Raw genomic sequence first — 115,343 nt, forward strand, 5'->3', positions numbered from 1 at the left:
TCATTGTTGTCGATATAAGCCAAACAACCATTTAATACTTCATTTAAGTTGTGAGGAGGAATGTTAGTTGCCATCCCCACTGCAATACCTGAAGATCCATTTGCTAAAAGTGCTGGAATACGAGTTGGCAATACATCTGGAATCATTAATTCGCCATCATAGTTTGGCGAGAAATTGACGGTTTCTTTATCCAAATCTGTGAGTAATGCTTGCGTAATTTTTTGCATACGCACTTCGGTATAACGCATTGCAGCTGGCGCATCACCATCAATTGAACCAAAGTTACCTTGTCCATCAACCAACATATAGCGAAGTGAGAATGGTTGTGCCATACGAACGATGGTATCGTACACAGCCGAGTCACCATGCGGGTGATATTTACCGATTACATCACCCACAACACGCGCTGATTTTACGTATTTTTTATTGGCGGTATTACCTTCGCGATCCATTGAGAACAATACGCGGCGGTGAACAGGTTTTAAACCATCTCGAACGTCAGGTAATGCACGCCCAACGATAACCGACATCGCGTAGTCAAGGTAGGAAGATTTGAGTTCTTCTTCGATATTGACAGGGGTGATAGATGATTGGATTGAATCCGTCATTGGTATTCCTTTTTTGATCAAAAATTGTGGCGGATTATAGCATAAAATTGTGGATATGTGGTTTTTGATATCAGGATTTCGCCTGATGGCGACCTACTTTTTCTTTGCCTTGCCAAAGAAAAAGTAGGCAAAAAGAAAGGCAACCCTGCTTTTCCTTATTTCCTTTGTTCCATTGAATTTGTTTCACGGAAATTTTCTGAACTCGCTGCGCTCAAACAGACGAAAATTTCCTACAAATTCAATTACACAAAGGCGGAAAAGAAGGGATTATTTTTAAGTGCGGGTAAAATATTTAAATATTTTTATAATGCTTAGATAAACTAAAGTCCCCATATAAATCGCCTTTGCGACTTTCAATTTTTAGGCAATTTTCGTCTGTTTGAGCGCAGCGAGTTTAGAAAATTGCCGTTAAGAAAATTGAAATAAAGCAAAGATTAGCGATTTAATTGGGGCGTGTTTTCTTTGCCTACTTTCTTTTACACGAGTAAAAGAAAGTAGGTAGTCGTCAGGCGAAATCCTGACCTAATTATTTCCAATTTTCTTTTTTGGCTTTCTGCAACTTCCCATAAGCCCCTAACAACGCCTGATGTTCCTTAAAGTTTTTTAAATTCTCATCACTTGCTGGAAGATTGTAGAACGGATTGCCACTTTCAGAGACAGCGGCCCAAGCTTGTTTAACCGCATCTTTACCATACATTTTCTCAAACACTGCACGATATTGTGCTGGGGCGCGATTTTGATCTAAATGTAATTCAATGATGGAAATTAATGCGCGGTAATAATTCACACGTTCTACAGTAAATACAGAACTATTCATATTCAGCGTCCAGTTTGCCCAATCTAATGCCTGTTCTAATTCGCCTAATGCCAGGTGAAGCATTGATTTTAATTCGCCCACGCGTAAGGTTGTCCAGCCGCTATTTTTAGGGGCAACGATGCCGATAAATTCACGCACGCGAGTTGCATCGTCAATATCTTGTCCGTCTAATTCGTCTAATAACTCTTGATAGGTTTCCGCATCGTGATGCCAATTTGGTAAATCCAGTAAAATTTCGCGCCAATCCATTCCCATATTGTTGTTGGCGTAAATTAAATCGTCTGCAGGATAAATATCAGAGATGCCTGGCACAATAATACGGCACGCATAGACATCCAAATGGTTGTAATCCATCACGTAAACTTCTTTTTCATCCGCACGGAAAATTGCCATTAAATTATTGTATTCTTCCTGCGTTGTACCACTGAAATCCCAATCAGCAAATTCATAATCGGGCGTTTGCTTAAATAAATCCCAAGAAATTAAACCGCTTGAGTCAATAAAGTGGGTTTCTAAATTAGCGTGTTCAGCCACATCATCGTTATTGAAAGATGGCGGTGAGAAAACATCTAAATCTTTCAAACTGCGACCTTGTAAAAGTTCCGTCACTGTACGTTCTAATGCCACTTGGAAATTTGGATGTGCGCCGAAAGAGGCAAAGCACGTGCCGTTATTTGGATTTAATAATACGACACAAATAACAGGGTATTTTCCGCCAAGTGAAGCATCAAAAGCATAAATTGGGAAGCCTTCTTCCTCTAATTTTGCAATGGAAGCCTGAATAGATGGATAGCGATCCATCACCGATTTTGGAATTTCTGGCAGACTGATCGCTTCGGCGATAATTTTGTTTTTCACATAACGCTCAAATACTTCTGACAAGCCTTGCACACGTGCTTCAAATTTCGTATTGCCTGCAGACATGCCATTTGAGACATAAAGGTTGGCAATAATACTTTGTGGAATGTAAACGATTTGTTCGTCTGATTGACGAACATAAGGCATCGCTACGATCCCGCGATCATAATTGCCAGATTGTAAATCTACCAATAATTCAGGCGTCAGCTCAGCATTAGGATCAAAATAATCCAATAAATAATCATCTAAAATGCCATTAGGCAGTAAGGCATCATCTTCAATCGGGAACCATTTTTCATTGGGATAATGCACAAAATTACCGTTTGCAATTTCTTGTCCTAAATAGAAATCAGCAAAGAAATAATTAGTGGAAAGACGCTCAAAATATTCGCCAAGGGCAGAAGCTAACGCCGCTTTTTTGCTTGCCCCTTTACCATTAGAAAAACACTGCGGGCAGTCTTTATCGCGAATATGCACAGACCACACATTTGGCACGGGATTCAGCCAAGATGCCTCTTCAATATTAAAACCAAGGGCGGTCAATTTTTGTTGAAATTTTGCAATGCTATCTTCTAATGCGGCATCTTTGCCAGGGATAAACGTTTGTTCTGTCATTTTTGTTCCTAAATAAGAAAAAAGTGCGGTGAATAATAGGGGAGTTTTAATAGCGGGGCAAGATTTTTTCGGCAAAAATAAACCCCGAAACACTTCGGGGTTTTTTACCGCACTTTTAACGTATATTTGATTGGCGTTAAAGTAACGTTGGATTGAACCGCACTTTCAACGCAATCGTAATGGTAGCGAAAATTTTTTCATCGTTGAGAGGAAAGTTTTCACGTAAAGTGCGGTGGGAATCAGTTATGTTTATTTGAGCTTGTGATAATTCATTTAATAAAATTGGGAGAGAAAGATTGAGTTGCTCAGCGATTTGTTGAATAGAAAAATGTTCGAAAGTCATCATCAAGCGATCCAAATTGCAATAAGAGGGCATGCGATTATGGGTGATGAGATCGGTAAATTGAGTGTTGATTTTTACCCATTTCTTCTTGCGGTTATAAAAATGTAGTAACAAACCAAATACGGTAAATCCAGCAAAGAAAAGATGAATGTCTAAGGCTTGAGTAAAAGGAAATCCTAGCCACATTGAAATGCCACTTACAACAACGAAAAGCAAACTTAAGGCTAATCCCCACACTAAGAAAAATTTATAAATCACTTCAAATTTCATTGAATTGTCCTTTTCTACAAAATAACCATAGGAAAATATAGAACACCTAATATTATAGAATCCTTTTATCTCATTTTACTACGCTATATTTGAATTAATATATCGATGCTGTAGAATTCGTTGTAATGTCTCATTTTTAAAATGAAAAAATTCTTACTATTTTAACCGCACTTCGCCCGAACTTTTACATCAACATTTGAATAACTACATTGAAAAATCACTATGACTATTTACGACATCAATTTTGCTGAACTGTATCAACAACACTTAATCGCTTGTAATCATTACAACTTGCCGCCAACAAAATGGGATAAAAAAGCCGTGAAAATGGCAGAGAACTTAGTCGGCAAGCCTTCTGCATATAATCAGCAATTATTGCAAGCTATGAATGTGCAAGCCGATGAAACAGTATTGGATGTTGGCTGTGGTCCCGGTACCTTGGCTGTGCCTCTCGCACAACAAGGCTCAACGGTATATGCCTTAGATTATAGCAATGGAATGTTAGATTGCTTGGCGCAATTCAAGCAGAAGTTTGGTTTGCATCATCTCACGACATTTCATAAATCTTGGGCGGATAATTGGGATGATGTGCCGCAAGCTGATGTGGTGTTGGCATCTCGTTCCACATTGGTAGACGATTTGGACGATATGATCGAAAAACTCTGTGCGAAAGCGAAAAAACGTGTGTTTTTGACTTCTGTCACACAACGTCATTTTTTAGATGAGGGCGTATTTGAGGCGATTGGCCGTGAAGATATTGGTTTCCCCACTTATATTTATTTACTCAATCGGTTGTATCAAAAAGGCATTCAGGCAAATTTGAATTTTATTGGAACCGAATCGGGTTGTTTTCAAGGTGAAAGCTACGAGGATTTATTAGCTTCGGTGGAATTTTCTTTAGGCGAACTTTCTGAAAAAGAAAAACAAGGTTTAAAAGCCTTTTACGATTGTAAACAAGCTAACAACGAACCCATTTATCACGGACAGAAAAAATGGGCGTTGATTTGGTGGAATGTGGAACGCGCCTAGCTTTTAAGCTTGAATGCATTTACTGGCTCTAAAAATACCGGTATTTTTGACCGCACTTTTTCTGGGTTAAGCGTCAGTGGATAGGTTCGTTTTTGCGCAATGATTAACGTGAGCGGCGAAAAGATTGTTGCGCGTTTATTCTTGGTTGCAATAGGGCATTTTTCAATCACTTCAAAATTGAGCAATGAAAGCCAATCAATGACTCGCCAAGCTGGGTAGTGACGCAATGGATAATCCCCCATTTTTCTTTTGAAAATCAGCGGACTTAATGGATTAAATAAAGCAATAAAAATCCAGCCATCGTCTGTCAGTATGCGATGAGATTCACGCAGAATTTGATGCGGATCTTGTGCAAAATTAAGCGTATTCATTAAAAACACGGCATTAATTTCTTTTTGAAGGCATGGCAATTCGGTGAGGCTTGCTTGAACTAAGCTAACTTTAGCATTGCAAAGTGCGGTGAGATTTTGCGTGATTTTTTCGCTCAAAATAATCTGGTGGTGCATAGGCAAATTTGTCGTAACTTCACCGCTTAACCCACCAATTTTCAAAACCTGATGACCTAAAATTTTGGGCATCCAAGGCATTAACGTTTGGCGTAAGGCTTGGCAATAATTATCCCCCTTTGGCAAATTTTGCCAACTTTCAGGCTGAATGAAAGGCTTGGTCGCTTTGGCATTCCAGTTTACAATCATTTTATTCCTCCATCACAAATGAAAAGGACGATTATGTTATTTGCTTTGCCTGCGCTGAATGATAACTACATTTGGCTTTATCAACGAGAAAATCAGCCTCTTATTATTGTCGATTTGCCTGAAACGGACAAGCTGTTTGCATGGCTAGATAAGCAAAACGCAACGGTTGAAGCGGTGTTGCTTACTCACGAACATGAGGATCATACACAAGGTGTGTCGGCATTTAAAAAACGTTATCCAACGGTGCCGATTTATGGGCCGAAAGAATGTGAGAACAAAGGTGCGACTCAAATTGTGAACGAAGGGAAGATCCTTACCGAACATTATCAAATTGATGTCATTCCGACGGGGGGACACACTAAACAGCACGTTAGTTTTTTAGTGGATAATCATTTATTTTGTGGTGATGCGTTATTTTCTGCAGGTTGCGGACGTGTTTTCACAGGTAATTATGCGCAGATGTTTGATAGTTTGCAGCGTTTGAATACATTGCCTGACGAGACGATCGTTTGCCCTGCTCATGAATACACCTTGGGGAATTTAGCATTTGCGGAAACTGTGCTGGTGGAGAAAAGTGCGGTAGAAAAAAGTGCGGTAGAAAAACAACGTATTTTTGTTGAAACACAACGGGCTGAAAATAAACCAAGCTTGCCAACAACCTTAAAACTAGAGCGAGAAATTAATCCGTTTTTACAAGCAAAAACACTTGAAGAATTTACCGCACTTCGCAAAGCAAAAGATATTTTTTAATCATTTGGCATGATTCTAATAAATTTATGATGTGTGAATTTGCTCAATGCGTCACAATTCATTAGAATAATACACCGTATTTTTATCATTAATATGTAGGCTGGATGGAAATAAGGTGTGGTGCTTAAAGTATCATATCTATGTTTTTGAAATTTTGCTTTCTACAGATTATTTTTTAATTATTTTATGACACTTCTTGTTCTCGGCATTAATCACAAAACCGCATCTGTTTCAGTGCGTGAAAAAGTCGCGTTTTCAAATGAGAAACGCGAGCTTGCCTTGCAACAAATTTATCGTCAAAACCTTGCTGAAGGTGCTGTGATTCTTTCTACGTGTAATCGCACGGAAGTGTATTTTCATCATCGACAAATTTCGCCACAAGAATGTGAAAAATGGTTGCATAATGCAGCGCAATGGTTTGCTGATATCCATCAACTTTCTTTAGCAGAGCTGAATCCGAGTATTTATACCTATCAAAATCAGCAAGCGGCAAATCACTTAATGCGTGTGGCTTGTGGATTAGATTCACTCATTTTAGGTGAGCCACAAATTTTAGGACAGGTAAAACAAGCATTTCAAATTACAGAAGATTATTATCAAGCTGCTAATTTACCTCTATCAACAGAGCTTTCTCGTTTATTTCAAAAAACATTTTCTACGGCAAAACGGGTCCGAACTGAAACCAATATTGGCGAAAGTGCGGTATCAGTGGCTTATGCTGCTTGTAGTCTTGCTCGTCAGATTTTTGAATCACTCCGAAACCTAAATATTTTACTGGTTGGTGCAGGGGAGACGATTGAACTCGTCAGCCGTCATTTATTGCGTCATGGTGTGAAAAAATTAATGATTGCAAATCGTACTCGAGAAAGAGCCGTGCAATTAGTTGAGAAATTAGCAACTGAGACGCAGATAGATGTATTTGGTTTAGATGAATTGCAATATGCATTGCATCAGGCTGATATTGTGATTAGCTCTACAGGTAGTCCAAATGTGTTGATCACTCAAGACATGGTGAAACAATCTCAAAAAGTGCGTCATTATGCGCCAGTATTATTGGTAGATATTGCGGTTCCTAGAGATATTGATGAAACGGTAGCAGAACTTGATAGTGTATATCATTATACCGTAGATGATTTGCAAGATATCATTCAACGTAATTTGAATCAGCGAGAACTAGCTTCTGAACAAGCACAAGAAATTATTTCTCAAGAATGTCATGATTTCTTTGAGTGGTTAAAGGTTCATCAATTCTCTAATTTAATTAAATATTATCGACAAGATGCGGAGCGAATTCGCCAAGAGCTACTTGAAAAAGCGCAATTAAGTTTACAAAATGGCGAGCTCGCCGAAGATATTTTGCAAGAGCTGAGTTATAAACTTATGAATAAATTGATTCACGTACCAACACAGACAATGCAAGCAATGATGAAAAGTAGTAATGCCGAAGGATTACATGCATTTTCTAACGCCTTACATTTGGATCATCCGTTGAATGAAAAATAAGGCAAATATTCAAAGAAGAAAGCAATATCACTCAGCGATAACTTACCTACGTTCTTTTTAATAATGTAAAAGAACGTAGATTTCCTCCAAGTAACACTTCATTTCAGCTACACATATTGAATATGTTTAGGAAAGCCAATCTCAATATTTAAAGATCGGTTTGTCACAATAACGTTTTCCCTATCTGCGATAAAAAATCTTGATGTCATGGTTTTTTCACCATTATTTAAGAAAATTTCTACAATAGAACGATCAAAGAAAATTTCGATAGTATGAAGTTCGTGTACTTTGCAGTAACGTTGCGATCCAAATTTTATCATTAACTCAGTTTGTGTGGATTGATGACGATCCAAGCAAATTAGGCCATTTTCATAAGATAAGCTTAGCTTTTCCTTAGCTTTATTGGAAAAGAAATCTAATGTAAAGGGGCGATTTTGCGCATCAAATTTCAAATAAGCCCGATCTAAATGTTCAACTTCCATTTTTCCTTTTAATGTGAGAAATGAAAGTGCGGTCATATTTTCATAGATTTTTTTAATCGGGCGCTGGAATAGCTGATTGTTTTTTAACTGAATTTTGCGTGGCATGGTAAGGGCTGAATGCCATTTGAATTGATTTGTTGGATAGGTTAAATCAGGTAAGCCTATCCAGCCTAGTAGAATAGTATTCTCTTTATTTTCTAAACCTGAAAAGGTTTGCGGTGCATAGAAATCAAAGCCTTGATCAAGTTCTGCAATATATTCTGCATCAAAAGTATACTGGTTTAATTGACCGATAGCATAAGTAGCATGATAGTTATTTTGGAACTGATTCGTTTCACGCGCTTTTCCTTGCGGTGACCAAATAAAAATATCTTTATTGCCTAATTTCGTCAAATCAGGGCATTCCCACATAAAAACCTGATGGTTATTAAATTTAGGGACGTCAAGTTCACCCAGTAAACGAGGCGTATCATCTAAATTATCCATTTCAAACAGGAGAGCGGTGCCTGTGAGATTTTGCCGTTGCGCACCACAGATAAAACGAATTTTACCTTCAGGAGTCAAGTAAGGTTTAGGATCCCGTACATGTTCTGTATAACCATTAGGCGCTTTTTCAATCAGCGGACGTTTACTGATAAGCATGCCGTTACAATCAAAAATAGCAAGGTTTTGGTAGGGGATTCGTTGATTATCAGTCAAACGGCGAGTATTTCCCGTATAGAATATTGCTAATTTATTATCGACTTTTAATGCCCCTCCAGAATAACAACCATGAGATTCAAATGGCTCACATGGGATTAAATCATCTGCATGTTGGAAGACTTGAAAGTCATTTGTAATAAAATGTTTCCAGTGCTTCATCCCATGTAATGCATCAAAGGGAAACCATTGATAAAAAAGATGATATTTTTCACCATCAAACACTAAACCATTCGGATCATTTAATAATCCTGTTGGTGGGGCAATGTGATAGGTCGGATAGAAATCTTTATCGCTTTCCACCGTTTGACGTATAGCGTTGAGCTCATCTGGTTCTGCTGCAAGAATACTTTTGTATTTACCGTTGTTAAAAATGATCATTATGGTGTTGTGCCTAAATTGAAATGTGCGAATTCAGTGAAAAAAGTGTGTGAACCTTTTATTCACACATTCAGCAACTAATTTTCTAAAAATTCAGTTAATTGATTTTTATTTGGCAGGGCGGACATCGCTCCTTTGGCTGTGGTTGTCAATGCGCCACAAGCATTTGCCTGACGAATAATACGAACGAGCACATCACTATCACGCCAATTTTCATGTTGAGAAAGTCCTGCTAATAAACCACCCACGAAAGCATCACCTGCACCGGTAGTATCAATTGGTTTTAATGCCTTACCTGCAACGACATCCTTTTCCCCTGCAAGGTGATACAATGCCCCATCTTTACCTAAGGTGACAATAATCAATTTCTCAGGATAAAGTGCGGTGATTTTTTCAAATGCTTTTTCAAGGCTGTCAGTATTGGTTAAAAGCGTTAATTCTTCTTCGGAGAATTTCAATACATCAGCGAGGGCTACCGCATCCATCACAACGCTTTTCATTTCATCTAAGCTTGCCCATAGTGATTCGCGTAAATTGGGATCAAAGGAAAAAAATCCTCCTGCAACTTTAATACGGCGAATTGCTTCAAAAGTTGCTTCACGTGATGGGTTATTAATGAGAGCAATAGAACAACAGTGTAACCATTCTCCAGATTTAAAATGAGGGAGATCATTGGTTTGTAAAAACTGATCCGCACTTGGATTAACCATAAAAGTGAAGCTACGTTCACCATTATCTAATCCCACCACTACCGTTGATGTACGATGTTGAGGATCGAGAATCATATGGGTTGTATCTACGTTTTCCGAATTAAGGGTTTCTTGCATAAATTGACCGAGAGGATCATTCCCCACTCTTCCGATAAATGCACTTTGTCCACCTAAACGCGCAACCCCCACTGCCACATTTGCAGGTGCGCCACCCGCACAACGTAAATAGTGATTTTTACCGTCTGGAATTAAATCGACTACAGCATCACCTGTTACCCAAATTTTTTGATTCATTTTACGTTCCTTTATACGACAAAATTGATTAAAAATAACCGCACTTTAAAGCGCGGTTATGTTATGTTTTTATTCTACCGTTATACGAGCAAATTTTCGTTTACCCACTTGGTAAACATTTGTACCTTTCGGAGCATTGTCTTTTACGTTATCGACTTTTTCACCATTGATTTTTACACCTCCTTGTTGAGCAGAGCGAATCGCTTCTGAAGTGGAAGGCACAAGTCCCGCTTCTTTTAATAAGGTGGCTAAACCCATTTCGCCAGAGAACGTAAATTCAGGCATTTCATCAGGCATTGCGCCTTTTTGGAAGCGATTAATGAATTCCTGTTCTGCAGAGTTTGCTGCCTCTTCATTGTGGAAACGTGCAATTAATTCTTTTGCTAGTAAGATTTTTACATCACGAGGATTTTTGCCGTTTTCTACTTCTGATTTTAATTGTGCAATTTCACTTAATGGACGGAATGAAAGAAGGTTATACCAATCCCACATGAGTTCATCTGAAATAGACATCACTTTACCGAACATATCGTTTGGTGCTTCTGTTACACCGATATAGTTGCCAAGTGATTTGGACATTTTTTTCTCGCCATCTAAGCCAACGAGCAATGGAAGTGTAATCGCAACCTGTGGTTTTTTACCTGCTGATTTTTGTAATTCGCGACCAACAAGTAAGTTGAATTTTTGGTCTGTACCGCCTAGCTCTATATCTGCATCTAATGCAACAGAATCATAGCCTTGTAGTAATGGATAAATAAATTCATGGATGGCAATAGGTTGATTGTTGCCAAAGCGTTTTTTGAAGTCATCACGTTCAAGCATACGCGCAACGGTGTAATTACTTGCAAGACGAATCATACCTTCTGTACCAAGTTTGCTTAACCATTCAGAGTTGAAGACGATTTTGGTTTTTTGTGGATCGAGAATTTTATAAATTTGCTCTTTATAGGTTTCCGCATTGCGCAATACATCTTCACGGCTGAGTGGAGGACGCGTGGCATTTTTACCTGATGGATCGCCCACCATTCCAGTGAAATCACCAATTAAGAAATAGACTTCATGACCGAGTTGTTGAAATTGACGTAATTTGTTTAATACAACGGTATGCCCTAAATGAATATCTGGTGCGGTTGGATCGGCGCCTAATTTTACTTTTAATGGGCGATTTTCTTTCAGTTTTTCGATTAAATCCGCTTCTGAAAGGATTTCATCAGTACCGCGCTTTAGTTCCGCGAGAACGGTATTAATGTCAGTCATTATTATTTCCTAATTATGTTTTTTGAAAGGTTTTATTATAGGGATTCTTGGCGATTTGTGAATAAAAAAAACGCCTATTTGTGGGGAAATAGGCGGGAATGTTGGAGTGATTATCTGTTGAACGCTTCAAATTAAGAAAACGCTCTGTTATTGTTGGAATGACTAGATGATAATTGTTATCAATAATATTGTCAACAAGAAAATGAAAATAATTCTCAAAAATATTATTTTATATAAGGCACCGATTCTGTTAAGGAAAGTGAGGTAGGAATTCCATTAGAAACCTCAAATTTACCCGCATAAGCATAGGCTTCAATGCCTTGTTCCATTGCTTCTTTTAATAAGCGATCATATTCGGGATCGATATATTCTGCGATCTTGAAACGATCAAAACCATTATGTAACCCAGCAAATAGCACTACTGCACGATGACCTTGTTTTTTCATTGCCAGTAATTCACGGACATGTTTTTGCCCACGTGTAGTCACTGCATCGGGGAACATACCTAAATTTCCTTTCACTAGGGTGATGGATTTCACTTCCACATAACAATCGGGTAAGCCTTCACCTTTCAGTAGGAAATCAATTCGGCTATTTTCTTCACCATATTTCACTTCAGGATAAATTTCGTCGTACATTGCCAATTCTTTGATTTGCTTATTTTGCAGTGCTTCAAAGACAAGCTGATTAGAACGATGCGTATTGATACAACAAAGTTGTCCATTCGCAAGTTGAGTGAGTTCCCAAGAATGAGGATATTTGCGGGTTTGGCTATCGGAATGTGAATACCAAATTGTGTCGCCTTTTTCACCGCACCCCGTCATCGCGCCTGTATTGGCGCAATGAATTGTCATAACATCACCAGTCGGTAGTTCAATATCCGCAAGAAAGCGTTTATAACGACGAATTAATGTCGCTGATTGTAAAGCTGGAAGTTGCATAAAGTTCCTTATTTGAGTTTTTCTAAACGTTGTAAAATGGCGTTATCGGTCATGGCTTGCATTTTTTTCATTCTCAAAGAAAGTAAGATTGCTGCGAAAGTGAGTGAGACCACAAAGGCAATCCAGAAACCTTTCGCATCAATGTGAGGCACAAGCCAATCTGTACGACCGAGCGTATAACCAAGTGGCACACCAATTACCCAATAAGAGAAAAGGGTAATGTATAAAATGACTTTAGTATCTTTATAGCCCCGTAAAATGCCGCCAACCACCATTTGGATGGTATCTGAAAATTGATAAAGTGCGGCAAATAATAATAAATTTGCCGCCATGGCAATGACAATTTCATCGGTGACGAAAATAGAGGCAATTTCATAACGGAAGAAAATCGTAATTAATGCAGTAATGATTGTCACCGTTAGCCCTAATAATAATGCAGCATAACTCATTTTTTTCGCTTTTTGTGGTGAGCCAGTGCCCAATGCCTGTCCGACTAAAATCGTTGTTGCCATACCAATTGACATAGGGAACATAAAAATGAAAGAGCTGGTATTCAATGTAATTTGATGGCTCGCCACAACGGTTGAGCCTAGCGGAGAAAGCATTAAGGACGTAAGTGCAAATAACGCCACTTCGCAACAAAGTGCAATAGCAATGGGCAAGCCTAAACGCAGTAGTTTTTTAAGCGTTTTGGGATTCGGCATTTCAATTAATTGGCTAAATACTTTTAGCGAACGTTCTTGAGCATTCGTGTAGGAATAAAACATCATCATAAAGCACATTGCCCAGTTCACAATGGCTGTTGCAATACCACAGCCCACCGCACCAAAAGCAGGCATGCCAAATTTTCCATAAATAAAAATGTAATTAAGCGGAATATTTAGCAGTAAACCTAAAAAGGTAATGACCATCGCAGGCTTAGTTTTAGCAATCCCATCATTTAAACAACGAAAATTAATTAGCATCAAATAAGCAGGTAATCCCCACAACATCGCATGTAAATAATCGCGTGCTAAATCTGACATTTTGCTTTCCATTTGCATGTATTGCAGCGGAATCTCACAGAAATAAATCAGCAAACCTAAAGGAATACTCACGCCTAACACAAGCCAAATGCCTTGGCGAACTTGATGGGCAATGCGATGGCGTTGGTCTGAACCGTTTAGGTAAGAAATAGTCGGAGGCAGCGCTAATAATAAGCCTTGACCGAAAAGCACCAATGGCATCCAAATCGATGCTCCAACAGAAATTGCTGCCATATCAGTGGAACTCACGCGACCAGCCATAATAGTATCCGCTAATCCCATAGAGTTTTGTGCGATTTGCGCTAATAAAATGGGTAAAGAGATTTTAATTAATTTTTTAATATCAGCGTGATATTGGGATAAAAGACGAAAATTCATAAATTTGATATACTAAGAAAAATTTTTAGAAAAGGAGAAAATATGTTTACCGGAATTGTACAAGGCACTGCGCCTATTCATTCAATTACAGAAAAGGCTAATTTTAGAACACAAGTGGTAAAATTACCACCTGAAATGCGTAAAGACCTAGAAATTGGCGCATCGGTGGCAAATAACGGTGTATGTTTAACCGTGACTGAAGTCAATGGTGATCTCGTTAGCTTTGATCTCATGCAAGAAACCTTAAGAATTACGAATCTTGGCTTGTTGAAAGTAGGCGATAATGTCAATATCGAACGAGCAATGCAAATGGGAACAGAAATTGGCGGGCATTTATTATCTGGTCACGTCTATTGTACAGCAAAAATTTCAAACATTATCGCCAGTGAAAATAACCGACAAATTTGGTTTGAGCTGCCAAGCGCAGATGTAATGAAATACATTTTAACGAAAGGATTTGTTGCGGTAGATGGCATTAGCCTGACTATTGGCGAAGTAAAAGGCACGCAATTTTGTGTGAATTTAATCCCCGAAACTTTGCAACGAACCTTAATGGGGCAACGTAAAGTGGGCGATATTGTGAATATTGAAATAGATCCACAAACGCAAGCCATTGTGGATACAGTGGAAAATTATTTAAAAGCGAGAAATTTATAGTCCATTGAAATAAAAAGAGCGGTTAAAAAATACAGAATTTTTTAACCGCTCTTTTGGTTGATTACTTCGCTTATTTTTTCGATTTTTTCCATTTCCAGAAAAGGAATAGGGCAAGTAAAGCAATAAGCACATAAATCACCATTTGACCTTTTTCAATTTGAGCATGTAACCAGTCTAAATTTTTTGCGCCAAATTCGCCTAAATAAACCCAAATTGGCACAGAAATAATGGCAGCACAGAAATCAATCAAGACAAAACGTGTGTAACTTACTCGGCGAGTAATGCCAGAAACCATATAAATTGGAGCACGCAAGCCGGGTAAAAAACGTGCGACAAATAACACACGGTTGCCATATTGGCTGAATTTTTCACGCACCATTCTTAAACGTTGTAATGTCACGATTTTACGCATTGGGCGAAAACGTAAAATTTTTGTGCCATAAATACGACCAAGCCAATACATGGTGGAGTCACCCGCAAGCACGCCAAGCATACTGACGAGTAACATTAAATGTGAATTAACACTTTCAGGATAAAGTCCCGCAATAACACCACCAGAAACCAAGGTGATATCTTCAGGAATCGGTACACCAAATCCGCAAATAATTAAAACAAAAAGAACAGCCCAATAGCCGTAATCAGTAAAAAATCCAATCAGAAATTCCATAATCTTCCTACTTTATTTTTTAATGAATATCGTAAAAAACTGCTAAGCATTCTAATCTTTTCAGGGTAAAAAGCCTAGAAAAAGTTTGCTTTGAAAAGAGGGATATTCTATAATTCTCCCTCTCAAAGCATGGCTCAATGCTTGCCTTTGAGAACAATATTTGGAAAATTGCTGGGTCGCCTGCAATTTTCTTTCTTTTAACATTAATTTAAAGAGAACATTAAAATGGCATTTAAATTTAACGCTGAAGTTCGTACAGCGCAAGGTAAGGGTGCGAGCCGCCGCCTGCGTCATAATGGTCAAATTCCTGCAATCGTTTATGGTGGCAGCGAAGAGCCAGTTTCAATCATCTTAAACCATGATGAATTAAACAACGCGCAAGCACATGAATCTTTCTATTCTGAAGTGATTACTTTAGTGATCGGTGGTAAAGAGGTTGCAGTTAAAGTACAAGCAATGCAACGTCACCCATTCAAACCAAAATTGGTTCACATTGACTTCAAACGCGCGTAATTTGTATTAATACGGTTTTACGTAAGTTAAAAAAAGCTCGTCAAATTTGACGAGCTTTTTTGTTTTTATAAATAACTATTTTTCACAATATATTAGGATATAGCATGCAAACGTTTACATATGTAAATGAATGTAAATATATGTAAATTGGGGGCTGAATTGCTTGACTTATATTTTTTCGCTGTTACCATGCGCGGCGTATTTTTCAGGTAATAGGGCGGTTTATGATAAATAAGTCGCTCTTAATTTTTATAACCTTTTAACTTAATTTTTTAATATTTAATAGGAAAGATATTCATGAATCAAATTTTCCGTGTAATCTGGAATCGCGCAACACAATCTTGGATTGCTGTTTCTGAATTAACTAAAGCACATAAGAAAGCAAGTTCAAGTAATACTATTAAGACTCTCTTGGGGGGAACTGCACTTTTATTAAGCCTTAATGGGGCTGAGGCTGCGCTTGCTATAAGTGATGTTACCTCTGATGGGAAGGTTGTTTCTAATGGGGCAACTGCTAGTGGAAATACTGCTATTGCGATAGGTGTTTCAACCGTTTCTGGTTCAGGCTTTGGTGTCGCTATTGGGAAAAATGCAAGGGCTGAAAAAGGTGGCCAAAGTATTGCAATTGGTGGGGGAAATAATTCAGGAGAGGGAGCTGTGGCTAAAGGAAGCCAATCTATTGCAATTGGTGGTAATACGATAGCTGAAGGTGATTCTTCGATTGCAATTGGTGGTGATGATGTTGATGATGCAGTTAAAGCTACTGTTACATATACTAATCCTCAGAATGGAGCTTCTAAGACCGATACAATTAAGCAGGCATTTCAGGATTTAACTGGTGTAGATATTTTGAATCCAAGATGGACTCCGACTAAAGCCTATAATGCTGCAACAGCAATTGGTATGAAAGCAGAAGCAAAAGAGCTTGCTGTAAGTATGGGTACGTTAGCCCGAGCTCAGAAAGTGAATTCTGTGGCTTTAGGTTCCGGGGCTCTTGCTACACTTGATAATGCTATTGCTTTAGGTGCGGGCTCTAAAACAGATAAACAAGGTACTAAGCAAACTCAAACAACAGTTCAAGGGATAACTTATAATTGGGCTGGTGGCGATAAGACTTCTATCGGGGATGTTGTATCTGTAGGTTCTGCTGGCTTTGAGCGTCAAATAAAAAACGTTGCGGCAGGTGAGGTGAGCAATGCATCTACTGATGCAATTAATGGTTCACAACTTTATGGTGTTTTGAGTAATTTAACGACGGGCGCGTTCTTAAATTATGCGGGTGATAATGCAGTCCAACCAAATGTGGATGATACTAAGGTCATCAAACAAAGCATAGCTAACAATCGTTTAGATATTCGTGGTGGTGCAGATAAAGATGCTTTAACCGAAAAGAATATTGGTGTGAACAATGAAAATGGCAAATTGTGGGTTAAATTAGCTAAAGATTTAAAGGGTTTAAATAGCACTAATGTTGGCGGTATTGTAACCAATGCAGACGGCATTGATATGAGCAATAAACCAATCACAAATTTAGCAGCGGGAACAAATTCAACTGATGCGGTTAATAAATCACAGTTAGATAAAGTCGCAAATAATAATATTAAACTCGGTGGTGATTCCGGGAACACTGATGCTCAGCAGTTAGATAAAACTGGTGGTTTACAGTTTAATGTGAAAGGTACAAATGGCTTGACTACAACAGCCAGCGGTACGGATGTAACAGTTAAATTAGATGATGCCACGAAAGCAGCTGTAGATTCAATTGCGAATAAAATTGAAAATAACAAAATCAAACTATCCGCGACAAATGATTCAACTTCAACCTCTGAACAAGATTTAAATAAATCGGGAGGCATTGAGTTTAAGGTCAAAGGTGACAACGGATTAACAGCATCTGCGTCAGGTGATACTGTTACATTAAAATTGGATGATGCAACAAAAGCTAAAGTAGATTCAGTTGATAGTAAAATCGGCGACAATAACATCTCTTTAGGAAGTGATTCAGGAAGTACAGATACCCAGGCATTAACCAATGCAGGAGGGATGAAGTTTAATATCAAAGGTGAAAACGGCTTAACGACAACCGCGAGTGGTAAAGATGTAACCGTTAAATTGGATAATGCCACTAAAGATAAAATTGATAATGCAGCGGATAAGAATTTAAGCAATATTACCGATGCTGGTAAAAAACAAATCAAAGATCAGGTAACTTGGCAAGCGAAGGCTAATAATTCTGGAATCACCTTGACTGAAGATACGGTTGATGACGATAAGACCGCTGCAACTATTGGTGCAGACGGCGTGTTAACGTTAGATGCAGGTAAGAACCTACGTTTACAACGTAAAGGTAAAGTATTCACTTATGGATTAGAGTCTAATTTAACAGGCATTAACAGCATTACAGGTTTAGCTAACACCTTGCCAGTAACGAAAAATGATGCGGCAGCACCAACAAAAAATCAAACAGCTCCAACCGGTGTGGATGGAACTAAAGCTGCGTCTGTAAATGATATTTTAAATGCCGGTTGGAATTTAAAAGAAAATAATACAGACAAAGATTTTGTTAAAGCTTATGACACAGTGAAATTTGTTGATGGTACCGGTACCACTGCGAATGTAACAGTCACTGAAAATGGTGCAGTAAGTGCGGTTAAATTTGATGTGAAAAAGACAACCCTTACTGCAGATGCTGATAAAGGTACGGTATCAGCCGGTAATGCAGGGGATAGTTTTGCGACAGCAAATGATGTGGCGACAGCTATTAATAGTGCATTCTGGACTGCAACTTCTGAGAATGATGGTGGAGTATTAGAGGGTAATAAGACAGAAGAAAAAGTTAAAGCTGGCGATAAAGTCACATTTAAAGCAGGCGAAAACATCAAGTTAAAACAAGTTGGTAAGGATTTTACTTATTCTTTAAATCCTGTGTTAAGTAACATCACGAGCATTGGAGGTAATGGTACGACAATGACCTTTAAAGATGCTGGTGTAGATTTAGGTGGTAAAAAAATCACCAATATTGCCCCAGGGACAGATAGTACAGATGCGGTGAATAAATCACAATTAGATACAGCAGTACAAGAAGTGGCGGCGAAACCATTGTCATTTTCTGGTGATAATAAAGAAGCTGGAAAATTTGACCGCACTTTGGGTACTGAGGTTAAAGTTGTTGGCGGTGAAAAGGATGAATCTAAATTATCCGATAACAACATTGGTGTGATTGGGGATAAAACCGATACTTTAACGGTTAAATTAGCGAAGTCGTTAAAAGGCTTGAGTGATGTTGAAGTAAAAGATGATGCTGGCAATACCACGAATATTACTCCGAATGGGATCACTATTTCACAACCAGAGAAAGATGGTAAGAAACCTAACGATGTATCTTTGACAAAAGACGGTTTAAATAACGGTGGTCAAAACATTACTAATGTAGCGGGCAACTTGCCAGGTGCTAAAAAAGATACAAATGCACCAACTACAGCTTCTGAAGGTCCGTCTGCAGCAGATTTGCCAAACATTACAAATAATGCAGCTACTGTAGGGGATGTATTAAATGCAGGTTGGAACTTACAAAACAATGGCACAGCAAAAGATCTTGTAAAACCATATGACACTGTAAACTTTATCGATGGTGAAGGTACGACAGCGGTAGTAACTACTACAGATAATAAAGTATCCACTGTGAAATTCGATGTAAAACTTGGTACAGGTCTTAAAAAAGATGAACAAGGTAATATCGCTATAGATGCAGGTAATATTACTAATGAAAATGGTGCGCCAAAAGTAGCAGATGCAGATAAAGATAAAGTAGCCACTGCAGGTAATGTAGCAGATGCTATTAATAACTCTTACTGGACAGCATCTGCGGAAAAAGATGGCAAAGTAATCGGTCAAGACGATAACATCAAACCTAGCGGTAAAGTTACGTTTGATGCTGGTAAAAACATTGAAATTGATCACAGCACGCCAAATAAATTTACTTTCAAAACAGTAGATAACCCAGAGTTTAAAACTCTTGATTTAAATGATGGGGCTGGAAATAAAGTTAACTTAGCTCCAACAGCAGATGGCTTAAAATTAGGTAAAGGTGATAAGAATGAGCCTGCTAATATTACGAATGTAACATCTGGCTTGAAACCATATGGAGACGCGAAACCAGATGCTAAAGATTTGGTTAATTTAGACACTCCAAATGTATCTGATAATACTGCTGCTACAGTAGGTGATTTACGTAACATGGGTTGGGTTGTTGGCACACCAGAAAACAAATATGTTGATACTGTGAAAAATGCTAACAAAGTAGATTTCAAGGCTGGGGCTGGAATTTCTGTAACTGGTGAAACTAAAAACGGTGTTCGTGAAATTACTATTGGTATTAAAGATGGTGAAGTAGTTAAACCAAATGAAGATCCGTCTAAACCTAATAATGGTGTAGGCTATGTAACAGGTAATAAAGTAGCAACGGCTATTCAAAAATCTGGTTTTGTTGTTGGTAAGCAAGCAGAAAAATTATCTGCTGCAGACTTCAAAGATGAAGATGAAAAAGTGAATCCTGATGATGAACTTCGTTTTGCAGACGGCAACAACACGAAAGTTAAGTTGGCGACGAAAGAGTCTGTTGATAAAGACGGCAATAAAGTAACCACAACGACGGTAAAAGTCGATGTGACAGGCTTACCAGTTCAATATACTGATAAGAATGGCACGCCAGTGACTAAAGTCGGTGACGAATACTTTACGGTTGATAAGGATGGTAATCCAACAGCAACGAAAGTAGATCCTAAGGACTTAACTACTAAGATCGTTAATCCTGCAGCAAAACCGAATGAAAGTGGTACACCAACGACATTGGGTAATGTGAAATCTAATCTTCCGTCTGTCAATGATGCAGATAAGAACGCTAAAGATGTTGCTGGTAATCCTATTACAGGTAAAGATAATAAATCAGCACCAATGACGGCAGATGATGCAGCAGATATTGTAAACAATGCAGGTAATAATGCAGCAACGGTATCAGATGTATTGAATGCAGGTTGGAATTTACAAAATAATGGTGAGGCGAAGGATTTTGTAAAACCTTATGACACCGTAAACTTTGTAGATGGTAAAGGCACTAAAGCTGTCGTTGAAACTACGCTAAACGGCACAACAAGTAAGGTGAAGTTTGATGTTGATACAGGCACTGTTACAAGTAATAAAGATGGTTCTGTTTCAGGCCCAGTTACGCCTGAAATGCAGAAAGCCTTAGATGATGCTAAAAAAGTATTAGCGGATGCAACCACGCCTGAAGCGAAGAAAGTTGCACAAGATAAGGTTGATGCTGCACAGGCTAATATTGATAATGTTGGCAACCCAATTGCAACAGTTCAGAATATTGCGTATGCGATCAATAATTCAGGCTTTACTTTAACAACTTCAGAAAATGGTGGTAAGAAACTTTCTGGTAAAGATGAAATTATCAATCCAGGTAAGAAAGTTGATCTTGCAGCAGGCAAAAATATGACTGTGAAACAAGACCCTGAAGGTAAAGTCACTTATGCAACAGCGGATGAAGTAAACTTTAGTAGCGTTAAATTTGGTGATAATGGTCCGAAGATTAATGCTGAGGGTGACAACATCAATATTGGTGATAAAGACGGCAAGCCAACAAAAATTACTGGGGTTAAAGCAGGTGATATTTCTCCAACAAGTACAGATGCGGTAAATGGTGCTCAAATTTATGCATTAAGTCGTGGTAATGTACCAAATGTGGAAAACATCACGGTAACAAACCCTGATGGTTCAAAAACGACTTATAAAGATATTGTTGTTGATGAGAATGGTACACCAATCTTAAAAACCTATAATGTACAAGGTCAGAAAGAAATTATCACTAACTCTGTTGTTGAAGCAGTCCATAATATGAATGAACAAGGTATCAAGTTCTTCCACTCTAATGATGGTGTAAATCGTCCTAAAGTGGAAACTGCAAATAGCTTTGACTCAAGTGCAAGTGGTAAATTTGCGACAGCAATTGGTAAAAGCGCTGTTGCCCATGGTGATAACGCTGTTGCAATGGGGAATGGCTCTAAAGTATTAGGTAATGACTCTATTGCAATCGGTACAGGCAATATTGTTGAGGCTAATAACTCAGGTGCCTTTGGTGACCCTAACGTAATTAAAGCTGATGCAACGGGAAGCTATGCATTTGGTAACAATAACGTGATTACGACAAAAAATACATTTGTATTAGGTAATGATGTTAATAATGCAGGCAACTCGACTTCGAGAGAAGGCACCGTTGAAAACTCTGTATATTTAGGTAATAAATCAACAGCAACAGCTGGAGATGGAAGCCGTACAGCAAGTTTATATAACATTAAACAAGATGGCACGAAAGGCACAAGTACTACTGCGGGCTCTGTAGGTACGGTAACCACCGCAACGGTAGGTAATATGACTTATGGTGGTTTCCAAGGTGCAAAAGCAAATGGTGTTGTTTCAGTTGGTGCTGCAGGAGATGAACGTCGTATCCAAAATGTAGCAGCGGGTGAAATTTCATCAACTTCTACTGATGCAATCAACGGTAGCCAATTGTATAGCGTGGCGAAAGGTGTAGGTAATCGTATTAATAACTTACAAGGTCAGGTTAATAAATTAGGAAAACGTATGAATGCAGGTGTAGCTGGTGCGATGGCAGCCGCTAACTTAATGCAACCTCATAAACCAGGACAATCAGCTGCGATGGCGGCAGTGGGGCAGCACCGTGGAGAGGCGGCATTAGCAGTAGGTTATTCCCGTATTTCTGATAATGGTAAATATGGTATAAAATTATCTATGGGTGCAGATACACAGGGCCAAGTAAGCACAGGTGCCGGAGTATCTTATTTCTGGTAATTATTGTCTATAAGTAACTTTAAGCCTCCGTAAATACGGAGGCTTATTTTCTTATATTGATTTCATCTTAAGTTATCGTATTTATATGTGTGCACCAAGATTAAGTATAAGAATGAAAGTATTAAATGCAAACGTTTACAAATGTAAATGTTTGTAAAACTTGAGTAAATTACTGGACTTATTCATTTTTCGCTGTTAGTATGCGCGGCGTATTTTTCAGATGTAGAGCGGTTTATGAATAGTAAGTCGCTCTAATTTTTTATAATCCTTTAACTCTATAATAGGAAAGACATCTATGAATCAAATTTTCCGTGTAATCTGGAATCACGCAACACAATCTTGGGTAGCCGTTTCTGAACTGGCTTCAGCAAAGGGCAAAACAAAATCAAAAACAATTTCAAAATTAGCCGCACTTTCGTTAATTGCAGGGACTGCGCTTTCAATGGATGCCATAGCTGCATCTTCAACTATTACCGCAGTAAGCAAAACAAATGGTAATCTTGCAATTTTAACGAATAATCAAGATAGTATTAATGCCCGAACTACAGGCGAAGCTACACCTAAAAACGTTATTTATATTGGTAATGGGCGTGTTCCGTCATCAATTGGTGATGAGTTTGTCGCTATTGGTAATGATATGAACGGTAATTCATCTGGTAATGCTGGTGATACGTTAATCGGAAACCGAGTTAGAAGTGGCGGTGGTGGCCAAGATTCTTTTGGTACTGCTGTTGGTTATGCTGCACAAGTTTCTGGCCCTTCAGTGTCTATTGGTGTAGGGACCAGTTCTGATATTGGGTCTGATAGGGGATGGGAGGCTGTTAAATATAGCGGTATTGCTATCGGTGCATTTTCACGAGTGAGTGGCTCTGCAAATGGTGGCGTTGCTATGGGTGCTATTTCTTTTGCTGATCAAACTGGTTCTGTAGCAATTGGTCAATTATCTGGAGCTGCATCATTAATATATGATCGCGAAGTTGCTGGTAGCGGCGGTGGCGGCAAAGTGTATAAAACAAATGAAGCAACTGGTGGAAATTTAGTTTCTATTGGTGCTGAGGCTGGTGCGCGATCAACAAGTAGTGTCGCGATTGGTACTCAAGCAACAACCTCTAAAGGTAACGATTCTATTGCAATGGGTACCAATTCAGCGGCGATTAAAGATAACAGTATTGCAATTGGTCATGCAGCTATTGCAGGTGGTCATACTCAAGCAGACATAGATGCTTTAAATAAGAAAAAAATATTCCTTGAAGCAGAAAAAGTGAAGGCTGACGAACGCTTACTGGATAAAACAGCTGCAGCAGAGGCTAATCCTACTGCGGAAAATAAATTCCAATTATCTGCTGCAAAAGCAGCTGTAGAGCGTTTGGATTTAGCGATTAGACGTATTGATGCTGATCTTCAGCGTTTATCTGCAGAAAATGTCGATACTACAAATGCTATTGCAATCGGTAACCAAGCAAAAGCCACAAATCAAAGTGCATTAGCGCAAGGTGATCGTGCTACGGCAACAGGTAAACGTTCGATTGCGCAGGGGACACAAGCTAATTCAACTGGAGAAGATGCGATTGCGCAAGGTACTGAAACAAAAGCTACGGGCTCATATGCCATTGCTCAAGGTCGTAAAGCAGAGGCAACTGCAAACTTTACAATTGCTCAAGGTAATTCCGCAAATGCAAGTGCTCAATTTGCTATGGCATTAGGTAACCAAGCAAAAGCGAATATTGAGCATGGTGTGGCATTAGGTTCGAGCTCTGAAACAACCGTAGCAAAAGGGGTGACTGGATTTAATCCAACCGCTCAAGGTACTTCAGATATTCGTGCTAACGCTTACGCACCATTAAGTGGTAATTCGTTGACCTCTACTTTAGCGGGAGTTTCTGTTGGTAGTGCAACGAATACTCGCCAAATTAATCACGTGGCAGCTGGTACTGCGGATGATGATGCAGTAAATGTGGCACAGCTTCGTTCTGTAAACTTAAAAATTGCAGGTAATACTAACGGCGAAACAGAATCTGCAAAATCGGGTGATATGCGTAATACAGCGACTTCAAAAGCTGATGTATTGCTTGATAGCCAAACATTGAAAGTGGTAAGTAGCAATACCGATGTATTAACCACAGATGCGACGAATAACACCATTACTATCACGCCAAAAACTAAAAAAGTTGAAGTTGAGGAAGATAAAAATCACGCTGATGCAGGTAAGGCAAAAGTACCAACCACAAATGGCTTAGTAACGGCAACTGATTTAGCTGATACATTAAATAATATGTATTGGAAAATCGAAGCAGATAAAAATGCTAAAGGTAAGGTCAGTGGCAAATCAACAGAAGCTGTAAAAGCAGGGGATAAAGTGCGGTTGATTGCAGGTGAAGGAGTAAAAATTGAACAAAATGGTCGTGATTTTACGTTTTCTGTGAAGAATATTGTTCAACGTACTAATGCTGATGGTTCAAGTAGTTTCTTTAGAGCTGGCCCAAATATGGAAGTGGAGCTTAAAGGAGAAGGCAAAGATCAACACATTGAATATAAATTATCTCCAGATATTACTATTAATAGCGTGACAACCAATGGTGGTGCTAAATTGGAAGGTACAACGCTGTCTGGTCTAAGCCATCATTTAGTGCCGACTACACCAAATGAGACAGCAGGTACAAAACCCGCTGCGGCAGCTGGCGATCAACTAAACCAGGCCGCGACAGTGAATGATGTGTTAAATGCAGGTTGGAATTTAAAAGAAAACGGAAAGAATGTTGATTTCGTTAAGCCATATGACAATGTAAATTTTGTACATGGTGCAAATACCAAAGTGTCTGTTAAAACAGATGATCATTTAACGTCTAACATTCAAGTTAATGTAACAGGATTACCTATTGCTTTTACAGACAAAGATGGTACACCTGTTGTTAAAGTAGGGGATAAATACTTTAAAGCTGATAAGGATGGTAATCCAACAAATATTGAGGTTACTCCAAGTGCGGATGCACCATTAAGTACAAACTTAGTGAATCCAAACGTTTCAAATACTAATGCTTCGCCAAATGCACAAACAACTACTCCTACTCAGTTAGGTAATGTAGCAGCAGGTGCTAAAACCTTTGATGCACCAAAAGATGCATCAGGTAATCCATTGAAATTAGCAAATGATGGTAAATGGTATCCGGCTAATAAAGTAGGTCCAAATGGTAAACCAATGGAAGATGCGACGCCTGTAGCAAGCCCGATTACTGCGAATAACCCAACGGCAGGGCTAGTAGATTTTGCGAATTCTAAACCAAATAATGCAGCAACTGTGGGAGATTTACAAAATTTAGGCTGGGTTGTGAGTGCAAATGAAAATGGCTATACAGATCAAGTGAGAAATACGAATAAAGTTGATTTCCAAGGTAAAAATGGCATTTCAGTAACGGGTGAAACACGTCCTGATGGTACACGTCAAATCACAGTTTCTATTGCAAAAGGTGAAATTACTAATGTAGTTGATATTGTAGATAAAGATGGTAAGCCAGTGAAAAAAGCATATCGTAATGAAGCTGGTGATTTATTTGAACTTGATGAAAATGGAAAACCTGATACCTCTAAACCAATTATTGTGGATACGGATGCAGGACAAAAAGTGAGCAATCCAGGGGATGCGGTTGTAACGGGTAATGCAGTTGCAACGGCTATTCAAAAATCAGGCTGGAATATAGGTAAAGCAACGGCGGATGATGTGACCGACTCATCTGGTATCCCTGCTAAATTTAGTAAAGCATCGAAGGTTCATGATAAAGTGAATCCAGATGATGATGTTAAATTTGTTGATGGTAATAATACTGTTGTCAAAATGGTGACTGTGGATTCAAAAAATGAAGATGGAACTAAAAAGGCAACTACTTTTGTTAAAGTAGATGTATCAGGCATGCCTGTACAATACACGACAGCAGATGGTAAACCTGCAATAAAAGTGGGTGATAAATTCTATCCAGTAGATGAAAATGGTGATCCTATTACTAAAAATGCAGATGGTTCGTCTGCAGATCCTTTAGATCCTGCGGATATTATTACAAATCTAATCAACCCCGCTGCGAAACCAGATGAAAAAGGAAATACAACCACGCTTGGTAATATCAAAAATAATTTACCAACGGTAGATGATGCAAACAAAACTGCAGCTGATAAGAATGGGAAGCCTTTAGTTGGAAAAGATAATAAGGCAGCACCAATTACAGCGGAAGAGGCGGCTAATATTGCTAATTCAACATCAGGTAATAATGCTGCAACGGTATCAGATGTGTTGAACGCAGGCTGGAACTTACAAAATAATGGTGAGGCTCGTGATTTTGTAAAACCTTATGACACGGTAAACTTTGTAGATGGCAAAGGTACTAAAGTTGTGGTAGAAACGTCAAACGGTACAACAAGTAACGTGAAGTTTGACATTGATACGGGCAGCATCACCAATAATGCTGATGGTAGCGTTCAAGGTCCTGTTACGCAAGAAATGCAGAATGCATTAAAGGATGCAGAAGATGCATTAAATAGCTTACCACCTAATGCACCAGATGCGGTACGTAAGGCTGCTAAACAAGCTTTTGATGATGCTAAAAATAATATTGAAAATGTTAAAAATAAAGTGGCGACTGCAGAAGATGTCGCAAATGCAATTAACAAGTCAGGCTTTACATTAACCACTTCAGCAAATGGTGGAGAGAAAATTTCAGGTACGCCAGAAGTGATCAATCCAGGCAAAAAAGTTGAAATGGTTGCAGGTAAAAATATGACCGTGAAACAAGAGTCTAACGGTAAAGTGACTTACGCAACTGCTTCTAATGTAACCTTTGACAGTGTTCAGTTTGGTAATAATGGTCCTAAGATTACTAACAATGGTGGAAATATCAATGTTGGTACAGCGACAGGCGCACCAACTAAGATTACAGGCGTAGCACCTGGTGAAATTTCAGCAACTTCAAAAGATGCGGTAAATGGTAGCCAGTTATATGCGATGGGTAATAAGTTGCAAGGCCAAATTAATAAATTAGGCAACCGTATGAATGCGGGCATGGCGACTTCTGCAGCGATGGCAAACTTGTTACAACCGCATAAACCGGGTCAATCTGTCGCGACTGCAGGTATTGGTCAACATAAAAATCAATCTGCGGTAGCAGTGGGTTACTCTCGTATTTCTGATAACGGTAAATACGGTGTTCGCTTCTCAATGGGTGCTAACACTCAAGGTGAAGTGACCGGTGGTGCAGCAGTCGGATACTTCTGGTAATTTCACCGCACTCTTATAAATAAAACCGCTCCTTTGTTGGGGCGGTTTTTTGTTTATTGCGCCAATGCGTTTTTATTTAATGCCAACTTATCGCTCCATTGATATTGATTCCACACTTGATTTGCAATTAGCAGAAAGTTTAATTTCAAAAGAATTCTAAAAAATTGGCCGCATTTTGCGGCCTTTGTTTTTTGATAAGCCTATTTGCTTTTTCCCAATAAAAAACTCCCTAAAACTCACCGCACTTTTGGCTTACTTCTTGCGCAAAAAAAAGCAAACGTTTGCTATTGTTTTTCATTACACTTGATAAATGTAAATTATCGTAAAGATTATATTTTTAAATTGAATTTCATGACTAAATCTGTATAATTTTTCCATTTTATTTACGCCTAAGTTCTTTTATTAATTGAATAAGAGATTGAGGGTATTTTTAATTATCGTTAGAGAGACATTTATGAATAAAATCTTCCGTATCGTCTGGAGCCAAGCAACGCAATCTTGGGTGGTCGTTTCAGAATTAACCAAAGCACACAAAAAACAAAGTGCATCAAATTCACAAGGAAGTGCGGTTAAATTTTCAGGCAATTTTATTAAATCTTCAGCCATCGCCTTGGCTCTATTAAGCGGTCATTCGGCTTATGCAGCTGTTGCAACGAATCCAGCTGGTGAAGGGGGAGCTGATAATGTTGCTTTTGGAGCACAATCGAATGCAAGTGGAGCGGGCGCTGTAGCCTTGGGGAAAACGGCTACAGCTAGCCGTTCTGGTGCAGTAGCCTTGGGAACAGAAACAAAGGCTGAGCACAACAATGCTGTAGCCATAGGTAAAAAAGCACAATCTACAGGAGACAGTGCAATTGCCCTAGGTTTTGAATCTAAATCTACTGGTGACCAGTCGGTTGCTATTGGCTTGCAGACTAATGCAAGTAATAAGCAAGCAGTGGCAGTAGGTTATAAAAGTCAAGCAACTGGTGATACATCTGTAGCATTGGGAGGGGGAAGCAATGCAAGTGCGATTAACTCTATTTCTATAGGGAATACATCTGCTGCAAGCGGTAATAATAGTATTGCTTTAGGTTCTAACACAAAAGCAAAGGGTGCTACATCTGTAGCATTGGGATCTGGATCGAATGCGACAGGTAACGATAGTTATGCCATCGGATGGGGAAGTAGTGCAATTGCTGATTACACAATGGCTTTTGGTAATTCTAGTAAAGCAAATAAAGTAAATGATATTGCTTTAGGTAAAGAAGCTGAAACTCGAGATCAAGGTGCAGGTTATAGTGTAGCTATTGGAGCTGGAGCAACTTCTGGGAGTAATAAGGGTGTTTTAAATCGTAGCGGTGGCGATGCAGGCGGTGTAGCTATTGGTACTGGTGCTTTTACAGGAGTTAATAGAGACGGAGCGACTCCTATCAATTCTTCTGTGGCAGTAGGAGCCGGTGCTGGAGCAGGATTTAGAAGTTTAGATGCTAATAATAAAATGCCTGCGGGAAATGCGACAGATGTTGACTCTAATGAAGAAGTGCTAAAAAAAGCGTTTGGTGTTAAAGATGTTAATACTGATTTCCAAAGAATAGCTGGTGGAACAAACGGATATACAAATGTAGATATTAATGAAGCCACAGCGTTGGGTCGTAATGCACGTGCTATAGGAGACCAATCTGTGGCAATCGGGGCCCAAACAATTGCTGGTATGGGTGCGATAGCTTTAGGTGGAAATGATATCACTCAATTTGCAGATAAAAAGTATTACAAATCAACTAAAGAAAATTTTAAGGTTACAGAAACAGAAGATCATAATCAAGACGCAAACATATCTAATGACACAATTAGTGGTGCTTATGCACGTCTTGTTGGTACTCCTTTAGATAAAAAATATAAAGCAACTTATGCACAAGATGGTTCAGTAGTATTAGGGGCACAAGCTCACTCGGGTACACCATTAGGTACGGCTATCGGTACGAATGCTTTAGTGCGTAAAGGTGCATTTGGTGCAACAGCAATTGGTGCCGGTTCGCAAATTCAAGCAAATGCAGAAGCAGCAGTTGCAATAGGTATGGGAGCTTTGGCTAATGGTAAGTATGCAGTAGCAGCAGGTACAGCAGCGAAAGCAGAAGAATCAGCTGTGGCTGCAGGTTATAAAGCAAATGCTGATAAATCTGCGGTAGCGGTTGGTGATCATTCTAATGCGACAACCTCTTCTGTTGCAGTCGGTCAAGGGGCACAAGCAACAAAAGAGGCTGATATTGCAGTTGGTCAAGGGGCGAAAGCGTCTGGGGAACAAGGCGCTATTGCTATGGGTCTTGGTACACAGGCGCAAGGTGACTCCTCCATCATGATTGGTGGATCGGAAATTACCAAGGTAGCTAGTCAAAAAGTAAGTTATCAAAAAGAGAAAAAAGACGCACAAAAACGTACGGTCATCAAAACCACTAAAAAAATAGAGACCATTGGTGGAGAACAAGTTGAACGTACCATCCGTTCTGTAGAAATGGAAAATGCAACGGGTACTATTCAACAAGCCTATGGTGAGTTAACGAATGGCGCTACTTTAAATATTGATAAATTAGATTATTCTTTAGCTGCTAATAAAAACGGTCATGGTTCTATTTCCATGGGGATTCATTCCTTATCTACTGGAGATTTAGGTACGGCTATTGGTACTGGGGCACGTGTCACAAAATTAGGTGGTGTTGCCCTAGGAACAGGAGCTGTTTCCGAACTACAAAATGGGGTGGCTATCGGTACAGGTTCTAGAGCAGATGACAAATCTATTGGTACTCGTCAAACAGATATTTCCTATGATGAAGAGGGCCATATTGTACCATTTGATAGTAAAAAAGTAGCCTATACATTCTATTGGGCTGGTGGTACGAATACATCTGAAGGTGACGTAGTATCTTTTGGTACACCAGGGGCAGAACGTCAGTTGAAAAACGTGGCGGCGGGTCGTATCGCGGATGATTCTACAGATGCGATCAACGGTTCTCAGTTAAACTCCGTTACAAAGCGTATGTCCAGTGGTTGGGCAGTAGAAGCTGAAAAAGATAAGGACAGTTCTGGTGTGTTGAAACTAAAAGGTGCTGAAGCAACAGCAGGAACTGAAGTACATAGCGCTGATGGTAAAACAACGACAAGAGAAAATCCAGGTACGGCTACAGGTAAAGTAGATAAAGTTCGTCTTAATGATGAAGTGAAAATTCGCGTAGGTAATAACTTGGTATTAAATCAAGAAGATGCGACTAGAGATGCCTATGAAGATCCTGATAACCCTAATCGTAAAACAGGGACTCATGTTACTTCTAAATTCACATATTCTTTGAATCCAGTATTGAGTAACTTAACCAGCGCAGAGTTTAAAGGCACAGATGCAAATGCGCCGACAACCATGCTCACTAATGCAGGCGTAACCATTACTCCGGCAACCTCTACAGGTAAGAAACCCGTTTCATTGACTGAAAATGGCTTAAACAACGGCGGCAATCCGATTACCAACGTAGCTGGCAACCTTGATGGTGCGAAAACAGGTACAACTGAGCCGACAACTAAAGCAGACAAACCGAATAATGTAAATGACATCAAAAACAACGCTGCAACCGTGGGCGATGTGTTGAATGCAGGCTGGAATATACAAGGTAATAGCACAGCTGTAGATTTTGTAAAACCTTATGATACAGTGAACTTTGTCAATGGTGATGGTACAACAGCTACTGTAGAAAGCACAGATGGTAAAACATCTACAGTAAAATACAGTGTAAACCTTGGCAATGGACTAGAAAAAGATGCTAACAATAATATCACTGTAAAAGCAGCAGATAAGTCTTTAGAAGTAACAAATGAAGGCGTTAAAGTAAAAGCTGCCGACAACACCCTTACAACCGATAACAAGGGTTTAAAAGTTAATACCGGAGAAATTGAACCTGTTACAACTGGAACTAATCCTGGTACTGTAAAAGTAAAAGATAATGATGTTGGAAAAATTGCTACTGTAGATTCTGTGGTAAAAGCTGTGAATAGTGCAGCATGGACAGCGACATCAGCAGCAACAACTGCTGGTGAATTAGGTAAAGAAGCAACTAACCAACTTGTAAAAGCAGGCGACAAAGTTACATTCGAAGCTGATAAAAATATTAAGATTACCCAAGAAGCGGGTAAATTCACATTTGCTACGAAAGATAATGTAACGTTTACAACTGTACAAGTCGGTGGAGCGCAAGGTCCAAAATTATCTAAAACAGATGATGGATACTTGAAAGTATCTGGCCCTAATGATACAGATCCAGTAAAAGTTACCAATGTAAAAGATGGCGACATATCTGAAAATTCCAAAGATGCTATTAACGGTGGTCAATTCCATAAATTGGCGAATAATACAATTCAGTTAAAAGGACAAACAGGTACTGATGTCGCTACAAAAACTAACAAACAAGAGTTAAATAAAGAAGGTGGAATCGCTTTCACTGTTAAATCTAGCGATGGAACCTTGTTAGATGTAACTGCATCTGGAGATACCATCACATTAACTCCAAAAACTGGCACGATTACGACAGATACAAATGGAGTGCCAACAGCTAATACAACTGGTGGTAAATTGGTCACTGCGGATCAATTGGTGAATGCTTTAACAGAAATGGGCTGGAAAGCGACAGCAGATAAAGATGGCACTGGTACAGTAGAAGGTAACGCTGAAGAGTTAATCAAAGCTGGTAATACAGTAACTTTCAAAGCTGGCGATAATTTAGCGATTAAACAAGATGGTAAAAACTTTATCTATTCTTTACAAAAAGATTTGACTGGTTTAACGAGTGCGGAGTTTAAAAAAGGTGATGTAACCACCAAAATAGATGGCGACGGATTGACCATTCAGGCCCCGACTCCGGCAGGCGGCACAGCGCCTAAAGCCATAACCGTCAATAAAGACGGCATTAGTGCAGGTGATAAGGCGATTACGGATGTAAACAGCGGACTGACCAATTATGGCGGTACTGATGCCAAAAAAGATTTAATAAATTTAGGCAACCCAAGTACAGGTTCAAAAGTACCGAACAATAACGCCGCTACCGTAGGTGATTTACGTAACATGGGCTGGGTGGTGTCGTCTGACAAAACTACAGGCAATACAGAATCGCCATACAGCGAAGCAGTTAAAAATGCCGATGAAGTGAAGTTTGTAGGCAAAAACGCAGCCAAAGTATCGGGTAAAACCGAGAACGGCGTACGCACAATTACTATTGATGTGCCAGACGTTAAAACAGCCGAGCTTGTTTCAAGCAAAGACGGTTCTGTTATTGCGCCATCAACTAATCCTGAGCTTCAAAAAGCATTAAAAGATGCAAAAGATGCCTTGGCTGCATTACCTAAAGATGCGACTCCTGAAAAGAAAAAAGAGGCTGAGAATAAAGTAAAAGATGCTGAAACAGCATTAAATAACACTTTAGATAACAAAGGCGTTGCTACAGCTAAAAACGTTGCGGATATGATTAACGCATCTGGCTTTACGCTGAAAACTTCTAACGTGGATGGTGGTGAGAAAGTTTTAGGCGATGATGAAGTCATCAACCCAGGCAAAGCGGTTGAAATGATTGCAGGTAAAAACTTAACCGTGAAACAAGAAGCGAACGGTAAAGTAACCTATGCAACCAAAGACGATGTGTCATTCAATACTGTACAGGTAGGTGGCAGTGACGGTCCTAAACTTACGAAAACTGAGTCTGGAGATCTTAAATTATCCGATAAAGATGGAACTAAACCAGTTGCTATTACAAATGTAAAATCTAACCTTCCTGAAACAAAGAATGGTATTCCTGCAGAGGTAACAAAAGCACAGCCAGCACCAGAACCTAACCAAGTGAATGCAAGTAATGCAGCTACTGTAGGTGACGTATTAAATGCAGGTTGGAACTTACAAAACAACGGCGAAGCTCGTGACTTTGTGAAACCGTACGACACAGTGAATTTTGTAGATGGACTCAATACCAAAGCGGTAGTGACTACGGATGCAGAAGGAAAAGTAAGTAATGTACAAATAGATGTAAAAGACTTACCGATCGCATATACAAATGAAGCTGGAGATAAAGTAGTTAAAGCAGCAGATGGAAAATATTACAAAGAAAGCGATTTAGCTGGAAAAGTATATGATCCAAAAACTAAGAAGTTTAAAAATGCAGATGGAACAGCATTGGCTAATCAACCAACAGAAGTAGCTGGAGATACTGTAAAAACTAATTTAGTAAATCCAAATGCAGTAGTAGATAAGACAGCAACAACAGATCCAAGTACATTAGGAAATGTTAAGAGTGGATTAGATACTATAAAAGAAGCAGATAATAAAGCCGCAGCAGGTTTAATAAACTTAAATGAGAAAGATCCTGTAACTAATAAACCTAAAGTTTCTGATAATAATGCGGCTACAGTTGGTGATCTAAGAAATATGGGATGGGTAGTGTCATCTGATAAGACAACAGGTGGAACAGGAGAATACTCAGACCAAGTGAAGAATGCTAATGAAGTAAGGTTTGTAGGAAAAGGAACGGCTACAGTAAGTGGAAAAACTGATGATAAAGGTGTAAGAACAATAACAGTAGAAGTAAATGATCAAGTATCAACAAACAATGCTGTTACTCCAGTTGTATACACAAAAGCAGATGGAACAAAAGTATATCCAATAAAACAAGCAGATGGTACAACCAAGTTCTTTACTAATCCAGATGGAACAGGTGAGGAAGTACCAAATAAAGATGTAATTACATCAGTAAATGGTCCAGATGGTACGACAACTCCTACAGCATTAAAAAATGTAAAAGGAAACTTACCGCAAGTAAATGACCAAGATAAGACTGTAAATGGGCCAGATGGAAAACCTTATACAAAAGATGGAAATAATGTAATAGGAAATACAAAAGCACCAATTACAGCTAAAGAAGCTGCAGATATCGTCAATAACGCCGGTAACAATGCGGCAACTGTTTCTGACGTGTTGAATGCAGGTTGGAACCTGCAAGGCAACGGAAATGCGGTTGATTTTGTGAAACCTTTCGACACTGTAAACTTCCGTGATGGTGGTAATACAATTGTGACAGTAACTACAGATGATAACCTAACATCTCATGTACAAGTGAATGTAACAGGTCTTCCAGTCGCAAATACAATTACCGATCCAACAACAGGTAAAGAAGTACCAGTGGTGAAAGTTGGTGATACGTTCTACCCTGCAAATTCAGATGGCACACCTAATATCGTAAAAGATAAAGATGGTAACCCAACAAATGGATATGTACGTGCGAACGACGGTAAATTGTATCCTCGTGAAGATGTCACTGTGACTCCAAATGCACAAGATCCAAATGCGGCACCAACGATTACTCCAAAAGCTGATGCGAAACCAACTACAGTGAATACAAACTTGGCAAATCCAAATGTAGAGAATACAAAAGATAATCCAGGTAACAATGTAAACACTCCAAGTCAATTAGGTAACGTAGCGAACGGTGCAAATACGTTCAACGCTTTGGGTGAAGACGATAAAGAGTATGTAAAAGCTAACAATGGTAAATACTATGAGCCAAGCAAAGTGAATGAGGATGGATCCTTGAAAGAGGGTACAGATGCTGACGCTGATGCGAAAGATCCATTAGTATTAGCTAACGATGGTAAATGGTACAAATCTTCTGAAGTCGCACCGAATGGTACACCAGCTGACACAGCTACCCCTGTAGAGGTTCCTAAAAATGTGGATGCAGCAGGTCTCGTGGACTTCAGCAACTCTAATCCTAATAATGCAGCTACTGTAGGTGATTTACAAAACTTAGGTTGGATTGTATCCGCAGAGGGTAACAATTACTCTGATCAAGTACGTAATGCGAACGAAGTGAAATTTGTGGGTGCGGGTACAGCCACTGTGACTGGTGAAACAGATAAGAACGGTGTACGTACAATCACTGTAACTGTGGATGATCAAGTATCTACAAACAACGCAATCACTCCTGTGAACTATACAACAGCAGATGGTACAAAAGTGTATCCATTGGAAGATGAAGATGGCAATATCACATACCACACAACTCCAGATGGAACAGGTGATGGAGATAAAGAAATTGCGCCAGAGAATGTAATTACATCTCTTAATGGTCCAAAAGGTACTAAGGCACCAACTACATTATCTAATGTAGCAGGTAACTTGGATGGTGCTAAAGAAGGTACAACAGCGCCAACTACTGAACATGGTCCTGTTAATACAACAGATGCAAAAGGTCCTAACTATGTAAATCCTAACAATGCGGCTACTGTGGGTGACGTATTAAATGCAGGTTGGAACTTACAAAATAACGGCGATGCTCGTGACTTTGTGAAACCTTACGACACAGTAAATTTTGTAGATGGAATCAATACCAAAGCGGTAGTGACCACGGATGCAAAAGGAAAAGTAAGTAATGTACAAATAGATGTAAAAGACTTACCGATCGCATATACAAATGAAGCTGGAGATAAAGTAGTTAAAGCAGCAGATGGAAAATATTACAAAGAAAGCGATTTAGCTGGAAAAGTATATGATCCAAAAACTAAGCAGTTTAAAAATGCAGATGGAACAGCATTGGCTAATCAACCAACAGAAGTAGCTGGAAATACTGTAAAAACTAATTTAGTGAATCCAAATACAGAAGCAAACAAAGCTGGCAATGCAACACAATTAGGAAATGTTGCAAGCGGTGCAAATACGTTTGCTCCAGTAGAGGACAAGAAATTAGGTAATGATGGTAAATGGTATAATGCAGCGGACGTACTTCCAAATGGGCAACCGAAAGAGAATGTACAACCAGTAGCAAAACCAGATAATGTTGGCAAAGCAGGTTTAATTGACTTCAGCAAGTCTAACCCTAACAATGCAGCTACTGTAGGCGATTTACAAAACTTAGGTTGGATTGTAGGTGCTCCAACGAATGGCTATACAGACCAAGTGCGTAACACTAACAAAGTGAACTTTGTTGGAAAAGGAATTGCAACTGTTACAGGTGAAACTGATGCGAATGGTGTTCGTACGATTACTGTAAACGTATCAAATGGCTTAGTGGATGTTGCGAAGAATGAAGCAGGTACAGCAACGGGTGCGGTAACAGGGCCGAAGAAAGCAGCTGAAGATGCATTAAAAGCGGCTAAGGCTAAATTAGATAAGTTAAATAATAAGCCAACAGCAACAGAAGAGGAGAAAAAAGTTGCTCAAGACGCAGTAAATAAAGCTCAAAGTGCGGTAAATAATGCACCTAGTTTGATTGCAACTGCCGAAAATGTTGCGGATATGATTAACAAATCAGGCTTTACGCTGAAAGCAGATAAAACTGAGGGAGACAATTTAACCGCAGCTGATTTATCAAACGGTGAGATGATCAACCCAGGCGATACCATTACTATGAAAGCAGGCAAAAATATGTCTGTGAAACATGAGAAAGATGGTTCGATAACCTATGCAACGAAAGACAATGTTGAGTTCAACACAGTTAAAATTGCAAATCCAAATGGTGCGACTTATACCGATAAAAACAATAATCCTCTTGTGAAAGCGGATGATGGTAAGTTCTACCCAGCAGATCAAGTGGAAAATGGTAAGGTGAAAGATCCTGCTAAAGCAACACCAGTTGAAGCGGATAAAGTCACAACTAAAGCAGCGCCATCGGTTGAATTTAAAGCAGAAAAAGCAACCCCTGCGAGAAATAACACAGGTAAAGATAAAGATGGTAAAACTGTTGAACCTACAACAGCATTAAACATCTCATCTGATGATGGCAAACCGACTCAATTAAAAGGTGTGGGTTCTGTGTTGAATACTGCAGATGTTAAGACTTCAACAGGTGATCAACCTGATGAGAATGGCAATGTAACAACACCGGCTAAAGAAGCGAAAGACAAACTAGTTAACTTAGGCACTAACCCGAAAGAAGGTGATAAACCTTTAAGCGAAGAAACATTAAATTCTGCAGCAACTGTTCGTGATTTAGCGAATATGGGTTGGGTGGTATCTGCAAAAGATAACAACTACACCAATACCGTGAAAAACGCGAACAAAGTGGAATTCAAAGGTAAAAACGGTATTTCTGTAACTGGTAAAGATGTAACGCAAAAAGATGGCACGGTAACTCGTGAAATTACGGTGGCGATTGCAGAAGGTAGTGTGACTGATAAAGTGACAATTACTAAAGACGGTAAAGAAATCCCAGCGATTAAGATTGGCGATAACTACTATTCAGTAGATAAAGATGGTAAACCAGTTGGCTACGAGGTAGATGCAAATGGTAAACCAACTTCTAATAATCGACCGCTTGATGTAGCTGATGCAGAGATTACGAACAATGGTTCTGGTTTTGTAACAGGTAATACCGTGGCAACAGCAATCCAAGAGTCTGGTTGGAATATTGGTTTGGCTGATTCATCTAAAGCTAATAAAGCATTTGATGATAGTAGTAAAGCGTTATCAGCAGATAAACTTGAGAAAGTAAATCCAGATGACAATGTTCGTTTTGCCGATGGTAAAAATACCAAAGTTCAAGCTGCAACTGTGGATGAGGTAAATAAAGATGGTAAAAAAATCACAAATACTTATGTGAGATTTAATGTTGATTTACCAATTAGTCAAATTACCTCTGAAGATAAGGATGGTAATAAGGTTGCTAAAGCTGCTGATGGTAAATGGTACCCAGTTAAAGAGGGTAAACCTGATACAACCAAAGAAGCCTTAGAACCAAGTAACGTTCGTACATCAGCTTCAATGGATCCTGATGGCTTAGGAGATAAATATACCTCAACAACAAGTCGTGAAGAAGGTTTAACTCCAACTCAGCTTGGTGAATTGACGGGTAAACAAGAAGCTGCTGCAAAAGCCGCAGAAGAGAAGATTAAGGATTTATTGAAAGGTCAATCTAAGGATGTTGTTGAGGCCGCTTCTAAAGCTGCAGTGAATGCGGCAAAAGAAGAAGCTAAAGTACAATATCTAAAAGATAATGGCTTAGATAAAGGTACTGGCGGTACCGTCATCTCTAATGTTGCATGGGGTACGAAACCAAGTGATGCGGTGAATGTTGATCAATTACAAAATAGTGGCATCAATGTTCATTCTAGAACGGTAGAAGGTTCAACAGGTAAAGTCATTTCAGGCAATACTTCTCCAACTAAAGTTAAAATGGATGAGACGGTTAATGTTGATGCAGGTAACAATATTGAGATTACACGTAATGGTCGTGATATTGCGATTGCAACTTCAATGAACCCTCAATTTGATAGTGTCCAATTTGGTAAAGAAGGGCCGAAGATTACAGGTAAAGCAGCACAACCTGCAAAACCAGCAACAGCTACTAGCCCAGCTACACCAGCTCAGCCAGCTGAACTAAGTGTGAATGGTGCGAAAATTACTAATGTTGCACCTGGTCAAATTTCAGCAACTTCTAAAGATGCTATAAATGGTAGCCAGTTACATGCTGTAGCTGCAGGTATTGGGCATAAACTTGGTGACTTGGATAACAAGATCAACAAAGTTGGAAAACGTGGTGATGCAGGTACTGCAAGTGCATTGGCAGCGGCGAATATTCCGCAGGCTTATACACCAGGTAAGAGCTTAGTTGGTATTGCAGCGGGTAGTTACCAAGGTCAAAACGGTCTTGCAGTAGGTATGTCTCGTATCTCTGATAATGGTAAGATCATCATCCGTTTATCTGGTACGGCAAATAGCCAAGGTAAAACTGGCGTTGCAGCTGGCGTGGGTTACCAATGGTAATCAGCTGATAGCAAAAACATAATGAAAAAACACCGCACTTTGCGGTGTTTTTTTATTGGATGTAAAAATATGCTTTAATTAACATTAAAAGAGGGAAAAATATGCCTGTATTATGTCATGCCATTTCACTTGCAATGCTTTATTAAAGATTGTTTAATAAGATTGTTCTCATAATAAGCTTAAAAAAAACATAATGAACTAGTTTACTAGTACAAAAAATAAGTGTAGAGTAACAACATAATTAAACACAACATTTGAAAGCAAGAGAGTGATGTATGGCTAAAGAAAAAATTGAAATTGTCGTGGCAAACGATGATACGCGTATTGAGAAAGTCGATCAGGTTTTACCGCCCATTGCCTTATTAGAAAAATACCCCGCTAGTGAATATGCGGCTAAATTAGTAAAACAAACGCGTCATGAAGCACATAATATTATTCATGGTAAAGATGATCGTTTATTAGTGATTATTGGTCCTTGCTCTATTCATGATCCTAAAGCGGCAATTGAGTATGCAAACCGTTTAAAACCATTACGTGAAAAATATAAAGAGAGCCTTGAAATTATTATGCGTGTGTATTTTGAAAAACCACGCACAACGGTGGGTTGGAAAGGTTTAATTAACGATCCGTATTTAAATGATACTTATCGTTTAAATGATGGTTTACGCATTGCACGAAAATTACTTTCTGATATTAATGATTTAGGTGTGCCATCTGCCGGTGAATTTTTAGATATGATCACGCCACAATATGTTGCAGATTTTATGAGCTGGGGCGCAATTGGGGCACGCACGACTGAATCACAGGTTCACCGTGAGTTAGCTTCAGGTTTATCTTGTGCGGTTGGGTTTAAAAATGCAACTAATGGGGGCGTGAAAGTTGCTTTAGATGCAATTGGCGCAGCAGAAGCCCCTCATTATTTCTTATCTGTCACTAAATTTGGTCATTCTGCGATTGTTTCTACAAAAGGGAATGAAGATTGCCATATTATTTTACGGGGCGGTGATAAAGGACCAAACTATAACGCTGAAGATGTGGCAAAAGTTTGTGCGGATATTGAGAAGTCTGGTCGTATTCCACATGTTATGGTTGATTTCAGCCATGCAAATAGCTGTAAACAATTTAAAAAACAAATGGACGTTTGCCAAGATGTATGCAATCAGATTGCATCTGGTTCTAAACAAATCTTTGGCGTAATGGTGGAAAGTCATTTAGTGGAAGGCCGTCAAGATTTAGTTGATGGCAAAGCGCAAACTTACGGACAAAGTATTACGGATGCTTGCATTGGATGGGAAGATTCTGAAATTCTTCTTAAACAGCTTTCTGATGCGGTGATTGCTAGACGTAAAGTGACGAGTAATTAATTGAAATATAATCTAGATACTAGATAGAAGTGCGGTTGATTTTCACCGCACTTTTTTATTCGCCTTTAACTACGCAGCCCATTTCATTTTATCGCGACGTTTCATTTGATGAATCGTATTGGTTACGGTGCCGACAATGGGTAAATTCGACCAATCTTTTGTATTTATATTTGGTGTAGTGGAATCCAATGCCATGAAAAGGTAATTGCCGCTATGCGCCATAAATTCATAGACATGAAATTCGTTATTTTCTTCTAGCACAACAAGATCACCTGAATAAAGATCGTCATTTTTTTCGACGACTAGCATATCTCCACTTTCAATACCCCAAGCTAACATGTTTGGATTGGTGACATGAATAAAACAGGTTTGTTTGGGGCGTTTGACGCAATAAAGATTTAAGTCTAGTTTCTTGTTGAATTTAAGACTGTCATGCATATCACTGAAAAAAGGCAGTGGATTATAAGAAAAATCCATTTCATATTGTGCAGTCAATGTTTGGTTATTCATTCTCTTATCTCCTTTAGGATGATATGTATAAATTATCTGTTTTTATGTTTTTTTGTACAGTTTAATTGTACTGGTATTTCATACAGGGTGTCAATAGCTTAAATAAAAAATTTTTTTATAAGTATGTTTTTAAAAAATATCTAACAAATTTAGAAAAAAGTTCATTTATTGGATGACAAATAACAAAAAATATTTTCTTTCGATAAGAATTTACGCTATCTTTAATCTCCTCATAGGTGGATTGGCGACAATCTGAAGTTAAATTTATTAAAAAGAAAGATAAAAGTATGAACACATCTCGTTTATTTCGTCTGTTATTCCAGGGCAATTTAGTAAAAAGAATTGCAACTGGTTTAGTTCTAGGGATCATTATTGCGCTCGTTGGACCGGCACTTGAAGGTGCTTTAGGTTTTAATATCGCGGAAAAAGTAGGCGTTTTAGGTACCATCTTTGTTAAAGCGTTGCGTGCTGTTGCGCCAATTTTGATTTTCTTCCTTGTTATGGCTGCGCTTGCAAACCGTAAGATTGGTACGAAAAGCAATATGAAAGAAATCATTGTGCTTTACCTTCTCGGTACATTCTTAGCAGCGATTGTTGCAGTTATTGCGGGTTTCGTATTCCCAACGGAAGTGGTTCTTGCAACCAAAGAAGATGCAAGCTCTGCGCCGCAAGCTGTTGGCCAAGTTTTATTTACCCTTATTTTAAATGTGGTAGACAATCCATTAAATGCGATTTTCAAAGCAAACTTTATTGGTGTATTAGCATGGTCTATCGGTTTAGGTTTAGCATTACGTCATGCATCTGATGCAACGAAGAACGTATTATCTGATTTTGCAGAAGGTGTATCAAAAATTGTTCACGTCATTATTTCTTTTGCACCATTTGGTGTATTCGGTTTAGTGGCTGAAACCTTATCTGATAAAGGTTTAGTCGCATTAGGCGGTTATGCGCAGTTACTTGCAGTATTAATCGGTACAATGTTATTTACTGCTTTTGTTATTAACCCAGCATTAGTTTATTGGAAAATTCGTCGTAATCCGTACCCATTAGTATGGACTTGTGTACGCGAAAGTGGTGTAACAGCGTTCTTCACACGTAGTTCTGCGGCAAATATCCCAGTGAATATTGAATTAGCAAAACGTTTAAACCTTGATGAAGAAACTTATTCTGTTTCTATTCCATTGGGTGCGAATATCAATATGGCGGGCGCTGCAATCACAATCACAATTTTAACGTTAGCTGCGGTACACACATTAGGTGTGGAAGTCTCTTTTGTTAGTGCGATTTTATTAAGTATCGTGGCTTCTCTTTGTGCTTGCGGTGCATCTGGTGTGGCAGGTGGTTCATTATTATTAATCCCATTAGCATGTAGCTTATTTGGTATTTCTGATGATGTAGCAGCACAAATGATTGGTGTTGGTTTCATTATCGGTATTTTACAAGACTCAACTGAAACGGCATTAAACTCATCAACTGACGTATTATTTACTGCGGCAGTATGTATGGAAGAAGAACGTAAAAACGCAGCATAATGATGATGCAAATAACAGAGCGGGCTATGCCCGCTTTTTTTATGTGATTTTATATGCAAAGTGCGGTCTATTTTGATAGACTTCTGCCACGTTTTATTTCCCTACAAATAGGTAAGAAAAATGAACCACTTAATTATTTTTGCTCATCCTAATTCAGCGCATAGTTTTGGACGATCGATTGCCAATCGTATTGAGCAAATCAGTCAAGAGAAGGGTGTAAATGTATTTTTTCGTGATCTTTATGAAATAAATTTTAATCCAATTTTATCTCATGAAGAATTGCAGAATGCTAACAAAGGTATTATTCCAGAAGATATTCAGCAAGAGCATGATTTTATTCTTCAAGCGGATTTAATTACGTTGGTTTATCCCCTTTGGTGGATGGGATTTCCATCAATTTTGAAAGGCTATTTAGATCGCGTATTAAGCCATGGCTTTGCCTATAAAACGGAAAACGGCGAATCGGTTGGATTGCTCAAAAATAAGCAAATGCAGCAATTTATTACCATTGGTAGCAATCTCGATAAATATAGAGAATTTGGTGTGGATAAATCTCTCAATCATTGTTTAATTAATGGATTATTTAATTACTGTGGCATTGAAAATGTTGAGTTTGAATTATTCGGTAATATTCATTTAATTGATGATGAGGCGCGTAAAGCAATGATTGAATTTGCCGCTCAAAAAACAAAAGAAAAATTGACCGCACTTTTAAAGGAAAAAGCGTAATGTCTGAAAAACAAATTAATAATTTTTCATTAATTAGTCGATTATTCGGTAATCTTTTTTATCGTTCTCCTACCGATGAAGTACTTGCAGGCGCGTTTGCTTGGTTACAACAAAAAGGTTTGAGTCAAGTTTGGGCGTTAGATACTGATAAAGAAAGTGAATTAGCGCTGAATAGCCTACAAGCTAAAATTGATCTCGATTTATTGAACCAAGAGTATCAAAAATTATTTGCTACCAATGGTAAAGTTATGGCCTCTATTTCAACTTATGGCATTGATGTTGAAGAATTTATGAATTTTCGCCTTGTGCGCAATATGCCAGAGGTGGAAAGTGCGGATCATTTTGCTTTATTATTGCTCACAGCCTCTTGGCTTGAAGATAATTCGGATTCTTTAGTGGCTCAGCAAGAATTCTTTGAAACCTTTTTATTGCCTTGTGCAGCGAAGTTTTTAACTCAAGTAGAAAATCAAGCAACTTTGCCTTTTTATCGTGCATTAGCCCTTCTTACACGAGAAATATTGGCAGCGATGGCGGATGAATTAGAAGAAGAGTAGAGCAATATTTTGCCTTCCTCAGAGTTTCGAGGAAGGCAAGAAATGTTTTATAGATAGGTTACAAAATCTTTGGTATCGATAACTCGGCATTCGCGTTCTGCTTTCTCTATACCCGTGCCAATCATGACTAATGCAATCACACGATCTTGTTCACGACATCCGAAAGCTTCTCGTAATGCAGTGCCATTAATCCATTTCCCTGAAATCCACACATTATCAAATCCTTGTGCTTGTGCAGCCAACTGTATTCCGTAAGTTGCACAACCTGCACTTAGCATTTGTTCCCATCCTGGTACTTTTGCGATTGTAGGATCAACTTTTGCTACAACACCGATTACCATTGGGGCTCGATGGGCTAAATTTTCAGCTTTTTTTAATCGCTCTTCACCAAGATCAAATTCGATAACTGCAGCTTTAAGCAGCTTTTCCAATTTATTAAGTCCTTCATTTTCCATGACAACAAAGTGATAGGGTTTTAATTTGCCATGATCAGGTGCACGAATTGCTGCTTGAAAAATTTGTTCTAATTGTTCAGCATTGGGCGCTGGTGCGGTTAATTTTTTATTTGATTTTCTTGTGGTTAAGAGGGTAAGTGCATCCATTGTATTATTCTCTGTCAATAAAAGTGCGGTAGATTATAGCATAGTTTTTGACAAGGCTTTGTGATACGCTAGCGTAAATTTTTTAAAGGTAATTCGTATGTTTCGAGTATTAAAATTATGTTGGAAAGCGCTGTGTTTCATTCGTGATCTCGTGATGAATGTGGTGTTTCTAGGTTTTGTTCTATTGCTAATGGCGATTATTAGCTTTTCAAGTGGTGGAAAAAAATCTACAACATTAACAGAGGAAGGCGGCTTATTGCTAAATTTAGATGGTTATCTAGCGGATAATCGTGATGAAACACTTCGTTGGCAAGATGCGCTAAGTGAATTGAACGGTGAGTATGTACCAAGAAAAATTTCAACATTTGATGTTGTGTCAGCGATTGAGTATGCACAACAGGATCCTCAAATTAAAGGATTAGTGCTCGATCTTAATCATTTTGAAGGAGCTGATTTACCTGCTTTAGATTTTATTGGTGCAACGATTAATCGCTTTAAAGAAAGTGGAAAACCTGTTATTGCTTATGCAGATAATTATACACAGGGGCAATATTATCTAGCCAGCTTTGCGAACGAGATTTATCTTAATACAATTGGTCAGGTGGATATACATGGGCTGTCGCAAGAGAATTTATATTTTAAAGATATGCTCGATAAATTGGCTGTGACACCACATATTTTCCGCGTAGGAACTTATAAATCAGCGGTAGAACCTTTTATGCGCAACGATATGTCAGTTGAGGCAAAAACGAATATGCAGCGCTGGTTAAATTTAATGTGGAATCACTATACCTCAATGGTAAGCGAAAATCGTCATATTAAATCAAGTGATCTGTTGCCTGCGGCGAAACAATATTTAGCTGAATTGAAAACATTGAAAGGGGATTCGACACGCTATGCGCAAAAACGTGGTTTGGTGACCCATTTGGCAACACGTTTTGATTTAGAGAAAAAATTAACCACACTTTTTGGCAAAAATCCAGATGGGGAAGCTAATTTAGTCGCATTTGATGATTATTTAACACAATTCCCTGATCGTTTAACACCACAGGATAATTCGCCAAATAAAATTGCTGTAGTGAATGTGGAGGGTACGATTATTGATGGGGAAAGTGATGAAGAAAATGTCGGAGGAGATACTATTGCGCGTCTTTTACGAAAAGCTTATGACGATAAAGCTGTAAAAGCGGTAATTTTACGCGTTAATTCTCCAGGTGGAAGTGCATTCGCTTCGGAAATTATTCGACAAGAGGCTGAAAATTTACAGAAAATTGGTAAACCTGTTATCGTATCTATGGGAGCAATGGCCGCGTCGGGTGGTTATTGGATTTCATCTACTTCAGATTATATCATTGCCGATGCAAACACCATTACGGGTTCTATTGGTATTTTCGCGATGTTCCCGACTTTCGAAAATAGCATTAAGAAAATAGGCGTGAATGCTGATGGCGTTTCAACTACTGAATTAGCCAATACATCCGCTTTTTCTCCGTTAGCAAAACCAGTGCAAGATATTTATCAAACAGAAATTGAGCATGGTTATGACCGATTTTTAGAAATTGTCAGCAAAGGCCGTCAAATTTCAAAAACACAAGTAGATAAACTTGCTCAAGGTCAGGTTTGGTTAGGCAATGATGCATTCCAAAATGGTTTGGTAGATGAGATTGGTTCTTTTAATGAAGCAATCAATAAAGCTGAACAATTAGTGAATCAACGTCAAGAAAAAGCAATGGAATCTTTTAGCGTAGAATGGTTGATAGATGATGATAGCAATAGTTTTGTAAAGACATTATTACACGATACGAAAAAAACAACGCAACGTGCTTTTGCTAGCTGGATAGGGATCCCTGCTCCAATTCAAAAATTACAAAAGGAATTGAATGTATTAACTAAATTTAATGATCCTAAAGGACAATATTTGTATTGTTTGAATTGTGGAAGCGTGAAGTAAAATTTACGTTTATTATGTTAACAGCACAAGTTTAATACCTGTGCTGTTATTTTTTTGAAGTAAAATTATTCCACGATGCTTCCTTTCAACCACTTTCTCACCCAAGCTCGGTTAGCTGAAAGATTATGTAATATGGCTTCGCTTATTGGTAATGGCTCGCCATAAATGATTGAGGCTAAGGTTTCACCTAAGAGTGGAGCGGAGGTGAGACCTCGAGAACCTAAGGCGGCTGTTAAGAAAAGATTCTGAAAATTGGCCGCACTTTGAATAGGTTGTTTACGGCGGCGGAGGTTGAATAAATTGTAATAATCCGCTTGTTGCTCTTCAAAATGAGGTACGTTTCCAACCATTGGGGCAAGATCTCTTACGGAGCAGCGGATGCCTACACGAGCGAGATTACCTGATGTATCCACATCTTGAGTCCACGGTTGGGCGATATTTTGTTGGATTTTTTGTTGATTTTCTAGTTGTTCTTGTTCGCTAAAATGGCAATCAACATTATCACGAACATGGCTTGCGCCGATGCAATGTGAGGTTTTTAATTGATCGGCTGGGGTGAGATAACCATCATAACAAAGTACAGATTTTAGTTTGAGTAAGTTTTCCGATGTTGGGATTTGGCTGACTTGCCCGCGGATAGGGTAGAGCGGTAGCTTTTCTGTTTGAACAAAATCAGTAATTTTATATCCGTTCGCAAGAATCACGACTTCATGGTAGTATGTTTGGCCTTGCATATTTTCTAGTTCCCAACCTTTTTCTTGTTGAGAAAGTGCGGTAATTTTTTGTGAGGTTTTAATGATGACACCCTGCTTTTCAAGAAATGAAAAGGCATTTTGAACAAATTGTCTTGGTGCAAGCCAAGCCCCTTGTTCAATCCAACCGCCTTCGCAATTAAGCGGTAATCCTACTTTTTCACTGAGTTGTTCAGCATTCAGCATTTGGAAGATTTCGTTCGGCAAACCAAGCTGAGAAATCTTTGTTAATTTGACCGCACTTTTTTCGTTGTAAGCACATAGTGCCACGCCACAAAATTCGTGTTCAAACGCTATGTTTTGTGAGATTGCCCAATCAAGTAATTGGCGACCGTAACTGAAAGCGTGCAGGTAAAAATCAACGGTGAGCCCATTATCATCGCTAAGTTGAGGATAAAATGCGCCTTGTTTATTGCCTGAGGCATTGAGTGCTAGCGCTTCATCCTCACAATAAATAGTGACTTTTGCCCCACGTTTTACTAAGGAAATGGCAGCACAAAGAGAAGCAATACCACCGCCGATAATAGCGACATCTTGTTTTTCCATTTTTGCAGGCTGAGCAAGATACCAAGGTGTTGAAAGTGCGGTCGATTTTGATTCTATTTTTAGCCCACTTAAGCATTCTCGTTTCTTGCCGAAGCCTTTACGTTTTGTCACATTAAAGCCAGCGGATTCAAGTCCTTTTCTGACCGCACTTGCTGCGGTGAAGGTGGCAAAAGAACCATTGGGTTTCGTGAAACGAAACATCAGATTATAGAGATCATCATTCCACATTTCGGGATTTTTGCTTGGCGCAAAGCCATCTAAAAACCACGCATCAATACGTTCATTCATATAATCGCCAAGTTGTGGCAAGTTTTCTGATACATCACCAAACCATAAATCTAACGTTGTCTCTCCAAAATGAATACGATGGCAACCTAGAATCAATGAAGGCCAATAACGTTGCAAATGAGCGCTTAAATCTTCAAACTGTGGATAGGCAAGGTGCGCTTGCGAAAGTGCGGTTATTTTTAGCGGATATTTTTCAAAGGAAATAAAATTAAGGCGTTTTAAAGGATGATTCTCGTGTTGCTGGCGAAATTCACGGAATAATTGGGTTACCGCAAAGAAATTTAATCCTGTACCAAATCCCGTTTCAGCGATGACAAAATTAGCTTCTTTGTGTGTTATCCAACGTTCCCAAAGTTGATTACCTTGTAGAAAAACATAATCTGTTTCTGCTAATCCATTTTCGTTAGAAAAATAGACATCATCGAATTGATCAGAGATGGGAATATGGTTTTGATTGAAGTGAATCTCAGCATGTTGGACGCTAAAAGTCATTTTTTATTCCTTCCTTGCCTAATGAAATTTGCATATAATAACGCGATTTTCTGAACTGGTCGAACAAATGAATTATTGCTTGAAATATTTTTATTTCGTAGTAATTTTGAGCCGTTATTTTTATATATAAAACAATAAGGAAGAAGCAATGAGAAGAGCTGTAATTACAGGCTTTGGGATTATTTCAAGTATCGGTAACAACAAAGAAGAAGTATTGGCTTCATTAAAAGCAGGGAAATCAGGTATTGAAGTTGTGCCTGAGTTTGTGGAAATGAATATGCGTAGCCATGTTGCCGGAACAATCAAATTAAACCCAAGCGAGCACATTGATCGTAAAGTGTTCCGTTTTATGGGTGATGCAGCAGCTTATGCTTATCTTTCTATGCGTGAAGCGATTGAAGATTCTGGCTTAACAGAAGATCAAGTTTCTAATGATCGTACAGGTTTAGTGATTGGTGCGGGTACGGGTTCTGCACATAATCAGTTAGTGGCTTGTGATGCGGTACGTGGCCCTCGTGGTGTAAAAGCGATTGGTCCTTATGCGGTAACGAAAACAATGGCATCAAGTGTTTCAGCTTGTTTAGCAACACCTTATAAAATCCGTGGTGTGAACTATTCAATCAGTTCTGCTTGTGCAACCTCTGCACATTGTATTGGTCATGCGGTTGAGTTAATTCAATTAGGCAAACAAGATGTCGTTTTTGCGGGTGGTGCAGAAGAGTTATCTTGGGAATGTGCTACTGAGTTTGATGCAATGGGTGCAGTTTCAACTAAATACAATGAAACGCCAGAAAAAGCATCTCGTGCTTATGATGCAAACCGTGATGGTTTCGTTATTGCTGGTGGTGGTGCTGTTGTGGTTGTGGAAGAATTAGAGCACGCACTTGCTCGTGGTGCAAAAATCTACGCTGAAATTGTAGGTTATGGCGCAACTTCTGATGGTTACGATATGGTGGCACCAAGTGGTGAAGGTGCTGAGCGTTGTATGAAACAAGCAATGGCAACTGTCGATACCCCAATTGATTACATCAACGTACACGGTACATCTACACCAGTAGGTGACGTGAAAGAATTAGGTGCAATCAAAAATGTATTTGGTGATAAAATTCCAGCGATTTCTTCAACTAAATCAATGACTGGTCACTCTTTAGGCGCGGCGGGTGCACACGAAGCAATTTACACGTTATTAATGTTGGATAATGATTTTATTGCACCAAGTATTAATATCGAAACCTTAGATGAAGCCGCTGAAGGTTGCAACATCGTTACTGAGACGAAAGAAAATGCAGGATTGCAAACTGTCATGTCAAATAGCTTTGGTTTTGGTGGTACGAATGCAACATTAATTTTTAAGCGTTATAACGGTTAAAACGATTCTATGAAAAAAGCCACTTTCAATTGAAAGTGGCTTTTTTGTATAAATTAAAAAGAAAAGTTAAGCAACGATACCAAATTGTTCTTTCATTAATGCTTCAAAATCAGTGCAACCACCGATTGGTTTTTCATCAATAAAGATTTGAGGTACGGTTTCTACTGGTTTACCAACAGATTTTGATAAATCTTCTTTAGTAATGCCTTCTGCGTGAATATCCACATAACGATAGTCAAAATCAGCAACTTCGCCTTTTAATTTTTCAGCAAGGTTTTTTGCACGCACACAGTAAGGGCAGCCAGGACGACCAAAAATAACAACGAACATAATATTTCCTTTTTTGAGTTAAAAATTCTAGGCAATTCTACCTGATTTTTATCGTCTACATAAAGTGTTTTTATTCGTGTAATATACGGAACATCGTAGACAATGAGTTAAATATTATGAAATTACTAATGCTTTGCCGCGAACCTCGTCTTTACAGTTGCCAACGCTTAAAGGAAGCTGCTAAACGCCAAGGGCATGAGATGGATATTTTAGATCCGAATCGCTGTCTCTTAAAGCTCTCGCAAAATCCACGGCACTTTCAGATTTTTTATCAAGAAAATTCGGAGTCGAAACCTTATTTATTGCCTGATTATGATGCTGTTTTGCCTCGATTTGGCACAACGAGTACGCAAATGGGATGTTCAGTCTTACAGCATTTTGAAGGCAAAGGGACTTTTTGTTTAAATTCATCTCAGGCATTTTTAAATGCGCGTGATAAATGGAAAAGTTTGCAACTTTTGCTGAAGGCTGGTGTTCCTGTTCCCAATTCACTTTTAAGTGGCGGTGAAGTGCAAGCTCAGGCGACAATACCTCATATCAGTTCACCGACAATTTTAAAAACGTTAAATGGTTCACAAGGAATTGGGGTGATTTTGGCTGAAAAACCACAAAGTGCGGTGAGCATTATGGAAGCTTTTAAGCAAACCAATATATCTATGCTGCAGCAAGATTTTATCGAAGAAGCGGGCAATGCGGATATTCGTTGTTTTGTGATTGGCAATCAAGTTGTAGCAACGATGCAGAGAATTGGACAAGATGGTGAGTTTCGGGCAAATTGTCATCGTGGCGGAAAAACTGAAAAAATTACCCTAAGCGATGACGAGAAACAGATAGCCATTAGAGCAACAAAAGCCATCGGTTTAGATGTAGCTGGCGTGGATTTAATTCGTTCAAAAAATGGATTATTGGTTCTAGAAGTAAATGCAAGCCCAGGCTTAGAAATGATTGAAAAAACAAGCGGGGTTGATATTGCCACTCAGATAATTGCTTATGTCGAAACCGCTATAAGCTGTCATGTGAAATAGTATTACTGGTATATTTGATAATAAAAGCGCGTGTTTAGTATTCCACGCGTTTTTTATTAGTCAGATAAATTTGCGGCTATCATTGCTTGCCCTAAACTCAACCCGCCATCGCCCATAGGGTATTGATGGGCACTTAACACATTAAATTCTGCTAAATTTTCTTTTAATAGTTTGCGTAAGAGTTGATTATGCATCACGCCACCAGAAAGTACGATAGTTTTACAATGATGATATAGTGCTTGTTTCCGTGCTAATTCTGAAAAGCCTTGTGCTAAGGCATAATGGAAAGCAAAGGCTTTATTAGCTTTAGAAGTGTCGTAAGCAAGCCAGCTTTGCCAGAAAGTTGATAAATCTAATTGATTATCTTTAATTGCCATTTTAACGGGAATATTCATCGTGCTTTTGTTTTCTTTAATAAAATCAGATTGTGCAGCAAGCGCTTCTAAATGGCAAGCCGCCTCTCCTTCCCAAGAGAGTTTAGTCTCTGTAATCCCTAAACCATAGGCGACCGCATCAAATAATCTTCCTGCTGATGAGATGAGTGGTGAGTTAAGTTTTCGTTGAATAGCATTGGTGAGGGGCTCCCAAGGTAAATGAGAGCAAGTTTTTGTTGCAAATGTTTGGCAATGAGGAACAAATTGTTGTAAATGGGCGATCCAATTACGCCAAGGTTGAGTTGCTGCAAGATCACCGCCAGGTAACGCCACAGTAGGTAATCCACCAAGATGTTGGCAAGTTTCTCCCTCTACAAGCAAACATTCTCCGCCCCAAAGTTGTCCATTTGCGCCCATACCAATACCGTCTAATGCGATGCCAATAGCTTTTTCCTTGCAATGATGTTCGGCTAATACGGCTGTAATATGTGCATGATGATGTAAAACAGTGACATAAGGAATAGAAAATTTTTTTGCCAGATTTTTGCCTACTTTTGATGAAAAGTAGCCAGTATGAGCATCAATCGCAATTAAATCTGGTTTAAATTGATAAATTTGACAAAATAAATCAATATTATTTTCTAATTGTTGTTGTATCAGTTCATTCGCTGTGTCGCCAATATGTTGGCTGACAATGGCTTTATTTTGTTTGAGTAGGCAAAAGGTATTTTTAAGATCGGAACCCAATGCCAAAATATTTTTTTCAGTTTGGGTATTTAGGACAATTTCATCGGGTACATATCCTCTTGCTCTACGTAAGGTTTCCACACCGTCAAAGGCTACGCGAACTAAACTATCATCTGCGCGTTGTAAAATATCACGATTATGGCAAAGATAGAAATCAGCCAAATGACTTAATTTTTTTACCGCACTTTGGTTATCTAGTACGGGCGGTTCTCCACTTGGATTGGCAGACGTCATCACAAGTGGTTGATTTATCTCTCGTAAAAGTAAATGTTGTAATGGATTACTTGGTAACATAATGCCGATTTCATTTAGATTAGGGGCAATATTTTCTGCTAAATTCGGTACTTTATATTTATTTAATAAGACTATTGGTGCCGCTGTGCTAGTGAGTAATTTAATTTCAGCTGGCGTTAGGTTTTGTAGAAAATCTAAACTAGGCACCATTACGGCAAGTGGCTTGCTAGGTCGTTGTTTACGTTCACGTAATAATTGAACGGTATGAAAAGCTTGTGCATCACAGGCTAAATGGAAACCACCAATGCCTTTTATCGCAATAATTTTACCTTTTTTGAGTAAATCCGCAGTTTGTTTTAGCGCATTTTCATGCATTGAAAGTTGTTGATATTGATCTTGTAACCAAATGTGTGGTCCACAAACGTTACAAGCGTTAGGTTGGGCATGAAAACGACGATCTGCGGGATTTTTGTATTCATGCTCACAATCAGGGCAAAATGGAAAATCAGACATAGATGTATTTTTACGATCGTAAGGGATTTTTTTTATGATCGTAAAACGTGGGCCACAGTGAGTACAATTTGTAAAAGGGTAGTGATAGCGGCGATTTTGAGTGTCAAACAAATCAGCGATACAAGCAGAACAGGTTGCCGCATCAGGTACAATTTGGGTATCCATGTCATTATTTTCACTTTCACGGATAACAAATTCTGAAAAGTGTGGTAAATCCTCCCAATATTTTTCTTGCTGTTGGATATCCGTAATTAATGCTAAAGGAGGAAGTTTTGTCTGTAAGTCCTGTAGAAATGCAGTAAGAGTCTTTTCCTCTGGTTCGATAAAACGGATGAGTACACCTTGGCCATCATTATTGACATCGCCTTTTAATCCATATTCATTGGCTATAAGCCATACAAATGGGCGAAATCCCACGCCTTGTACTTTTCCTTTTATGCGTAATTCGATTCCTTTCATCATTTTTCCTGATGTGATATTAAGTATATTTATAGTAACTTGAAATAGAAAAGTGAAATCTGATCTTTGTCAAAATTTGTTATTTTTAAATCCACCACACCGGCAATGCTACCAAATCTTCTGCCAACCATAATTTTTGCGGATATTGATTAATAATCACGCCGTTCCCTATTTGGATTTCATCGGGCGGGAGATTATCTTTCAAAATACCAAAAGCTTTTGTCATTTTCTTGTTGGGGCTGGCAGTAGTCTTAATTTCGATAGGGTAGAGTGTGCGATTATGTTCAATCAAAAGATCGATTTCTTTTTGATTGGTGTCACGATAAAAATAAATGGGTGGCTCAATGCCGTTATTGTAGAAAGATTTAATGACTTCACTTACTACAAAAGTCTCAAAAAATTGACCGCTCTTTGCCCCTTGTTGAATAGTTTCCGGTGTCAACCATTTAGTTAACCAAGCCATTAACCCCGTATCCATCATATAAACTTTCGGAGTTTTGATTGCACGTTTTAGATGATTGTTGTGATACGGCTGAAGCAGATAAATAATGCCTGATGTTTCGAGAATTGTCGTCCAGCGTTTAATGGTATCAACGGAAACACCAACTTCTTGTGCAACATTGCTGTAATTTAGTAATTCACCACTTCGTGCGGCGATAGCGATCATAAATCGCGTGAAATCAGTGATGTTGGTGATACTGGTGAGTGCGCGTACGTCTCGTTCAATATAGGTGGAAACATAGGATGCATAATAAATATCCCATCTGATTTCTTGTTGATATAGGCGTGGCATATAGCCTTGGTGGATAATTTGCCAAATATTTTTTACAGGTTTAATAAGTCTTTCGCGCGTGTTGAGATAATCCATATTGGGCAGAAAAGGCGAATAAAACACCACTTCTTGAATTTCACGCAGAGAAAATCCTTGTAATTTTAATACTGCAATACGACCCGCTAAGGTTTCGGTAACATTTTGCATCAGCTGAAAAGCTTGTGAGCCGGAGAGCAAAAAGAGCCCATTGATTTTTTGTTTATCAATGGCAAGTTTTAAACTGGAAAATAATTCAGGCGCATATTGTACTTCATCAAGGATTAATTTGCCTTGATGATTGAGCATAAATAAGGTGGGGTCATTACGTGCTTGATCGAGCAAGATAGGATCATCAAAGGTAATATATTGATGTTCTTTGCTGATATGCTGTAATAACGTGGATTTTCCTACTTGGCGTGGACCAGTAATGAGAATTGCTGGAAATTGTTTTATCAAAGTTTGCAATAAAGGTTGTATTTGACGTGAATAAAAATCTGACATGATAAAAATTAAGTTTAATTTAAGATTTCATAGTAAATTAAACTAAAAAATAGATAAAAAGTAAAGATAAAATGAGTTTAATTTAATATTATGTCGTAAATTAAACTTAAAATTGCCGCGCTTTCATATTTAAGTATCGACCTAAATGAAACATTATCAACAGCATTTTAACATTCCATTAATAATTATAACGTTAATTAATTCAATTGCTTACAATCATAACCTATGGAAATAAGAGCCAATCTCAATAATTATTTTACTCATTAAAAAATCGGAAAAATTTATGATCTCAGTCAATAAAACAATCGTTTTACTCTAGTCTGGGTAACTCTGAAGGAGTATCCTTATTTCCAGAGTGGTTATTGGACATTTGGGTGTAATGCCCTCCACTTACTTTCTGTTTCTATCTATTATAATTTGGGGGAAAATATGAACCGTTTTGTTATAGGTGATCCGAAAGATTGCATTGGATGCAATACCTGTATGGCTGCTTGCAGCGAAGTACACAAAGCTTTTGGATTACAATCCTTTCCGCGGTTACAAGTAATGCGCAACGACGATATTACTGTGCCGATCTTATGTCGTCATTGTGATGATTCACCTTGTGCTACAGTATGTCCTGTGCACGCGATAAAGCATGATAATGATACCATTCAACTCAATGAAAGTTTATGCATTGGCTGTAAACTTTGTGCTATCGCTTGTCCATTTGGGGCGATTACACAGCATGGTAGCGCACCATTAGATGCACCAAACCATTATGACAGTTTTTCTTTCACTGATGCGGTAAAACGTGATATTCGCACTGCACCAAATAATACCGATGTTCACAATATGCTTGCATGGGAACCAGGTGTAAAAGCTATCGCAGTGAAATGCGACCTTTGCTATTTCCGTGAAGAAGGTCCTGCTTGTATGCAAACTTGCCCAACCAAAACTTTATTCTTAATTAGTGATGAGAGTATCGAACAAGCAAATCGCAAAAAACGCGAAATGGCAATGATGGGTTCTCCTGTTGTGCCAAGATAAAAGTTTATTGTTTGTTTACTCGTTAATCAATGGAGTGAAATTATGAGTTCTTCAATCAGTTTACTCATCACGTCCTTGTTGATTTATGTCGTTGGTGCGTTTATTTCTCTCGCTGTGCGAAAAAATGAACAACTTTCAATCAATATATCCGGCGTGACCGGTGTACTTGGTGGCTTGTTAGGCATTGTTGCCTGCATTCCCGTGCTTATCAGCAACGATACGGTCGTTGATGTGTTTTCAGCCCCTTTCGACTTCGCCCAATTTTCAATCCGCATTGACGGATTAGCTGCGTTTATGGTGTGTGTAATTTCTTTAATGATTATTATCACCGCACTTTATTCCTTTTCCTATGTGAAAGAATACATTGGTAAAGGCGCTGGCACGATGGGCTTCTTTATGAATTTGTTTATCGCCTCAATGGTTGCTTTAGTCACCAGCGATAACGCTTTCTACTTTTTAGTGTTCTTTGAAATGATGTCTTTGGCATCTTACTTCTTAGTACTAACCGAACAAGATGACAACGCAACCAATGCGGGCTTGTTGTATTTCTTCATTGCTCACGCTGGTTCTGTGTTGATTATGATCGCTTTCTTTATTTTCTACTGCTACGCAGGTAGCTTTGAATTTGAAGCCTTCCGCCACACCGAGCTTTCAATGCCTTTAGCCTTTACAGTATTTATCTTGGCATTTCTTGGTTTTGGTGCAAAAGCAGGGATGATTCCGTTACATAGCTGGTTACCAAAAGCTCACCCAGCTGCGCCTTCTCATGCTTCTGCAATGATGTCTGGTGTGATGGTTAAAATCGGTATCTTTGGGATTATCAAAGTTGGTATTGATCTACTTGGTGCACACAATATGTGGTTTGGTGTGATTGTGCTTGCTTTTGGCGCAGTTTCTTCTGTGCTTGGCGTACTTTATGCCTTAGCAGAACATGACATCAAAAAACTTTTGGCGTATCACACCGTAGAAAACATCGGCATTATTATGATGGGTGTAGGTGTCGGTATGATTGGTATGGCAATCCATAATCCTGTACTTGCTATTGTCGGTTTGCTTGGCGGTTTATATCACTTACTTAACCATGCGGTATTCAAAGGCTTATTGTTCTTGGGTGCTGGTTCTGTGATGTACCGTTTACATTCAAAAGATATGGATTTAATGGGCGGACTTGGCAAATTAATGCCATTTACTGCTTTCTGTTTCTTGATTGGTACCATGGCAATTTCTGCATTACCACCATTTAACGGTTTTGTGAGTGAATGGTTTACTTATCAATCTTTATTCAGCCTAAGCCAACACAATGATGTGGTATTACGTATCGCTGGCCCTGTTGCAATCATTATGCTTGCCTTAACAGGTGCGCTTGCCGCACTTTGTTTCGTGAAAGTGTATGGTATTAGCTTTGGTGGTGCACCACGCAGCGAAAAAGCAGCACATGCACGCGAAGTGCCGAAACCAATGGTGATTGCAATGGCAATCTTGGCATTATTCTGCGTACTTTTAGGTGTTGGTGCTTCTGTCGTGACACCAATTATTGCCAATATTGCAACCGCACTTTCTCATAATGACATGCTGAATCTAGCGGAAAATGGCGTAGTGGTAGCAAGCAATACACCGAATACGGCGCTTTCTACACCAATGGTGAGCATTATGTTGATTGCATTCTTTGTGTTGCCGTTTATGTATTACGCTTACACCAAAGGTAATCGTATGGCAGATCGTGCAAAAGGCAATCCTTGGGCTTGTGGTTATGCTTACGAAATGGATATGGCAGCCTCTGCGGGTAGTTTTACTCGTCCGCTTCGTATTATCTTCAAACCACTTTATACCTTGCGTCAAGTGCTTGATCCTGCGCCTGCTGGTGCAAAAGGTATCAATGCATTAATTTCAGGTGCGACCAAAACAGAACCATTCTGGGAAGAAAAAGTAACAATGCCGATTGCGCATTTTATTCCATGGTTAGGTCGTAAAATTCAATGGCTACAACAAGGCGACTTCCGCGTTTATTGCGTGTATTTCGTGATTGCCTTGGTTGTGTTATTACTTTCCATTGCGTTGATGTAGGAGGAAATTATGATTTCATTACCTTCAGAAATTTCCACTTCCGCTGGAATGTTCCTTTTAGCCATTGTGCAAGCGTTAATTCTTCTTGCTTTGGCACCGCTCTTTTCAGGCATTTCACGGATGATTCGGGCTCGTATTCAATCTCGTCGTGGCCCGGGCTTGTTACAAGATTATCGCGACATTGCTAAATTAATGACGCGTCAAAATATTTGGCCAGATAATGCGGGTTGGGTATCTCGTGTTATGCCTTATGTGTTAATTAGCACAGTCATGGTGGTTGCGATGAGTTTACCCATGTTTACTCATCACTCACCGTTTGGGGCAGGCAGTGATTTAATCACCGTTATTTATTTGTTCGCGTTGTTCCGCTTTTTCTTCTCAATTGCAGGTTTGGATTCCAACAGTACGTTCTCAAGTTTAGGTGCAAGCCGTGAAGTGACATTAGGCGTACTTGTTGAACCAATCTTAATGTTGGCATTCATTGTGATTGCTTTAATTGCAGGTTCTACAAATTTTGCAGTTATTAGCACCGCACTTTCTAGCCAACCTTGGCAATATCCTGTTGCAACAGTCATTGCCTTAGTGGCCGCTGCTTTTGCGATCTTTATTGAAATGGGCAAAATTCCATTTGACTTGGCTGAAGCAGAACAAGAACTTCAAGAAGGCCCACTTACTGAATATTCAGGCCCTTCTTTCGCCTTATTGAAAGTTGGTTTGAGTTTAAAATCAATGGTGGTTGCCTCTATCTTTGTGAGCGTGCTTTTCCCATTCGGTGCAGCACAAGAGTTCACAGTAAGTGCGGTCATTTTAGGTATCGTTTCTTTCTTTGTGAAATTACTCGTGGTATTTATCGCCGCATGTGTGTTTGAAAACACATTGGCACGTACCCGCTTTATGCTAACAGGACGTTTAACTGTGGTCGGTTTCGGCATTTCAGTGTTGGCGTTTGTGTTTTACTTCACAGGATTGTAAGGAGGAAATATGGAACGTTTAGCACTAATTACAATCATTTTGCCATTTGTCGGTGCGTTTATTGTGGGATTGAACAAACAATCTTTCCCAAAAATTGCCACAATTTTTGCCGCACTTGCTACCCTTGGCACACTTGCTGTGGCAGGGCAGTGGTATGCAAATGGCGCACAATCTGTTACCTATGATTTAGTCAAATTTGGTGATACCGCCATCTTCGGCGTGACCTTAGATGCAGTGAGCACATTAATTGCCTTTGCCGTTGTGGGGTTAGGTTTCTTAATTTGCTTATATTCTTGTGGTTATTTAACCGATAAAAACCGTGAACATCCGCATAACGGATTACCTCGTTTTTATGCTTTCTTATTGATCTTCATCGGTGCAATGGCTGGCTTGGTGTATTCATCAACTTTAGCGGGCCAGTTGCTTTTCTTTGAAATCACAGGGGGATGTTCTTGGGCATTAATCAGCTATTATCAAAGCCAAAAAGCAATGGCGGCAGCGATGAAAGCGTTGATTATTACTCACGTAGGTTCATTAGGTTTATATCTTGCTGCGGCTTATTTATTTAGCCAATCTGGCACATTCTCTATCACGGCGTTAGAACATCTTGCGCCAGAAGCGAAAACCATCGTGTTATTTGGCGTGATGTTTGCTGCATGGGGTAAATCAGCACAACTTCCAATGCAAATTTGGTTACCAAATGCGATGGAAGCGCCAACACCGGTCAGCGCGTATTTGCACGCAGCATCAATGGTAAAAGTGGGCGTCTATATTTTCGCTCGTTCAGTGATGTCAGCTGGCGAAATTCCGCACATTGTGGGTGAAGTGGGAATTGTGATGGCAATGATTACATTGATTTATGGTTTCTTAATGTACTTGCCACAAGCGGATTTAAAACGCTTACTTGCGTATTCAACTATTACTCAACTTTCTTACATTTTCATCGGGCTTTCTCTTGCAGCATTAGGTTCTAAATTAGCTTTTGTTGCAGCGATTGCTTATATCTTTAACCACGCCTTTGCGAAAAGCCTATTCTTCTTGGTTGCGGGTTCATTGAGCTATGCCACAGGTACACGTTCAATGCCTCGTTTACAAGGGATTATGCGCACTATGCCTGTTGTTGGTACTGGATTTGGTATTGCTGCATTGGCTATTGCTGGTGTGCCACCGTTTAACGGTTTCTTCAGCAAATTCCCATTATTTGCCGCTGGTTTCGACCTTGGACAAGAATATTCATGGGTAACTTGGTTAATGGTGATTGCGTTGATTGAATCTACGGCAACATTTGTTTGGTTGCTTTATAAATTTGGTCAATGCGTTATCGGTAAACCATCTGAAGACGTGCAAAATGCGCAACCATTGCCATTCTCTATGACATTTGTTTTAGTAATTTTAATGGTGATGTCTGTGTGTTCTAGCTTTATCGCTGCCTATTGGTTAGGCCTTGCGGGTTAAGGAGAGAATTATGTTAATGATCAATGTATTAGCGAGTTTACTCATCATTACATCGCTTTGTGTCATTATGGCAAAAACCGCAAAAAAATCTGCGTTGTGCTATGGCTTACAGTCTCTTGTATTGGTGGTGTTATTCGTTTATTTGGCATTTGAAATGCAAGCTCACGAACTTTATATGTGGTCCATTAGTGCATTCATCACGAAAGTATTATTAGTGCCAGGAATTTTAATCTTTTCTTTACGAAAAATTGACGAAAGTCAAACTCCTGCAGGAATGAATGTCGCTTGGTTGATCCCGATCACATCTATCATCGTTTGCTTATGTTACTTTGTTGTCATTCCAGTGAACTTACCGTTAGTTGAACATTTAAAACCAGCGTTGTCAGTATCACTTAGCCACTTCCTTTTAGGTTTAGTGTGTATTGTGAGCCAACGCAATATTGTGAAACAAGTTTTCGGTTATTGTTTAATGGAAAACGGTGCGCATTTGACTTTGGCTTTACTTGCCAACAATGCGCCAGAATTAGTTGAAATCGGCATTGCCACCGATGCGATTTTTGCGGTCATCATTATGGTGGTGTTGGTGAATAAAATTTACCGCACTTTCAACACTGTTGATGCCAAACAACTTATGAGTTTGAAGGGGTAACGCTATGTATGAACAATGGATAATTGCGTTATTAGTCGCACCTTTAGTCATCGCTTTTGAAAGCTTTGCACTACGCGGAACAAAAAATCGGACAGTTTGTACCGCATTCCATATTACCGGGTTAATTTTGATGTTGTTCTTTTCCGTACAGGTCATTTCTGGCGTGTTGGAAAAAGGCAGTATCAGTGTATTTAACAACTGGGTGTATGTTGATAGTCTTTCTGCCATTTTCTTAGGCTTAATTGCTGTCGTGGGTTCGCTTGCTGGGGTGTATTCTATCGGTTATATGAACACAGAATTGGAAGAAGGGCATATTGATTTTAAAACCTATGCTCATTACCACGGTTTCTTACACTTGTTCTTCTTTACGATGATTGTGTCAGTTATCACCAATAACTTAATTTTAATGTGGGTTGCCATTGAAGCGACAACATTAAGCTCTGCGTTTTTGGTCGGTACTTACAAACAAAAAACATCCCTTGAAGCCGCGTGGAAATACATCATCATCTGTTCTGTGGGCGTAGCTTTTGGTTTATATGGCACACTTTTAACCTTTGCTAATGCAAATGGTGTGCTTGCCGATCCAAGCCAAGCGATTTTCTGGTCAGCCGTGAATCAACAAGCCACAGGTTTAAACCCAATGTTGATGTATATCGCATTCGCTTTCGTATTGATTGGTTTCGGCACGAAGTGCGGTCTATTTCCAATGCATACTTGGTTATCAGACGCACACAGTGAAGCCCCAAGCCCAGTGAGTGCAATTTTATCAGCGGTGTTATTAAACTGTGCAATGCTTGTGGTGTTGCGTTACTACACATTAGTTTCAAAAGCGGTTGGCGCAGAATTTCCACAAACTTTAATGTTGATCTTTGGTTTACTTTCAGTGCTTGTAGCAGCGTTATTTATCATCGTGCAATTTGATATTAAACGTATGCTTGCTTACTCAAGTATCGAAAATATGGGCTTAATCAGCTTTGCTTTCGGTCTTGGTGGCCCAATTGGGGTATTTGCAGGTTTACTTCACACTATCAACCACAGTCTTGCGAAAACCTTATTATTCTGTGCATCGGGTAATATTCTATTGAAATATAAAACCCGTGATATGAATCAAGTGCGTGGATTATGGCGTGTTGCACCAGTGAGTGCGGTGCTTTTCGCAGGTGGTGCGTTGGCATTGGGCGGTATCCCTCCATTTAACGTATTTGTGAGTGAATTTAGTGTTGTGGTCGCAGGGATTACAGCGGGTAAAACTTGGTTAGTTATTTTATGCTTAATTTTACTTACTATCGTGCTTGCAGGACTTGCCTTGATGTTATTAAAAACAGTGCTTGGCAAACAACCTGATAACGTGGAAGCAGGCGAAGTCAGTAAAGTCTCTTTGGCGGCAATGGCCATACTATTGTTGTTAATGTTTGTAATGGGTATCCATATTGCAGAGCCAATCTTGCAGTTACTAAAAAGTGCGGTAGGAATTGTGCTTGGATCTGAACATGTGTCCTTTGGCGATATGCTAGTTTTACCTTGGCAAAGTTTAGCGAAATGATCGACAATTGGGGGAAAAAATGGAATTAACTAAAAATACATCGGTCGATCCGGTAAAAATGCTCGGCAAAAATTATATTGAAGCCGTTAATGCAAAATTTCCGAATACCATTTTAGATGAGGAGTGGTCTACACCAAATCAAGTGACTTTAACGGTGAAAACGAATATGTTACCTGATGTGGTGGAATATCTTTACTATCAACATGAAGGCTGGTTGCCATTAGTTTTTGGTAACGATGAACGCTCAATTCATGGTCATTATGCTGTTTATTACGTGCTTTCTATGGAAGGTGTCGTCAAAACTTTTGTGACGATTAAAGCACTCGTGGATCCTGTCACACTGGAATTTCCTTCCGTGACGCCGAAAGTCAAAGCTGCGGTGTGGGGCGAACGTGAATTATTTGATATGTACGGTTTAAAAGCCGTCGGTCTTCCCGATCAACGTCGTTTAGTGTTACCAGATGACTGGCCAGATGATCTTTACCCATTACGTAAAGATTCGATGGACTACCGTTTGCGTCCCGATCCAACTACGGCAACGGAAACCTATGAGTTTATTAACGAAAAAGGCGAAGCTCGTATTGTGCCTATCGGCCCTCTCCATATTACATCAGATGAACCGGGACACTTCCGTTTATTTGTCGATGGGGAAGATATTATTGATGCGGACTACCGTTTATTCTATGTACACCGTGGTATGGAAAAATTGGCAGAAACCCGAATGGATTACGATCAAGTCAATTTCTTGGCTGACCGTGTGTGCGGTATCTGCGGTTTTACCCATAGTGTTGCTTATGCTAACTCAGTCGAAAATGCGTTAGGCATTCAAATTCCTGAACGGGCACAATGGATTCGTGCAATTTTGTTGGAAGTTGAACGCTTGCACAGTCATTTATTGAACTTAGGTTTATCTAGCCACTTTACCGGTTTTGATACAGGCTTTATGCAATTCTTCCGTGTTCGTGAAAAATCAATGACACTTGCAGAAGTACTTACTGGTGCACGTAAAACCTATGGTATCAACTTAATCGGTGGTGTACGCCGTGATATGTTGAAACACCAACGTGAACAATGCATTAAGCTTATTGCAGAAATGCGTGAAGAGCTTAAAACTTTGGTAGATATTTTACTCAATACGCCAAATATGGAACAACGTACTGTGGGCGTAGGAGTGCTTGATCGTCAAGTTGCGCGTGATTTCAGCCCGGTCGGACCGATGATTCGAGGTTCCGGCTTCGCACGTGATGTGCGTAAAATTCACCCCTTCTCTGGCTATGGCGATGTACCATTCAATATGTTCACCGAACAAGGTGGCGATGTGATTTCTCGTGTGAAAGTGCGGGTAAATGAAGTATTTGAATCCATGAATATCATTGATTATATGGTGGATAACTTACCTACTGGTGCGATTATCACGGAAGGTTTCAATTACACTCCAGGACGTTTTGCCTTAGGTATCACGGAAGCACCGCGTGGTGAAGACATTCACTGGTCAATGCTTGGCGATAACCAAAAATTATATCGCTGGCGTTGTCGTGCAGCAACTTATGCAAACTGGCCAACTTTACGTTATATGTTGCGTGGCAATACAGTATCAGATGCTCCGCTTATCATTGGTAGCCTTGACCCTTGCTATTCTTGTACTGACCGTGTGACCGTGGTGGATGTACGTAAACGCAAAGCACAAACGGTTTCTTACAAAGAAATCGAACGCTACGGCATTGAACGTAAAAATTCACCATTAAAATAGGGGGCGCACAATGTTTAAATTACTTAAAACCGTATTAAATGCGGGGGATGTTACCACTAAATATCCGTTTAAACCCTATGAAGTTGATCCTGATTTCCGTGGTAAACCGGAACTGAACTCTGATCAATGTATTGTTTGTGCAGCCTGTACGATGGCTTGTCCTGCTAATGCGCTTACTATGCGTACCGATCCAGAAACAGGCGAACGTACTTGGTCATTATTTTTAGGCCGCTGCATTTTCTGTGGCCGTTGTGAAGAAGTTTGCCCGACAAAAGCGATTCGTTTAAGCCAAGATTTTGAATTATCAGTCAGCAATAAACAGGATCTTTATCAAGAAACAACCTTCACTACAACGATTTGTCATCAATGTGGTCAACCTTTTGTTTCTCATAAAGAACTCAATTATGCCGTGGATTTATTCAAACAAACGTTGGATAACGATGAACTGGTAAAACATAAATTAGCGGTGCTCAACACTTGCCCAACCTGTAAACGCCAAAACAGTTTGGAAAAAACCGCCGATATGGAATCCAATATGCGCGTGAAATTGGCGTTATTTGATCACGTTAGGGAGATTGCAAGATGAACACACAAATCCCAATGCCCGTGAATGGTATTTCAACGCCATTTAGTGTGGATGAAAACATTGCGAAAATGAAACAAACTTTGTTGAAAAATATTCAACGTTCCGCTTATGTTTACCGTGTTGACTGTGGTGGTTGTAATGGTTGTGAAATTGAAATTTTTAGTACTATTACACCAACATTTGACGCAGAACGTTTTGGGATTAAGGTTGTTGCATCACCTCGCCATGCGGATATTTTATTATTTACTGGTGCGGTAACTCGTGCAATGCGTACACCAGCAATGCGTGCTTATCAAGCTGCACCTGATCCAAAAATCTGTATTTCTTATGGAGCGTGCGGTTGTGGTGGCGGTATTTTCCATGACTTGTACTGCGTGTGGGGCGGTAGCGATCAAATTGTGCCAATTGATGTGTATATTCCAGGTTGTCCTCCAACTCCAGCCGCGACTATTTATGGTTTTGCAATGGCACTTGGTTTACTTGATCAAAAACTCAAAGGTAAACAAGAAATTGCCGATCCTAATGCTGAGGCTAAATTACGTTTCCCAAATATTCCATTAGATTTACGCGTGGAATTAGAACGTGAAGCACGTCGTTTAGCGGGCTATCGACAAGGTGGAGACATTGCTAATCAATTTATGAGTATGATGTCTGAAAAAGATCAGGTTCCATTTGGCGTTCGCCTTGGCGAATTTTTGGAACGTGAAGCGGATCCTCGTTTGAGTGAAATCGTAAACCGATTACATGCAATTAGTATGCCGTTTTCGGGATAGTCTAACGATTGCTAAATAAACTAATAGCTCCGTTTTGATTTCTGCCAAATCTCCCCTTACCCCTCTTTGCTAAAGAGGGGAATAATAGCGGTCGATTTCAATATAGTTTTCTGCATTAACAACAGAAAATTAAAATGAGAGAGAAGTACTTTATTGCTAAAGAAGAATTCCCTCTTTAGCCAAGAGAGGAATAAGAGCAGTCGATTTCAATCTAGTTTTCTGCACTAACAATAGAAAATTAAAATGAGAGAGAAGATACTTTCTTACTAAAGAAGAACTCCCTCTTTAGCAAAGAGGGGAATAAGAGCAGTCAATTTCAATCTAGTTTTCTGTATTAACAACAGAAAATTAAAATGAGAGAGAAAATACTTTATTGCTAAAGAAGGATCCCTCTTTAGCAAAGAGAGGAATAAGAGCGGTCGATTTCAATCTAGTTTTCTGCGTTAATAACAGAAAATTAAAATCAGAGAGAAGTTCTTTATTGCTAAAGAAGAATTCCTCTTTAGCAAAGAGAGGAATAAGAGCAGTCAATTTCAATCTAGTTTTCTGCGTTAACAACAGAAAATTAAAATGAGAGAAAAGATTTTATTGCTAAAGAAGAATCCTCCTCTTTAGCAAAGAGGGGTAAGGGGAGATTTGGCAGTATTGATTAGCGAAGAAATTACTTTACAAGTTTTATAGGACGTACTATGACAACCCAAGTTTTTTTCTATTTACTCAATGAGCGTTTTGTTGAAAACGATGAGCAAGTCCCAGAGCAAGCCAAGCAAGTAATGTATTATTCGCTTGCGATTGGTCACCACGTTGGTGTAATTGACTGCTTTAAAAAATTACTAATTTGTGATTATGCAGATTATCAACGTTTTGTAGATACCTTCCCTGAAGGGGATGCAAAACGTAAGTTTGCGGGCTTAATGAAATTTGGAGAAATTGTGATTGATTCGAGTCATGTGAATTTATTGGCTAAGGCACTTGATGAAAATAGAGCCAATTTTTCGCCTGAACATCAAAAATGGGTCGATATTTTAATGGACACGCTTGCTTCCATCCAGCGTGAACCTGTGATGTATATTATGGTGAAACGCCGTGATGAATGAAAATGTAATTCTAACTGTTGGTAACACAATGATGGGCGATGATGGGGCTGGTCCTTATCTTGCTCAGCTTTGTAGTGAAAATCCGTTGACAAATTGGACCACACTTGATGGTGGTTCAGCACCGGAAAATTTTGTGCATCAGATCCGTGCCATGAAACCAAAGCGTTTAATTATCTTTGATGCAACAGAAATGGAACTGCCCGTTGGCAAAATTCGTATTATCGACAAAGAACTCATTGCAGAAATGTTCTTTGTCAGCACGCATAATTTGCCACTTAATTTTTTAATCGAGCAATTAGAGGAAGATATTCCTGAGGTTATTTTTATTGGTATCCAGCCTGATCTTGTTTCCTTTGGTTTTCCGATGAGTGAAGCTGTAAAAAGTGCGGTAGAATTTTTCTATGGATTTCTAAAAGAGGATGGTTCGTTAAACGAAATTGCAAGATTATAAAGTATATCTCAACAAAAGTGGGAATTTCACAAACATTGTTGAAATTCCCACAATTCTTAAAGATCATTGTCTAGCATTTTAATTTAATTAAACATAGCTGAAATTGACTCTTCATTGCTAATACGACGGATAGCTTCAGCAAGCATTGCAGACAGAGTGAGTACGCGTACGCGACCTAATGCTTTGATTTCCTCAGAAAGTGGGATTGTATCTGTTACAACGATTTCATCGATAGCGCCACTAGCTAAATTTTTCGCTGCAGCACCAGAGAATACAGCATGAGTCGCATAAGCAAATACGCGTTTTGCACCACGTTCTTTTAATGCTTCAGCTGCTTTGCAAAGTGTACCGCCTGTATCGATCATATCATCGACAAGAATACAATCACGACCTGCTACATCACCGATAATATGCATTACTTGTGCTACGTTTGCACGAGGGCGACGTTTGTCAATAATAGCCATATCAGTATCATTTAATAATTTGGCTACTGCACGAGCGCGAACAACACCACCAATATCTGGAGAAACAACAATTGGATTTTCAAGATCAGATTTTTTCAAAATATCGTGAATTAAAACTGGAGAACCAAACACATTGTCTACTGGTACATCAAAGAAGCCTTGGATTTGCTCTGCGTGTAGGTCGCAGGTTAATAAGCGGTCAATACCAACAGTTGAAAGTAAATCTGCCACAACTTTAGCGGTAATAGGTACACGTGCTGATCGTACGCGGCGATCTTGTCGAGCATAACCAAAGTAGGGAACAACAGCCGTGATACGACCTGCAGATGCACGACGTAATGCATCCACCATCACAATTAATTCCATTAGGTTATCATTGGTTGGAGCACAGGTTGATTGTATAATGAATACATCTGCACCACGCACATTTTCATTGATTTGAACTTGGATTTCACCATCACTGAAACGGCCAACAGTGGCATCGCCTAGTGAAATATATAAACGTTCAGAAATGTGTTTTGCAAGTTCTGGTGTTGCATTACCCGCGAAGAGTTTAATGTCAGGCATTTTATAAAACCTCAGGTTTAGATTGTCGATGAGTATGAATTGGTGATAGCTGCTTCAACATTGCGTGCAAGGGAGAAACATTGAGTCCTTTAGCGATAAAGCCAAAAAATTCTTCTGGTTTTTGTCTAAATACCGCTTGTGCCTCTGCTTCATGATCAAATTCAGCAAAAACACATGCTCCCGTTCCTGTTAATCTTGCCGGCGCATATTGTAGCAACCAGTTTAGCGCTTTTTCAACGTTTGAATAATGATTTATCACAACTTTTTCGCAATCGTTTACATAAGGCTCGCTCAAAAGTTGTTCTAGGAATTTTTTCGGTGTATTACGTGGTAAATTTGGATCTTGAAATATGACAGCCGTCGATATTGAATCATTGGGTTTTAATACAACAAACCATTTTTCAGCAGGTTCACAATAAGTGATTTTTTCCCCGACACCTTCAGCAAAAGCAGCGTGCCCATGTACAAATATTGGCACATCAGCGCCTAGTGTTAATCCTAATTTTGCTAGTTCATCAATAGATAAATTAGCTTGCCATAAATAATTTAAAGCGACCAATGTGGTTGCTGCATTGGATGAACCACCACCGACACCGCCTCCCATTGGAAGAATTTTATCTAAATGAATATTTGCACCAAATTGAATATTGGCTTTTTCTTGTAAAAGTTTTGCAGCTCGATAAATCAGATTATCTTCCGTTTTTAGATTTGGAATTTCTGGCGTTAAAAGAATTTGATTATCTTCTTCACGGATACTCATTTCTAACCAATCGCCGAAATCTAAAAATTGGAAAAGTGTTTGTAATTCATGATAGCCGTTCGGCAATTTTCCGTTGATATAAAGAAATAAATTCAGTTTGGCTGGGCTAGGGAAGCGCAATGGCTTCCCATTTGATTGCGTTGTATTTTGAGAAAGTGCGGTAGAAAATTGATGTGATTTCATTAATGTATTCATTAGTAAATCCACTCATCTACGCGAATCTTTAGAGTTTGTTTCGTGCTGTCATTTTTTAGTAGAATATTTTCAGGCATCGAATTATTTGAGTGATAAGTTAGATAATCTGCTGTCCATTGAGAACCATCCACATGATAAGTAAATGCGCCAAGTAAATGGTTGGTACCGACTTGATAATCTGCATTTATTGCAGGTTGACCTTTTAACCAATAAGCTAAATGCTCTAATGGCACATCCATGCCAATGATCTCTTGTAATAGTAGTTTAGCATTGGCTGCAGATTGTTGATTGCCGTTGTTATCGGAAATTGTCATTCCACTTTGATGCATTTGAATCCAAAGAGTAGATTTACTGATTAAAGAATAGAGTTTAAGCGTATAAGATTTTGGATTTTGGTATTGCCATTCAAAGCGGCTAGAAAAACGTTCTGTAGGACTGATATAACCAATTTGTCCTTTAGCTTGATAGGATTGAATTTTTTGAATCTTTTGTAAATGCTGTTGCCATGTGGCGTCGGTTTTATCGATATATTGCACGTTAACTGGACGTTCAGCATCCATTGTACAGGCTGTAAGTATGCTGGTTACAAAAAGTGCGGTGAGAAATTTAAACGTTTTCATATTATTCATCAAGTTAATAAGCTCGCGTATTTTAAGGATTTAGTTGAATTGAGTAAAGTTACTTTTATTTGTTAATTTTTGGGGTAATTTGCTTTTGTTTGTTTAATCGCTAAGATTCTTCGTTTTGTCAATTCATTTCTGATTTCTTGTTTCTCAAATCCATCTGCAATAATTTGCTGTACATCTACTTCATTTGCCGCTTGTAATAATTGATTGATGTAATTTATTTGTGGATAGTCTTTATTTTCAAAACCGGTTCTACCTCGAGTATCAGCTAGACATACTTGTAGAAATTCTTGAAAGCGTTGTGGTTTTCTCCACACATCAAAACGATTAAACAGCGTTATGACGGTTTCAGCTCGAAGTTCAAAGGCTTTGTGAATATGCGAGTGAAATTCACAAGTCAGTTCTGCAAGTTCTTGAAAATAACTTGGGACCTTCAAGCGTTTGCATAATGTTCTAGTCGGTTTTATACCAGCTTGCTCATGTCCATAATGATGAGGAAGAATATTTTGAGGCGTAAGAGCCTTGCCAAGATCATGGCAAATTGCGGCAAAACGGACCGCACTTTTGTTTAGATTATGGTTATTTTCAGTCAAATTAACCGCTTGTTTTAATACCAACATGGTATGAATAAAACTATCTACTTCTAGATGATGTTTTACTGGATTTGGCACGCCATAAAGGGCATCGATTTCAGAAAATAAACCTTTTAATGCGCCTGTTTTATGTAAGGTTTCAAAATAAATTTCAGGATTTTTTTCGTTTAAGGCTTTTTCTGTTTCTAGCCAAACTCGCTCGGCGGTGAGATGTTGTAATTCTCCCGATTGGGCAAGTTCTGCCATTAGGGATAGCGTTTCCGATGCGATTTTAAAACCGAGTGAATGATAACGGGCTGCAAAGCGTGCCACACGCAGTACACGTAAAGGATCTTCTGAAAAAGCGGGAGAAATATGGCGTAAAATTCGATTTTCTAAATCTTGTTTTCCGCCATAAGGATCGATAATTTCACCGTCTTCGCTTTGAGCCATGGCGTTAATAGTGAGATCTCGTCGAATTAAATCTTGTTCTAATGTAGTTGTTGGGGAGAAATCACAAATAAAGCCCGTGTAACCTGCGCTAGATTTACGTTCTGTTCGGGCAAGTGCATATTCTTCTTTTGTTTTAGGATTGAGAAAAACCGGAAAATCTTTGCCTACTTGTTGATAACCGAGAGAGAGTAGTGTAGAGGGGATTGCGCCTACCACAATCCAATCACGATCTTTTACCGGTAAACCCAATAATTGATCGCGAACAGCCCCACCAACTAAATAAACTTTCATTCGTGATTATGCCCAGCCATCGCGACGGCGACGTTTTGGTAAAACATAAGGAATAAGTAAGCCGAAGAGTAAGCCTACGCCCAATACTGAACCGCCATAAATAAACCATTGGATAGCAATTTCTCGTTTACCTGCATCAAGCATCGCTTCTAAATCACGATTTTTATTTTTGGTCATTTCAAGTTCACGTTTCAATTGTGAATTTTGTTCTAAAAGATCTGCACTTTGTTGCTCAGCTTGTTTGGTTCGACGTTGCATTTCGACGGTACGTTGTTGCCAATCGCCATCTAAACGACTAAGTTTTAAAGTTAATTCTTGGACTTGAGCTTTTAATTTTGGATTTTCTTCTTTACTACTTGGCGTGTTGCTTAAGTCTGAATTTAAAATCCAAGCTTCACGATTTTTATTGTCGCGAATGAGTGTGTATTTGCCTTGGCGATCTAACACATTCACTGCTTCGCCCGCTTGAATTGAACCTGCAATTTTAAATTGTTCACCAGCACCGCGGCGTAAGAACGTACTGAGATTTTCAGTAACATATTGTGTTTCTGCATGGGCAGTTGCAATACCTGTACCAAGTAAGGCACAAGATAAAAGTGTATTGTAGATTTTTTTCATGCTTTCTCCTTAAAAATAAAAACAACAAAAGTGCGGCTGAATAAACCGCACTTTTTGTTGCAATAAATTAATTAAATACCGCACGCAGTAAATAGAAGATAATAATTGCGAAGAATGCGCCGGCTGGTAAAGTGATTATCCAAGAACTAATGATGTTTCGGATAACCGTTAAATTGAGTGCCGCGATACCGCGAGCAAAACCGATACCTAAAATTGCCCCAACAAGTGTTTGTGTTGTTGAGATAGGCAAGCCTGTACCGGATGCAACTACAACCGTCATCGCAGTAGCAAATTGAGCGGCAAAGCCACGGCTTGGCGTTAAATCGGTGATCCCAGATCCAACAGTCGCCATCACTTTTTGTCCCATAGTAATTAAGCCTACAGCAATACCTAATGCACCTAGTGGTAAAATCCACCAAGTTAAGGCTCCGCCTGAAATAATTTTACCGCCTTGTTCAACGATAGATACAACTGCTGAAAGTGGGCCAATTGCATTAGCTACATCATTCGAACCGTGAGCGAAAGCCATCGCACAGGCGGTTAATAACATTAAAATGCTGAAAACTTTTTCTACCGCACCAAAAGTACCTTTGCTTGCAGATTGAGTGAATGTTTTGCTTTTAAAGTAGAAATGGCAAAACAGCATGCCTACAAGGCTAATGACAAGTGAAATGACTAAAGTTTCTTTATTGGAAAGATTTAAACCAACATGTTTTAAACCTTTTGTCATGGTTACGATACACAGCACAAATACGGTTATCCCCATGTAATAAGGACCATATTTTTGTGCATTTTTCAGTGGATGTTCGGTATCAAAAATAAGTTTTTGAGTACTTGCAAAGATTGCATAGGCGAGAATACCTGCAATGACAGGCGTGATGAACCAGCTACCAACAATGCTGCCAATATTTGACCAATCTACTGCGCCAGGGCCAATCGTAATGCACGCAAATCCAATAATTGCACCGATGATAGTGTGAGTACCTGAAACCGGCCAGCCCATTTTCGTTGCGATAAATAACCAAGCGCCAGATGCAAATAAAGCAGAAAGCATACCCAGTGCCAAAATATCTGGCGTATCAACAAATTGCATTGGATCGATTACGCCGCTTTTAATCGTTTCTGTTACTTCACCACCGGCTAGATATGCGCCAGCGGATTCAAAAATTAACGCGATAATAATTGCTTGTTTGGCTGTTACAGTACCAGATCCTACGGATGTACCCATTGAGTTTGAGACATCATTGGCTCCAATACCGAAAGCCATAAAAAAGCCGAAGGCTGCTGTAATCCACACCAACCATGAACCATATTGACTAATAACTTCCATAGTTAATTTCCTATGTTTTGTTGATTATGAACGCGCCAGCATTAATTCAATGCGTGAGCCAACACGTTGTGCTTGGTCAGCCAGCACGCCAACCCATTCAATAATTTTATATAAGAACATCACATCAATTGGATTATAACGGCTTTCGATGGTGTAAAGCATTTTACGCAATTTGATCTGCATTTGGTCGGTATCATCTTCAATTGCATCGAGTTCTTGAATCATATCGTTAACTAATTTTAGTTCACGGCCTTTAAAACCGGTTTCTAAAAGTTGATCCATTTCTTCGATTACTCGATGAGCTTGATGAATGGCATCTAAACTACGTTTTACGTAATGTAAGAATTCTTCCTGCATTTCTTCAGGAATACCAAATTGACGCCCAATCATACGGCCTGCAATATCTTTAGCAAAATTTGCTAATTTATCTTGTTGCGTAACTAATTCTAAGAGATCAGTACGATCGATAGGTAAGAATAAACCACGTGGCAATTTCAAACGAATTTCACGTTTCAAGCTATCCGCTTCACGTTCACGCAGAGAGATTTCTAAGCGTTTTTCTTCCGCTTTTTCCCAATCCTTTGAGAAGGTGGTTTCAAAAAAAGGAATTAAAAGATCGCTACATTCAGTGACTTTTTCCGAATGCTTTTGCAATGGTTTTAAAGGCGAATGGGCAAATAATCCGAGAATATTATTCATTGCCATAAGTGATTTACTCCATAAGGGGTTAAAAATTCGTGCGCATATTACCCGATTTTTATTAATAATTAAATGTATTTTAGGAGGGCATCCCTTTCCTGAAAAGGAAAAGCCGAATTTTTCATCTTTTCAATGTATCATTAATATTTCTTACAACGCGATGAGCCGTATTTACTACTGCCAGGCAAGCATTCACAGGCTTCACCATCGCGATCTCGATCCAAATGATAAGCATGGTAGTTTTCATAATAGCGTTGTGCTTCTTCTTGTGTATTAAAATCTGAACAACGAACGCCAGCATTTATAGGCAATGTGATGCTTAGAAGCATAGAAAATAGAAACAATTTTCTCATAGAGATCCTTAATTAATTAGTTATTTAAAATTAAGTCAAATTATAGCCCTTTATGTTTATTTTACGATATTTAATTTAAAGGAATATAAATCTATAAAACGCTTGATTTATCTATTTTTATCTGTATATTTGAACAGTTTTAAGTTGAAGGGAGTATAATTTTTTATGAGTAATGAAATTGAAATTAAATTAGCGGTATCTGACCAAGCGTTTAATGAATTACAAGAACATTTAAAAAACTTTACTTGTTTAGTGCATAAAAAACAGTTTCTGATCAATACTTATTATGATTATCCTGATCATTTCCTTGCTAAACAAAAGATGGGATTACGTATTCGTCAAGAAGATCAAGAACTTACATTAACGCTTAAAACTAACGGCGAAGTTATTGGTGGATTGCATAGTCGTCCAGAATATAATTTACCATTAACCGAAAAAGAAACGCCAACCAATGACCAATTAAGAGAACTTTATCCTTTTGAACAATTACCTAGTTCTACACTACAACCTATTTTCTCCACAGATTTTAACCGCACTTTTTGGTTAGTTGAATTTCAACAATCCAAAATTGAAGTGGCGTTCGATCAAGGCAAAATTATTGCAGGCGAATCTGAGCAGCCTATTTGTGAAATTGAGTTTGAATTGAAATCTGGCAATGTGCAGGATCTTTTTGATTTTGTAGAAACTTTGCCTTTCGAAAGAGATATTTATTTTAGTAGTGCAAGTAAAGCGAAGCGTGGTTATTTGCTGGGGTCAAAACAATTTTTAACAGATTGGTTAAATAAATGGCGTGATTTCTTAAAAGAAGAACGAGAAGAAAGTGCGGTAGATTTTTGTGTAAAATTTAATTCCGTGTTGAAAATGGAACAGAAACTTTTGGAAGAAACCTTATCCTTTTCTTCCGCACTTTTTAGCCAAGATTTTATGAAAACAGTGGAGCGAGTGGGAGCATTTTTTAATCTTTATCATTATTATGATGAAAATGGAAAAATCCTAGAAACGGTGGCAACAGAAAAACAAAAAGAAACGCTCTTACCTGCTTTGTTAGAAAGCAATCAGAAAATTTTTGCTGAAATCCGTGATTTGATTCGTTTTCATAGTGAAACGAAAGACAATGAAAAAACTATTGAAAAATTGACCGCACTTTTGAAAAGTCGAGTTTATTTTGAGCGAATGATCAAATTAATGAGATTTTCAGCGTAATGCGAATCAACCGTGCAAATGGGTAAGCTATACTTCTAGGCATTATGTACGCTTGCCCTGAACAATATAATGATATTTAGCCGTAGGTATATGAATACTCGGTTAAAGGATGAGAAGGATAAAAAATGGCTAAAGCCCCGAAAACAGCTTATGTATGTAACGATTGTGGTGCGGAGTTTTCTCGTTGGCAAGGGCAATGTTCGGCTTGTAAAGCGTGGAATACAATCACGGAAGTGCGGTTAATTTCCACGGCTAAATCCAAAAATGATCGTTTTAGCGGCTACGCAGGTGAAACTCAGGCAAAAATTCAAACGCTCTCTGAAATTAGTTTGCAAGAAACTCCTCGTTTTTCCAGTGGCTTTAATGAATTAGATCGCGTACTGGGTGGCGGGATCGTACCGGGCAGTGCGATTTTAATTGGTGGGCATCCTGGTGCAGGGAAAAGTACCTTGTTATTACAAGTCATGTGTGGTTTAGCGAAAAACATGACCGCACTTTATGTGACGGGAGAGGAATCATTACAACAGGTTGCGATGCGTGCAAGTCGATTGGGATTGCCAAACGATCAATTAAAAATGTTGTCAGAAACCTCTGTGGAACAGATTTGTAATTTAGCGGATCAATTAAAACCGCAAATTATAGTAGTGGATTCGATCCAAGTAATGCATTTGGCAGATATTCAATCCTCGCCGGGAAGTGTAGCTCAAGTGCGTGAATGTGCTTCTTTCCTCACTCGTTATGCGAAAACCCGCCAAGTCGCCATTATTATGGTGGGACATGTAACGAAAGACGGAACCCTTGCTGGGCCGAAAGTGTTAGAACATGCGATTGACTGTTCATTACTATTAGAAGGCGAAGCCGATTCTCGCTATCGTACTTTGCGTAGCCATAAAAACCGTTTTGGTGCGGTGAATGAATTAGGCGTATTTGGTATGACCGAGCAAGGTTTGCGAGAAGTAAAAAATCCATCTGCGATCTTTTTAAGTCGAGGGGATGAGATTACATCAGGCAGTTCCGTTATGGTACTTTGGGAAGGCACTCGCCCTCTTTTAGTTGAAATTCAAGCCTTAGTGGATCATTCAATGCTAGCGAATCCTCGTCGTGTTGCGGTGGGATTAGAGCAAAATCGCTTAGCACTATTATTGGCGGTGTTACATCGACATGGTGGCTTACAAATGGCTGATCAAGATGTTTTTGTCAATGTCGTGGGTGGTGTAAAAGTGAGTGAAACAAGTGCGGATTTGGCTTTGTTGTTGGCGTTAATTTCTAGTTTCCGTAATCGCCCTTTGCCACAAGATTTAGTGATCTTTGGTGAAGTTGGATTAGCGGGAGAAATTCGCCCTGTGCCAAGTGGGCAAGAGCGTATTAGTGAAGCGGCAAAGCATGGCTTTAAACGTGCGATTGTTCCTTTTGGTAACAAGCCGAAAAGTGCGGTCGAAAATATGCAAGTTTTTACGGTGAAGAAACTTTCCGATGCGTTAGCCGTGTTGGATAATTTCTAAATACTTCCATTAGAGATAATTAATAGCCTCAATGGAAATGAATTATCTATGGCCGTTGTACTGAAAACGTTGGCAAAATTTGTTAAAATAAACATACTTTTTATTCAAAGAAAAATAAGAAAATGGAAAAAAAACTGAATAAAGCACTGGATGCGATTGATATAAAAATTCTTAATGAATTACAACGCAACGGTAAAATTTCTAATATTGATTTGTCGAAAAAAGTAGGGCTTTCACCTACGCCTTGTTTAGAACGTGTGAAACGTTTAGAAAAACAAGGTGTCATTATGGGATACCGAGCCCTACTCAATCCAGAATTATTAGATGCGCCGTTACTCGTCATTGTTGAAATCACTTTAGTACGTGGTAAGCCAGATGTATTTGAAGAATTTAATGCGGCAATTCAAGAGTTAGATGAAATTCAAGAATGCCACTTAGTATCGGGTGATTTTGATTATCTTCTAAAAACTAGAGTTGCTGATATGGCAGAGTATCGTAAATTGCTTGGATCAACTTTATTGCGATTACCAGGCGTAAATGACACTCGCACTTATGTTGTGATGGAAGAAGTAAAACAAACTAATTTCCTTGTATTGAAATAATATGATTAAACAAATAACAGAACGATTTACACCAAGACAGTATTTAGCTGAACTTTTGCTTGGATTGACCGCACTTTTTGGACTTTATTTAATTATTGCTTGGTCTAGTTATACACCTTTAGATAATTCTTGGGCAACGGCTGCATCTCATGATGGAACAATTAACAAGGCTGGAGCATTCGGCGCTTGGGTAATTGATCTCCTTTTTGTCTTTTTTGGATATGTTGCACATATTTTCCCTTTTGCTACGTTTTTAGTACCAGTTTATCTATTAAAAACTAAAGCGGTTAAACAGCTTTCATGTACGCGAATTATTTTACGTAGTTTTGGTTTTTTTACTTTAATCATCGGTCTTTGTGTGATGAGCATGTTGCTTTTATCAAGTAATTCTTTTTATTTGAGTGGCGGTGTGCTTGGTGGTTCACTTGTAGTGAATTGGATTTATCCTGTACTCGGTAAATTAGGTTCAATATTAATTGGGCTGGTCTTTGCTGTCATTGGATTCATTTTTTGTTCTGGTGCCTCATTTATTCGATTGCTTGTGACGTTTTATCATTGGCTTACTATGAAAAATGAACAAACTGAAGATGTTAAACAAGATGAATCGGGAGAGGAATTAGAGCAAATTTTGATTCAGAAACCAGATTTTATTCAAAATATGATATTGCCAGAAGTTGCGGAACAAAATGAACATAATCCAAAACTTGTGGAAGATAAGAATGATAGTGAGCTTGGAGAAAACGAAAAGTTATCTAATGAGCAAATAATAAATATTAGTGGATTAACACAAAATATCGCTATTCAAACAGATTATAACGAACTTAATTCACAAAATATTGATGAACAATTTATTTCTGATTTAGGTATGGAAAAATTGCCTAGCGTTCATATTTCAAATGAATTAAATCATCAAATGCCGAATGAAAATGATTTTGTCCCGGTGTGGATTAATAATAAAAAAGAAAAGGGACAGTTGAATAAATCAGAAAATGAAATAAGTGCGGATAATTTTTCAGAAATTTCTTTACTACAAGATGATGAAATCCCAACGGTTTCCTTGCGTGAAGGTTTAGCGCATCAGAATGATGAAGAAAATAATTTTTCACATCTTGCTGAAGAATTTGCAGCTCGTGAAGCAGTACGTTTTGCTCAAGCTGATGAACAAGTTCGTTTAGCGGATAATAATTCAGAAATGATGGTTTCTTTACAGAATGAAGTGACTGAAGAACAAGTTAAAATCACAGAGAATATACCTCATTATCAAGGTTATAGAGGTTCACTAATTCATCCTGCATTCCAACAGCCGACAACTAAACGTGAAAAGCCTAGTACGCCATTGCCAAGTTTAGAGTTATTGTCAAAACATCCAGCAGTGGAACAAAATATTACGCAAGAAGAAGTTTTGGAAACATCTCAACGTATAGAGCAACAATTACGTAATTTTAATGTGAAAGCGACTGTAAAAGATGTGCTTGTTGGCCCAGTTGTGACGCGTTATGAATTAGAATTACAACCTGGAGTGAAAGCATCAAAAGTCACGAGTATTGATACCGATTTGGCACGTGCATTAATGTTCCGCTCGATTCGTGTGGCAGAGGCTATTCCTGGCAAGCCTTATATTGGTATTGAAACACCTAATCTTCATCGTCAAATGGTGCCATTACGTGACGTGTTAGACAGCAGTGAATTCCGTGATACTCATGCCACTTTGCCAATGGCTTTAGGTAAAGATATTAGCGGAAAGGCTGTGATTGTTGATTTAGCGAAAATGCCACATTTGTTGGTAGCAGGTTCAACAGGATCAGGTAAGTCTGTTGGCGTGAATACGATGATCTTAAGTTTACTTTATCGTGTTCAACCAGAAGATGTGAAATTCATCATGATCGATCCAAAAGTCGTTGAACTTTCTGTTTATAATGATATTCCGCACTTGTTGACGCCTGTTGTAACAGATATGAAAAAAGCCGCTAATGCGTTGCGCTGGTGTGTAGATGAAATGGAACGCCGTTATCAGCTGCTTTCTGCTCTCCGTGTACGCAATATTGAAGGCTTTAACGAAAAAATTGATGAATATGAAGCAATGGGAATGCCAGTGCCAAATCCAATTTGGCGATCTGGCGATACAATGGATACGATGCCACCTGCATTGAAAAAATTGAGTTATATTGTGGTTATTGTCGATGAGTTTGCTGATTTAATGATGGTCGCGGGTAAGCAAATTGAAGAACTCATTGCTCGCTTGGCACAAAAAGCGCGAGCTATCGGTATCCATTTAATTTTAGCGACACAACGTCCTTCTGTCGATGTGATTACAGGTTTAATTAAAGCAAATATCCCAAGTCGGATTGCCTTTACGGTTGCAAGTAAAATTGATTCACGCACTATTCTTGATCAAGGTGGGGCAGAGGCGCTTTTAGGTCGTGGTGATATGCTTTATTCGGGGCAAGGTTCATCGGATTTGGTTCGTGTTCATGGTGCCTTTATGAGTGATGATGAAGTTATTCGTATTGCGGATGATTGGCGAGCACGTGGTAAACCTGATTATATTGATGGCATTTTAGAAAGTGCTGACGATGAGGAAAGTGCGGAAAAAGGGATATCAAGTGGTGGGGAATTAGATCCACTTTTTGATGAAGTAATGGATTTTGTTATTAATACCGGTACAACCTCAGTATCTTCTATTCAACGTAAATTCAGCGTAGGCTTTAACCGAGCCGCTCGTATTATGGATCAAATGGAAGAGCAAGGAATTGTTAGCCCAATGCAAAATGGTAAGCGTGAGATTTTATCGCGTCGTCCGGAATACTAATTTAAAAGGAAAGTAAAATGAAAAAAACAACGTTAAAATTTGCCGCACTTGCCTTACTTGGTTTGAGTAATTTGGCATTGGCTGATGCGGCAAGTGAATTGCAAATGCGTTTAGCTAAAGTTGATGTGTTAAGCGCTGAATTTGTGCAAACAGTGACTTCTGGAAGTGGCAAAAATGTTCAACAGGGAAGTGGCAAACTTCAAATTAAACGCCCAAATTTATTCCGTATGGATACGAAAACCCCTCAAGAAACCCAGATTATTTCTGATGGTAAAACCTTGTGGTTCTACGATCCATTTGTGCAACAAGTAACAGCGCAATGGGTTAAAGATGCCGTGAATAACACCCCTTTCGTGTTGCTTACAAGTAATGATAAAAGCCATTGGGATCAATATTCGGTTATGCAACAAGTGGATACTTTCGTATTGAAACCTAAATCTTCAAAAAGTAATATCAAGCAATTTGATATTCGTGTCGATGTTAATGGAGTATTAAGAAATTTCAGTACGACCGAGAAAGATGGACAAACCAATCTTTATGTTTTACGTAATATTACGAATCAAACCTTGTCTGATAGCTTGTTCCAATTCAAGCCAGAAAAAGGCGTTGAAGTGGATGACCAACGTAAAAAATAATAAATGATTATTTTAAATAAGGGCGTAGAAATACGCCCTTCAATTTTGTGAGAAATAAAATGTCGAACCTCAATTTTGATTTTGCCGAAAATGATTTTCGTCCACTGGCAGCTAAGATGCGTCCAACGAGTCTAGAGCAGTATTTCGGGCAAACTCATCTTATTGGTGAAGGTAAGCCACTGCGTAAAGCTATTCAAGCTGGGCATATTCATTCTATGATTTTCTGGGGGCCACCAGGTACGGGAAAAACAACGCTCGCAGAAATTATAGCGCAACGTATTAATGCAGAAGTTGAGCGAATTTCTGCGGTGACGAGTGGTATCAAAGAAATTCGAGAAGCGATTGATCGTGCAAAACAAAATCGTCTTGCAGATCGTAAAACTATCTTATTTGTGGATGAAGTCCATCGTTTTAATAAAAGCCAGCAAGATGCATTTTTACCACACATTGAAGATGGAACCGTTATTTTTATTGGGGCGACAACAGAAAATCCCTCTTTTGAGCTAAATAATGCGTTGCTTTCTCGTGCCCGAGTGTATGTGCTGAAATCGCTCACCACGGCTGAAATTGAACAAGTTTTGCAGCAAGCTGTAGAAGATCCTGAACGTGGATTGGGTAAAGAGCGGCTAATTTTAGAAGAGAATTTACTACAAGTGCTTGCCGAATATGTTAATGGGGATGCGCGATTAGCCTTGAATTGCCTCGAATTAATGGTGGATATGGCGGATGAAACCGAAAATGGAAAGAAAATTGAGCGTACTTTATTAAAAGAAGTCTTAGGCGAACGTCAAGCGAGATTTGATAAACAAGGTGATCGTTTCTACGATTTAATTTCCGCGCTACATAAATCTGTTCGAGGTTCTGCACCAGATGCTGCATTGTATTGGTATGCACGAATTTTAATGGCAGGCGGTGATCCTTTATATGTTGCGCGCCGATTACTTGCCATTGCTTCAGAAGATGTGGGAAATGCAGATCCTCGCGCTATGCAAGTCGCATTGGCTGCATGGGATTGCTTTACTCGAGTGGGCGCTTATGAAGGGGAGCGAGCCATTGCTCAAGCCATTATCTATCTTGCAATTGCGCCAAAAAGTAATGCGGTTTATACCGCATTTAACACAGCCAAACAGCAAGCGAAAGATTTACCCGATTATGATGTTCCATCACATTTACGCAATGCACCAACTAATTTAATGAAAGAGCTTGGCTACGGTGCTGAATATCGTTATGCCCACGATGAACCTAACGCTTATGCGGCAGGTGAAAATTATTTCCCACCTGAATTAAAAGACACTCAATATTATTTTCCGACAAATAGAGGTATGGAAATTCAGATTAAGGAAAAACTAGAACGATTACGTGAGCAAGATAAAAGTGCGGTGAAAAAACGATATAAATAATCTTTATTTAGGATATATAAATGCAAAAAACAAATTCAAAAGCCTTTTTAGTGATTTTACTTGGTGTACTTTCTGCCTTTGGACCATTTGTTGTCGATCTTTATTTGCCATCATTGCCACAGCTTGCACAATTTTTTGATACAACGACTTCCATGACGCAATTAACACTCACAACGGCAATGATCGGTTTAGCCGTTGGGCAGCTATTACTTGGGCCGATGAGTGATAAATTTGGACGCAAAATACCGCTGATTATTTCACTTTTAATTTATATCATCAGTACGATTTTACTGATTTTCTCACCAAATATTGAAACAATGATTGTATTAAGAGCGGTACAAGGGCTTTCCTCTGCTGGAAGTGTAGTAATTTCTCGTGCGGTAGCGACGGATTTATATCGTGGTCGTGAAATGACACGTTTTTTTGGGCTATTAATGATGATTAACGGTATCGCACCGATCATTTCCCCTATTCTAGGCAGCTTATTATTAGAATATATTGGTTGGAAAGGCGTATTTTTCTTTTTAGCAATTATTGGTATTGTTGTATTACTATTTTGTCTTCGTTTAAAAGAAAGCCTAATTATTGAAAAACGTTTGAAAGGTTCTGTACTTTCCACATTCTTTACATTTGGCAAGATTATAAAAAATAGACTGTTTATGAGTTATGTTGGTATTGAAAGCTTTTTGCTTGCCGCCATGTTTGCGTATATTTCCGCTTCACCTTTTATTTTGCAAAGTTTTTACGGATTAAGTGCGTTTACCTTTAGCTTCTGTTTTGGAGCAAATGGTGCTGCATTAGTTATGGGAGCAAATATAGGTGGTAAGTTGTCAAATCGTACAGCACTTTCTTTTGGGGTATTGGGTTTTGGGGGGGGCGTTCTTTACACCATTTCGACACTTATTATTCAACCTAACTGGTTTTTAGTTGAAATTGGCTTCTTCCTTATGTTATTGATGATGGGGCTTACCTTTCCTGCAATTTCTTCATTGGCAATGGAAAGTGAACGTCAATATGCGGGAAGTGCTTCTGCATTACTTGGTTTTACTCCCTTTTTTCTAGGGGGCATTGTTTCACCGTTAGTTGGTATTGGTAATATTTTCTATGCAACAGCCGTGGTGATTTTAGTTTGTGCTTTCATCAGTTTGATAATTTATTTTTTAATTCGTACTAATATTAAGGCATACACAGAATAAAATTTAAATGCGATTAATTTCAAAAAATTAATCGCATTTTCTTTATTTTTTTAATGTAGGAACAAGTTCAGATAAGTTTTTTATATCCTCTTCACTTAATTGGCTTTTTATCCTATTGCCCGCTCCTTCAATTTTTCCACTTTTTCGCTCAGAAAGTGCAGTATAAATTTCTTGAGGAGTCAGGTTATTGATAATTCTTGATTCTCCCATAGCAGATTTCTCACCAGATTTTCCATGGCAGGTAGTGCAGCTTCGTTTGTAGAGTTTTTCGCCTTGGGCAAGATTAGCATCAGCAAAGGCCACTTTAGTTAAGCTAAGGCCGAAAATCATAATCAGGATTATTGGGTTAGTTTTTTTCATTGTTTATCCTTGAAACAATTTATCTAAATCATTAGATGGAATAGCGCCTTCATATTTAGCTTGAATGTTTCCTTCAGGGCTAATAACAAATGAAGTGGGCGTACCCATAAGCTGATAACGTTCTGCGGTAATTTTCATTTGATCTTTAATTACAGGCAAGTGGAGTTCACGTTTAGCCACTATGGCTTTGGTGTCCATTTTATCGCCATCCACATTAATCGCAATAAGTGAAACTTTGCCAGGATTGTCTTCTGCGAGTTTTTCAAATTCTTTTAACTCTGCGATGCAATGTCCACAGGTTTCTGACCAAAAAACTAATAATCGTGTGCCTTTCCAATTCTCAAGGTTTGCCGGATTGCCTTGAAGATCATAGGCGGCAATATCAGGTGCTTTTTGCCCTACTGAGGCAACTTCATCTTTACAAGAAACAGCACCCAAAATAACCGCACTTATGGCAACTAATTTCAATAGTTTATTTGTTCGCATGATTTTCTTCCTTTACAAATTTTCCGTGATGTAAATAAATAACACGATCGGTGAGTTCACCTAACTCTGGATTATGCGTCACCATTACAATGGTACGCCCTTGTTGATTAAGTTTTGTGAGCAAATCTAGCACCAACGATTCGTTTTGCTCATCTAAATTTCCCGTTGGTTCATCAGCAAAGATCACGGGCGGTTGATTTACTAACGCACGTGCAATGCAAACACGTTGTTGCTCACCCCCTGAAAGTTGGCTAGGACGATGATCAATACGATGGCCTAAGCCTACTTGTTCCAATACCGCTTTGGCGGATGCTTCATCAATCACGCTGTGATAATGTTGTGCCAGCATCACGTTTTCAAGTGCGGTCAAATAAGGGATTAAATGGAATTGTTGAAACACTAAGCCGATTTTTTCTGCGCGGAAACGTTGACGACCGACTTCATCTAATTGAGCAGCATCCACGCCATCTAAAATGACTTTGCCTTCGCTAGCGGTATCTAAGCCTGTTAAAATATTCATCAACGTGGTTTTACCAGAGCCTGAAGCCCCCATAATCGCAACAAATTCTCCTTGTTTGATTTGAATATTAATGTCTTCCAGGGCGGTAACTTGCCCGAAGCGTTTGTATAAATGTTGGGTTTCTATTACAAAATTGGTCATGGTTTTTCTCTTTTATTATCTAATTTATAAGCGTTTCAGTTTTACTCACCCTTCAACACATTCGCCACATTAATACTCAATGCTCGACGTGTTGGAATAATAACAGCCACAAATGCCACTAATAACGAAAGTACAACCGTAATTGGCAATACAGGAAGTCGCATATCAATATAAGATTTGAATACAGTTATTCCCAATACTTGAGCTAATAAATAACCCAAGCCAAGCCCGATAATAATCGCACAAAACGCGATAATTAAAATTTCGGTGCTGATTTGGCGAATGATGTCAAATTTTTTCGCGCCCAGTGATTTTTGTAAGGCAAATTCTTTGGCTCGTTCACCGACAATTGCAATTAATGTAGTGTTCACACATAAGGTTGCAAGCACCAAAATTACAAGGGAAATTAAGCCCATTAAGCCTTTAATTTTTTCTAAAATTTGTCCTTCTGAGGCGGAAACTTTACGGATCGGGCGAGCGGTTAAATCGGGATATTGTTGCATGATTTTTTCGGCAAATTGATCCACTGTATTAGTGCCTTGCTCATTTTGCACATTGAGTAATGCGTTGTTTACTACGCCTTCTTTATCCAACCAATTTTGTGCAAATTCAACATTTACAATAAGCATATTATCAGTTGCATCACCAGCTTCTACAATTCCTTTAATGTTGAAACTGTGTTTTTCTACGGCATTTTTAGAAAGTTGTAAGCTATCTCCCACTTTCACATGTAATCGTTCCGCAAGGGTTTTCCCGATCATCGCATTGCGGTCGTCAAAGTTTACGTTGATTTCAGATCCCGTAATTTGCCAGTAAGGGGCGAGGATGCGCATAGCATCAAAATTTACGCCCATCAGAACAATTTTTTCCAAATCACTGCGTGCGACGCCATAAAGATAAGGACTGGCAGCAGCGATAAAACCATCAGGTGATTTTTGCAAAATTGCATTTAATTCTGCTTGATTCATCATTCCACCATCGGCTGAACCAATGTAGAAATTTGCTCCGAAAGTGCGCAGTTCTTGGCTCATTTTGGTATTGATGTCGAAGTAAACCGCTGCCATTGCAGTGACGATACTTGCGCCGACTGTAAGTGCGGTGAAAATAATGAATACTCGTTGGAGGCGTAATCGCAACGCGCGGAAAATTAATCGCCAGAACATGCTTTGAGTATTTGCGCTTTTATGCTCTGCCATAAAGTACCTCGACAGGGTAAAGTTTAGCGATTTTATGTGCTGGGAACCAAGTGCCAATCACAGCAATAAGAATGGAGAGTACGAGAACACAAGGCACGACGATCCAAGCAAAATCAAGAGGCGCGCCAAATAGTGCGGCACCGATAAACTTGGCTAATCCCCATCCAGCTAAACAGCCAAATATTCCGCCTACTAATGCACTTAATACCGCTTCGCAGTAGAACAGTAAGGTAATTTGCCATTGATAAGCCCCCAGGGCTTTCATTAAGCCAATTTCTTTTGAGCGTTCGATAATGCCTGCACTCATTAAGGAAGCAATACCCATTGCTGCAGCGATTAATGCCGCGAAGGTAACTACAGCTAGTAAGAGTTGGATTTTACCAATGACGACACCTTCAGACGCAGCGACTTGCCAAATTGGGCGAACCATTGCGCCAGAAATGGCTTCTTCTAATTGATGGGAAATTGAAGAAACATAAGCGGTGCAATACCAACGGTCATAGGCTTCCGCATCTAAGGCATCCGTATTGGCGCGCGCTTTACGGGAAAGATCGTTTTCAGGCACGGTGAGGGCAGATACACGAACGGATTGCACTTTGCCTTCTAAACCCAGCAAATTTTGTACCGCACTTAGGGGCATCACAAGCTGATTATCTTCTGTTCCACCCGTACTTAAAATCCCTTTAATTTCTACCGCACTTTGTTGGCTTTCGCCGTTATCGTTTGTGTAGCTTAAGCTAAGTTTATCGCCAATTTTCCAATCATTACTTTTGGCTAGTTGTTCGCCAGCAAGTACAGGGACGATTTCGCCAAAGTCATTGTTTAAATCATCAACCCATTCCCCTTCTACTTTCCAGTAAGGGCTAATGATTCGTTGTCCTGTGTGGTAATCCTCTTCATCGGGTACGGCAATATTATGATCGAAGAAGGTACCAAGCACATTAATCGTTTTCGGCGCTGAAAGTGCGGTGGAATTTTGTGAAGATTTTGTCACCTGTACATTTGCTGAAAGCAATGGTGCAAAACCCACGATATTATTTCGCCAGAAAATATCTTTGATATTGGGAAGCTCTTTCTCATCTAAAAAATCTTGGCTAGATAATGAAGCACTATGACTGAGTTCATCAGGCAATGCCGCATTGCTGGCTGGCTCCACCAAAATATTGGCACCGTAAGATTTCAGCTCTTTTGCCATTTTGTCACCAATATCAATGGAAACAGCAAGCAGCGCAGAGACTAGGCCAGCGGCTAAGAAAATAGTGATAATGGCGAGCAATTTACGTTTGATCCCAAATCGCCAAGATTGAAATAACATTCTAGCAAGCATTGTTATTCCCCTTTTGGATTTTCGTTTTTGTTAATACCGAGATAGTTATCGGGATTATCGCGGAATAAATCGAGATTTTTTTCGTTCTCAAAGAAATAAGTATGCCCTTCGTGGCTATATTTATATTCAGTTTTGGTGTTTTTGAGTTTGGCGCCACTAATCGGATCTTGCACTTCAATTTCCACAATCGTACTGAATAGATTTAAGCCATCTTCAAGGCTTTTACGAGAAATCACGATTTCATTTTCAGTTTGTTGCCAATTTTCAATCGGTACAGGGTTGCAACCGCCCGGTTTACCGATAGATGGAATAAAGAGATGCACGCCACAACCAACACAGACCACTTGATTGCCTTGCATGACATAGCCTTGATCGCCGCAGAGTAGGCAAGCATCGAATACTGCCGCCATACTGACTTTATTTGGTTGGCGATTGATAATGAAAAAGCGTACGGCTTTGCCATCATCTGCAATCCAAACAAAACGGTGAAGTTTACCGTCTTTAAGTGGCTCTAGTGCTAAATGCACTTCATTTTTGTCATTCAGTTGTACAGGAACCGCTTCGGAAAGTTGTGGCGGTTGAGAAGCAACTTTTTCCCAATAAAGTTGGCTTGCGGCAACAAATAAAATCCCCAATATTCCCCAATAAATGGTACGTTTTGATGTTTGTACGAAAGCTAATTTTTTGCGTTTTTCAATCAGATCTTTTTCGGCTTTAGCTTCTCTTAAACGTTTTGAATGTGTTTGAATGGTAAAAATACATAAAACAACTAACATTAACACAACACAAATGATATTGAGCCAAGCGGTGATTTCCCCTGATTTTGCCACAAAACTTAACCGTACTTTGGTGAGTTCAATGAGTTGTAATTTCATTAAGGTAAGCAGTAGTTCTGCTACAAGAGGAAGAATTAACGCGATAAAAAGTAAAAAGCTGAGTGCAAAAAGTGCGGTAGATTTTCCTTGTGTTTTTTGTTGCTGTTTAAGTAATAAATAGATCCATGCACTTGAGGCTAAACTAAAAATTACACCAAAAATGACCGCACTGATATTTAAAATAAAATCAGTGTTGATGACATCTGTGTTGGTGAGAGCGGTGATGTTTGGATCTTTCGCCCAAGTTGCTCCCGCGATAAGCATTAATGCAAATTGCCAGAATGTGGCAAGGTTTGATGATTTGCTCCATTGGCTGATTGCAAAAAGTAAAAAGATAATTAAAAAGCCGATGGTTAGAATAAGATTGGTGGTTTGTCCATTAGGAATATTTAGTCGTAGGACAACACCCAAAGCCAAGCTAATAAGGCTTAGCCAAATAAGCGTTTTAGGCGAAATATTGCCTTTTTTAATTGCCCAAGATGCACCGAGTAAAAGCGAAATTGGCAAAAGAGCTTGCAAAACAAAAATGAAAAAATAAGTCATAGAAAGAGGATTTTTTAATGGTAGGGTGGGCTTTAGCCCACCGTTTTTTCATGTCTGATTGTTAATTGGTGGGCAGAAGCCCACCCTACAGCACTATTATTTTAAACCAGTAAATTTAAATTCATAATTTACATCAAATGGTTTCCACCAACGACCTACGCCAGTTTCTTCATCAGTGTGGCGGTGCATACCTGCTTTTGGTGGCGGATCGATATGGTAAGTTAATTTGTAGTTACCCACACCCATCATTTTGATGTTTGCGCCATAGTGTGGGCCATCGCCAGCAACCATTGGCATGAAGGTACCTTCTTGTTTAGCACCAGTATCGGTATTGACTAAGGTATAGTTGATGGTTAAATAAGGCATCCATTCACCTTCACCAAAACCGTTTTTGTTACCTTTCACCGCGTGAATATCTGCTTCTAAGTGAATATCAGATTTTGCTGCAGGTAAGCCCATGCCGCGAGGTTCCATATCTACTGGTTTTAAGTAAACCGCTGCAATTTCCATGTCATTCATAGTAACTGCTTCACCGATTGGATATTCTTGGAATGCGTAAGCAGAAGTTGCTGCAAACATTCCTGCTAATAAACTTGCGCTAAGAAGTGCTTTTTTCATAGTTTCTCTCCTGAGATGAGTTTTGAGTTAATTTGAAACCGCTTTTTTGCTTTGATATTTCATAACAAACAAAGCAAAAATAGCAGCAAGAATTAAGATTGCTTGTGGTACAAGGGTTTCCACATAAGGATAAACACCTAACCACGAGATTTCTGGTACACCGTTAATTAATGTCGGTTCAAACAGTTTACCTTCAATAAGTTCAAGTACAGATTTGCCAGCGAACACAAATGCCATTAAATACATAAATGAACCAGTAAACATAAAGAATGGTTTTAATGGCAATTTAACCACGGTGTAACGCATTATAAAGTAGCAAATAGCGAGTAAAATCACTCCGCAAATAAAGCCAGCAAAAAGATAGGCTAAACTGACCGCACTTTTCGCATCGCCAACTAGGGCATAATAAAACAATACGGTTTCTGCGCCTTCACGATATACAGCAAGGAAACTGGTCAGCCATAAGCCGAATAGAGAGCCAGCTGTTAATGCCGTTGAAAGTTTGCCTTCAAGGTAGCGTTTCCAGTTTTGTGCTTCGACTTTAGAAAGCAACCAGTAACTCATACTAAACAGCATAAAGACCGCGAGAATCATTGTGAAACCTTCAAGCAATTCGCGGTTTTGCCCTGAGTTTTCAAAAATAAGTTGGAAGATGAATGCAGTAACTATGCTTGCCCCTAACGCCACATAAACGGATTGGCGAATAACTGGCAATTTATCGTGATGATTATTTTTCACCATATAAGCCACAATAGCGGCAACGATTAATAACGCTTCTAAGCCTTCACGTAAAATAATAAGCAAGCTATATAAGAACATGGACCAATCACTTTGTTCGCCACCTTGCAATATTTGAACCGCTTTGGCTAAGTTTTGGCTTAAACCTGCAGCTTGTTCCTGTAATTTGTCGCCATTTCCCGCTTTCATTAGACTGACTAAACGGGTGAAATAACCTTCTAATTCTGCTTTAAAGTTGCTATCGCGCGAACCTACTTTGTTTTCCATGCCAGAACTTTCAAATACATCGAAGTAAGTGTCTTGCACCGCAAGCATGGCTTTTTTCGCATCGCCTTGTTCATAAAGGGTAATAGCTTGTTGAATACGTTGGTTGATTTCAGTCGTAATTTTTGCCCAATCTTGCTCTGCAACGTTATCTGAAGTTTGCGCTTGTGATTGTGTCGCTTGAGCGTTTTGTTCATCGCGAGTGGTTGGCAAATTAGGAAGCTGTTCTTCAATATCTTGCAAGAGTTGTGTGCTTTGGTAAGCAATTTCTGTCATTTGATCGGGTTGTTCGCTCAAACGAATCAAATTATAGAATTGTTGATTGATCGCTGCTGAAATTTCAGAAGAGCGGTTAGTTCTAACCGACATTTCCATTTCAGAATTTTTGTAGCCGTCATATTGGGCTTGTTGGAATGCTTTTTTAGCATTGGCAAAATTACCGCTTTCATAAGCGGTAATGGCTTGAGCAATAAAATCATCAATGGTTTTGAAACTTTGTTGCCAGTAAGGTTTGATGGCTTGATTATCATAAACACCGTGCTGACTATCAGCATTGAGTTGATGCCCTTCAACAAGAGAAGGTAAGACTTGCTGTAATTCATTTTTTAAACCGTTGATTTTGGCTTGAACCTCATTCATTGGTTTACCTTCGCCAATCATTTTGCGAATTTCACCAAAAGTAGCTTCCATTTGGTAGCTTTTTTGCGCTGAAAAATTAATGCGAATCGGCCCTTCTAAATTTTCAAATATTTCAAAATAGGCCATTTGTACTTCGGTTTTGGCATCATCAATTTTGTTTTCTTTAAGAAGTTGTTCGGTGTGATTCAAGCGTTGAGTGATGTCATCTACCCATTTTTGATAGTTGTCTGCAAGAACAGATTGAGACAAAAGAAAGAGGAAGGGAATCATTACGTAACGAAAAACGCGAAACATAAGAGTTAATCCTTTAAATGAAATTTATTCTTGTTTAGAGGTTATATTAAATAATAAAAAACCGCAATAATGAAATCGTATTTTTGTGATGGAAATCAATTTATGCTGAAATATTTAGGATTTTTATACAGTGTTTTTGTATAATCTGACTGTTTTTTATTGATGTACGGAGATTTTTATGACTGCGCAAACGGGTATTTTACTTGAATCTTGTAAAGCAGGTGTGTTTTTAGAAGCAAATATTACGGATTATTCTGTTGTCTCTAAAGCTATTCATCAATTCCTTGATAGTCTTGAACAGTTACAACAAGCGTATCCAGATGCTCGTCTAGGTGCTGTGCTCGCTTTTGGTGATAGCGCATGGAAAAAGTTAGGAGGTCAAAGTGCGGCAGAGCTTAAACCTTTCGTAACCTTAGGCAAAGGTGATCTATCTGCACCTAGTACACAAACTGATCTTTTAGTGCATATTCAATCATTACGCCCTGATGTTAATTTTTCTGTGGCACAAGCTGCAGTGAATGCTTTTGCTCAAGCTATTGACGTTCAGCAAGAAATTCATGGTTTCCGTTGGGTGGAGGAACGAGATCTCACTGGTTTTATTGACGGAACTGAAAACCCAAAAGATGCAAAGCGAGCAGAAGTTGCCTTAATTTCCAATGGCAATGATAAAGATGGGAGTTATGTGTTTACTCAACGTTATGAACATAATCTCGCTAAATGGGAAAAATTAAATACATCAAAACAAGAAAATGTGTTTGGACGCACTAAAACGGATAGCGTAGAAATGGAAGATAAGGCGGATACTTCTCATGTTGGTCGTACAGATTTAAAAGAGAATGGCAAGGGATTAAAAATCTTACGTCAAAGCTTACCTTATGGTACTGCGAGCGGTACGAACGGATTATTCTTTATTGCTTACTGTGCAACGCTTTATAACATTGAACAACAGTTACTTAATATGTTTGGTGAGAAAGACGGAAAAACTGACCGCATTTTAGGTTTCACTAAGGCTGTAACGGGCGCTTATTATTACGCACCATCTATTGAGCAGTTGAATAAACTTTAATTTATGAAAAACCTAAATTAAAAAAATTTAGGTTTTTTTATGTTTCTTAATATTTTCTTAAGATTTGTTTGTTTTAATACACACATCCAAGCAATGGTGCTTGAAATTAACTGACTTAAAAAGGAAACATTATGAAAAAATTTGCATTAGCAACAATCTTCGCATTAGCAACCACTTCTGCATTCGCAGGTTTTAACGGCGGAAATACTCAAGGCGGTTTTCAACAAGCAACCCCTTCAGCAATTAGTGTAAAACAAGCTTTATCTGCTGCAGATAATTCAATGATCACTTTAGTGGGGAATATTACACAACAAATTGATGACGATGAATTCTGGTTTAGCGATGGCACAGGTCAAATCAAAGTGGAAATTGAACGCCACGTTTGGAATGGTTTAAATGTAGATCCAAGTGATAAAGTGAAAGTTTACGGTAAATTAGATAACGAAGCATTCGAGAAAGCGGATCTTGAAGTATTACGTATCGAAAAAGTAAAATAATCATTCTTTGAAAATGGCGAGCATTAGCTCGCTGTTTTTATTTATAAAGAGCGGTCAATTTTTTATGAGAATTTTATTGATAGAAGACGATAATCTAATCGGCAATGGTTTACAGATTGGTTTAACGAAACTAGGTTTTGCGGTGGATTGGTTTACGGATGGAAAAACAGGAATGGATGCCTTAACCTCTGCGCCTTATGATGCGGTTGTGTTAGATTTAACTTTGCCGAAGCTTGATGGATTAGATGTATTGCAACAATGGCGCTCCAAGCATCAAGATGTCCCAGTATTAATTTTGACTGCCCGTGATACTTTAGATGAACGTGTTAAAGGTTTACAAAGTGGTGCAGATGATTACCTTTGTAAGCCTTTTGCTTTAGCTGAAGTTGCAGCGCGTTTGCAGGCACTTATTCGTCGTCGTTATGGTCATCATCATTCTGTGATTGAGCACGCTGGCGTTAAACTCGATCCAAATCAGCGTTCTGTTTGGCTGAATAATCAACCTATTTCTTTAACAAGCCGTGAATACAAATTACTTGAATTATTTATGCTGAATAAAGATCGCGTACTATCTCGCTCATCTATTGAAGAAAAATTATCAAGCTGGGATGAAGAAATTAGCAGCGGAGCGTTAGACGTGCATATTTATAATTTGCGTCAGAAATTAGGTAAGCAATTTATTCGAACAGTACACGGCGTTGGATATGCGTTGGGAGTGACCCAATAAATGAAAAACAAACGTTTAAGTTTTCGTCTTATTTCTGTTCTTTCTTTCACCGCACTTTTTGTGTGGGGCGTATCTACTGCTGTCGCCTGGTGGCAGGTGCGTAATGAAGTGAATGATGTTTTCGATGCCCAACAAATCCTTTTTGCTGAACGTCTTGCCAATTCAGATCTTAGTCATATTCTGTTAGAGCATGTGGAAGATATTAATAAAATCCAGTCACATTCGTTCAAGAAAAATTATGATGACGATGCATTGGCTTTTGCTATTTTTTCTAAGGATGGAAAACGTTTATTAACAGATGGGCGTAATGGCGATAATTTTGTTTTTGATAATGAAATTGGCTTTGCAAAAGGCTATATGCTGAATGATGACGATGAATGGCGTATTTTCTGGCAGTCTGTAGCGAATGGAAATTTGATTATTGCTGTTGGGCAAGAGCTTGATTACCGGGAAGATTTAATTGAAGAAATGATCTTTGGGCAAATGTGGATTTGGTTTGCGAGTTTGCCTATTTTGATCATCGTTTTAGGATGGTTGATTCATAAAGAACTTCGACCGATTAAACGTTTAAGCCAAGAAGTTCAAACGAGAAAATCTGGCGATGTGTCATTGCTGAATACAGAGGGCTTACCTGCTGAGATTTTACCCTTAGTAAAAAATTTAAATCAATTTTTTGACCGCACTTCGGCTATGCTACAACGCGAACGTCGTTTTACCTCTGATGCCGCCCATGAATTGCGTAGTCCATTGGCGGCACTGCGTATTCAAACTGAAGTAGCTCAACTGGCGGGTGATGATAGGGAATTACGAGAACAAGCACTTTTGCATTTAACACAAGGGATCGATCGTGCATCGCAGTTAATTGAGCAACTTTTGACCCTTTCAAAACTGGATAATTTACAAGAATTAGAAGAATTACAGCCTATTGATTGGGAAGGAATCATTCAGTCGCTGATTGCTGAGCGTTATTTTGTGGCGGAAAAGCGTAAAATTACCTTGGCTTTAGAGAAAGAATCTGAACCCAAGCAGAAACAAGGGCAACCAATTTTAGTTTCATTGATGCTTAGAAATTTACTCGATAATGCCATTAAATATTGTTCTGAAGACACAACCGTTTCAGTGAAAATCGCATCTTCTCAGATTATTATTGAAGATAATGGTGGTGGTGTTGAACCTGAAGATTTGAAAAAACTTGGTCAGCGTTTTTATCGTCCAGCTGGGCAAAATGAAAAAGGCAGCGGTTTAGGGCTTTCTATTGTCATGCGAATTGCGGAATTACACGGATTCAAAGTGCGGTTAGAAAATGTTATAAAAGAAGGGCAGCGAATTGGCTTAAAGGCACAAATATTTTTATAGACATTTTCTTTAAAAAAAAGAAAACCGAGTAAAGACTCGGTTTTTCTTTTTTAGAATAGGTTGCTGATAAAGATGACTAAAATAATCACTGGCACAACGAATTTCACATAGTTAAACCAGATTTTAGTGAATGTTGAGTCAGGTGTTGGAGAAAGTTCTTTTTTCGCTTCATCTTTTAACACGAAACCAACGAAAATAGCACAACCAAGTGCGGTCAGCATAAAGAGAATATTTCCACTGACATAATCATAGAAATCAAAAATGCTTTTGCCGAAAATGGTGACATCTTTCCATACATTATCCCCTAAAATTGCTGGAATATTACCTAATACAAAAATCCCACCAAGGGTTAAGACAATCGCTTTGCCACGGCGCATTCTGAGCTTTTCCTGTAATGCGGTAATGATTACTTCATAAATTGTGATAGAAGTAGTTAGCGCAGCAATTAATAATAAGCCGAAGAAAATAATTGCAAAGAATTTACCCGCCCATAAGTGAGAGAATACGATAGGTAAACTTTGGAATACTAAAGTTGGGCCTGCATTTGGTTCAATCCCAAAGGTGAAAAGTGATGGGAAGATCATAAAGCCAGCAAGTACGGCAATAATTGTGTTGGTGAAACCTGTAATAACTGCAGTTTGTATTAAGTCTTCTTCTTTATTTAAGTAACTGGAAAGCGTAATTAATACGCCAAAACCAAGGCTTAATGCGAAGAATACTTGACCTAAAACGAAGATAAATAATTGTGGTGTAATTTTGCTGAAATCTGGTTTTAAATAAAATGTAATTCCTTCCATTGCACCTGGTAATGTTACGTTGCGAATAACCATTCCAATGAGGAAGATGAATAGCAATGGCATTAAATATTTTACAGAACGCTCAATCCCGCCAATGATCCCTTTAGCTAAAATAATGTAATTCACTACAACAAATAAGAAGGTGTACAGCATAATTTCATAAGGGCTATTGCCGATATGCAGCTCGTAGAAATCTTTGGCGACATCTTTAGTAATAGGTGTTGAGATATCTAAGGTACCGCTGATTAGGCTAATGATATAAGAAATAACCCAGCCACCAAGCACCATATAATATGCCATGATACCGAATGAGCCGAGTAATCCCATGTAGCCAAGGATTTTCCAATATTTGGAAATGCCTTTTCCTTTATCCAGAATTTTATCGCCAAAGGCATCAATGGAATTTACACGTAATCGACGGCCGATCACGTTTTCAACGAGAATCATCGGAATACCGATTACGATCATTGCGATACAGAAAAGTAGAACGTAGGCTCCACCACCATTTTCGCCTACAAGGTAAGGGAAGCGCCAAGTAGCGCCAAAACCGACAGTTGCGCCTGCGACAGTCATGACATAAGTGAGTCGGCTCGACCAAGTTTGTCGCTGTTTATTATTTGTTGTCATTTGTTTTCCTATTTTTAATAAAAAGTGCGGTAAATAATTAGAGTGTTTTATCGCAAAAATTAAAACTCAATTTTTTCTTTATATTCACACAGATCTTCAATAATGCATGAGCCACAACGAGGTTTCCGTGCGATACAAGTGTAGCGCCCGTGTAAAATTAACCAATGGTGAACATCCACTTTAAATTCATCAGGTACGACTTTAAGTAGTTTTTCTTCTACTTTTACCACGTCTTTACCAGGTGCAAAATTAGTTCGATTGCATACACGGAAAATATGGGTATCCACCGCAATAGTTGGATGACCAAATGCCGTATTTAGTACAACATTGGCTGTTTTTCTACCCACACCTGCTAATGATTCTAAGGCTTCGCGATTTTCGGGCACTTCACCGTTGTGCTTTTCAATTAAATCACGGCAGGTTTTGATAATATTTTCTGCTTTGCTATTAAAAAGCCCGATAGTTTTAATATAGCTTTTTAAACCATCTAATCCTAAATCTAAAATCGCTTGAGGCGTGTTTGCAACAGGGAATAGTTTTTCTGTCGCTTTATTCACACCCTTATCGGTTGCTTGTGCCGATAGAATTACCGCAATTAATAATTCGAAGGGCGAATTATACTGTAATTCTGTGGTTGGGTGGGGATTTTGATCTCTTAATCGGGTTAATATTTCGATTCTTTTTAATTTATTCATCTTATTTATCAATTCGATTTTTTATTGCAAGGAGCAAGCCTAATCCTATAAATGCGCCTGGTGGCAAAATGAAAAGTAAAAAGCTACTGTTTGTATGGTAAATATGGAGCGTTAAAAATTTCGCTTGTTCGCCGAATAGATTTTCGATGCCATCAAAAACCGTACCTTGTCCAATGATTTCACGCAATGCGCCAAGTATTGTCAAGCTAAGCGCCATCCCTAATCCCATTGAAAACCCATCCCAAACGGAATGGAGTAAGCTGTTTTTTGAGGCGAATGCCTCTGCTCGACCAATCACAATACAGTTGGTAACGATGAGTGGAATAAAAATTCCAAGTGATTGATAAAGCGTATAGGTATAAGCATTCATTAAAAGTTGAACGACAGTTACTGTGGTCGCAATGATCATCACGTAGATTGGAATGCGGATTTCATTCGGAATATATTTACGGAAAAGTGAAATGACCGTATTTGTGCAAGTGAGCACAAGCATTGTCGCTAAACCTAAACCCAGTGCATTGGTGGCGGTGCTAGACACCGCTAAAAGCGGACAAAGCCCGAGAAGTTGAACAACCGCTGGATTATTTTTCCAAATTCCTTGAGTAAAGATTTCTTTCCACATGGACTTTTGTTGATTTTCAACCGCACTTTCTATTTTTTCTTCTTCAAGTGCGGTATTTTTTTCAGTTAAATCTGTCATATTATTTCACTTGTGTTGAAAGCTGTTGTAACAAGGCTTGGTTATTTAGCATGATTAATGCTGAGCGTTTAGTTTGATTCACCACTGCGCGAGGTGTAATGGTTGCACCAGAAAATTGATCAAATTTTCCGCCATATTTTTTTACTGCCCATTCGCTCAAATTATGCTCATTAATCGATTGATGAGTGAAATTTAGAATCCAGTTGGAAATACGAAGTTCAATTTTATCGCCTAAGCCTGGGGTCTCATGGTGTTCGATTACTCGTACACCTAATATTTCACCTTTCGGATCTAATCCCACAAGCAAGCGAATATCACCAGAGTAACCATCCGGTGCTGTGGTTTCATAGGCATAGGCAGAAACATTTCCATCTTTTTTCGCAAAATAAATTTTCTGAATGCCCTCCAAATTTTTATCTTGAGGGATAACCGCACTTTCTAGCAAATTATTATTGAAATAATTTTGTGGAATGACTTGTAAAAGTAATTCTCGTTGTTGTGCCGCCATCACCGCGTCAATTTTATCTTTTGTTAGGAAAAAAATACCCGCAGAAATTGCTGTGCAGAGTAGGGCGACAAAGCCTAACAATATCCCGTAACGCGATGTGATTTTTACTGTGCCCATTATTTTTTTCCTTTTGTTGGATAACCAGATACTCGAGGACGTGTGTAATGATCGATAAGTGGAACGCAAATATTACTTAATAAAATTGCGAATGCTACACCATCTGGAAAGTTTCCGTGATAGCGAATGAGATAGACAAATAACCCCACTAATGCGCCAAAAATAATTTTTCCTCGTGGTGTAATGGAAGCTGTGACAGGATCTGTCGCAATAAAAAATGCGCCAAACATCATTGCGCCACTAACGAGTTGGCTAATCGCACTTAAATGTGTGAAGCCAGTAAAAGCGGTCGCGGTGGCTAAACAGAAAAAGGTGACGAGCATCGCTACTGGAATTTGCCAATGAATTACACGTTTTAAAATAAGGACAATTCCGCCCACTAAGAAAGCCACGTTGACTTGCCACCAGCCTTGAGCAAAGTCGGTTCCATTACCCATAAAAATCGGCAGTTTAATTAATTCATAAAAATCATTTAATTGAGTGTGACTTTTATAGAAAATTTTTGCGCTATCCAAAGGCGTTGCTTGGGTGATGCCATCAATATTATGTGTAAGTTGTGAAAGCGTAAATCCATCAGTGGTTAAACCTGAAAATATTAATGAAAATGCATCTGAAAAAGTCGGTGGTTCCTGTAATAAATTAATTGGTGGCATCCAAGTTGTCATTTGTAATGGGAATGAAATTAAAAGAATTACATAGCCAATCATCGCAGGATTGAATGGGTTTTGTCCTAAGCCACCATAAACCTGTTTACCTAATAAAACTGCACAGAGTGTTCCAATGATGATGACCCAATAAGGTGCATAAGGTGGAATAGCCATCGCCAAAATTAAAGCAGTCAGGGATACGCTGAAATCTGAAAGATAATTTAGCGGTTTTTTACCACGTAATTTTATTGCAATAAATTCCGCAATGATTGCTGTACCAATGGCTAATGCAGATTGAAACACCACGCCAAATCCAAAATAATAAATTTGCGTGAAAAAAGCTGGCATCATTGCCAACATGACCCAAAGCATAATACGCGCTGTGAGTTTCCCCGAATGAGTATGAGGAGAGCTAACCATTTTAAACATTATTTTATTCCTGATTATTTTCTAATGTTGCTTGTGTTTTTGCCAATTTCTTTGCTTTTGCTCGAGCAATGGCAGCCGCTACAGCCGCTTTTTTCGGATCGAGTGCGGTTGAATTTTCTTCTGTTTTTTCTACCGCACTTTCTATGGCTTGAGTGGTCGGAACTGATTCTGTAGTTCCATTCGCTTGAGCCAGTTTTTTTGCTTTTGCTCGAGCAATCGCTGCAGCTACTGCTGCTTTTTTCGGATCGAGTGCGGTTGAATTTTCTTCTGTTTTTTCTACCGCACTTTCTATGGCTTGAGTATTTGAGACTGATTCAGCGGTTTCATTTGCTTGTGCAAGTTTTTTTGCTTTTGCACGGGCAATCGCTGCAGCTACCGCTGCTTTTTTAGGATCAAGTGCGGCTGAATTTTCGTCTGTTTTTTCTACCGCACGTTCTACGGTTTGATCGTTTGAGACTGATTCAGAGGTTTCATTTGCTTGTGCAAGTTTTTTCTCTTTTGCACGGGCAATCGCTGCAGCTACCGCCGCTTTTTTCGGATCAAGTGCGGTTGAATTTTCGTCTGTTTTTTCTACCGCACGTTCTACGGTTTGATCGTTTGAGACTGATTCAGAGGTTTCATTTGCTTGTGCAAGTTTTTTCGCTTTTGCTCGAGCAAGCGCGGCTGCAACTGCTGCTTTTTTCGCATCGGTTGGTTGAGTTTGTTGTTCTTGGTTTTTGACTTGAGATTCCGCTTGCTGACGAGCCAGACGACGAGCTTTACGTTGTGCCATTAAATCAGCGTTATCAGGTAAAACTTCCCCTTTTTCTGAGGTAATCGTTTTAACTTGTTTTGATTCTGTTTTATTGGATTTTTTCGCTTTCAAGCGTTCTAGCGCCGCTTTAACAGGATCTTCACCTTTGGTTTGCGCTAATTCTTCTCGACGTGCTTCTGCTGCACGTTGTGAACGTGCTTTACGCTCTTGTTCTTCACGTTCCATTCGCGCTTGTTTAGCTTCAAAGCGAATTTTGGCTTCATCTGATTTTTTCTGTTTTTCTTTTATTTGCCAAATTTTTGCTTTTTCTTGGCGGAAATACTGAATCAGCGGAATATGGCTTGGGCATACGTAGGCACAAATCCCGCACTCGATACAATCTTTGAGGGCGTATTCTTCCGATTTTTTGTGATCTTCACTACGCGCAAACCAGTAGAGTTGCTGTGGCATCAAGTTGACTGGGCAGGCATCAGAACAGCTAGAACAGCGAATACAAGCTTGTTCAGGCTCTGGTTCTGCATATTCAAAATAGTCTGGTGCAAGCAAGCAGTTAACAATTTTTGTCACTGGTGCATTGAGATTGGAAAGTTCCAATCCCATCATTGGCCCCCCCGCAAATACAGGATAACGTTCATCAGACTGATAGCCAGCGTGCGTCAATACTTGAGAAATTGGTGTACCAAGTCGGACCCAATAATTACCTTTTTCAGGAATTTTATCACCTGTAAGGGTGACGACACGTTCAATTAAAGGTTCGTCATTTATAACCGCTCTTTTAATTGCAAAGGCTGTACCAACATTATGCATCAGTACGCCAATACTAGAAGAACGCGCACCACTTGGCACTTCCATTCCTGTAAGCAAATAAATAAGCTGTTTTGCGGCACCCGAAGGATATTTTGTTGGAATCACTCGAATGCTAATGTCATTTGCTCCCTGTAGCGCTTTGCGGATTGCCTCTATTGCTTCAGGTTTGTTATCTTCAATGGCGATGACTACGTTTTCAGGTCGTAGGATATAACGTAAAATACGAATGCCTTCTATGATTTCATCGGCGCGTTCACGCATAAGACGATCATCACAAGTGATATAAGGCTCACATTCTGCACCATTGATAATTAAAAGTTTGACTTTTTTCTCTGCTGATTGAATTTTAGCAGCAGTCGGAAATACTGCACCGCCCAAGCCAGCTATACCAGCTTGATAGATTTTGTTAATGAGTTGTTCCGGCGAGAGTGTCAAAAAATCATCAATAGGATTACGCGCTAGCCATTGATCTAAGCCATCCGCTTGCAAATGAATTGCAGGTTCATCAAGACCAGACGGATGTGCGGCAACATAAGGTTTAATCGATTTAATTGTGCCTGAAGTTGGCGCATGAACGGGTAGCATACGCAAGCCATCGCCTTGCGTTAAACGTTGACCTTTTAATACGTAATCGCCTTCCTTTACTAAAAGGTGACCTGTTGTTCCTGCGTGCTGTTTAAGAGGAATATAAAAATCTGTTACTAAAGGGGGATAACGTAATGGTTGTGAATTAGATTGTGATTTCATTTCAGGCGGATGAATACCACCTTTGAAATCCCATAATTTACCGGAATTGAAACGAGATAATACGTCCGTCATTTATTCCCCCACAACCAATTTTTTCTCAGTGCCATTTACATTCATTACTGGAATGACTAATTTTGCATCAAACTTCCAATCCCAATTATCGATATTTTTTTTCACGGGAATCATTGATATACAATCTGTCGGGCAGGGCGCTACGCAAAGTTCACAACCAGTACAGAGATCTGGAATAATCGTATGCATGAATTTATTTGTACCAATAATGGCATCAACAGGACAGGCTTGAATGCATTTTGTGCAGCCAATACACATATTTTCATCAATAAAAGCGACTTTCTCGATAGGTTCTTCTACACCGTCCATTGCTGGCACATCAACACCTAAAATCTCTGCGATTTTTACGATGGTTGGTTGACCACCAGGAATACATTTTGTGATGTCATCTCCATTGCAAATAGCTTCAGCGTATGGTTTGCAGCCTGGATAACCACATTGTCCACATTGGCTTTGTGGCAAAATAGAGTCAATCTTTTCCACAATAGGATCGGCCTCAACTTTGAGTTTAAGTGAAGCAAAGCCCAAAATCGCACCGAAAATTAAAGCGAGTAAAGTGATTACGATGAATAGAAGGGTCATTATTTCTTTCTTTTTCCTGAAAAATACTGAGAGAACCCAATAAATAAAATCAAAATGGTAATAGCCATTAAAAGATAGATCATGTTATTACTTCACTAGTCCTGTGAATCCCATAAAAGCAAGAGACATCAAACCAGCTGTAATAAGTGCGATAGATGAACCCTTGAAAGTTAAAGGTACATCGGCCGCTACAAGACGTTCACGAAGCGCAGCAAAAAGCACTAATACAAGTGCAAACCCAAGAGATGCACCAAAACCATAAACGACAGATTCCGTTAAATTATGAGCAAGATTTACATTTAATAATGCGACACCGAGAACTGCACAGTTTGTGGTTATCAAAGGCAAGAAAATTCCAAGTAAACGATATAGCGTTGGGCTAGTTTTATTTATCACCATTTCGGTAAATTGTACAACTACGGCAATAACCAAAATAAATACTAATGTACGCAAAAAAGTAGCATTCAAGGGAACAAGAATATAATGATCAACTAAATATGCACAAAGGGAGGCGACGGTTAATACAAACATTGTTGCTAGTCCCATACCTACTGCGGTTTCAATTTTCTTTGATACCCCCATAAACGGGCATAGTCCTAAGAACTTTACAAGTACAAAGTTGTTAATTAATGCAGTACCGATAATCAATAAAATATAATTTGTCATTTTTCTTTGCCTTTTATGTAGGGAAGTATTATCGCTATTTATGAATTGAAGAACAATAGGTATTTTTAAATGCGATAACCCTACTATTTATCAGTATTCTTTGTGAAAATAACCATAAAAAGCGGGCAATAATTGTGTGATTAAATTTAGTTGCTGATAAGGCAAGCTAAATGCTGTGCGATCTTGTTCTGTCATTTCTTGTTTCTCTAACTCCTTTAGGTGGGTTTCAATGTTTTTTTGGAGTTTAGCAAATATATCTGGCGGTATTTTTTCGATATTTTCAAGAGAATAAATAATTTTTTTGGCAACAGGATAGAAACCAGATAAAAATTGTGTAGTTTGTTGTAGAGTATTCATTTTTTCACGATAGGAACCTAGCGCAGAAATATAACTTAATAAGGAATAATTCAGTTTAAGTAAATCAAACCCTTGTTGTAAAAATGCTTTGTATTTTTCAGGTTCATTATTCATGTTTGAAAGCGTTGTACTAAGTGCTGCTGCATATTGATGTGCATTACGACGAGCAATGCGATACTTTAGATCATCACTTTTACCAAATTGTAGTTGACTAATAATATGTAAAAGATAAGTTGCATCACTTTGAACCGCTTTATGGCTAACTTTATCTAATTGTAAATATTTCCAATCAGGCCATAAATAAGAAACAGCAAACCATGAGATAGCCGAACCTAGTAATGTATCAAACAAACGAGGCATGAGTGCAGCTGAAGTATTAAAACCCATAACATCAAAGCTTAACAAGACCTGTAATGTGATAAAAAAGGTAGAGAAGCTGTAATTATTACTGCGAAAGAAGAAAAATAGTGTACTAGTAAGGACTACAAGACCCAGCTTAAGTTCTAAGGTTGGATTAAAATAGGGTAAAAGCGATCCTATCACCACGCCAAGAAAAGTGCCGATAATCCGCTGGCGTAAACGTGTTTTGGTGGCAGAATAGTTTGGTTGGCAGACAAAGACAGCGGTGAGTAAAATCCAATAACCAAGATTAAATTGGAAAAACTCTACGATGACACAGCATAAAAAAACCACTATCGATAAACGTATTGCATGGCGAAAGAGTTGAGATTCAAAGGTAAAGTGGCTAAAAATTGCAGTAGAGATATTTTTTAAGCCTGTAATTTGATCCGTATGAATTCTTGCTAAATGATCAGCATCATCTGTTTCTTGAGTAAGTTGTCGAAGTTGCCAGTTAATACTTTGCAAGTTATCTAGTAGGGTCTGAATCTCAATAAGCTGATCTTTATCATAGATGTGTTGTTCTCGATATAGCTGGAAGGAGTGCAATGTACCCGATAGTGCGCGCTCAACACGTTCATTGAATTGATAGTTTTTATTTTGGCGTAAACTTGTTGTTACTTCTCGGCAAGATTGTGCTTGTAATTCTAGTAAGCGCTGAATGCGAAAAATTAAGTCTGTATTTTTTAGCTTTTCAGTAATTTGCTGATAATCAAAATGAGTAGAATTTACACGTTCATGAATATCTTGCGCCGCAAAATAATAGCGGAGCATTCGTTGTGTGCGAGGATGTCGATGTTGACCACGAATACGATAGAATAGTGCTGTACGAACAATATTAAATGCAGAAACTACATTTGCATTTTTCATAGCGAAATTAAGATGTTTTTTTTCTATTTCATTTATTTCATCGGGATCAAAAAAATAAGATTTGGCATCTAAGTAATCACCTAGCGCACAGAAAGCTTTAGCAACACTTTCTTGTACGGGACGATTTGGAAAGAATAAATAGACAATGAGTGTTATTACACTATAAAGTAGCGTACCGCATAGAATCATGACAGGGTTGATAAACCATTCATGTATTTCAGGTGTATAGGTTAGTGTAGTATAAAGTGCCACAACTAGTGTACCAAATGCAATGGTACTATAGCGTTGTCCAACAGCACCTATCATAGTAAAAATAAATGTAAGCGCAGTCATCAAGGCAATATATTGTATTGGCTTGCCGATATTTAATTGGACAATAAAGGATGAAATAGAGAAAGCTATCAATGTATAAAAGACATTTTTTAAACGCCCAGTTAAACGATTGTCTAAATCAACTAATCCTCCTGCAATAATACCTAGAATTAAAGGCATAGACTGTTGAGATATATTAAATGCCCATACGCTAATTGCGGCAATATTTACAGCAATAAAAATAGGAATGGCAGCAATCACTTTAGCATTTAACCAGTTGTTCATTATTCATCCTTATTACAATAGAAAAAGTGAGCAGCAAGGCTCACTTTTATTATCTATATAAGCGTACTCAAACATCAAAGCTTTTTGAACGAGATAATGCGTTACTTGTGGGATTTTGCCCAGTTTAAGAAACGTATTTGAGTTTCCTTATCTGCTTGTTGGAACCAGTATTGAAGTTGCTGTTCTGCAACATTCTCACCTTGAACAACAACTTTCCCTTTGTTTATTTTAGCATTGCTTGCAGAAGCAACTGGCATTGTGGTTGGTATTGCTGCAGTCGAAAATGCTGCAACAGATGCGGTTGCACCTGAGGCATTATATGTAGAAAGATCGTTTACCACGTTTGCACTAGGGAATAAACCCTCTTGTTTTAAAACATCTACTTTCGCTGCAATAGTATTGCCTGATTTGCTAGTAATATTAATTGTTGGTGTACTATTAAATTTTTCACCTTCGGAGCGGCTACGGATTGAAGGTGCAGAGATAGTAATATCTTCTGGGGAACCTTTGAATGTAACAATGATAGGACTAGATTCAAATAAAGATTGATTAGAACCTGAACCAATAATATCACCTAAACGAACAACCACTTGATGTGTTTCAGTATCATTGATGTTAAATGATTTTGTTTCTTTTAATAATGCTTTTGATGCTTTTTGTCCATCAATGGCTAAAAACTCAAGATTAGATGACGTTGAAACCATTCCAGCAAAGCTCGTTGAGCTAGCACATAATATCGCTAGGCTTAATGCAATAGTGCGTAATTTCATAATTGCTCCTTTTAATAGATGAAAATGAGAACAATGCTTATGCTATGCTAAATTCACTAAAATGAAAATAAAAAAGTGCGGTTGGTTTTAAAAAAGTTTTTTTATGCTAGAATTCTCTACCAAATTAACGATAGTGATTTTTTAATAGGAAAAAATATGAAAGTTTTAGAAGGCTCAGTCGCAGCACCTAATGCAAAAGTTGCAGTAGCAATTGCTCGTTTTAACAGTTTTATTAATGAAAGTTTATTAGAAGGCGCAATTGATGCATTAAAACGTATCGGCCAAGTGAAAGATGAAAATATCACTATCGTGCGTGCTCCTGGTGCGTATGAGTTGCCATTAGTTGCTCGTCGTTTAGCTGAAAGTAAAAAATTTGATGCGATTGTGGCATTAGGTACAGTTATCCGTGGTGGTACTGCGCACTTTGAATATGTAGCAGGGGAAGCAAGTAGCGGTTTAGGAAAAGTTGCAATGGATGCTGAAATCCCCGTCGCTTTTGGTGTATTAACCACAGAAAATATTGAACAAGCAATTGAACGTGCTGGTACTAAAGCAGGTAATAAAGGTGCAGAAGCAGCCTTAACTGCACTTGAAATGGTTAATCTTATTCAACAAATTGATGCGGCATAAATCATGACAGAACAAAAACAAGTGAAAAAGCCTTCTGCTCGTCGTCGTGCGCGTGAATGTACTGTTCAAGCCTTGTATTCTTGGGCGGTATCTGGCAATACTGCAGAACAAGTTGAATTAGCCTTTGTGTTAGATCAAGATATGGATGGCGTAGATAAACCTTACTTCCGTAAATTATTTCGTCAAACAGTAGAAAATATTGAAACCGTTGATTTTTCAATTTCGCCTTATATTGACCGCGCTTTTGATGAGCTTGATCCTATTGAAACTGCAATTTTACGTTTGGCTGTTTATGAATTACGCTTTGAATTAGATGTGCCATATAAAGTGGTTATCAATGAAGCGATTGAAGTGGCAAAAGTATTCGGTGCAGATGAAAGCCATAAATATATCAATGGCGTACTTGATAAAATCGCACCCGCATTAGGGCGTAAATAATCCTTTTAAACTGAAAATGGCGCGCGTTTTTAACGCGTGCCTTTTCTTTTATAAGATAGGTGAAAAATGGCAATCGGTGAATTTGATTTAATTAAACGATATTTTCAGCCACAAATATTAGATGATGATTCCGTTCAATTATCTATTGGCGACGATTGTGCGCTGGTTTCCGTGCCTGAGAATTATCAGCTTGCCATTACGACCGATACAATGGTGGAAAATACACATTTTTTACCAACCATTTCATCCGAAGATTTAGCTTACAAAGCCATTGCAACAAACTTAAGTGATCTTGCTGCAATGGGGGCACAGCCAAAATGGGTTTCTCTGGCATTAACTTTGCCAAATGTAGATGAAAATTGGATTTCAGCATTTAGTCAAAGTTTATTGCACACGTTAAAACAATACAACGTCACATTAATTGGTGGCGATACCACAAAAGGCAACTTATCTATTACGATTACGGCACAAGGTTTTGTCGAAAAAGGTAAAGGGATTTGTCGGCATGAAGCAAAAGTTGGCGATTTAATTTATGTTTCAGGCACCTTAGGCGATAGCGCTGCAGGTTTAACGCAAATTTTATTGGGCAAAAGTGCGGTTGATTCTGATGATGTTTTTTTGCTACAACGTCATTTTAGACCCACACCTAGAATTGAACTTGGGCGAGCGTTAATTGATATTGCTCATGCTGCCATTGATCTTTCCGATGGGTTAATCTCTGATTTAGGGCATATTCTTGAAAGAAGTCAATGTAGTGCTGAAGTTGAACTTACAGCTTTACCTCTTTCATCATCGATTTTAAATAAATATGATCGCACTCAAGCGGAACAATTTGCCTTAAGTGGTGGAGAAGATTATGAACTTTGTTTTACCATACCTCCCGAATATAAAGATGAATTAGAATTACGCTTGAAAAAACTGAATGTGCCCTGTACTTGTATTGGTAAAATTACAGAAAAGTGCAGCGACTTTTCGCCCCGTTTTTTACGGGATGGAAAATCTGTGAATATAACTTTTTCAAGTGGTTTCGATCATTTTAAGGAATCAAAATGACAGAAAATAATCCTCTTAAAAAAATCTCTCTTTTAAATCCTATTCATTTGCTTACCGTTGGTTTTGGAGCGGGCTTAATTCATCCTGCTCCCGGTACTTGGGGGAGTTTGGCGGGAACAATTTTAGGCGTGATGTTGCTTTCTTTGTTAGGTGTAAAAACCTTTTTAATTTTTACCGCACTTTGTTTTCTACTCGGTTGCTATCTTTGTCAAAAAACCACAGCAGATATGGGCGTGCACGATCATGGTTCTATCGTCTGGGATGAATTTGTCGGTGTGTTTATTGTATTAGCGGCGATCCCGTCATTATCTTGGCAATGGATTATGGCTGCTTTTGCATTATTTCGCTTTTTCGATATTTTAAAACCATTCCCAATTCGTTATTTTGACGAAAAACTCGAAAGTGGTTTTGGCATTATGGTCGATGATGTATTAGCGGCAATTTATGCGGTGATTGTCGTATTTGCTATTCATTATTGGATGTTGTGATGCTGAATTTAATCATTGTGCATTTATTTGGATTAATGACTCCAGGGCCAGATTTCTTCTATGTAAGCCGAATGGCAGCAAGTAATTCTCGTCGTAATACAGTTTGTGGCATTTTAGGTATAACGCTTGGTATCGCTTTTTGGGGAATGCTTTCCATGTTGGGATTGGCGGTGTTATTCGTTACTATTCCAGTATTACATGGCGTTATTATGTTGCTAGGCGGTAGTTACTTAGCATATCTCGGTTTTTTAATGGCCCGCAGTAAAAAATACGCTCAATTTGAACCGCATTCTGATATTGAATTTAATCAGCAAACCACAATCAAAAAAGAAATTGTGAAAGGGCTTTTAGTGAACTTATCTAATGCAAAAGTCGTGGTGTATTTTAGTAGCGTGATGTCGCTTGTCTTAGTAAATATCACTGAAATGTGGCAAATTATCTTGGCTTTTATGGTGATTGTGGTAGAAACATTTTGTTATTTTTATGTGATTTCATTGATTTTTTCACGTAATATTGCCAAGCGTTTATACAGTCAATACAGCCGTTATATTGATAATATGGCGGGTATCGTATTTTTATTTTTTGGTTGTGTGCTTGTTTATAGCGGCATCAACGAAATAATTCATTAATAAAAAAGGAAGTAACATGACATTAAAAATTGCAATCGCGGGTGCTGGCGGAAGAATGGGGCGTCAATTAATTCAAGCGGTTCATTCTGCGGAAGGCGTAGAACTCGGTGCGGCCTTTGAACGCAAAGGATCATCTTTAGTCGGGACGGATGCGGGAGAATTGGCGGGAATTGGTCAACTTGGTGTAACAGTTTCAGACGATCTTGAAAGCCAAAAAGATAAATTCGATTTATTAATCGATTTTACTCGACCAGAAGGCACTCTTGAGCATATTGAATTTTGCGTAGCGAATAATAAAAAAATGGTGATCGGTACAACTGGTTTTGATGAAAATGGTAAAGCGGCGATTAAAGCAGCTTCAGATAAAATTGCTATTGTGTTTGCATCAAATTTCAGTGTTGGCGTGAATTTAGTCTTCAAACTTTTAGAAAAAGCGGCAAAAGTGATGGGGGATTATTGCGATATTGAAGTGATCGAAGCTCATCACCGTCATAAAGTGGATGCGCCATCTGGCACCGCACTTTCTATGGGCGAACATATCGCGAAAACCTTAGGTCGTGATTTAAAAACGCACGGCGTATTTTGTCGTGAAGGAATCACAGGCGAACGTAAACGTGATGAAATTGGTTTTTCTACTATTCGTGCTTCGGATGTGGTGGGGGAACACACGGTGTGGTTTGCTGATATTGGCGAGCGTGTAGAAATTTCCCATAAAGCATCAAGTCGAATGACTTTCGCTAATGGCGCAGTGCGTACTGGTAAATGGTTAGAAAATAAGGCGAATGGCTTATTTGATATGACGGATGTATTGGATTTAAATAATTTATAAATCAATTTCAATGTCACTTTCTACGTGACAGCAGCATAATAAAATTTCATCAGGTTGAATAAAGGCAAGGGGCGAATCTTTATAGGATACCTTGCCTTTTTTGATCTTCACACGACAAGAACCACAATAGCCACTACGACATTGATATTCATGGTGAATATTATTTTTCTCGAGATGATCGAGTAAACTTGTTTCATTATTGAATTCTAATGTGGTTTTACTGTAGATTAGATGAATTTTCATAATAACAATGCAGTGAAATTTGCTGGGCATTATATAAGGAAAATCCATATGTTAAAAATACTGTGTTTTATAACCGCACTTTTTATTACTGCTTGTAGTTCTATTAGCAAAGAACCAGTGAAGACGGTGGATGTTTATATCAACCCTTATTATTCTGCTGAAAATGGAAAATCAGAAAATGTATTTGTACATAAAGAAATTGATCCTATGCTACGTGAAAATACGATAAAAGGTTATGAAAGTGCGGTGAAATTTGTAGAAGAAAATCCAGCTCGTATTTCACCCATGACGATGTTTACGTTAGCCGCTCGGGCTTATGATTTTGGCTTAAGAGATGAAGCTGTTACTTGGTTTTATCGTGGGCAAAATCGCTTGATCACCGCACTTTATGTATTGGATTTACCAAAACAAACGGTGCAGGATAATACAGGGTTCAGCCATGTTGTAGGGCAGTTTGTTAATGCTTATGCGTTTTGCAATTTTGATAAACAAAGTCGTGCAGCCGAAAATGCGGTGAAATGGACAATTGCGCATCCTTATGAAGTGATTTTCTTACCAGTATTACCCGCAAAATTTGTGGATCGTAGAAAAGCGTTAAAAGAAGCAGAAGAAAAATTAGTTCAACGTTTACAGGAACAAGCACGTTTTTTTGCCAATCCAAACAATAAAGAAAAATGGCAAAAAGAGCGGTCAGAAAATTTTGTAAATGAACGATTTTGTTGGTAACAAGAAAAAATGGAATAGCGATAACGTTATTCCATTTTTATTTTTGATAAACCAATGATTTTTCGTATTATTCTTTTACTTTTTAAGTACTTGGTATTATCATTACTCGGTTTTTTATTTTATAGAGAAAAGAGAAGCAGGGGAAACTATGCAACATCTGAACGAGCTTGTTGAGAAAGCGAAATTAGCGATTGAATCCATTCAGGATAAAAGTTTAACGGCTTTGGATGAAATCCGTGTCGAATATTTTGGTAAGAAAGGGCATTTTACTCAATTAATGCAAGAATTGCGTAACGTGTCAGCAGAAGAACGTCCGGCTATGGGCGCAAAAATTAACGAAGCAAAACAAGCTGCGTTAGAATTTTTAAATGCAAAAAAAGTGGAGTGGGAACAGGCTGAACTTAACGCAAAATTAGAAAAAGAACGTGTAGATGTCAGTTTACCTGGTCGCAAAGTTGAAACTGGTGGCTTACACCCAGTTACCATGACGATTAATCGCGTAACAAAATTTTTCTCAGAACTTGGCTTTTCAGTTGAAAATGGCCCTGAAATTGAAAGTGATTATTACAACTTCGATGCTTTAAATATTCCTAAACATCACCCTGCACGTGCCGATCACGATACTTTCTGGTTTAATCCAGAATTATTACTTCGCACCCAAACTTCAGGCGTGCAAATTCGTACTATGGAAAAAATGCAGCCACCAATCCGTATTATGGCTCCGGGACGTGTATATCGTAATGACTACGATCAAACGCACACACCAATGTTCCACCAAATTGAATTGCTTTATGTGGATAAAAAAGCAAATTTCACAGAATTGAAAGGCTTATTACACGATTTCTTACGCGCTTTCTTTGAAGAAGATTTACAAGTGCGTTTCCGTCCATCTTATTTCCCGTTTACTGAACCTTCAGCCGAAGTGGATGTGATGGGTAAAAACGGTAAATGGTTAGAGGTGTTGGGCTGCGGTATGGTACACCCAAATGTGTTGCGTAACGTTGGTATTGATCCGAATGAATATTCTGGTTTTGCCGTGGGAATGGGCGTTGAGCGTTTAACAATGTTACGTTATAACGTAACAGATTTACGTTCGTTCTTTGAAAACGACTTACGTTTCTTAAAACAATTTAAGTAATTTCTCGGATTTGAATTAAAAGGATAACAACAAATGAAATTTAGTGAACAGTGGGTAAGAGAATGGGTGAACCCTGCGGTGTCCACCGAGCAATTATGCGAGCAAATCACTATGCTTGGCTTAGAAGTAGATGGCGTGGAAAGCGTTGCGGGTAAATTTAATGGTGTCGTTGTTGGTGAAGTGGTGGAGTGTGCACAACATCCAGATGCGGATAAATTACGTGTAACTAAGGTGAACGTAGGCGGTGATCGTTTATTGGACATCGTGTGTGGCGCACCAAATTGTCGTCAAGGCTTAAAAGTCGCTTGCGCAACAGAAGGTGCGGTATTACCGGGCGATTTCAAAATTAAGAAAACGAAATTACGCGGTCAACCATCAGAAGGAATGCTTTGTTCATTTTCTGAATTAGGTATTGATGTTGAAGCTGACGGTATTATTGAATTGCCACTTGATGCACCAATCGGTACAGATTTACGCGAATACTTAGGTTTAAATGACAATGCTATCGAAATTAGCTTAACGCCAAACCGTGCGGATTGTTTGAGCATTGCGGGTATTGCGCGTGAAATTGGTGTGATAAATAAACAGCCAGTAAATCAACCGCACTTTGAAGCAGTGCCAGCAACAATTTCTGATAAAGTTCAAATTGATTTACAAGCGCCTGAAGCCTGCCCGCGTTATTTATTGCGTGTGGTGAAAAACGTTAATGTGAAGGCTGAATCGCCAATGTGGATGCAAGAAAAATTGCGTCGTTGTGGTATTCGTTCTATTGATCCTATTGTTGATATTACTAACTATATTTTGCTTGAGCTTGGTCAGCCAATGCATGCGTTTGATGCGGCTAAAGTTGCACAACCTGTTCAAGTTCGTTTAGCAAAAGAAGGTGAAGAATTAGTATTATTAGATGGCTCAACCGCAAAACTTCAATTAAATACTTTATTAATTGCCGACCAAAATGGTCCTTTAGCAATGGCAGGAATCTTTGGTGGTGCAACGAGTGGCGTGAATAGCGAAACGAAAGATGTGATTTTAGAATCCGCATTTTTCGCTCCATTAGCGATTGCAGGCCGTGCAAGACAATATGGTTTACATACTGATGCATCACACCGTTTTGAGCGTGGTGTGGATTTTGAATTAGCCCGTAAAGCTATGGAACGAGCAACCGCATTATTGCTTGAAACCTGTGGTGGTGAAGCGGGTGAGATTTGTGAAGCAAGCAGTGAAGCTCATCTTCCTAAAGTTAATACTGTTCAACTTCGCCGTAGCAAATTAGATGCACTTTTAGGTCATCATATTGAAACAGAAAGCGTAACAGAAATTTTCCATCGTCTTGGTTTCGATGTTACTTATGCTAATGATATTTGGACGGTAACTTCTGCAAGCTGGCGTTTTGATATTGAAATTGAAGAAGATTTAATTGAGGAAGTGGCGCGTATTTATGGTTATAACAGCATTCCAAACAATGCGCCATTAGCGCATCTCCGCATGCGTGAGCATAAAGAATCTGATTTAGATTTAGCTCGAATTAAGACCGCACTTGTGGATGCAGATTATCAAGAAGCCATTACTTATAGCTTTGTGGATCCAAAAATTCAAAGTTTATTACATCCACATCAAGAAGCACTTGTATTGCCAAACCCAATTTCTGTGGAAATGTCCGCAATGCGCGTGTCTTTAATGAGTGGTTTATTAGGTGCAGTGCTGTATAACCAAAATCGCCAACAATCTCGTGTTCGTTTATTTGAAACAGGATTACGTTTTGTGCCAGATAACAATGCTGAATTTGGCGTGCGTCAAGAATTTGTTTTAAGTGCGGTGATTACTGGAACAGCAAAATCTGAACATTGGGCAGGTAAAGCAGAGTCTGTTGATTTCTTTGATCTTAAAGGTGATTTAGAATCAGTACTTTCTTTAACAGAAGGTGGTAATAGAGTTCGTTTTGTTGCAAAACAATTTGATGCATTACACCCTGGCCAATCTGCTGCTATTGAATTAGATGGTCAAGAAATTGGTTTTATTGGTGCAATTCATCCATCTATTAGCCAAAAACTTGGCTTAAATGGCAAAACTTTTGTATTTGAAATTCTTTGGAATGCAATTGCGGCACGTAATGTGGTGCAAGCAAAAGAAATTTCTAAATTCCCAGCAAACCGTCGTGATTTAGCTTTAGTCGTCGCGGATAGCGTACCAGCAGGGGAATTGATCGCAGCATGTAAACAAGCAGGTGGCGAAAAATTGGTGCAAGTGAACTTGTTCGATGTATATCAAGGTGTGGGCGTCTCTGAAGGCTATAAGAGTTTAGCGATTAGCTTGACTGTCCAGGATAATGAAAAAACACTTGAAGATGAAGAAATTAATACAGTGATTTCAGCAGTATTAGCGGAGGTAAAACAACGCTTTAATGCTGAATTAAGGGATTAATATGGCTACGATAACTAAAATTGATATTACTGAGAATTTAATTGAGAAATACCAGTTACCTAAAAATGAAGCAAAAAAAGTTGTAGAAAACTTTTTTGAGGAAGTCCGGATATCACTTGAATCTGGTCATGATGTAAAATTATCAGGGTTTGGTAACTTTGAATTACGTAATAAAGCTTCACGTCCAGGACGTAATCCTAAAACTGGAGATGTAGTGGCAGTTTCTGCTCGCCGAGTGGTGACATTT

90 protein-coding genes and 1 pseudogene (2 of these 91 cut by a window edge) are annotated in these 115,343 nt (G+C 38.8%); 48 read left to right on the forward strand and 43 right to left on the reverse strand.

The genetic code is table 11. The features are described from left to right. The 3 genes from gyrA to C3V42_RS07755 all read right to left on the reverse strand — a co-directional run. Positions 1-608, reverse strand: the 5' end (the start) of a protein-coding gene (gyrA, locus tag C3V42_RS07740) for a DNA topoisomerase (ATP-hydrolyzing) subunit A (protein ID WP_106014179.1). 2,035 nt of this gene lie to the left of the window's left edge; 608 of the gene's 2,643 nt are visible here — the first part of the coding sequence; the start codon lies at positions 606-608; its stop codon lies off the left edge, out of view. 526 nt (positions 609-1,134) lie between these two features. Further along, the gene (ycaO, locus tag C3V42_RS07750) at positions 1,135-2,898 is read right to left on the reverse strand and encodes a 30S ribosomal protein S12 methylthiotransferase accessory factor YcaO (protein ID WP_106014180.1); all 1,764 of its coding nucleotides are present in this window, start codon (positions 2,896-2,898) and stop codon (positions 1,135-1,137) included. A 136-nt stretch (positions 2,899-3,034) separates the two neighbouring features. Beyond that, positions 3,035-3,511, reverse strand: coding sequence for a hypothetical protein (locus tag C3V42_RS07755; RefSeq protein WP_048953055.1), 477 nt, complete (start codon positions 3,509-3,511; stop codon positions 3,035-3,037). Positions 3,512-3,733: 222 nt separating this feature from the next. On the opposite strand from C3V42_RS07755, the gene C3V42_RS07760 reads away from it, so the two are divergent. Further along, positions 3,734-4,540: a methyltransferase domain-containing protein gene (locus C3V42_RS07760; protein ID WP_048953054.1), complete on the forward strand. Its 807-nt coding sequence runs from the start codon at positions 3,734-3,736 to the stop codon at positions 4,538-4,540. On the opposite strand, the gene C3V42_RS07765 is transcribed toward C3V42_RS07760, so the two are convergent. Further along, the gene (locus C3V42_RS07765; RefSeq protein ID WP_048953053.1) at positions 4,537-5,235 is read right to left on the reverse strand and encodes a methyltransferase domain-containing protein; all 699 of its coding nucleotides are present in this window, start codon (positions 5,233-5,235) and stop codon (positions 4,537-4,539) included. The two genes, C3V42_RS07760 and C3V42_RS07765, sit on opposite strands and share 4 nt — an antisense overlap. Positions 5,236-5,268: 33 nt before the next feature. Here C3V42_RS07765 and gloB point away from each other — a divergent pair, with 33 nt between their 5' ends. Both gloB and hemA read left to right on the forward strand, forming a co-directional pair. After that, positions 5,269-5,985, forward strand: coding sequence for a hydroxyacylglutathione hydrolase (gloB, locus tag C3V42_RS07770; RefSeq protein ID WP_106014181.1), 717 nt, complete (start codon positions 5,269-5,271; stop codon positions 5,983-5,985). A 186-nt stretch (positions 5,986-6,171) separates the two neighbouring features. Then, positions 6,172-7,488: a glutamyl-tRNA reductase gene (gene hemA / locus C3V42_RS07775; RefSeq protein ID WP_106014182.1), complete on the forward strand. Its 1,317-nt coding sequence runs from the start codon at positions 6,172-6,174 to the stop codon at positions 7,486-7,488. A 107-nt stretch (positions 7,489-7,595) separates the two neighbouring features. Here the strand turns inward: hemA and C3V42_RS07780 are convergent, their stop codons facing one another. The 5 genes from C3V42_RS07780 to hmrM all read right to left on the reverse strand — a co-directional run bounded on the left by C3V42_RS07780 (position 7,596) and on the right by hmrM (position 13,655). Beyond that, the gene (locus C3V42_RS07780; RefSeq protein ID WP_106014183.1) at positions 7,596-9,050 is read right to left on the reverse strand and encodes a glycoside hydrolase family 32 protein; all 1,455 of its coding nucleotides are present in this window, start codon (positions 9,048-9,050) and stop codon (positions 7,596-7,598) included. A 77-nt stretch (positions 9,051-9,127) separates the two neighbouring features. After that, positions 9,128-10,054, reverse strand: coding sequence for an aminoimidazole riboside kinase (locus tag C3V42_RS07785; RefSeq protein ID WP_106014184.1), 927 nt, complete (start codon positions 10,052-10,054; stop codon positions 9,128-9,130). Positions 10,055-10,123: 69 nt separating this feature from the next. Beyond that, positions 10,124-11,311, reverse strand: a complete 1,188-nt coding sequence (gene tyrS / locus C3V42_RS07790) for a tyrosine--tRNA ligase (protein ID WP_106014185.1) — start codon at positions 11,309-11,311, stop codon at positions 10,124-10,126. A gap of 224 nt (positions 11,312-11,535) precedes the next feature. Further along, a complete protein-coding gene (gene sfsA / locus C3V42_RS07795; RefSeq protein WP_106014186.1) occupies positions 11,536-12,252 on the reverse strand; it encodes a DNA/RNA nuclease SfsA in 717 nt (238 codons plus the stop codon). An 8-nt stretch (positions 12,253-12,260) separates the two neighbouring features. Beyond that, the gene (gene hmrM / locus C3V42_RS07800; RefSeq protein ID WP_065265124.1) at positions 12,261-13,655 is read right to left on the reverse strand and encodes a sodium-coupled multidrug efflux MATE transporter HmrM; all 1,395 of its coding nucleotides are present in this window, start codon (positions 13,653-13,655) and stop codon (positions 12,261-12,263) included. 42 nt (positions 13,656-13,697) lie between these two features. Here hmrM and ribE (C3V42_RS07805) point away from each other — a divergent pair, with 42 nt between their 5' ends. Continuing rightward, on the forward strand, positions 13,698-14,312 hold the full coding sequence (gene ribE, locus C3V42_RS07805) for a riboflavin synthase (protein ID WP_032803632.1): 615 nt from the start codon (positions 13,698-13,700) through the stop codon (positions 14,310-14,312). Positions 14,313-14,382: 70 nt separating this feature from the next. Here the strand turns inward: ribE (C3V42_RS07805) and C3V42_RS07810 are convergent, their stop codons facing one another. Then, complete coding sequence (locus C3V42_RS07810; RefSeq protein ID WP_106014187.1) at positions 14,383-14,979, reverse strand: DedA family protein; 597 nt, start codon at positions 14,977-14,979, stop codon at positions 14,383-14,385. Between the two features lie 225 nt (positions 14,980-15,204). Here C3V42_RS07810 and rplY point away from each other — a divergent pair, with 225 nt between their 5' ends. From rplY to aroG, 6 genes and pseudogenes are all read left to right on the forward strand, one after another. Next, positions 15,205-15,492 carry a 50S ribosomal protein L25 gene (gene rplY / locus C3V42_RS07815; RefSeq protein WP_005633680.1) on the forward strand — a complete coding sequence of 96 codons (288 nt, stop codon included), beginning with the start codon at positions 15,205-15,207 and terminating at the stop codon, positions 15,490-15,492. A 297-nt stretch (positions 15,493-15,789) separates the two neighbouring features. After that, positions 15,790-22,368 carry an ESPR-type extended signal peptide-containing protein gene (locus C3V42_RS07820; protein WP_106014188.1) on the forward strand — a complete coding sequence of 2,193 codons (6,579 nt, stop codon included), beginning with the start codon at positions 15,790-15,792 and terminating at the stop codon, positions 22,366-22,368. Positions 22,369-22,663: 295 nt separating this feature from the next. Further along, on the forward strand, positions 22,664-27,628 hold the full coding sequence (locus C3V42_RS07825) for an ESPR-type extended signal peptide-containing protein (RefSeq protein ID WP_106014189.1): 4,965 nt from the start codon (positions 22,664-22,666) through the stop codon (positions 27,626-27,628). Between the two features lie 52 nt (positions 27,629-27,680). Then, positions 27,681-27,788, forward strand: a pseudogene (locus tag C3V42_RS07830) (acylneuraminate cytidylyltransferase); the annotation flags it as partial. Positions 27,789-28,082: 294 nt separating this feature from the next. After that, positions 28,083-39,386, forward strand: coding sequence for a YadA-like family protein (locus C3V42_RS07835; protein ID WP_106014190.1), 11,304 nt, complete (start codon positions 28,083-28,085; stop codon positions 39,384-39,386). Positions 39,387-39,661: 275 nt separating this feature from the next. Then, the gene (aroG, locus tag C3V42_RS07840) at positions 39,662-40,750 is read left to right on the forward strand and encodes a 3-deoxy-7-phosphoheptulonate synthase AroG (protein ID WP_106014191.1); all 1,089 of its coding nucleotides are present in this window, start codon (positions 39,662-39,664) and stop codon (positions 40,748-40,750) included. A gap of 69 nt (positions 40,751-40,819) precedes the next feature. Here the strand turns inward: aroG and C3V42_RS07845 are convergent, their stop codons facing one another. Continuing rightward, a complete protein-coding gene (locus C3V42_RS07845) occupies positions 40,820-41,260 on the reverse strand; it encodes a LexA family transcriptional regulator (protein ID WP_106014192.1) in 441 nt (146 codons plus the stop codon). A 287-nt stretch (positions 41,261-41,547) separates the two neighbouring features. Here C3V42_RS07845 and sstT point away from each other — a divergent pair, with 287 nt between their 5' ends. The 3 genes from sstT to C3V42_RS07860 all read left to right on the forward strand — a co-directional run bounded on the left by sstT (position 41,548) and on the right by C3V42_RS07860 (position 44,075). Then, a complete protein-coding gene (gene sstT / locus C3V42_RS07850) occupies positions 41,548-42,792 on the forward strand; it encodes a serine/threonine transporter SstT (RefSeq protein ID WP_048953555.1) in 1,245 nt (414 codons plus the stop codon). 120 nt (positions 42,793-42,912) lie between these two features. After that, positions 42,913-43,521 (forward strand): NAD(P)H-dependent oxidoreductase, encoded by a 609-nt coding sequence (locus tag C3V42_RS07855; RefSeq protein ID WP_106014193.1) that lies wholly within the window; start codon positions 42,913-42,915, stop codon positions 43,519-43,521. Further along, positions 43,521-44,075, forward strand: a complete 555-nt coding sequence (locus C3V42_RS07860) for a molecular chaperone (protein WP_106014194.1) — start codon at positions 43,521-43,523, stop codon at positions 44,073-44,075. Before C3V42_RS07855 ends, C3V42_RS07860 begins: the two co-directional genes overlap by 1 nt. 47 nt (positions 44,076-44,122) lie before the next feature. Here the strand turns inward: C3V42_RS07860 and C3V42_RS07865 are convergent, their stop codons facing one another. Then, entirely contained in the window at positions 44,123-44,677 is a 555-nt protein-coding gene (locus C3V42_RS07865) for an NAD(P)H nitroreductase (RefSeq protein WP_106014195.1), read from the reverse strand. Positions 44,678-44,774: 97 nt separating this feature from the next. Between C3V42_RS07865 and sppA the strand changes: the two genes are divergently transcribed. Next, positions 44,775-46,628: a signal peptide peptidase SppA gene (gene sppA / locus C3V42_RS07870; protein WP_106014196.1), complete on the forward strand. Its 1,854-nt coding sequence runs from the start codon at positions 44,775-44,777 to the stop codon at positions 46,626-46,628. Between the two features lie 65 nt (positions 46,629-46,693). Here sppA and mnmC read toward each other — a convergent pair whose 3' ends face one another. Then, the gene (gene mnmC / locus C3V42_RS07875) at positions 46,694-48,706 is read right to left on the reverse strand and encodes a bifunctional tRNA (5-methylaminomethyl-2-thiouridine)(34)-methyltransferase MnmD/FAD-dependent 5-carboxymethylaminomethyl-2-thiouridine(34) oxidoreductase MnmC (RefSeq protein WP_106014197.1); all 2,013 of its coding nucleotides are present in this window, start codon (positions 48,704-48,706) and stop codon (positions 46,694-46,696) included. A 148-nt stretch (positions 48,707-48,854) separates the two neighbouring features. Between mnmC and fabB the strand changes: the two genes are divergently transcribed. After that, on the forward strand, positions 48,855-50,075 hold the full coding sequence (gene fabB, locus C3V42_RS07880; protein WP_005633515.1) for a beta-ketoacyl-ACP synthase I: 1,221 nt from the start codon (positions 48,855-48,857) through the stop codon (positions 50,073-50,075). A 66-nt stretch (positions 50,076-50,141) separates the two neighbouring features. Here fabB and C3V42_RS07885 read toward each other — a convergent pair whose 3' ends face one another. After that, positions 50,142-50,405 carry a GrxA family glutaredoxin gene (locus tag C3V42_RS07885; RefSeq protein WP_005628952.1) on the reverse strand — a complete coding sequence of 88 codons (264 nt, stop codon included), beginning with the start codon at positions 50,403-50,405 and terminating at the stop codon, positions 50,142-50,144. Between the two features lie 116 nt (positions 50,406-50,521). Between C3V42_RS07885 and C3V42_RS07890 the strand changes: the two genes are divergently transcribed. Further along, complete coding sequence (locus tag C3V42_RS07890; protein ID WP_106014198.1) at positions 50,522-51,430, forward strand: RimK family alpha-L-glutamate ligase; 909 nt, start codon at positions 50,522-50,524, stop codon at positions 51,428-51,430. Positions 51,431-51,486: 56 nt separating this feature from the next. Here C3V42_RS07890 and hypF read toward each other — a convergent pair whose 3' ends face one another. After that, complete coding sequence (gene hypF / locus C3V42_RS07895) at positions 51,487-53,757, reverse strand: carbamoyltransferase HypF (RefSeq protein WP_106014199.1); 2,271 nt, start codon at positions 53,755-53,757, stop codon at positions 51,487-51,489. Positions 53,758-53,842: 85 nt separating this feature from the next. Further along, positions 53,843-55,069, reverse strand: coding sequence for an ATP-binding protein (locus C3V42_RS07900; RefSeq protein ID WP_106014200.1), 1,227 nt, complete (start codon positions 55,067-55,069; stop codon positions 53,843-53,845). Positions 55,070-55,498: 429 nt separating this feature from the next. Here C3V42_RS07900 and C3V42_RS07905 point away from each other — a divergent pair, with 429 nt between their 5' ends. From C3V42_RS07905 to hycI, 11 genes are all read left to right on the forward strand, one after another. Continuing rightward, complete coding sequence (locus tag C3V42_RS07905) at positions 55,499-56,098, forward strand: 4Fe-4S dicluster domain-containing protein (protein WP_046938549.1); 600 nt, start codon at positions 55,499-55,501, stop codon at positions 56,096-56,098. Positions 56,099-56,140: 42 nt separating this feature from the next. Further along, positions 56,141-58,162 (forward strand): hydrogenase 4 subunit B, encoded by a 2,022-nt coding sequence (gene hyfB, locus C3V42_RS07910; RefSeq protein ID WP_106014201.1) that lies wholly within the window; start codon positions 56,141-56,143, stop codon positions 58,160-58,162. A gap of 9 nt (positions 58,163-58,171) precedes the next feature. Beyond that, positions 58,172-59,134, forward strand: a complete 963-nt coding sequence (locus C3V42_RS07915) for a respiratory chain complex I subunit 1 family protein (protein WP_005631964.1) — start codon at positions 58,172-58,174, stop codon at positions 59,132-59,134. A 9-nt stretch (positions 59,135-59,143) separates the two neighbouring features. Next, positions 59,144-60,589 (forward strand): hydrogenase 4 subunit D, encoded by a 1,446-nt coding sequence (locus C3V42_RS07920; RefSeq protein ID WP_005631962.1) that lies wholly within the window; start codon positions 59,144-59,146, stop codon positions 60,587-60,589. A gap of 10 nt (positions 60,590-60,599) precedes the next feature. Next, positions 60,600-61,238 carry a hydrogenase 4 membrane subunit gene (gene hyfE, locus C3V42_RS07925; RefSeq protein WP_005626080.1) on the forward strand — a complete coding sequence of 213 codons (639 nt, stop codon included), beginning with the start codon at positions 60,600-60,602 and terminating at the stop codon, positions 61,236-61,238. Positions 61,239-61,242: 4 nt separating this feature from the next. Continuing rightward, entirely contained in the window at positions 61,243-62,781 is a 1,539-nt protein-coding gene (locus tag C3V42_RS07930) for a hydrogenase 4 subunit F (protein WP_106014202.1), read from the forward strand. A 19-nt stretch (positions 62,782-62,800) separates the two neighbouring features. Next, positions 62,801-64,531 (forward strand): hydrogenase large subunit, encoded by a 1,731-nt coding sequence (locus C3V42_RS07935; RefSeq protein WP_005634689.1) that lies wholly within the window; start codon positions 62,801-62,803, stop codon positions 64,529-64,531. Positions 64,532-64,541: 10 nt separating this feature from the next. Further along, positions 64,542-65,117 carry a formate hydrogenlyase complex iron-sulfur subunit gene (locus tag C3V42_RS07940; protein WP_005626087.1) on the forward strand — a complete coding sequence of 192 codons (576 nt, stop codon included), beginning with the start codon at positions 64,542-64,544 and terminating at the stop codon, positions 65,115-65,117. Continuing rightward, on the forward strand, positions 65,114-65,890 hold the full coding sequence (locus C3V42_RS07945; RefSeq protein WP_005626090.1) for an NADH-quinone oxidoreductase subunit B family protein: 777 nt from the start codon (positions 65,114-65,116) through the stop codon (positions 65,888-65,890). The genes C3V42_RS07940 and C3V42_RS07945 overlap by 4 nt, the downstream gene beginning before the upstream one ends. A gap of 689 nt (positions 65,891-66,579) precedes the next feature. After that, a complete protein-coding gene (locus tag C3V42_RS07950; protein WP_005631954.1) occupies positions 66,580-66,987 on the forward strand; it encodes a formate hydrogenlyase maturation HycH family protein in 408 nt (135 codons plus the stop codon). Beyond that, complete coding sequence (hycI, locus tag C3V42_RS07955; RefSeq protein WP_106014203.1) at positions 66,980-67,438, forward strand: hydrogenase maturation peptidase HycI; 459 nt, start codon at positions 66,980-66,982, stop codon at positions 67,436-67,438. The genes C3V42_RS07950 and hycI overlap by 8 nt, the downstream gene beginning before the upstream one ends. Positions 67,439-67,521: 83 nt before the next feature. Here the strand turns inward: hycI and C3V42_RS07960 are convergent, their stop codons facing one another. From C3V42_RS07960 to C3V42_RS07995, 8 genes are all read right to left on the reverse strand, one after another. Next, positions 67,522-68,469, reverse strand: a complete 948-nt coding sequence (locus C3V42_RS07960; protein WP_106014204.1) for a ribose-phosphate pyrophosphokinase — start codon at positions 68,467-68,469, stop codon at positions 67,522-67,524. 1 nt (position 68,470) lies between these two features. Further along, entirely contained in the window at positions 68,471-69,412 is a 942-nt protein-coding gene (gene ispE, locus C3V42_RS07965) for a 4-(cytidine 5'-diphospho)-2-C-methyl-D-erythritol kinase (RefSeq protein WP_106014327.1), read from the reverse strand. Between the two features lie 11 nt (positions 69,413-69,423). Beyond that, positions 69,424-70,044: a lipoprotein insertase outer membrane protein LolB gene (gene lolB, locus C3V42_RS07970; RefSeq protein WP_032825167.1), complete on the reverse strand. Its 621-nt coding sequence runs from the start codon at positions 70,042-70,044 to the stop codon at positions 69,424-69,426. A gap of 71 nt (positions 70,045-70,115) precedes the next feature. Continuing rightward, the gene (locus C3V42_RS07975) at positions 70,116-71,366 is read right to left on the reverse strand and encodes a multifunctional CCA addition/repair protein (RefSeq protein WP_106014205.1); all 1,251 of its coding nucleotides are present in this window, start codon (positions 71,364-71,366) and stop codon (positions 70,116-70,118) included. A 6-nt stretch (positions 71,367-71,372) separates the two neighbouring features. Beyond that, on the reverse strand, positions 71,373-71,984 hold the full coding sequence (locus C3V42_RS07980; RefSeq protein ID WP_005641802.1) for a TIGR04211 family SH3 domain-containing protein: 612 nt from the start codon (positions 71,982-71,984) through the stop codon (positions 71,373-71,375). Positions 71,985-72,051: 67 nt separating this feature from the next. Continuing rightward, entirely contained in the window at positions 72,052-73,314 is a 1,263-nt protein-coding gene (locus C3V42_RS07985; protein WP_106014206.1) for an inorganic phosphate transporter, read from the reverse strand. A 24-nt stretch (positions 73,315-73,338) separates the two neighbouring features. Further along, a complete protein-coding gene (locus C3V42_RS07990) occupies positions 73,339-74,019 on the reverse strand; it encodes a TIGR00153 family protein (RefSeq protein ID WP_106014207.1) in 681 nt (226 codons plus the stop codon). 134 nt (positions 74,020-74,153) lie between these two features. Next, the gene (locus C3V42_RS07995; RefSeq protein ID WP_106014208.1) at positions 74,154-74,366 is read right to left on the reverse strand and encodes an excalibur calcium-binding domain-containing protein; all 213 of its coding nucleotides are present in this window, start codon (positions 74,364-74,366) and stop codon (positions 74,154-74,156) included. Between the two features lie 165 nt (positions 74,367-74,531). On the opposite strand from C3V42_RS07995, the gene C3V42_RS08000 reads away from it, so the two are divergent. The 7 genes from C3V42_RS08000 to C3V42_RS08030 all read left to right on the forward strand — a co-directional run bounded on the left by C3V42_RS08000 (position 74,532) and on the right by C3V42_RS08030 (position 83,713). Then, a complete protein-coding gene (locus C3V42_RS08000) occupies positions 74,532-75,569 on the forward strand; it encodes an inorganic triphosphatase (protein ID WP_106014209.1) in 1,038 nt (345 codons plus the stop codon). A 125-nt stretch (positions 75,570-75,694) separates the two neighbouring features. Further along, a complete protein-coding gene (gene radA, locus C3V42_RS08005) occupies positions 75,695-77,071 on the forward strand; it encodes a DNA repair protein RadA (RefSeq protein WP_005644699.1) in 1,377 nt (458 codons plus the stop codon). Between the two features lie 122 nt (positions 77,072-77,193). Then, the gene (gene lrp, locus C3V42_RS08010; RefSeq protein WP_106014210.1) at positions 77,194-77,673 is read left to right on the forward strand and encodes a leucine-responsive transcriptional regulator Lrp; all 480 of its coding nucleotides are present in this window, start codon (positions 77,194-77,196) and stop codon (positions 77,671-77,673) included. A 1-nt stretch (position 77,674) separates the two neighbouring features. Then, entirely contained in the window at positions 77,675-80,482 is a 2,808-nt protein-coding gene (locus C3V42_RS08015; RefSeq protein ID WP_106014211.1) for a DNA translocase FtsK, read from the forward strand. 17 nt (positions 80,483-80,499) lie between these two features. After that, positions 80,500-81,117 (forward strand): outer membrane lipoprotein chaperone LolA, encoded by a 618-nt coding sequence (gene lolA, locus C3V42_RS08020; RefSeq protein WP_106014212.1) that lies wholly within the window; start codon positions 80,500-80,502, stop codon positions 81,115-81,117. A gap of 59 nt (positions 81,118-81,176) precedes the next feature. After that, positions 81,177-82,517 (forward strand): replication-associated recombination protein A, encoded by a 1,341-nt coding sequence (locus C3V42_RS08025; protein WP_106014213.1) that lies wholly within the window; start codon positions 81,177-81,179, stop codon positions 82,515-82,517. 20 nt (positions 82,518-82,537) lie between these two features. Next, positions 82,538-83,713: a multidrug effflux MFS transporter gene (locus C3V42_RS08030; protein ID WP_106014214.1), complete on the forward strand. Its 1,176-nt coding sequence runs from the start codon at positions 82,538-82,540 to the stop codon at positions 83,711-83,713. A 42-nt stretch (positions 83,714-83,755) separates the two neighbouring features. On the opposite strand, the gene C3V42_RS08035 is transcribed toward C3V42_RS08030, so the two are convergent. The 8 genes from C3V42_RS08035 to C3V42_RS08070 all read right to left on the reverse strand — a co-directional run bounded on the left by C3V42_RS08035 (position 83,756) and on the right by C3V42_RS08070 (position 91,690). Next, a complete protein-coding gene (locus C3V42_RS08035; RefSeq protein WP_106014215.1) occupies positions 83,756-84,073 on the reverse strand; it encodes a c-type cytochrome in 318 nt (105 codons plus the stop codon). Between the two features lie 3 nt (positions 84,074-84,076). Then, positions 84,077-84,559 (reverse strand): TlpA disulfide reductase family protein, encoded by a 483-nt coding sequence (locus C3V42_RS08040; RefSeq protein ID WP_106014216.1) that lies wholly within the window; start codon positions 84,557-84,559, stop codon positions 84,077-84,079. Further along, a complete protein-coding gene (locus tag C3V42_RS08045) occupies positions 84,546-85,220 on the reverse strand; it encodes an ABC transporter ATP-binding protein (protein ID WP_005636775.1) in 675 nt (224 codons plus the stop codon). The genes C3V42_RS08040 and C3V42_RS08045 overlap by 14 nt, the downstream gene beginning before the upstream one ends. A gap of 41 nt (positions 85,221-85,261) precedes the next feature. After that, positions 85,262-86,416, reverse strand: a complete 1,155-nt coding sequence (locus tag C3V42_RS08050) for an FtsX-like permease family protein (protein ID WP_106014217.1) — start codon at positions 86,414-86,416, stop codon at positions 85,262-85,264. After that, positions 86,403-87,743 carry an ABC transporter permease gene (locus tag C3V42_RS08055; protein WP_106014218.1) on the reverse strand — a complete coding sequence of 447 codons (1,341 nt, stop codon included), beginning with the start codon at positions 87,741-87,743 and terminating at the stop codon, positions 86,403-86,405. The genes C3V42_RS08050 and C3V42_RS08055 overlap by 14 nt, the downstream gene beginning before the upstream one ends. 2 nt (positions 87,744-87,745) lie before the next feature. Next, the gene (locus tag C3V42_RS08060) at positions 87,746-89,161 is read right to left on the reverse strand and encodes a Fe-S-containing protein (protein ID WP_106014219.1); all 1,416 of its coding nucleotides are present in this window, start codon (positions 89,159-89,161) and stop codon (positions 87,746-87,748) included. A 96-nt stretch (positions 89,162-89,257) separates the two neighbouring features. Then, entirely contained in the window at positions 89,258-89,779 is a 522-nt protein-coding gene (locus C3V42_RS08065; RefSeq protein WP_005626197.1) for an iron transporter, read from the reverse strand. Between the two features lie 27 nt (positions 89,780-89,806). Then, the gene (locus tag C3V42_RS08070) at positions 89,807-91,690 is read right to left on the reverse strand and encodes an FTR1 family protein (protein ID WP_240610373.1); all 1,884 of its coding nucleotides are present in this window, start codon (positions 91,688-91,690) and stop codon (positions 89,807-89,809) included. 202 nt (positions 91,691-91,892) lie between these two features. Between C3V42_RS08070 and C3V42_RS08075 the strand changes: the two genes are divergently transcribed. From C3V42_RS08075 to qseC, 4 genes are all read left to right on the forward strand, one after another. Then, the gene (locus C3V42_RS08075) at positions 91,893-92,780 is read left to right on the forward strand and encodes a Dyp-type peroxidase (RefSeq protein ID WP_106014221.1); all 888 of its coding nucleotides are present in this window, start codon (positions 91,893-91,895) and stop codon (positions 92,778-92,780) included. A 131-nt stretch (positions 92,781-92,911) separates the two neighbouring features. Then, positions 92,912-93,277: a YgiW/YdeI family stress tolerance OB fold protein gene (locus tag C3V42_RS08080; protein ID WP_005636761.1), complete on the forward strand. Its 366-nt coding sequence runs from the start codon at positions 92,912-92,914 to the stop codon at positions 93,275-93,277. Positions 93,278-93,341: 64 nt separating this feature from the next. Beyond that, entirely contained in the window at positions 93,342-94,004 is a 663-nt protein-coding gene (locus C3V42_RS08085; RefSeq protein ID WP_106014222.1) for a response regulator, read from the forward strand. After that, positions 94,005-95,360 (forward strand): quorum sensing histidine kinase QseC, encoded by a 1,356-nt coding sequence (gene qseC / locus C3V42_RS08090; protein WP_106014223.1) that lies wholly within the window; start codon positions 94,005-94,007, stop codon positions 95,358-95,360. A 50-nt stretch (positions 95,361-95,410) separates the two neighbouring features. Here qseC and C3V42_RS08095 read toward each other — a convergent pair whose 3' ends face one another. The 10 genes from C3V42_RS08095 to C3V42_RS08140 form a co-directional block, all read right to left on the reverse strand. Next, a complete protein-coding gene (locus C3V42_RS08095) occupies positions 95,411-96,784 on the reverse strand; it encodes a sodium-dependent transporter (RefSeq protein WP_106014224.1) in 1,374 nt (457 codons plus the stop codon). Positions 96,785-96,843: 59 nt separating this feature from the next. After that, entirely contained in the window at positions 96,844-97,479 is a 636-nt protein-coding gene (nth, locus tag C3V42_RS08100; protein ID WP_046942942.1) for an endonuclease III, read from the reverse strand. Position 97,480: 1 nt separating this feature from the next. Further along, complete coding sequence (locus C3V42_RS08105; protein WP_106014225.1) at positions 97,481-98,179, reverse strand: electron transport complex subunit E; 699 nt, start codon at positions 98,177-98,179, stop codon at positions 97,481-97,483. 1 nt (position 98,180) lies between these two features. Beyond that, positions 98,181-98,804, reverse strand: coding sequence for an electron transport complex subunit RsxG (rsxG, locus tag C3V42_RS08110; protein WP_106014226.1), 624 nt, complete (start codon positions 98,802-98,804; stop codon positions 98,181-98,183). After that, positions 98,804-99,880: an electron transport complex subunit RsxD gene (rsxD, locus tag C3V42_RS08115; protein ID WP_106014227.1), complete on the reverse strand. Its 1,077-nt coding sequence runs from the start codon at positions 99,878-99,880 to the stop codon at positions 98,804-98,806. Before rsxD ends, rsxG begins: the two co-directional genes overlap by 1 nt. Positions 99,881-99,884: 4 nt before the next feature. Further along, positions 99,885-102,260 (reverse strand): electron transport complex subunit RsxC, encoded by a 2,376-nt coding sequence (gene rsxC, locus C3V42_RS08120; protein ID WP_106014228.1) that lies wholly within the window; start codon positions 102,258-102,260, stop codon positions 99,885-99,887. Next, the gene (rsxB, locus tag C3V42_RS08125) at positions 102,261-102,842 is read right to left on the reverse strand and encodes an electron transport complex subunit RsxB (RefSeq protein WP_046943227.1); all 582 of its coding nucleotides are present in this window, start codon (positions 102,840-102,842) and stop codon (positions 102,261-102,263) included. Positions 102,843-102,929: 87 nt separating this feature from the next. Beyond that, positions 102,930-103,508 carry an electron transport complex subunit RsxA gene (gene rsxA, locus C3V42_RS08130; protein ID WP_048953635.1) on the reverse strand — a complete coding sequence of 193 codons (579 nt, stop codon included), beginning with the start codon at positions 103,506-103,508 and terminating at the stop codon, positions 102,930-102,932. Between the two features lie 90 nt (positions 103,509-103,598). Next, a complete protein-coding gene (gene yccS / locus C3V42_RS08135; RefSeq protein ID WP_106014229.1) occupies positions 103,599-105,731 on the reverse strand; it encodes a YccS family putative transporter in 2,133 nt (710 codons plus the stop codon). A gap of 101 nt (positions 105,732-105,832) precedes the next feature. Continuing rightward, complete coding sequence (locus tag C3V42_RS08140; protein WP_106014230.1) at positions 105,833-106,501, reverse strand: DUF2057 domain-containing protein; 669 nt, start codon at positions 106,499-106,501, stop codon at positions 105,833-105,835. Between the two features lie 156 nt (positions 106,502-106,657). Here C3V42_RS08140 and ribE (C3V42_RS08145) point away from each other — a divergent pair, with 156 nt between their 5' ends. The 6 genes from ribE (C3V42_RS08145) to dapB all read left to right on the forward strand — a co-directional run bounded on the left by ribE (C3V42_RS08145) (position 106,658) and on the right by dapB (position 110,568). Further along, positions 106,658-107,131 carry a 6,7-dimethyl-8-ribityllumazine synthase gene (ribE, locus tag C3V42_RS08145; RefSeq protein WP_005628657.1) on the forward strand — a complete coding sequence of 158 codons (474 nt, stop codon included), beginning with the start codon at positions 106,658-106,660 and terminating at the stop codon, positions 107,129-107,131. Positions 107,132-107,134: 3 nt separating this feature from the next. Beyond that, the gene (gene nusB / locus C3V42_RS08150; RefSeq protein ID WP_005628659.1) at positions 107,135-107,569 is read left to right on the forward strand and encodes a transcription antitermination factor NusB; all 435 of its coding nucleotides are present in this window, start codon (positions 107,135-107,137) and stop codon (positions 107,567-107,569) included. Between the two features lie 66 nt (positions 107,570-107,635). Next, complete coding sequence (gene thiL, locus C3V42_RS08155) at positions 107,636-108,622, forward strand: thiamine-phosphate kinase (RefSeq protein ID WP_106014231.1); 987 nt, start codon at positions 107,636-107,638, stop codon at positions 108,620-108,622. Continuing rightward, complete coding sequence (locus tag C3V42_RS08160; protein WP_106014232.1) at positions 108,619-109,110, forward strand: phosphatidylglycerophosphatase A; 492 nt, start codon at positions 108,619-108,621, stop codon at positions 109,108-109,110. Before thiL ends, C3V42_RS08160 begins: the two co-directional genes overlap by 4 nt. Further along, positions 109,110-109,739 carry a LysE family transporter gene (locus C3V42_RS08165; protein ID WP_164994237.1) on the forward strand — a complete coding sequence of 210 codons (630 nt, stop codon included), beginning with the start codon at positions 109,110-109,112 and terminating at the stop codon, positions 109,737-109,739. Before C3V42_RS08160 ends, C3V42_RS08165 begins: the two co-directional genes overlap by 1 nt. Positions 109,740-109,755: 16 nt before the next feature. After that, a complete protein-coding gene (dapB, locus tag C3V42_RS08170; protein ID WP_106014234.1) occupies positions 109,756-110,568 on the forward strand; it encodes a 4-hydroxy-tetrahydrodipicolinate reductase in 813 nt (270 codons plus the stop codon). Here the strand turns inward: dapB and yfaE are convergent. Further along, positions 110,563-110,811, reverse strand: a complete 249-nt coding sequence (yfaE, locus tag C3V42_RS08175; protein WP_048953645.1) for a class I ribonucleotide reductase maintenance protein YfaE — start codon at positions 110,809-110,811, stop codon at positions 110,563-110,565. The genes dapB and yfaE overlap by 6 nt on opposite strands. Positions 110,812-110,859: 48 nt before the next feature. On the opposite strand from yfaE, the gene C3V42_RS08180 reads away from it, so the two are divergent. From C3V42_RS08180 to C3V42_RS08195, 4 genes are all read left to right on the forward strand, one after another. Further along, a complete protein-coding gene (locus C3V42_RS08180) occupies positions 110,860-111,537 on the forward strand; it encodes a hypothetical protein (RefSeq protein ID WP_240610349.1) in 678 nt (225 codons plus the stop codon). A gap of 148 nt (positions 111,538-111,685) precedes the next feature. Further along, the gene (gene pheS / locus C3V42_RS08185) at positions 111,686-112,675 is read left to right on the forward strand and encodes a phenylalanine--tRNA ligase subunit alpha (protein WP_106014236.1); all 990 of its coding nucleotides are present in this window, start codon (positions 111,686-111,688) and stop codon (positions 112,673-112,675) included. A 33-nt stretch (positions 112,676-112,708) separates the two neighbouring features. Beyond that, positions 112,709-115,096 (forward strand): phenylalanine--tRNA ligase subunit beta, encoded by a 2,388-nt coding sequence (gene pheT, locus C3V42_RS08190; protein WP_106014237.1) that lies wholly within the window; start codon positions 112,709-112,711, stop codon positions 115,094-115,096. Position 115,097: 1 nt separating this feature from the next. After that, positions 115,098-115,343, forward strand: the 5' portion of a protein-coding gene (locus C3V42_RS08195; RefSeq protein WP_106014238.1) for an integration host factor subunit alpha. It continues 45 nt past the right edge of the window; 246 of the gene's 291 nt are visible here — the first part of the coding sequence; it begins with the start codon at positions 115,098-115,100; its stop codon lies off the right edge, out of view.

The sequence above is a fragment of the Haemophilus sp. oral taxon 036 genome (assembly GCF_002998595.1).
Classification (GTDB): domain Bacteria; phylum Pseudomonadota; class Gammaproteobacteria; order Enterobacterales; family Pasteurellaceae; genus Haemophilus; species Haemophilus haemolyticus_K.

Bases quoted from the DNA above. Each gene is read 5' to 3' on its own strand.
- C3V42_RS07900 (WP_106014200.1), bottom strand. From the start codon at position 55,069: ATGTCAGATTTTTATTCACGTCAAATACAACCTTTATTGCAAACTTTG.
- yccS (WP_106014229.1), bottom strand. From the start codon at position 105,731: ATGAACAACTGGTTAAATGCTAAAGTGATTGCTGCCATTCCTATTTTT.
- C3V42_RS07975 (WP_106014205.1), bottom strand. From the start codon at position 71,366: ATGAAAGTTTATTTAGTTGGTGGGGCTGTTCGCGATCAATTATTGGGT.
- lolA (WP_106014212.1), top strand. From the start codon at position 80,500: ATGAAAAAAACAACGTTAAAATTTGCCGCACTTGCCTTACTTGGTTTG.
- C3V42_RS07940 (WP_005626087.1), top strand. From the start codon at position 64,542: ATGTTTAAATTACTTAAAACCGTATTAAATGCGGGGGATGTTACCACT.
- C3V42_RS07930 (WP_106014202.1), top strand. From the start codon at position 61,243: ATGTATGAACAATGGATAATTGCGTTATTAGTCGCACCTTTAGTCATC.
- tyrS (WP_106014185.1), bottom strand. From the start codon at position 11,311: ATGACTGACATTAATACCGTTCTCGCGGAACTAAAGCGCGGTACTGAT.
- C3V42_RS08105 (WP_106014225.1), bottom strand. From the start codon at position 98,179: ATGACAGATTTAACTGAAAAAAATACCGCACTTGAAGAAGAAAAAATA.
- C3V42_RS07820 (WP_106014188.1), top strand. From the start codon at position 15,790: ATGAATCAAATTTTCCGTGTAATCTGGAATCGCGCAACACAATCTTGG.
- C3V42_RS07865 (WP_106014195.1), bottom strand. From the start codon at position 44,677: ATGGATGCACTTACCCTCTTAACCACAAGAAAATCAAATAAAAAATTA.
- nusB (WP_005628659.1), top strand. From the start codon at position 107,135: ATGACAGAACAAAAACAAGTGAAAAAGCCTTCTGCTCGTCGTCGTGCG.
- C3V42_RS08070 (WP_240610373.1), bottom strand. From the start codon at position 91,690: ATGATTCCCTTCCTCTTTCTTTTGTCTCAATCTGTTCTTGCAGACAAC.
- rsxC (WP_106014228.1), bottom strand. From the start codon at position 102,260: ATGACGGACGTATTATCTCGTTTCAATTCCGGTAAATTATGGGATTTC.
- C3V42_RS07920 (WP_005631962.1), top strand. From the start codon at position 59,144: ATGGAACGTTTAGCACTAATTACAATCATTTTGCCATTTGTCGGTGCG.
- C3V42_RS08165 (WP_164994237.1), top strand. From the start codon at position 109,110: ATGCTGAATTTAATCATTGTGCATTTATTTGGATTAATGACTCCAGGG.
- C3V42_RS08180 (WP_240610349.1), top strand. From the start codon at position 110,860: ATGTTAAAAATACTGTGTTTTATAACCGCACTTTTTATTACTGCTTGT.
- C3V42_RS08025 (WP_106014213.1), top strand. From the start codon at position 81,177: ATGTCGAACCTCAATTTTGATTTTGCCGAAAATGATTTTCGTCCACTG.
- C3V42_RS08160 (WP_106014232.1), top strand. From the start codon at position 108,619: ATGACAGAAAATAATCCTCTTAAAAAAATCTCTCTTTTAAATCCTATT.
- gloB (WP_106014181.1), top strand. From the start codon at position 5,269: ATGTTATTTGCTTTGCCTGCGCTGAATGATAACTACATTTGGCTTTAT.
- rsxA (WP_048953635.1), bottom strand. From the start codon at position 103,508: ATGACAAATTATATTTTATTGATTATCGGTACTGCATTAATTAACAAC.
- sppA (WP_106014196.1), top strand. From the start codon at position 44,775: ATGTTTCGAGTATTAAAATTATGTTGGAAAGCGCTGTGTTTCATTCGT.
- C3V42_RS07915 (WP_005631964.1), top strand. From the start codon at position 58,172: ATGATTTCATTACCTTCAGAAATTTCCACTTCCGCTGGAATGTTCCTT.
- rsxD (WP_106014227.1), bottom strand. From the start codon at position 99,880: ATGTTTAAAATGGTTAGCTCTCCTCATACTCATTCGGGGAAACTCACA.
- C3V42_RS07950 (WP_005631954.1), top strand. From the start codon at position 66,580: ATGACAACCCAAGTTTTTTTCTATTTACTCAATGAGCGTTTTGTTGAA.
- C3V42_RS08140 (WP_106014230.1), bottom strand. From the start codon at position 106,501: ATGAAATTACGCACTATTGCATTAAGCCTAGCGATATTATGTGCTAGC.
- C3V42_RS08055 (WP_106014218.1), bottom strand. From the start codon at position 87,743: ATGCTTGCTAGAATGTTATTTCAATCTTGGCGATTTGGGATCAAACGT.
- hyfB (WP_106014201.1), top strand. From the start codon at position 56,141: ATGAGTTCTTCAATCAGTTTACTCATCACGTCCTTGTTGATTTATGTC.
- C3V42_RS08040 (WP_106014216.1), bottom strand. From the start codon at position 84,559: ATGCGAACAAATAAACTATTGAAATTAGTTGCCATAAGTGCGGTTATT.
- dapB (WP_106014234.1), top strand. From the start codon at position 109,756: ATGACATTAAAAATTGCAATCGCGGGTGCTGGCGGAAGAATGGGGCGT.
- C3V42_RS07980 (WP_005641802.1), bottom strand. From the start codon at position 71,984: ATGAAAAAAATCTACAATACACTTTTATCTTGTGCCTTACTTGGTACA.
- rsxG (WP_106014226.1), bottom strand. From the start codon at position 98,804: ATGGGCACAGTAAAAATCACATCGCGTTACGGGATATTGTTAGGCTTT.
- C3V42_RS07935 (WP_005634689.1), top strand. From the start codon at position 62,801: ATGGAATTAACTAAAAATACATCGGTCGATCCGGTAAAAATGCTCGGC.
- hmrM (WP_065265124.1), bottom strand. From the start codon at position 13,655: ATGAATTTTCGTCTTTTATCCCAATATCACGCTGATATTAAAAAATTA.
- C3V42_RS07825 (WP_106014189.1), top strand. From the start codon at position 22,664: ATGAATCAAATTTTCCGTGTAATCTGGAATCACGCAACACAATCTTGG.
- C3V42_RS08000 (WP_106014209.1), top strand. From the start codon at position 74,532: ATGAGTAATGAAATTGAAATTAAATTAGCGGTATCTGACCAAGCGTTT.
- mnmC (WP_106014197.1), bottom strand. From the start codon at position 48,706: ATGACTTTTAGCGTCCAACATGCTGAGATTCACTTCAATCAAAACCAT.
- sstT (WP_048953555.1), top strand. From the start codon at position 41,548: ATGAACACATCTCGTTTATTTCGTCTGTTATTCCAGGGCAATTTAGTA.
- C3V42_RS08050 (WP_106014217.1), bottom strand. From the start codon at position 86,416: ATGGCAGAGCATAAAAGCGCAAATACTCAAAGCATGTTCTGGCGATTA.
- C3V42_RS07780 (WP_106014183.1), bottom strand. From the start codon at position 9,050: ATGATCATTTTTAACAACGGTAAATACAAAAGTATTCTTGCAGCAGAA.
- C3V42_RS08080 (WP_005636761.1), top strand. From the start codon at position 92,912: ATGAAAAAATTTGCATTAGCAACAATCTTCGCATTAGCAACCACTTCT.
- C3V42_RS07960 (WP_106014204.1), bottom strand. From the start codon at position 68,469: ATGCCTGACATTAAACTCTTCGCGGGTAATGCAACACCAGAACTTGCA.
- hyfE (WP_005626080.1), top strand. From the start codon at position 60,600: ATGTTAATGATCAATGTATTAGCGAGTTTACTCATCATTACATCGCTT.
- ispE (WP_106014327.1), bottom strand. From the start codon at position 69,412: ATGAAATCACATCAATTTTCTACCGCACTTTCTCAAAATACAACGCAA.
- C3V42_RS07890 (WP_106014198.1), top strand. From the start codon at position 50,522: ATGAAATTACTAATGCTTTGCCGCGAACCTCGTCTTTACAGTTGCCAA.
- C3V42_RS07835 (WP_106014190.1), top strand. From the start codon at position 28,083: ATGAATAAAATCTTCCGTATCGTCTGGAGCCAAGCAACGCAATCTTGG.
- C3V42_RS07905 (WP_046938549.1), top strand. From the start codon at position 55,499: ATGAACCGTTTTGTTATAGGTGATCCGAAAGATTGCATTGGATGCAAT.
- C3V42_RS08085 (WP_106014222.1), top strand. From the start codon at position 93,342: ATGAGAATTTTATTGATAGAAGACGATAATCTAATCGGCAATGGTTTA.
- C3V42_RS08035 (WP_106014215.1), bottom strand. From the start codon at position 84,073: ATGAAAAAAACTAACCCAATAATCCTGATTATGATTTTCGGCCTTAGC.
- C3V42_RS07985 (WP_106014206.1), bottom strand. From the start codon at position 73,314: ATGGAAGTTATTAGTCAATATGGTTCATGGTTGGTGTGGATTACAGCA.
- C3V42_RS08095 (WP_106014224.1), bottom strand. From the start codon at position 96,784: ATGACAACAAATAATAAACAGCGACAAACTTGGTCGAGCCGACTCACT.
- pheT (WP_106014237.1), top strand. From the start codon at position 112,709: ATGAAATTTAGTGAACAGTGGGTAAGAGAATGGGTGAACCCTGCGGTG.
- sfsA (WP_106014186.1), bottom strand. From the start codon at position 12,252: ATGCAACTTCCAGCTTTACAATCAGCGACATTAATTCGTCGTTATAAA.
- lolB (WP_032825167.1), bottom strand. From the start codon at position 70,044: ATGAAAACGTTTAAATTTCTCACCGCACTTTTTGTAACCAGCATACTT.
- C3V42_RS08045 (WP_005636775.1), bottom strand. From the start codon at position 85,220: ATGACCAATTTTGTAATAGAAACCCAACATTTATACAAACGCTTCGGG.
- rplY (WP_005633680.1), top strand. From the start codon at position 15,205: ATGGCATTTAAATTTAACGCTGAAGTTCGTACAGCGCAAGGTAAGGGT.
- hemA (WP_106014182.1), top strand. From the start codon at position 6,172: ATGACACTTCTTGTTCTCGGCATTAATCACAAAACCGCATCTGTTTCA.
- ribE (WP_005628657.1), top strand. From the start codon at position 106,658: ATGAAAGTTTTAGAAGGCTCAGTCGCAGCACCTAATGCAAAAGTTGCA.
- C3V42_RS07885 (WP_005628952.1), bottom strand. From the start codon at position 50,405: ATGTTCGTTGTTATTTTTGGTCGTCCTGGCTGCCCTTACTGTGTGCGT.
- nth (WP_046942942.1), bottom strand. From the start codon at position 97,479: ATGAATAAATTAAAAAGAATCGAAATATTAACCCGATTAAGAGATCAA.
- C3V42_RS07945 (WP_005626090.1), top strand. From the start codon at position 65,114: ATGAACACACAAATCCCAATGCCCGTGAATGGTATTTCAACGCCATTT.
- aroG (WP_106014191.1), top strand. From the start codon at position 39,662: ATGGCTAAAGAAAAAATTGAAATTGTCGTGGCAAACGATGATACGCGT.
- lrp (WP_106014210.1), top strand. From the start codon at position 77,194: ATGGAAAAAAAACTGAATAAAGCACTGGATGCGATTGATATAAAAATT.
- radA (WP_005644699.1), top strand. From the start codon at position 75,695: ATGGCTAAAGCCCCGAAAACAGCTTATGTATGTAACGATTGTGGTGCG.
- C3V42_RS07990 (WP_106014207.1), bottom strand. From the start codon at position 74,019: ATGGCAATGAATAATATTCTCGGATTATTTGCCCATTCGCCTTTAAAA.
- hypF (WP_106014199.1), bottom strand. From the start codon at position 53,757: ATGAAAGGAATCGAATTACGCATAAAAGGAAAAGTACAAGGCGTGGGA.
- ycaO (WP_106014180.1), bottom strand. From the start codon at position 2,898: ATGACAGAACAAACGTTTATCCCTGGCAAAGATGCCGCATTAGAAGAT.
- C3V42_RS08075 (WP_106014221.1), top strand. From the start codon at position 91,893: ATGACTGCGCAAACGGGTATTTTACTTGAATCTTGTAAAGCAGGTGTG.
- thiL (WP_106014231.1), top strand. From the start codon at position 107,636: ATGGCAATCGGTGAATTTGATTTAATTAAACGATATTTTCAGCCACAA.
- C3V42_RS08015 (WP_106014211.1), top strand. From the start codon at position 77,675: ATGATTAAACAAATAACAGAACGATTTACACCAAGACAGTATTTAGCT.
- yfaE (WP_048953645.1), bottom strand. From the start codon at position 110,811: ATGAAAATTCATCTAATCTACAGTAAAACCACATTAGAATTCAATAAT.
- pheS (WP_106014236.1), top strand. From the start codon at position 111,686: ATGCAACATCTGAACGAGCTTGTTGAGAAAGCGAAATTAGCGATTGAA.
- qseC (WP_106014223.1), top strand. From the start codon at position 94,005: ATGAAAAACAAACGTTTAAGTTTTCGTCTTATTTCTGTTCTTTCTTTC.
- C3V42_RS07760 (WP_048953054.1), top strand. From the start codon at position 3,734: ATGACTATTTACGACATCAATTTTGCTGAACTGTATCAACAACACTTA.
- C3V42_RS08060 (WP_106014219.1), bottom strand. From the start codon at position 89,161: ATGACTTATTTTTTCATTTTTGTTTTGCAAGCTCTTTTGCCAATTTCG.
- C3V42_RS08030 (WP_106014214.1), top strand. From the start codon at position 82,538: ATGCAAAAAACAAATTCAAAAGCCTTTTTAGTGATTTTACTTGGTGTA.
- C3V42_RS07755 (WP_048953055.1), bottom strand. From the start codon at position 3,511: ATGAAATTTGAAGTGATTTATAAATTTTTCTTAGTGTGGGGATTAGCC.
- C3V42_RS07845 (WP_106014192.1), bottom strand. From the start codon at position 41,260: ATGAATAACCAAACATTGACTGCACAATATGAAATGGATTTTTCTTAT.
- ribE (WP_032803632.1), top strand. From the start codon at position 13,698: ATGTTTACCGGAATTGTACAAGGCACTGCGCCTATTCATTCAATTACA.
- C3V42_RS07810 (WP_106014187.1), bottom strand. From the start codon at position 14,979: ATGGAATTTCTGATTGGATTTTTTACTGATTACGGCTATTGGGCTGTT.
- fabB (WP_005633515.1), top strand. From the start codon at position 48,855: ATGAGAAGAGCTGTAATTACAGGCTTTGGGATTATTTCAAGTATCGGT.
- C3V42_RS07860 (WP_106014194.1), top strand. From the start codon at position 43,521: ATGTCTGAAAAACAAATTAATAATTTTTCATTAATTAGTCGATTATTC.
- C3V42_RS07855 (WP_106014193.1), top strand. From the start codon at position 42,913: ATGAACCACTTAATTATTTTTGCTCATCCTAATTCAGCGCATAGTTTT.
- C3V42_RS07995 (WP_106014208.1), bottom strand. From the start codon at position 74,366: ATGAGAAAATTGTTTCTATTTTCTATGCTTCTAAGCATCACATTGCCT.
- hycI (WP_106014203.1), top strand. From the start codon at position 66,980: ATGAATGAAAATGTAATTCTAACTGTTGGTAACACAATGATGGGCGAT.
- C3V42_RS07785 (WP_106014184.1), bottom strand. From the start codon at position 10,054: ATGAATCAAAAAATTTGGGTAACAGGTGATGCTGTAGTCGATTTAATT.
- C3V42_RS08065 (WP_005626197.1), bottom strand. From the start codon at position 89,779: ATGAAAAAAGCACTTCTTAGCGCAAGTTTATTAGCAGGAATGTTTGCA.
- rsxB (WP_046943227.1), bottom strand. From the start codon at position 102,842: ATGACCCTTCTATTCATCGTAATCACTTTACTCGCTTTAATTTTCGGT.
- C3V42_RS07765 (WP_048953053.1), bottom strand. From the start codon at position 5,235: ATGATTGTAAACTGGAATGCCAAAGCGACCAAGCCTTTCATTCAGCCT.